The 115,343-nt window shown below is 70.2% G+C and carries 101 protein-coding genes, 1 tRNA gene and 1 pseudogene (2 of these 103 running past the window's edge); 67 read left to right on the top strand and 36 right to left on the bottom strand.

Going from position 1 to position 115,343, the window contains the following annotated elements; all coding sequences use genetic code 11:
• From AB0J57_RS09485 to AB0J57_RS09465, 5 genes are all read right to left on the bottom strand, one after another.
• On the bottom strand, window positions 1-930 hold the 5' portion of the coding sequence (locus AB0J57_RS09485) for an FtsW/RodA/SpoVE family cell cycle protein (RefSeq protein ID WP_366127456.1). 423 nt of this gene lie to the left of the window's left edge; the window shows 930 of its 1,353 coding nt (coding positions 1-930); its start codon is at window positions 928-930; the stop codon falls past the left edge of the window.
• A 376-nt stretch (window positions 931-1,306) separates the two neighbouring features.
• Entirely contained in the window at window positions 1,307-2,578 is a 1,272-nt protein-coding gene (locus AB0J57_RS09480; protein WP_366127455.1) for a HAMP domain-containing sensor histidine kinase, read from the bottom strand.
• Entirely contained in the window at window positions 2,578-3,324 is a 747-nt protein-coding gene (locus AB0J57_RS09475; protein ID WP_366127454.1) for a hypothetical protein, read from the bottom strand. Before AB0J57_RS09475 ends, AB0J57_RS09480 begins: the two co-directional genes overlap by 1 nt.
• Window positions 3,325-3,426: 102 nt before the next feature.
• The gene (locus AB0J57_RS09470) at window positions 3,427-3,672 is read right to left on the bottom strand and encodes a zinc-ribbon domain-containing protein (protein WP_366127453.1); all 246 of its coding nucleotides are present in this window, start codon (window positions 3,670-3,672) and stop codon (window positions 3,427-3,429) included.
• On the bottom strand, window positions 3,669-5,921 hold the full coding sequence (locus AB0J57_RS09465) for a PBS lyase (RefSeq protein WP_366127452.1): 2,253 nt from the start codon (window positions 5,919-5,921) through the stop codon (window positions 3,669-3,671). Before AB0J57_RS09465 ends, AB0J57_RS09470 begins: the two co-directional genes overlap by 4 nt.
• A gap of 144 nt (window positions 5,922-6,065) precedes the next feature.
• Here AB0J57_RS09465 and AB0J57_RS09460 point away from each other — a divergent pair, with 144 nt between their 5' ends.
• Entirely contained in the window at window positions 6,066-6,875 is an 810-nt protein-coding gene (locus AB0J57_RS09460) for a nuclease-related domain-containing protein (protein ID WP_366127451.1), read from the top strand.
• Between the two features lie 23 nt (window positions 6,876-6,898).
• Here the strand turns inward: AB0J57_RS09460 and AB0J57_RS09455 are convergent, their stop codons facing one another.
• Complete coding sequence (locus AB0J57_RS09455) at window positions 6,899-7,792, bottom strand: ATP-dependent DNA ligase (protein ID WP_366127450.1); 894 nt, start codon at window positions 7,790-7,792, stop codon at window positions 6,899-6,901.
• Window positions 7,789-8,673, bottom strand: coding sequence for a non-homologous end-joining DNA ligase (gene ligD / locus AB0J57_RS09450; protein ID WP_366127449.1), 885 nt, complete (start codon window positions 8,671-8,673; stop codon window positions 7,789-7,791). The genes AB0J57_RS09455 and ligD overlap by 4 nt, the downstream gene beginning before the upstream one ends.
• Before the next feature lie 40 nt (window positions 8,674-8,713).
• On the opposite strand from ligD, the gene AB0J57_RS09445 reads away from it, so the two are divergent.
• From AB0J57_RS09445 to AB0J57_RS09420, 6 genes are all read left to right on the top strand, one after another.
• Complete coding sequence (locus AB0J57_RS09445; RefSeq protein ID WP_366127448.1) at window positions 8,714-9,724, top strand: Ku protein; 1,011 nt, start codon at window positions 8,714-8,716, stop codon at window positions 9,722-9,724.
• Between the two features lie 327 nt (window positions 9,725-10,051).
• Window positions 10,052-11,260 (top strand): glycogen synthase, encoded by a 1,209-nt coding sequence (gene glgA / locus AB0J57_RS09440; protein ID WP_366127447.1) that lies wholly within the window; start codon window positions 10,052-10,054, stop codon window positions 11,258-11,260.
• Between the two features lie 91 nt (window positions 11,261-11,351).
• The gene (locus AB0J57_RS09435) at window positions 11,352-12,059 is read left to right on the top strand and encodes an SDR family oxidoreductase (RefSeq protein WP_366127446.1); all 708 of its coding nucleotides are present in this window, start codon (window positions 11,352-11,354) and stop codon (window positions 12,057-12,059) included.
• A gap of 29 nt (window positions 12,060-12,088) precedes the next feature.
• Window positions 12,089-12,571 carry a nuclear transport factor 2 family protein gene (locus tag AB0J57_RS09430; protein ID WP_366127445.1) on the top strand — a complete coding sequence of 161 codons (483 nt, stop codon included), beginning with the start codon at window positions 12,089-12,091 and terminating at the stop codon, window positions 12,569-12,571.
• A 27-nt stretch (window positions 12,572-12,598) separates the two neighbouring features.
• A complete protein-coding gene (locus tag AB0J57_RS09425; RefSeq protein ID WP_366127444.1) occupies window positions 12,599-13,117 on the top strand; it encodes a nuclear transport factor 2 family protein in 519 nt (172 codons plus the stop codon).
• Window positions 13,118-13,157: 40 nt separating this feature from the next.
• Window positions 13,158-14,408, top strand: a complete 1,251-nt coding sequence (locus AB0J57_RS09420) for an MFS transporter (protein WP_366127443.1) — start codon at window positions 13,158-13,160, stop codon at window positions 14,406-14,408.
• Between the two features lie 80 nt (window positions 14,409-14,488).
• On the opposite strand, the gene AB0J57_RS09415 is transcribed toward AB0J57_RS09420, so the two are convergent.
• Window positions 14,489-15,463 (bottom strand): SMP-30/gluconolactonase/LRE family protein, encoded by a 975-nt coding sequence (locus AB0J57_RS09415; RefSeq protein WP_366127442.1) that lies wholly within the window; start codon window positions 15,461-15,463, stop codon window positions 14,489-14,491.
• Between the two features lie 373 nt (window positions 15,464-15,836).
• On the opposite strand from AB0J57_RS09415, the gene AB0J57_RS09410 reads away from it, so the two are divergent.
• The 12 genes from AB0J57_RS09410 to AB0J57_RS09355 all read left to right on the top strand — a co-directional run bounded on the left by AB0J57_RS09410 (window position 15,837) and on the right by AB0J57_RS09355 (window position 26,451).
• The gene (locus AB0J57_RS09410; protein ID WP_366127440.1) at window positions 15,837-17,048 is read left to right on the top strand and encodes a low temperature requirement protein A; all 1,212 of its coding nucleotides are present in this window, start codon (window positions 15,837-15,839) and stop codon (window positions 17,046-17,048) included.
• A complete protein-coding gene (locus AB0J57_RS09405) occupies window positions 17,045-17,500 on the top strand; it encodes a nuclear transport factor 2 family protein (RefSeq protein WP_366127439.1) in 456 nt (151 codons plus the stop codon). Before AB0J57_RS09410 ends, AB0J57_RS09405 begins: the two co-directional genes overlap by 4 nt.
• 92 nt (window positions 17,501-17,592) lie before the next feature.
• The gene (locus tag AB0J57_RS09400) at window positions 17,593-18,039 is read left to right on the top strand and encodes a nuclear transport factor 2 family protein (protein WP_366127438.1); all 447 of its coding nucleotides are present in this window, start codon (window positions 17,593-17,595) and stop codon (window positions 18,037-18,039) included.
• A complete protein-coding gene (locus AB0J57_RS09395; RefSeq protein WP_366127437.1) occupies window positions 18,039-19,073 on the top strand; it encodes an ankyrin repeat domain-containing protein in 1,035 nt (344 codons plus the stop codon). The genes AB0J57_RS09400 and AB0J57_RS09395 overlap by 1 nt, the downstream gene beginning before the upstream one ends.
• Window positions 19,074-19,076: 3 nt before the next feature.
• The gene (locus AB0J57_RS09390) at window positions 19,077-19,385 is read left to right on the top strand and encodes a muconolactone Delta-isomerase family protein (protein WP_366127436.1); all 309 of its coding nucleotides are present in this window, start codon (window positions 19,077-19,079) and stop codon (window positions 19,383-19,385) included.
• A 129-nt stretch (window positions 19,386-19,514) separates the two neighbouring features.
• Window positions 19,515-20,705 (top strand): MFS transporter, encoded by a 1,191-nt coding sequence (locus AB0J57_RS09385; protein WP_366127435.1) that lies wholly within the window; start codon window positions 19,515-19,517, stop codon window positions 20,703-20,705.
• 24 nt (window positions 20,706-20,729) lie between these two features.
• Entirely contained in the window at window positions 20,730-22,379 is a 1,650-nt protein-coding gene (gene mdlC / locus AB0J57_RS09380; protein ID WP_366127434.1) for a benzoylformate decarboxylase, read from the top strand.
• A 14-nt stretch (window positions 22,380-22,393) separates the two neighbouring features.
• Window positions 22,394-22,885: a cupin domain-containing protein gene (locus AB0J57_RS09375; RefSeq protein WP_366127433.1), complete on the top strand. Its 492-nt coding sequence runs from the start codon at window positions 22,394-22,396 to the stop codon at window positions 22,883-22,885.
• Window positions 22,882-23,832, top strand: a complete 951-nt coding sequence (locus AB0J57_RS09370; RefSeq protein WP_366127432.1) for an NADP-dependent oxidoreductase — start codon at window positions 22,882-22,884, stop codon at window positions 23,830-23,832. Before AB0J57_RS09375 ends, AB0J57_RS09370 begins: the two co-directional genes overlap by 4 nt.
• A gap of 12 nt (window positions 23,833-23,844) precedes the next feature.
• Window positions 23,845-24,699 carry an NmrA family NAD(P)-binding protein gene (locus AB0J57_RS09365; protein ID WP_366127431.1) on the top strand — a complete coding sequence of 285 codons (855 nt, stop codon included), beginning with the start codon at window positions 23,845-23,847 and terminating at the stop codon, window positions 24,697-24,699.
• Complete coding sequence (locus tag AB0J57_RS09360) at window positions 24,696-24,992, top strand: hypothetical protein (protein ID WP_366127430.1); 297 nt, start codon at window positions 24,696-24,698, stop codon at window positions 24,990-24,992. The genes AB0J57_RS09365 and AB0J57_RS09360 overlap by 4 nt, the downstream gene beginning before the upstream one ends.
• Before the next feature lie 79 nt (window positions 24,993-25,071).
• A complete protein-coding gene (locus tag AB0J57_RS09355) occupies window positions 25,072-26,451 on the top strand; it encodes an FAD-binding oxidoreductase (protein ID WP_366127429.1) in 1,380 nt (459 codons plus the stop codon).
• Between the two features lie 104 nt (window positions 26,452-26,555).
• Here the strand turns inward: AB0J57_RS09355 and AB0J57_RS09350 are convergent, their stop codons facing one another.
• The 20 genes from AB0J57_RS09350 to AB0J57_RS09255 form a co-directional block, all read right to left on the bottom strand.
• Window positions 26,556-27,794 carry a cation:proton antiporter gene (locus AB0J57_RS09350; RefSeq protein WP_366127428.1) on the bottom strand — a complete coding sequence of 413 codons (1,239 nt, stop codon included), beginning with the start codon at window positions 27,792-27,794 and terminating at the stop codon, window positions 26,556-26,558.
• A 4-nt stretch (window positions 27,795-27,798) separates the two neighbouring features.
• Complete coding sequence (locus AB0J57_RS09345; protein ID WP_366127427.1) at window positions 27,799-28,284, bottom strand: TrkA C-terminal domain-containing protein; 486 nt, start codon at window positions 28,282-28,284, stop codon at window positions 27,799-27,801.
• Between the two features lie 17 nt (window positions 28,285-28,301).
• Complete coding sequence (glgB, locus tag AB0J57_RS09340; RefSeq protein WP_366127426.1) at window positions 28,302-30,491, bottom strand: 1,4-alpha-glucan branching protein GlgB; 2,190 nt, start codon at window positions 30,489-30,491, stop codon at window positions 28,302-28,304.
• The gene (locus AB0J57_RS09335; RefSeq protein ID WP_366127425.1) at window positions 30,488-32,566 is read right to left on the bottom strand and encodes an alpha-1,4-glucan--maltose-1-phosphate maltosyltransferase; all 2,079 of its coding nucleotides are present in this window, start codon (window positions 32,564-32,566) and stop codon (window positions 30,488-30,490) included. Before AB0J57_RS09335 ends, glgB begins: the two co-directional genes overlap by 4 nt.
• A 31-nt stretch (window positions 32,567-32,597) precedes the next feature.
• Window positions 32,598-33,365: an AAA family ATPase gene (locus tag AB0J57_RS09330; RefSeq protein ID WP_366127424.1), complete on the bottom strand. Its 768-nt coding sequence runs from the start codon at window positions 33,363-33,365 to the stop codon at window positions 32,598-32,600.
• Between the two features lie 21 nt (window positions 33,366-33,386).
• Window positions 33,387-34,643, bottom strand: coding sequence for a SpoIIE family protein phosphatase (locus AB0J57_RS09325; protein WP_366127423.1), 1,257 nt, complete (start codon window positions 34,641-34,643; stop codon window positions 33,387-33,389).
• 6 nt (window positions 34,644-34,649) lie between these two features.
• Window positions 34,650-35,147, bottom strand: coding sequence for an ATP-binding protein (locus AB0J57_RS09320; protein ID WP_366127422.1), 498 nt, complete (start codon window positions 35,145-35,147; stop codon window positions 34,650-34,652).
• 14 nt (window positions 35,148-35,161) lie between these two features.
• Window positions 35,162-35,473 carry an STAS domain-containing protein gene (locus tag AB0J57_RS09315; protein ID WP_366127421.1) on the bottom strand — a complete coding sequence of 104 codons (312 nt, stop codon included), beginning with the start codon at window positions 35,471-35,473 and terminating at the stop codon, window positions 35,162-35,164.
• Complete coding sequence (glgX, locus tag AB0J57_RS09310; RefSeq protein WP_366127420.1) at window positions 35,470-37,638, bottom strand: glycogen debranching protein GlgX; 2,169 nt, start codon at window positions 37,636-37,638, stop codon at window positions 35,470-35,472. Before glgX ends, AB0J57_RS09315 begins: the two co-directional genes overlap by 4 nt.
• Window positions 37,635-37,976: an STAS domain-containing protein gene (locus AB0J57_RS09305; RefSeq protein ID WP_366127419.1), complete on the bottom strand. Its 342-nt coding sequence runs from the start codon at window positions 37,974-37,976 to the stop codon at window positions 37,635-37,637. The genes glgX and AB0J57_RS09305 overlap by 4 nt, the downstream gene beginning before the upstream one ends.
• Window positions 37,973-39,820 (bottom strand): AGE family epimerase/isomerase, encoded by a 1,848-nt coding sequence (locus tag AB0J57_RS09300; RefSeq protein WP_366127418.1) that lies wholly within the window; start codon window positions 39,818-39,820, stop codon window positions 37,973-37,975. Before AB0J57_RS09300 ends, AB0J57_RS09305 begins: the two co-directional genes overlap by 4 nt.
• A gap of 5 nt (window positions 39,821-39,825) precedes the next feature.
• Window positions 39,826-40,425 carry a DJ-1/PfpI family protein gene (locus AB0J57_RS09295; RefSeq protein WP_366127417.1) on the bottom strand — a complete coding sequence of 200 codons (600 nt, stop codon included), beginning with the start codon at window positions 40,423-40,425 and terminating at the stop codon, window positions 39,826-39,828.
• Window positions 40,418-42,064, bottom strand: a complete 1,647-nt coding sequence (locus AB0J57_RS09290; protein ID WP_366127416.1) for a thiamine pyrophosphate-binding protein — start codon at window positions 42,062-42,064, stop codon at window positions 40,418-40,420. Before AB0J57_RS09290 ends, AB0J57_RS09295 begins: the two co-directional genes overlap by 8 nt.
• Before the next feature lie 34 nt (window positions 42,065-42,098).
• Window positions 42,099-42,935, bottom strand: a complete 837-nt coding sequence (locus AB0J57_RS09285) for a type 1 glutamine amidotransferase domain-containing protein (protein ID WP_366127415.1) — start codon at window positions 42,933-42,935, stop codon at window positions 42,099-42,101.
• 45 nt (window positions 42,936-42,980) lie between these two features.
• Window positions 42,981-43,685, bottom strand: a complete 705-nt coding sequence (locus tag AB0J57_RS09280) for an EthD domain-containing protein (RefSeq protein ID WP_366127414.1) — start codon at window positions 43,683-43,685, stop codon at window positions 42,981-42,983.
• 113 nt (window positions 43,686-43,798) lie between these two features.
• Window positions 43,799-44,728 carry an NAD(P)/FAD-dependent oxidoreductase gene (locus AB0J57_RS09275; RefSeq protein WP_366127413.1) on the bottom strand — a complete coding sequence of 310 codons (930 nt, stop codon included), beginning with the start codon at window positions 44,726-44,728 and terminating at the stop codon, window positions 43,799-43,801.
• A 5-nt stretch (window positions 44,729-44,733) separates the two neighbouring features.
• Window positions 44,734-46,176, bottom strand: coding sequence for a maltokinase (locus AB0J57_RS09270; RefSeq protein WP_366127412.1), 1,443 nt, complete (start codon window positions 46,174-46,176; stop codon window positions 44,734-44,736).
• Window positions 46,173-47,384, bottom strand: a complete 1,212-nt coding sequence (locus tag AB0J57_RS09265; protein ID WP_366127411.1) for a transposase — start codon at window positions 47,382-47,384, stop codon at window positions 46,173-46,175. Before AB0J57_RS09265 ends, AB0J57_RS09270 begins: the two co-directional genes overlap by 4 nt.
• 310 nt (window positions 47,385-47,694) lie before the next feature.
• Window positions 47,695-48,387 (bottom strand): SDR family oxidoreductase, encoded by a 693-nt coding sequence (locus AB0J57_RS09260; protein ID WP_366127410.1) that lies wholly within the window; start codon window positions 48,385-48,387, stop codon window positions 47,695-47,697.
• A 28-nt stretch (window positions 48,388-48,415) separates the two neighbouring features.
• On the bottom strand, window positions 48,416-49,762 hold the full coding sequence (locus AB0J57_RS09255) for an NDP-sugar synthase (RefSeq protein WP_366127409.1): 1,347 nt from the start codon (window positions 49,760-49,762) through the stop codon (window positions 48,416-48,418).
• A 528-nt stretch (window positions 49,763-50,290) separates the two neighbouring features.
• Here AB0J57_RS09255 and AB0J57_RS09250 point away from each other — a divergent pair.
• The 10 genes from AB0J57_RS09250 to AB0J57_RS09205 all read left to right on the top strand — a co-directional run bounded on the left by AB0J57_RS09250 (window position 50,291) and on the right by AB0J57_RS09205 (window position 63,034).
• Window positions 50,291-51,130, top strand: coding sequence for a LuxR C-terminal-related transcriptional regulator (locus AB0J57_RS09250; protein WP_366127408.1), 840 nt, complete (start codon window positions 50,291-50,293; stop codon window positions 51,128-51,130).
• A 206-nt stretch (window positions 51,131-51,336) separates the two neighbouring features.
• A complete protein-coding gene (locus tag AB0J57_RS09245) occupies window positions 51,337-53,226 on the top strand; it encodes a site-specific DNA-methyltransferase (protein WP_366127819.1) in 1,890 nt (629 codons plus the stop codon).
• A 15-nt stretch (window positions 53,227-53,241) separates the two neighbouring features.
• A complete protein-coding gene (locus AB0J57_RS09240; protein ID WP_366127407.1) occupies window positions 53,242-56,049 on the top strand; it encodes a DEAD/DEAH box helicase family protein in 2,808 nt (935 codons plus the stop codon).
• Window positions 56,050-56,229: 180 nt separating this feature from the next.
• Window positions 56,230-57,030: a class II aldolase/adducin family protein gene (locus AB0J57_RS09235; protein ID WP_366127405.1), complete on the top strand. Its 801-nt coding sequence runs from the start codon at window positions 56,230-56,232 to the stop codon at window positions 57,028-57,030.
• Window positions 57,031-57,043: 13 nt separating this feature from the next.
• Window positions 57,044-58,060, top strand: coding sequence for an ABC transporter permease (locus tag AB0J57_RS09230; protein ID WP_366127404.1), 1,017 nt, complete (start codon window positions 57,044-57,046; stop codon window positions 58,058-58,060).
• Window positions 58,061-58,156: 96 nt separating this feature from the next.
• The gene (locus tag AB0J57_RS09225) at window positions 58,157-59,689 is read left to right on the top strand and encodes an FAD/NAD(P)-binding protein (RefSeq protein ID WP_366127402.1); all 1,533 of its coding nucleotides are present in this window, start codon (window positions 58,157-58,159) and stop codon (window positions 59,687-59,689) included.
• A 38-nt stretch (window positions 59,690-59,727) separates the two neighbouring features.
• A complete protein-coding gene (locus tag AB0J57_RS09220) occupies window positions 59,728-60,141 on the top strand; it encodes a tyrosinase family oxidase copper chaperone (protein ID WP_366127401.1) in 414 nt (137 codons plus the stop codon).
• Window positions 60,142-60,151: 10 nt separating this feature from the next.
• Window positions 60,152-61,018, top strand: a complete 867-nt coding sequence (locus AB0J57_RS09215) for a tyrosinase family protein (protein WP_366127400.1) — start codon at window positions 60,152-60,154, stop codon at window positions 61,016-61,018.
• Window positions 61,019-61,071: 53 nt separating this feature from the next.
• Window positions 61,072-61,530 carry a MoaF N-terminal domain-containing protein gene (locus AB0J57_RS09210; RefSeq protein ID WP_366127399.1) on the top strand — a complete coding sequence of 153 codons (459 nt, stop codon included), beginning with the start codon at window positions 61,072-61,074 and terminating at the stop codon, window positions 61,528-61,530.
• 85 nt (window positions 61,531-61,615) lie between these two features.
• On the top strand, window positions 61,616-63,034 hold the full coding sequence (locus AB0J57_RS09205) for an amino acid permease (protein WP_366127398.1): 1,419 nt from the start codon (window positions 61,616-61,618) through the stop codon (window positions 63,032-63,034).
• Here AB0J57_RS09205 and AB0J57_RS09200 read toward each other — a convergent pair.
• The gene (locus AB0J57_RS09200; RefSeq protein ID WP_366127397.1) at window positions 62,977-63,864 is read right to left on the bottom strand and encodes a LuxR C-terminal-related transcriptional regulator; all 888 of its coding nucleotides are present in this window, start codon (window positions 63,862-63,864) and stop codon (window positions 62,977-62,979) included. The two genes, AB0J57_RS09205 and AB0J57_RS09200, sit on opposite strands and share 58 nt — an antisense overlap.
• A 213-nt stretch (window positions 63,865-64,077) precedes the next feature.
• Here AB0J57_RS09200 and AB0J57_RS09195 point away from each other — a divergent pair, with 213 nt between their 5' ends.
• The 5 genes from AB0J57_RS09195 (at window position 64,078) to AB0J57_RS09175 (ending at window position 70,411) form a co-directional block, all read left to right on the top strand.
• Window positions 64,078-64,788, top strand: coding sequence for an SDR family oxidoreductase (locus AB0J57_RS09195; protein WP_366127396.1), 711 nt, complete (start codon window positions 64,078-64,080; stop codon window positions 64,786-64,788).
• 109 nt (window positions 64,789-64,897) lie between these two features.
• Complete coding sequence (locus tag AB0J57_RS09190; protein WP_366127395.1) at window positions 64,898-65,260, top strand: SgcJ/EcaC family oxidoreductase; 363 nt, start codon at window positions 64,898-64,900, stop codon at window positions 65,258-65,260.
• Between the two features lie 82 nt (window positions 65,261-65,342).
• Entirely contained in the window at window positions 65,343-66,215 is an 873-nt protein-coding gene (locus tag AB0J57_RS09185; RefSeq protein WP_366127818.1) for a sulfurtransferase, read from the top strand.
• A gap of 134 nt (window positions 66,216-66,349) precedes the next feature.
• The gene (locus AB0J57_RS09180) at window positions 66,350-68,014 is read left to right on the top strand and encodes a penicillin-binding transpeptidase domain-containing protein (RefSeq protein ID WP_366127394.1); all 1,665 of its coding nucleotides are present in this window, start codon (window positions 66,350-66,352) and stop codon (window positions 68,012-68,014) included.
• Between the two features lie 87 nt (window positions 68,015-68,101).
• Window positions 68,102-70,411, top strand: a complete 2,310-nt coding sequence (locus tag AB0J57_RS09175; protein WP_366127393.1) for a D-alanyl-D-alanine carboxypeptidase — start codon at window positions 68,102-68,104, stop codon at window positions 70,409-70,411.
• A gap of 135 nt (window positions 70,412-70,546) precedes the next feature.
• Here AB0J57_RS09175 and AB0J57_RS09170 read toward each other — a convergent pair whose 3' ends face one another.
• Entirely contained in the window at window positions 70,547-70,786 is a 240-nt protein-coding gene (locus tag AB0J57_RS09170) for a helix-turn-helix transcriptional regulator (protein WP_366127392.1), read from the bottom strand.
• A gap of 44 nt (window positions 70,787-70,830) precedes the next feature.
• Between AB0J57_RS09170 and AB0J57_RS09165 the strand changes: the two genes are divergently transcribed.
• The 3 genes from AB0J57_RS09165 to AB0J57_RS09155 are packed head-to-tail and all read left to right on the top strand — an operon-like array spanning window position 70,831 to window position 73,707.
• Window positions 70,831-72,573 carry a DNA methyltransferase gene (locus AB0J57_RS09165; RefSeq protein WP_366127391.1) on the top strand — a complete coding sequence of 581 codons (1,743 nt, stop codon included), beginning with the start codon at window positions 70,831-70,833 and terminating at the stop codon, window positions 72,571-72,573.
• A 34-nt stretch (window positions 72,574-72,607) separates the two neighbouring features.
• Window positions 72,608-73,243 carry a hypothetical protein gene (locus AB0J57_RS09160; protein ID WP_366127390.1) on the top strand — a complete coding sequence of 212 codons (636 nt, stop codon included), beginning with the start codon at window positions 72,608-72,610 and terminating at the stop codon, window positions 73,241-73,243.
• A complete protein-coding gene (locus AB0J57_RS09155) occupies window positions 73,159-73,707 on the top strand; it encodes a DUF6083 domain-containing protein (protein WP_366127389.1) in 549 nt (182 codons plus the stop codon). Before AB0J57_RS09160 ends, AB0J57_RS09155 begins: the two co-directional genes overlap by 85 nt.
• Window positions 73,708-74,374: 667 nt before the next feature.
• On the opposite strand, the gene AB0J57_RS09150 is transcribed toward AB0J57_RS09155, so the two are convergent.
• Entirely contained in the window at window positions 74,375-74,671 is a 297-nt protein-coding gene (locus tag AB0J57_RS09150; RefSeq protein ID WP_366127388.1) for a hypothetical protein, read from the bottom strand.
• A gap of 292 nt (window positions 74,672-74,963) precedes the next feature.
• Here AB0J57_RS09150 and AB0J57_RS09145 point away from each other — a divergent pair, with 292 nt between their 5' ends.
• Together AB0J57_RS09145 and AB0J57_RS09140 are read left to right on the top strand one after the other, a co-directional pair.
• Complete coding sequence (locus tag AB0J57_RS09145) at window positions 74,964-76,748, top strand: ATP-binding protein (RefSeq protein ID WP_366127387.1); 1,785 nt, start codon at window positions 74,964-74,966, stop codon at window positions 76,746-76,748.
• A gap of 989 nt (window positions 76,749-77,737) precedes the next feature.
• Window positions 77,738-80,305, top strand: a complete 2,568-nt coding sequence (locus AB0J57_RS09140) for a transcriptional regulator (protein ID WP_366127386.1) — start codon at window positions 77,738-77,740, stop codon at window positions 80,303-80,305.
• A 629-nt stretch (window positions 80,306-80,934) separates the two neighbouring features.
• On the opposite strand, the gene AB0J57_RS09135 is transcribed toward AB0J57_RS09140, so the two are convergent.
• The 3 genes from AB0J57_RS09135 to AB0J57_RS09125 form a co-directional block, all read right to left on the bottom strand.
• Complete coding sequence (locus AB0J57_RS09135; protein WP_366127385.1) at window positions 80,935-81,636, bottom strand: creatininase family protein; 702 nt, start codon at window positions 81,634-81,636, stop codon at window positions 80,935-80,937.
• 23 nt (window positions 81,637-81,659) lie between these two features.
• The gene (locus AB0J57_RS09130; RefSeq protein WP_366127384.1) at window positions 81,660-82,844 is read right to left on the bottom strand and encodes a helix-turn-helix transcriptional regulator; all 1,185 of its coding nucleotides are present in this window, start codon (window positions 82,842-82,844) and stop codon (window positions 81,660-81,662) included.
• A 128-nt stretch (window positions 82,845-82,972) separates the two neighbouring features.
• Window positions 82,973-83,353, bottom strand: a complete 381-nt coding sequence (locus AB0J57_RS09125) for a winged helix-turn-helix domain-containing protein (RefSeq protein ID WP_366127383.1) — start codon at window positions 83,351-83,353, stop codon at window positions 82,973-82,975.
• A gap of 394 nt (window positions 83,354-83,747) precedes the next feature.
• Here AB0J57_RS09125 and AB0J57_RS09120 point away from each other — a divergent pair, with 394 nt between their 5' ends.
• The 13 genes and pseudogenes from AB0J57_RS09120 to AB0J57_RS09060 form a co-directional block, all read left to right on the top strand.
• Window positions 83,748-83,921 (top strand): hypothetical protein, encoded by a 174-nt coding sequence (locus tag AB0J57_RS09120; protein ID WP_366127382.1) that lies wholly within the window; start codon window positions 83,748-83,750, stop codon window positions 83,919-83,921.
• A gap of 153 nt (window positions 83,922-84,074) precedes the next feature.
• A complete protein-coding gene (locus tag AB0J57_RS09115) occupies window positions 84,075-84,392 on the top strand; it encodes a hypothetical protein (protein ID WP_366127381.1) in 318 nt (105 codons plus the stop codon).
• Entirely contained in the window at window positions 84,389-85,030 is a 642-nt protein-coding gene (locus tag AB0J57_RS09110; protein ID WP_366127380.1) for a GGDEF domain-containing protein, read from the top strand. Before AB0J57_RS09115 ends, AB0J57_RS09110 begins: the two co-directional genes overlap by 4 nt.
• On the top strand, window positions 85,030-86,205 hold the full coding sequence (locus AB0J57_RS09105; RefSeq protein WP_366127379.1) for a conjugal transfer protein: 1,176 nt from the start codon (window positions 85,030-85,032) through the stop codon (window positions 86,203-86,205). Before AB0J57_RS09110 ends, AB0J57_RS09105 begins: the two co-directional genes overlap by 1 nt.
• Window positions 86,205-86,597 carry an RRQRL motif-containing zinc-binding protein gene (locus AB0J57_RS09100; RefSeq protein ID WP_366127378.1) on the top strand — a complete coding sequence of 131 codons (393 nt, stop codon included), beginning with the start codon at window positions 86,205-86,207 and terminating at the stop codon, window positions 86,595-86,597. The genes AB0J57_RS09105 and AB0J57_RS09100 overlap by 1 nt, the downstream gene beginning before the upstream one ends.
• Before the next feature lie 89 nt (window positions 86,598-86,686).
• Window positions 86,687-88,867 carry a cell division protein FtsK gene (locus tag AB0J57_RS09095; protein WP_366127377.1) on the top strand — a complete coding sequence of 727 codons (2,181 nt, stop codon included), beginning with the start codon at window positions 86,687-86,689 and terminating at the stop codon, window positions 88,865-88,867.
• A 173-nt stretch (window positions 88,868-89,040) separates the two neighbouring features.
• Window positions 89,041-89,259 (top strand): hypothetical protein, encoded by a 219-nt coding sequence (locus AB0J57_RS09090; protein WP_366127376.1) that lies wholly within the window; start codon window positions 89,041-89,043, stop codon window positions 89,257-89,259.
• Window positions 89,260-89,296: 37 nt separating this feature from the next.
• On the top strand, window positions 89,297-89,479 hold the full coding sequence (locus AB0J57_RS09085) for a hypothetical protein (protein WP_366127375.1): 183 nt from the start codon (window positions 89,297-89,299) through the stop codon (window positions 89,477-89,479).
• A 12-nt stretch (window positions 89,480-89,491) separates the two neighbouring features.
• On the top strand, window positions 89,492-89,680 hold the full coding sequence (locus tag AB0J57_RS09080) for a hypothetical protein (RefSeq protein WP_366127374.1): 189 nt from the start codon (window positions 89,492-89,494) through the stop codon (window positions 89,678-89,680).
• A gap of 12 nt (window positions 89,681-89,692) precedes the next feature.
• Window positions 89,693-90,301, top strand: coding sequence for a hypothetical protein (locus AB0J57_RS09075; protein WP_366127373.1), 609 nt, complete (start codon window positions 89,693-89,695; stop codon window positions 90,299-90,301).
• An 86-nt stretch (window positions 90,302-90,387) separates the two neighbouring features.
• Window positions 90,388-91,314 (top strand): bifunctional DNA primase/polymerase, encoded by a 927-nt coding sequence (locus AB0J57_RS09070; RefSeq protein ID WP_366127372.1) that lies wholly within the window; start codon window positions 90,388-90,390, stop codon window positions 91,312-91,314.
• Complete coding sequence (locus tag AB0J57_RS09065; protein WP_366127371.1) at window positions 91,311-92,861, top strand: YfjI family protein; 1,551 nt, start codon at window positions 91,311-91,313, stop codon at window positions 92,859-92,861. Before AB0J57_RS09070 ends, AB0J57_RS09065 begins: the two co-directional genes overlap by 4 nt.
• Before the next feature lie 323 nt (window positions 92,862-93,184).
• A pseudogene (locus AB0J57_RS09060) lies at window positions 93,185-93,496 on the top strand (site-specific integrase); the annotation flags it as partial.
• A gap of 12 nt (window positions 93,497-93,508) precedes the next feature.
• On the opposite strand, the gene AB0J57_RS09055 reads toward AB0J57_RS09060, so the two are convergent.
• Together AB0J57_RS09055 and AB0J57_RS09050 are read right to left on the bottom strand one after the other, a co-directional pair.
• The gene (locus AB0J57_RS09055) at window positions 93,509-96,697 is read right to left on the bottom strand and encodes a hypothetical protein (RefSeq protein ID WP_366127370.1); all 3,189 of its coding nucleotides are present in this window, start codon (window positions 96,695-96,697) and stop codon (window positions 93,509-93,511) included.
• A 995-nt stretch (window positions 96,698-97,692) separates the two neighbouring features.
• Window positions 97,693-97,764, bottom strand: a tRNA-Arg gene (locus AB0J57_RS09050).
• 111 nt (window positions 97,765-97,875) lie between these two features.
• Between AB0J57_RS09050 and AB0J57_RS09045 the strand changes: the two genes are divergently transcribed.
• The 15 genes from AB0J57_RS09045 to glyA all read left to right on the top strand — a co-directional run.
• On the top strand, window positions 97,876-98,358 hold the full coding sequence (locus AB0J57_RS09045) for a response regulator (RefSeq protein ID WP_366127369.1): 483 nt from the start codon (window positions 97,876-97,878) through the stop codon (window positions 98,356-98,358).
• Window positions 98,359-98,646: 288 nt separating this feature from the next.
• Window positions 98,647-99,618 (top strand): ArgS-related anticodon-binding protein NrtL, encoded by a 972-nt coding sequence (nrtL, locus tag AB0J57_RS09040; RefSeq protein ID WP_366127368.1) that lies wholly within the window; start codon window positions 98,647-98,649, stop codon window positions 99,616-99,618.
• 7 nt (window positions 99,619-99,625) lie between these two features.
• Window positions 99,626-101,017, top strand: coding sequence for a diaminopimelate decarboxylase (gene lysA / locus AB0J57_RS09035; RefSeq protein WP_366127367.1), 1,392 nt, complete (start codon window positions 99,626-99,628; stop codon window positions 101,015-101,017).
• A 95-nt stretch (window positions 101,018-101,112) separates the two neighbouring features.
• Window positions 101,113-102,405: a homoserine dehydrogenase gene (locus AB0J57_RS09030; RefSeq protein ID WP_366127366.1), complete on the top strand. Its 1,293-nt coding sequence runs from the start codon at window positions 101,113-101,115 to the stop codon at window positions 102,403-102,405.
• Window positions 102,406-102,411: 6 nt separating this feature from the next.
• The gene (gene thrC, locus AB0J57_RS09025; protein WP_366127365.1) at window positions 102,412-103,470 is read left to right on the top strand and encodes a threonine synthase; all 1,059 of its coding nucleotides are present in this window, start codon (window positions 102,412-102,414) and stop codon (window positions 103,468-103,470) included.
• Window positions 103,471-103,879: 409 nt separating this feature from the next.
• Window positions 103,880-104,797, top strand: a complete 918-nt coding sequence (gene thrB / locus AB0J57_RS09020; RefSeq protein ID WP_366127364.1) for a homoserine kinase — start codon at window positions 103,880-103,882, stop codon at window positions 104,795-104,797.
• Between the two features lie 382 nt (window positions 104,798-105,179).
• Window positions 105,180-107,258 carry a transcription termination factor Rho gene (gene rho, locus AB0J57_RS09015; protein ID WP_366127363.1) on the top strand — a complete coding sequence of 693 codons (2,079 nt, stop codon included), beginning with the start codon at window positions 105,180-105,182 and terminating at the stop codon, window positions 107,256-107,258.
• Window positions 107,259-107,529: 271 nt separating this feature from the next.
• Window positions 107,530-109,293 (top strand): trypsin-like serine protease, encoded by a 1,764-nt coding sequence (locus AB0J57_RS09010; RefSeq protein WP_366127362.1) that lies wholly within the window; start codon window positions 107,530-107,532, stop codon window positions 109,291-109,293.
• Window positions 109,294-109,557: 264 nt separating this feature from the next.
• Window positions 109,558-110,655: an LCP family protein gene (locus tag AB0J57_RS09005; protein ID WP_366127361.1), complete on the top strand. Its 1,098-nt coding sequence runs from the start codon at window positions 109,558-109,560 to the stop codon at window positions 110,653-110,655.
• 143 nt (window positions 110,656-110,798) lie between these two features.
• The gene (rpmE, locus tag AB0J57_RS09000; protein ID WP_126883229.1) at window positions 110,799-111,023 is read left to right on the top strand and encodes a 50S ribosomal protein L31; all 225 of its coding nucleotides are present in this window, start codon (window positions 110,799-110,801) and stop codon (window positions 111,021-111,023) included.
• 103 nt (window positions 111,024-111,126) lie between these two features.
• A complete protein-coding gene (gene prfA / locus AB0J57_RS08995; protein ID WP_366127360.1) occupies window positions 111,127-112,206 on the top strand; it encodes a peptide chain release factor 1 in 1,080 nt (359 codons plus the stop codon).
• Between the two features lie 53 nt (window positions 112,207-112,259).
• Window positions 112,260-113,105, top strand: a complete 846-nt coding sequence (gene prmC, locus AB0J57_RS08990) for a peptide chain release factor N(5)-glutamine methyltransferase (RefSeq protein ID WP_366127359.1) — start codon at window positions 112,260-112,262, stop codon at window positions 113,103-113,105.
• A gap of 40 nt (window positions 113,106-113,145) precedes the next feature.
• Window positions 113,146-113,793 (top strand): L-threonylcarbamoyladenylate synthase, encoded by a 648-nt coding sequence (locus tag AB0J57_RS08985; protein ID WP_366127358.1) that lies wholly within the window; start codon window positions 113,146-113,148, stop codon window positions 113,791-113,793.
• Window positions 113,790-114,428 carry a protein-tyrosine-phosphatase gene (locus tag AB0J57_RS08980; RefSeq protein WP_366127357.1) on the top strand — a complete coding sequence of 213 codons (639 nt, stop codon included), beginning with the start codon at window positions 113,790-113,792 and terminating at the stop codon, window positions 114,426-114,428. The genes AB0J57_RS08985 and AB0J57_RS08980 overlap by 4 nt, the downstream gene beginning before the upstream one ends.
• Before the next feature lie 79 nt (window positions 114,429-114,507).
• On the top strand, window positions 114,508-115,343 hold the 5' portion of the coding sequence (glyA, locus tag AB0J57_RS08975) for a serine hydroxymethyltransferase (RefSeq protein ID WP_366127356.1). 418 nt of this gene lie beyond the right edge of the window; only the first 836 of its 1,254 coding nucleotides appear in the window; its start codon is at window positions 114,508-114,510; the stop codon falls past the right edge of the window.

The following is a 115,343-nucleotide window of genomic DNA, read 5'->3' as shown; positions in this document are numbered from 1 at the left end:
GCCGAGCATCCCGCCCGCCGCGAAGGCGAACAGCGACTGGGCGAGCTGGCCCGGCCCCTGGCCGGCCTCGATGGAGGCGAAGGGGTTCAACCAGTCCTCCACCCGGCTGTTGACGTGCGGTTCGAGGCTGCCGACCACGAACGCCCCGGCCGCCGCCAGCAGCAGCCCCACGGCGACCCAGCCGGTGCGGCCGGTGGCCACGTACAGCAGGATCACGAAGAGCCCGAAGAACAACAGGGAGGTCCCGAGATCCCGCTCCAGCACCAGCACGCCCACACTGACCAGCCAGATCGCCACGACCGGCCCCAGCACCCGCCCCGTCGGGAACTGCACGCGCCACACGCGGCGGCCCGTGTACGCGAGGGCGTTGCGGTTGGCCGCGAGGTACGCGGCGAAGAAGACGGCGAGCAGGATCTTGGCGAACTCGCCCGGCTGGAACGAGAAGCCACCGATCCGGATCCAGATCTTCGCGCCGTTGACGGCCGGGAAGAAGATCGGCACCAGCAGCAACAGCAGGGCGGCGGCGACCGACACGTACGCGTAGCCCTGCAAGGTCCGGTGGTCGCGCAGCAGGACGACCACCGCGATGAACAGCCCCACACCGAGGGTCGACCACACCAACTGGGTGGGCGCGGCGTGGTCGGCGGGGGTCTCCAGGTCGAGGCGGTAGATGAGGACCAGCCCGAGGCCGTTGAGCAGGACCGCGATGGGCAGCAGGAGCGGGTCGGCGTACGGGGCGCGGAACCGCACGGCGAGGTGCGCGAGCAGGGCCAGCAGGCCGAGCCCGGCCCCGTACGCGGCGGCGTCCGGCGGCACGGCACCGCTCCTGGCAAGACCGACGCCGACGTACCCGTACACGGCGATGAGGACGGCCCCGATGAGGAGGGACAGCTCCACTCCCCGGCGCTTGTGCGTCCTCGTTGCGGTCATGCCAGGCAACGTAGCAAGCGATATGTCCGTTATGTCGCCTGACACGGTTCGCACCCGGACGACGGCCGGGGCAGGGCTGTGCGGGGTCGCCCCCCGACCGTTGTGGGCAGTCGTCCCGCTGGGCGGGACGGGTGGGCACAACGGACCGGGGCGGTGCCTGTTCCCGGTGCCCGCGCGGGGCGGTGCGGATGCCGCCGGTGGGTGGGGGCGTGGCCCCCCCGGGCTCACCTCCTCGAGGCCGGCGGCCTTGGGTCACGGGCGAGGGAGCCCGGGCTTCGCTGCCAACCTCTGCGGGGGCGACCCTGCACGGCCCCGCCCCGGCCGGACGCCGGCTGCGGGACGGTGGGGGGTGCGCCCCGGGGGAGGCACCCTCCAATCAGGGCGTCGTGTCCTCGGTGGGCGGGGGGTATTCGCGGAGCGTGAGGCGGGCTTCGGCGCCGCCGTCCGGGGCGTTGCCGAAGTGCAGGTCCGCGCCGATGACCGACGCCTGGCCCGCCGCGATGGTGAGGCCCAGGCCGTGGCCCTTGCTGCCGCTCTCCGTGCGGAACCGCTGCGGCCCGTGCTCCAGGAGGTAGTCCGGGTACCCCGGCCCGTGGTCGCGGACGGTCACCACCGGGCCGTCCACCGTCAGGGCGACCGGCGGGGCGCCGTGCTTGTGGGCGTTGGCCACCAGGTTGCCCAGCACCCGCTCCAGGCGCCGCTTGTCCGTCTCCACGCGCGCGTCCCTGACGATCCGCACCTCCGTGTCCGTGCCCGACGCCCGCACCACCCGTTCGGCCAGCGGGCCCAGCTCATGCACGTCGAGGTCGACCTTCTCGGTGCGCGCGTCCAGCCGGGAGATCTCCAGCAGGTCCTCCGTCAGCGCCCGCATCGCCTTCACCCGGTCCCGCACCAGCTCCGCGGGCCGCCCCGGCGGCAACAGCTCGGCCGCCGCCGACAGCCCCGTCAGCGGCGTACGCAACTCGTGCGCCACGTCCGCCGTGAAGCGCTGCTCGCTCAGCAACTTGCCCTGGAGGCTGGACGCCATCGTGTCCAGCGCCCCCGACACGGTCGCCACCTCGTCCTCGGGATGCGCCGGGTCCTTCGTGCGGGGGTCGTTGACCCGCGCGTCCAGGTCGCCCGCGCTGATCCGCCGCGCCACCTGCGCCGTCAGGTGCAGCCGCCGGGTCACCCGCGTCACCGCGAACGAGCCGACCAGCAGCGTCGCCCCGATGGCCAGCACCGAGGAGCCGACGATCGCCTGGTCGAGGCCGCTGATGGTGCTCGCGCTCAGCGAGTAGTCCACGCGCACCGCCAGCGCCCGGCCGTCGGCGGGCCCGGCCGCCCACATGGTGGGCCGCCCCCCGGCGTCGTCGGCCACCAGCGTGCCCCGATGGCCCCGGACCGCGAGGTCACGGAGCGCGGAGGGGAGGCCGTCCGGGTCGACGCCCGCGTACGGCGGCAACGGCTCGCCCGCCTCGTACGAGCGCGTCACCTCCTCCAGCCGGTCCAGCGCCTTCTCCCGCGCCGTGTCCACCGTCTGCCGGGTCACCGACACATGCACCAGGGCGCCCAGCAGGGCGGCCAGCGCGCAGCACATGACCGTGATGAAGACCCCGGCCTTGAACGTGAGCGTCGCCATCCAGGCGGGCAGCCGCGGGCGCCGCATCACGCACCACCCGACGGCGACGCCGACGGCGACGGGGAAGGAGACGGCGGCGACGGAGAAGGCGGCGGCGCCGGCTTCACCCTGATGATCTCGTCCCGCGTCGGCAGCATCGTCCGCTGCTGGGCGTCCCACGACCACGCCGTGCGGTACTCGTATCCCGGAATGCCCGCCGAGACCACCCGTACGACCAGGTCCTTGCCCGCCAACTGCACACCCACGACCTGATCGACGGTGGACATGATCCTGGTCAGTCCGCCCTTCTCGGGCATGTACACGCGCAGTCCCGTCTGCTGCTCGGGCATCCGGATGCCGACGACCAGCTCGTCCTTGCCGTCCCCGGTGAGGTCGCGGTAGTACGGCGTCATCACCGGGCACTGCCTCGGCTTCGCCTCGCACTCCCGGATCTGCCGGGCCGTCTCCTCGTACATCCCGTCCGGGCCGCTGTACTCGTCGGGGTGCGCCGCCACCTCGGCCTGGACGACGTCCACGGGGTCGACCCGGTGGACGTCACCGCCGGGCACGGCCACGCCCGGGACCTGCGCGGTGTCGCTCTCGCCGTAGTCGTACGGGGGCGCGGTGACGGGCGGCAGGTCCGGCCACAGCCGGACGGGGCCGATGGCCGTCGGCGTGGGGCCCGCGCTCTGGAGCTCGCCCGCGTCGCCGCAGCCCGACAACAGCAGCGCGGCCACCGCGGCGCCGGGCAGCAGCACTGCCGCGTACACGGCGGCCGGGCGGTGCGGGCTCACGGTGCTCCTGACGGCTGGACGTGGTCGGTCTTCCGTAAACCTTATTCGTACGGAAGTCCCTTTTGTCGACCCGGCCCCGCTCCGTACGCCGGGCGCCCGCGGTCACGCTACCCGTGTGCCGCCCGACAGCAGCCGGTCGGCCTGCTCCCGCGTGATCCGCTCCTCCGCGCCGCAGAACGTGCACTGCGTCGCGTACGACGTCGCCACGGGGAACAGCGGCACGAAGAACAGCGTGAACCTGGTGGTCTTCTTCCGCAGCGCGTGCGCGGCGGGATTGCCGCACCGGCCGCAGACCAGCGTCAGCATGGCCAACTGCTGGAGGTACCCCTTCGTACCGAAGATGATCATCCGGCGGTCTCCTCTCCGGAGTGGCCCAGTGCCCGCCGGCACAGCGCCAGGAGCTTCTCGTCCTGGTGGACGTCGTGGTCGCCGGAGGTGCCCTCCGAGACGTTGTGCCGGCGCGGCCGGGCCAGCTCGGCCCGCAGCAGCGATGCCGCCTCCACCGGCACCGGGCCCAGCTCCGCGAGGCACTCGGCGATCTTCACGCGCGTGTGCCGGTTCTCCTTCCAGGCTCCCACCAGTACCGGCAGCGCCTCCCGGACCTCCCCGGTCACCCGGCACAGCGCCACGGCCGCGTCCACCCGCAGCCACACCCCGGGCGCCGCCAGGCACGCCCGCAGCTCCGGCGCCGCCGCCCCGGCCGCGCGTCCCATCGCGCCGACCGCCCACGCGGCCTCCCGCCGGTGCGCCGCGTCCCGTGCCAGCAGCAGGCCGCGCAGCCTCGGCACCACGGCACCGGCGTCGCCCGCCACCGCCCACAGCGCCCGGGCCGCCGACGTCGCCACCGCCACCGAGCAGTCGTCCAGCAGCGCCCGCAGGTCCCCGGCCGCCTCGTCCGCCGCCGGCCCGAACGCGGTCAGCGCCCGCAGCGACGACTCCACCACCCACTCCCGGCGGAACGCGGGCGCCCCGCGCAGCACCCGCAGCACCTCCGGCAGCGCCTCCGCCGCACCCAGGTGCGCCAGTGCCAGCAGCAGCGGGCCCGCCTCCTCGCTGAGCTCGTCGTCCAGCGGAAGCCCGCGCAGCCGGTGCCGCAGCGCGGGCACCAGCGGGGCGCCGGCCTCGCCCAGGTGCGTGATGGCGTAGCCGAGGCGGCTGTCCAGGCCGGGCTGCTCCAGGGCGCGGGCCAGCGCAGGCACCGCCCGCGCGTCACCGGTACGGGTGAGGGCCAGCAGTGCGCTGCCCATCCCGAACCGGCCGCCCGCCCGCTCGCCCACCCGCTCCGGCGCCCAGGGGGCCGGGTCGGCCGCCACCCTGGCCGCCAGCGCGTCCGCCGCCGGGCGGGCCACCTCGAACAGGCCCTCCAGCCACGTCACGGCCGCCTCACGCAGGCGTGGCTCGGGGTCCGCGAGCTGCGCCCCGACGAGCCGCACGACCTCGTCGTACGCCCCGCGCCACGTCCGCACCAGGCCGCCGCACATCCACACCGCGTCCGCCCGCTGGTCCCGGTCCGGGCTGCGCAACTGGGCGGTGACCAGCGCGATCCGGTCCTCGACCCGGTCGTCCAGGGCGCTGTGCAGGGTCCGCAGCAGGTCGTCCGCCCACGCCGTGCCGCGCCCGGCCCGCTGTTCCTCGCGCAGCTCCCGCAACTGGCCCACCAGGGTGGGCGTCGCGGGCCGCGGCTCGGCCTGCTCGTCGCCGAGCCCCGCGAACTCGGCGCGGCCGGGCAGGTCCAGCTCCGGCACGTCGGCCAGGGCACCCGCCGCACCCGCACCCGCCGCCGCACCCGCACCCGCCGCCGCGCTCGCCGAACCCGCCGCCGCACCCGCACCCGTCGCGTACCCGCGCCGCCCGGCCGGCGCCTCACGCAGCTCGTCGAGCAGTCCCGTCACCGTCACCACGACGTCCCGGGGCAGCCGCGCGGGGGCGCACCGCGCGAGCTGGGCGAGGGCCGCGAGCCGCAGGGCCGGGTCCTGGGCGGCGCCCATGAGCCAGCCGAGCCAGTCGGTGATCTCGTCGCGCAGCGACTCGTACCGCAGCGCGATCCGGCCCACGGCCTCCACCAGCGCGAGCCGCACCTCCGTGTCCGTCTCGACGGTCAGCCGCTCCCGCAGCAGGACCAGCACGCGCGCGGGGTCCCCGTGCAGCGAGGCGAGCGCGCCCGGCGCGGCCAGCCGCACCTCCCGGTCCTCGTCGTCGACCAGGCCGAGGAACACGTCCGCACCGGCGGCGACGGCGGCCGCCGCCATCGCGTAGTTCGCCGCGTCCTCGAACTCCTCGTCGTCCGGGTCCAGTTCGTCCAGCTCGTCGTCGCCGTCCAGGTCGATACCGCCGATGCTGGTCAGCAGTTCGATGACGCAGCCGCGGTCCTGGACCTCGGGCGTCGCCACCAGCTCCAGCAGGAAGGGGATGCAGGCGAGCGTCGAGTCGTACACGTCGCCCTGGTGGTGCACCGCGCCGTACATGCCGTCCAGCGCGACCTCCCGCTCCACCGGATCGGGAGACGCGAGCCCGCGCAGCAGCCCGGGCACGTCGTCCGCCGGACCGTAGGCATGACCCAGCGAGGCCCAGTCGACCTCGTCGATCCCCGTGAACATGCCGTCCCTCCCCGCGACCACTGCACTTGGGGGCAATAGTGCACCACACCGCCGGTGCCCATGCCCCGCCAATCGGACACGCCCGACGCCGTCCCTTGCCGTCGCCGGGCGCGGCTGTTCCCATGGGCGTGGGGGTGATGGGGCATGACCGCACTGCGGGTCACACCGGTCGGGCTCAGCGGCCGCCGGCGGCTCCGGGTGAGCCTGCCGGACGGCCGGGACATCGCCTGGTACGACCGGGACAGCGGCCGGATCAGCCTGCTGTCCGAGGCGTACTCCGAGGCGTACGAGGACGAGGTCGTCGCGGCGCTCGCGCCCTACGTCACCGGCGAGGTCACCGTCGGCCCGCCGCCCGTCCCCACCGCCTCCGACCTGGCCCGTCTCACCCTCCACCCGGACGACGACCTCGCCCCCAACCGCCCCGGCGAGGCCCTGTACGCCGCCCTCGACCAAGCCCCCGCGCGCCGCTTCCGCAACGACCCGCGCCCGGTGGAGCTGGCCGCCCAGCGGCGCGTCGGCGATGCCCTCGACGGGCTGGACGCGGCGGGCTGGCGGGCCCTGCACTGCGTGCCCCTGCCGGGCGGTGCCCGCATCGACCACCTGGCGATCGGCCCCGGCGGCGTGTTCGCGGTGCGCACCCTCGCGGCGCGCGGCCGGCGGGCCCGGATCGCCGATCCGTACGTCGCCACCGGCCGCGCGGAGCCGCGGCCGCACCTGCGGTGGGTCCGCCGGGACGCCGAGCGGGCCGCACACGCCCTGGCCACGGCCGTGCGCCCGGTCCTCGCGGTGGCCGACCCGGGCCGGCTGGAGGTGCCGCCCGGCCTGGACGGCGTCAGGGTGCTGCGGGACGGCGAGATCCCGTCCCTGGCGCGGCTCGGCGGTGTCCTGAAACCGGCGGACGTGGACGCCCTGTACACGGCGGCCCGCGACCGCCGCACCTGGCTCCGTACCTGAACGGCCTGAACGGCCCGAACGGCCTAGTGCGGCTCCTTCAGCCGCAGCACCGTCGTCACCGTGTGCCGGGTCGTGCCGGTGGCGACCTCCGCCGTCAGCTCGGGCGGTACGGAGACGTAGGGCACCTCGCCGATGCCGACCGCCATGGCCGTGCCCGCGTCGCCGGGGGTCAGGGCCGCGAGGGCGGCGCCCGCGCGGGCGCGCAGCGCGGGCGGCAGGGGGCTGGAAACGACCGGGGTGTCGTCGTCGGGGAGGACCAGCACCAGGGAGGCGGGCCGCTGCCGGCTGCCGGTGAACCCGACCACCACCGCGTCCCAGGTGTCGGTGTGCCGCAGTTTGCGCCACGCGCGCGTGCCCGCCTTGTACGGCTGGTCCAGCCGTTTGACGACCAGGCCCTCCACACCGATCTCGGGCAGCGTCTCGTACCAGGTCGCGGCCAGCTCCGGGTCGGTCGTCATGGGGACGGGCTGGATGGGCGGGCCCAGGTCCGCGAGCAGCTCCACCAGCCGCTCGCGGCGCGCCGCGTACCGCCGCGGACGGAGGTCGGCGCCGCCCGCCGCGAGCACGTCGAAGGCGGCGTACGAGGCGGGCAGCCGCCGTGCGAGCCCGGGCGCCCGGCCGGGGGTGGCGGCGGCGCGGCCCTGGACGGCGGCGAAGTCGATGCGGCCCTCCCGCCAGACGACCACCTCGCCGTCGAGGACGGTGCCGTCGGGCAACTCCCGGGCGGCCGCCGCCAGATCGGGGAACGCGGCGGTGACGATCCGCCCCGAGCGGGCCTGGAGGAGCACCCCGTCGCCCTCGCGGAAGATCACCATCCGGTGGCCGTCGAACTTGGGTTCGTACGCCAGTCCCGGCTCGCGCGGCAGGGCGCCGACGGTCTGCGCGAGGGCCACCTTCAGTGGCGGCTTCAGGGTCATGGCAGCGGCCCCGCCCGCTCCGGGTCCAGCAGGGGGGCCAGCAGGTCCCCGTAGTCCTGGAGGCGGGGTGCCATGTCGGCCATGAGGAAGGTGAGCTGCGCGGGGTCGCCGCAGGACTCGACCTCCTCCCAGGTCACGGGCGCCGAGACGGCCGGCTCGCGGCGGGCGCGCAGGGTGTAGGGGGCGGCGGTGGTCTTGGCGGCGTTGTTCTGGCTGTGGTCGACGAAGACCTTGCCGGGCCGCAGCGCCTTGGTCATCCGGTGCACGACCAGCGCCGGGAGCTCCTCCTCCGCCTCGACGGCGAGCTGCTTGGCGTACGCCTGGACCCGTTCCGAGGGCGCCGGCTCCAGCGGCACGTACAGGTGCATGCCCTTGGCGCCGGAGGTCTTGGCGTACGCGTCCAGGCCGTCCTCCGCGAGCCGCTCCCGCAGCCAGAGCGCGACCCGGCAGCACTCCACGACGGTGGCGGGCGCGCCGGGGTCGAGGTCGAGGACGAGCCGGTCGGCGACGGCGGGCGCGTCGGCCTGCCACTGCGGGGTGTGGAACTCCACGACCAGGTTCGCCGCCCACATCAGGGACGGCAGGTCCTGGACCATCACCTGGCGGGCGTTCTTGTCCTCCGATCGGGGGACGGAGACGGTTTTCACCCAGGAGGGGGTGCCGGGGGGCGGGTTCTTGGTGAAGAAGAGCTGGCCGTCGGGGCCGTCCGGATAACGGAGGAAGGACAGGGGACGGTTCAGGAGGTGGGGGAGGAGGCAGGGGGCGGCGGTCGCGTAGTAGTGGAGGATCTCGCCCTTGGTGGTCCCGGTGGCGGGGTGGATGACCTTCTCCAGGTTGCTGAGCGCCAGGCGCCGCCCCTCCACCTCCGTGATCGGCGTCATACGATGAGAATCCCACGAATCGGTACGAAAGGGATGAACCGTGCGATCCATTTGGAATGGCGCCATCTCATTCGGCCTGGTCAGCATCCCCATCAAGCTGGTGAACGCGACCGAGAACCGGTCCATCTCCTTCCGGCAGATCCACACCGAGGACGGTGGCCGGATCCGCTACCGCAAGGTGTGCGAGCTGGATGGCGAGGAGGTGTCGACGGACGAGATCGGCAAGGCGTACGAAGAGGCCGACGGCACCATGATCCCGATCACCGACGAGGACCTGGCCTCGCTGCCGCTGCCGACCGCCAAGACGATCGAGATCGTCGCTTTCGTACCGGCGTCGCAGATCGATCCCCTCCAGATCGACACGGCGTACTACCTGTCGGCGAACGGGGTGCCCGCCGCGAAGCCCTACACCCTGCTGCGCGAGGCGCTCAAGCGCAGCGACCGGGTGGCCATCGCCAAGTTCGCGCTGCGCGGGCGCGAGCGGCTGGGGATGCTGCGGGTCGTCGACGACGTCATCGCCATGCACGGGCTGCTGTGGCCGGACGAGATCCGCAGCCCCGAAGGCGTGGCCCCGGACACCTCGGTGACCGTCCGGGACGCCGAACTCGACCTGGCCGACGCCCTGATGGACACCCTCGGCGAGGTCGACATCGAGACGCTGCACGACGACTACCGGGAGGCGGTCGAGCAGTTGATCGCCGCCAAGGCCGAGGGCGCCGAGGTCGCCCCGCCGAAGGAGGAGAAGGCCGGCGGCCAGGTCATCGACCTGATGGCCGCGCTGGAGAGCAGCGTACGCGCGGCCCGCGAGGCGCGCGGCGAGGGCGAGGCGGAGGAGGCCTCGGTCCACGAACTGCCGGGCCGCAAGAAGGCCGCCGCCGCGCCCAAGGAGCGGGGCGCGAAGAAGTCCACCGCCAAGTCGGCCGCGAAGAAGGCCGCCCCGGCCCGCAAGTCCACCTCGAAGACGGCCGCGAGCGGCAAGGCGGCCGAGAAGAAGACGACGGCGAAGAAGTCCACCACCAAGAAGTCCCAGCCCCGCAAACGCGCGTCCTGAGCCGGTGCGTTCACCCGGCCCCGAACCAGGCCCCGAGCCCCGGTGCGGGCCTGCGCCGCGCCCACCGCCCTGCCGGCCGCGCGCCGGGCGCCGCACCCGCCGGGGAACCCCGCCCCGCCACCGGGGCGCCCGTCCGGTGGGGCGCGTTCCGGGGCGGCACGCCCCCGGAGCGCCGCCCCGATTGGCTACCGTCCGCCGGAGGGGGAACCGCGGCGGGGGAACGACCGCCCCGCCGTACCGCCGCCGTGGGGCCTTCCACCGTGCGCCGCGCTCCCGAGCGGGGCGCGGCCGCACCGTCTTTCAGGCCCTCGACGTCAGGAAGTACGCATGAATTCGCCAACGCCCGCCATACGCGTCGATCTGCTCACCAAGGAGTACCCGCCCGAGGTCTACGGCGGCGCCGGCGTCCACGTCGGCGAACTCGCCCGGGAGTTGCGCGCGCTGGTCGACCTGCGGGTGCACTGCTTCGGTGAGCCGCGCACCGCGCCCGGGGTGACCGCCTACCGGGAACCCGCCCTGGCCGGCGGCGCCAACCCGGCGCTGCGCACCCTCGGCGTGAACGTGGAGATGGCCGCCCGCTGCGAGGGCACCGACGTGGTGCACAGCCACACCTGGTACGCCAACGCCGCCGGGCACCTGGCCAAGGTCCTGTACGGCGTACCGCACGTGGTGACCATGCACAGCCTGGAGCCGCTGCGGCCCTGGAAGGCCGAGCAGCTCGGCGGCGGCTACGCCCTGTCGTCGCTGGTGGAGCGCACCGCCGTCGAGGCCGCCGACGCGGTCGTCGCCGTCTCGCGCGGGATGCGCGAGGACATCCTCCGCGTCTACCCGGACGTCGACCCCGCCCGCGTCCACGTCGTGCACAACGGCATCGACACCACCGTCCAGCGCCCCGACCACCGGGTGGCGGCCCTGGAGCGGTACGGCGTCGACCCCACCCGGCCCATCGTGCTGTTCGTCGGCCGGGTGACCCGCCAGAAGGGGCTGCCGCAGCTCCTGCGCGCCGCCTTCGAACTCGACCCGGCCGCCCAGCTCGTGCTGTGCTGCGGCCAGCCGGACACCCCGGAGATCGCCGCCGAGACCGCCGCGCTGGTCGACGAGCTGAGCCGGGTGCGCGGCGGGGTCGTCCGCATCGACGGCATGCTCGACCAGGACTCGCTGCGCCAGTTCCTCACCCACGCCTCGGTGTTCGTCTGCCCCTCGCTGTACGAGCCGATGGGCATCGTCAACCTGGAGGCCATGGCGTGCGGCACGGCCGTCGTCGCCACCGCGACCGGCGGCATCCCCGAGGTCGTCGCGGACGGGGAGACCGGCCTGCTCGTACCGATCGAGCAGGAGCGGGACGGGACGGGCACGCCGCTCGACGAGAAACGATTCGCCTCGGACCTCGCGGCGGCCGTCAACGAGCTGCTCGCCGACCCCGCGCGGGCGGCCGCCATGGGCGCGGCCGGGCGCACCCGCGCCGAGGAGCGGTTCGGCTGGCAGGAGGCGGCGCGCCGGGTGCACGCCGTCTACCAGGCGCTCACCGGCGGCTGAACCCCCGGGGCTCAACCCCCCTGGCGCGACCTCATGTTGTCGCGCCGGAATCTTTGACCCCGCCGTACCGGCCGCCGCTAGCTTCGTCACCATGTCCCACGCGCCGCACACAATCCGCACCGCGCTGGTCACCGGCGGCAACCGGGGTATCGGCCTGGAGGCCTGCCGCCGGCTTGGCCGGGCGGGCCTCGACGTCGTCCTGGCCGCGCGCGACCCCGCGCGCGGCCGCGCGGCGGCCGGCCGGCTCTCCCGGGAGGGCCTGACCGTCCGGTTCGAGCAGCTCGACGTCACGGACGCCGACAGCGTGAAGGCGTGCGCCGCCCGGCTGGCCGACGCCGGTACCGAGGTCGACGCCCTCGTCAACAACGCCGGTGTCTACCCCACCGACCCGTTCTTCGCCGTCAGCGAGGAGACGATGCGGCAGGCCGTCGAGGTGAACCTCATGGGCTCCTTCCGCACCTGCCAGGCGTTCGTCCCCGGCATGGTCCGGCGCGGCCACGGGCGCGTCGTGAACGTCTCCTCCGGCCTCGGCGCGATGACGGACAACGTCCCTTCCCCGGCGGCGTACGGCATCACCAAGGCCGCGCTCAACGCACTCACCCTCGTCGTCTCCGCCGCCGTCCCGTCGTCGGTCAAGGTCAACGCGGTCTGCCCCGGCTGGGTCCGCACCGACATGGGCGGGTCGTGGGCGCCGACCAGCGTCGAGGAGGGCGCGGACACGGTCAGTTGGCTGGCGCTGCTCCCGGACGACGGGCCCAGCGGCGGGTTCTTCCGCGAGCGCCGGCGGATCCCGTGGTGACCAGCCACGCACACACGAAGGGAAGAACGATGAAGCTCTCCTCCGGCCGCCGAGGGCGCCGCACGGTTGGGATCGTGGTCGCCGCCGTGCTGATCTTCGGCGTGGGAGCCGCGTTCAGCAGTGACTACGTGCAGGCCGCGGCCAGCGAGGCCCTGCGCTCCACCCCCGAGGCCCACGAGCCGAAGGCCCTCGCCTCGCTGGACCCCGCCGTCCGCGCCTACGTGGACGCGGTGGACGGCGCCGACGCCGACGCACTGGCCGCCGCGTTCCACGAGGACGGCACGGTGACCGACACCGGGCGGCGGTTCCAGGGACGCGACGCCATCCGCGCGTGGGCGGCGGACGAGGTGATCGGCGGCAAGGTCACGGTGCTCGGCAACACCCCCGGCGACAACGGCTCCACCGTGCTGCTCCGGTTCGACCCCGAGGGCCTGCTCGCCGGGTTCCGGGCCCGCTACGAGTTCACGCTCAAGGACGGGCTGATCCACCGCGTGTCCATGAGCTACGCCTGACCACCGACCCACCCAGGGAGAAATGTCATGAGAAAGCGCCTGATACCCCCGGCCCTGCTCACCGCCGCCCTGCTCCTGGGCGCGACCGCCTGCTCCGACGGCGACAGCGGCAACAGCGGCGGCGGCAGCGGTGAGGACCGGGCCGCCGCCTCGTCCCCCACGCCCGGCGACACCGTCTCGCAGGTCCAGGAGTCCCCCGCTCCCCGGCCGTCCGGCAATGCCGACAACGATGCCGTCGACCCCGCCGCCCAGGCGTACGTCGACGCCGTGGCCGCCAAGGACCTCGACGCGCTGGTCGCCGCCTTCCACCCGGACGCCGAACTCACCGATGTGGGCCGCGAGTTCACCGGTCACGACGAGATCCGCGACTGGGCCCGCAACGAGGTCATCGGCGGCACGCTCACCGTCCTGAAGAACACCCCCAAGTCCAACGGCACCACCCTCCTCGTCCGCTTCGCCCCCGGCGGCACCGGCGGCTTCGAGGCCAACTACGAGTTCGACGTCCGCGACGGGCGCATCGAGAAGCTCAACCTCCAGTACGCCTGACAGCACGCCCGTCCCACCGTCCAAGCAGAAGGGCTCCCGTATGAGCACCGCAACCGCAGCCGGGCCCGGCCCGACCCGTCATAAGCTCGCGCTGGCCGCACTGGGCCTCGGCGCGTTCGTCATCGGGACCGCCGAGCTCGTCATCGTCGGCGTGCTCAGCCTGATCGCGGGCGACCTGGACATCTCCGTCAGCACGGCCGGCCTGCTGGTCACCGCGTACGCGCTCGGTGTCTCCCTCGGCGGGCCGGTCGTCACCGCGGCGACCATCAGGCTGCCCCGGCGCACCCTGCTGTGGGTCGCCCTGGCCGTGTTCATCGCCGGCAACCTGGTCGCCGTCTTCTCCGCCGCCTTCGGCCTGCTGCTGGCCGCCCGCGTCCTGTGCGGCGCCATCCACGGCCTCTACCTCGGCGCCGCGTCCACCGTGGCCACCGGCCTGGTGGCCGCCGAGCACCGCGGGCAGGCCGTCGGCCTGGTCTTCGGCGGCATCTCCGTCTCGACCGTCATCGGTGTGCCGCTCGGCACCCTGATCGGCCAGGGCCTCGGCTGGCAGGCCACCTTCGGCAGCGTCGTCGTGCTCGGCGCGCTCGCGCTCGTCGCCACCCTGGTGCTCGTGCCGCCGGTCGAGCACACCAGCGCCGACGGGCTCGGCGCCCAGGCCCGGCACGCCTTCCACCCCCGAGTGCTGGCGATGCTGGCGGCCACGGTCCTGCTGATGGGCTCCCAGTTCATCGCCTTCACCTACCTCACCCCGTTCCTGGAGGACGTCACCGGCATCTCCGGCGGCGCGGTGGGCGCCTTCCTGCTGATCTTCGGTGTCTTCAGCGCCATCGGTACGTTCGCGGGCGGCCGGTTCGCCGACATCAACGCCTCCGCCACGCTCCTGGCCGGCAACCTCGTGGTGATCGTCGCCATGGCCGCGCTGTGGGCGTTCGGCTCCAACGCCTGGCTGGTGGGCCTGGCCCTGGCCGGCTGGGGCATCGTCGGGTTCGGTGTCACGCCGTCCTTCCAACTGCGGGTCATCTCCCTCGCGGGCGAGGGCGCCGACCTGGCCGCCACGCTCGGCGCTTCGGCCGCCAACGTGGGCGTGGCCGCCGGTGCGGCGGTCGGCGGCTGGGCCCTGGCCGCCTTCGGTACCGGCGAGGTGCCCGTGGTCGCCCTGATCGCCGCCGTCGTGGCGCTGCCCGTGGTGTGGGCGACGCGCTTCCTGAAGGTGCCGCAGACGCCGGCTTCCGGCACGCCCGCGGCCGGGGCGGACAGCGTCACCAACGTACCGGTGACGACCGCCGGCTGACCCACCCGCCACCGCCACCGCCACCGCCACGACCAGGCCGGGGCCCGCCCCTTCGGGGGACGGGCCCCGGCCTCCTTTCGTCAGAACCCGGTCACGTCGGCGATGGTGAACGGGAGCTCGGCCGTACCGCCGGCCATCTTGTCGAACTGCGAACGCACCACGTACAGGTGGCTGTTACGGCGCACGAGCGTCGTCGGCATCTCCAGCGTGGCGTCGACGATCTGGCGCTCCACGGTGAACGAGGTGGCGTCGGAGTTCAGCCTCAGCCGGCTCAGGGTGTCGTTGCCGTAGTGCGCGAGCCACACCTTGCCGGACTCCAGGTGCAGCCCGTCGCCGTACTTGAGGCTGACCGTACCGGTGATCTTGCGCATCGCACCGGATCTCAGGTCGATCCTGTACAGCCCGCCGCCGGCCGAGTCGACGGTGATCAGGTAGCTGCCCGTCGCGTCGGCCTCGATGCCGTTGAGCGTGACGGTCTTCGCCGGCTGCGGCGGTATGACGCCGGTGAGGTTGTACGCGGTGGTCAGCGTCCCGCCGTTGCCCCCGGCGCCGATCGCCGTCTTGAGCTGGGCCGGGGTGACGCGGTAGACCACCGCCAGGTACGAGTCGGTCACGTAGGCCGTACCGTCCGGGGCGATGTCCAGGTCGTTGAGCAGGGACGACTCCGGGGACGACACGGTGAAGTGGGCGACGCGGGTGCGGGTGGCGAGGTCGTAGACCATCACGCCCTTGGGGTCGGTGACCCACAGCCTGCCGGAGGCGTCCACCTTGAGCCCGGCCGCCGTGGTGCGGCCGTCGGCGCCGTCCGGCAGGAACACCTCGGCGGCCTTCTGGCCGGCCGGCGTCCGGTAGATCGCGCCGGTGGCGTACGAACCGACGTAGAAGTCGCCGGTCTTGGCGTCCACGGCGATGCCCTCGGGGAAGGCCCGCGCGCCCGGCAGCGTGAAGGCGGTACCGGCCCTGTACACGGCCTCGGCGCCGTCGTCTTCGGCGACGGCCGTACCCGCCATGCCGGTGAGGGTGAGCAGTCCGGCCAGGGAAAGTCCCACGGCCATCAGGGAACGGAAAGGACGAATGCGGTGCACGTGTTTCTCTCTTCTCTCGAAGGGCGGCTTCGGGCCAACCCGCCCAGGTGCGAGAGACCTTATGTTTCGGACGGCACACCCCGGCCGGGCCGAAATACGTCCCGGTAAGGCGCCGGGGTGGCCGAAAAGCTCAGGTGGGGCAGAAAGTCGGCGCGGAAAATATCCCCCGATTCAGATGTCCGAGGACATGCAGACTTTCTCATGTCAAGTGCGGATTTTGCCGTTCCACCGGCTGCGCCCGGACGTTCGGAAGCCGGACCCCCGACCCGGTATGCGCGCGACTTCATGATGTCCGGACGAACTCTTTGACCCGCCCGCCGGGGTGGCCGTTACCTTCACGACCATGTCCACGGAAGCCATTCCGGAAGGCACCCGGGAAGCCGGCGACGACGCGCCGCTGGATGACAACGCGCGGGTCACGACCCTGGAGCTCTTCTTCGACCTCGCCTTCGTCTTCAACTTCACCCAGCTCGCCCGGGTCTTCAGCGACCGCATGAACCCCGAAGGGGTCCTCCAGATCCTGCTGATCTTCTGGCTGCTGTGGTGGATGTACGGCGGGTACGCCTGGCTCACCAACCACGTGCCCCCGCACGGCAGACACCAGCGGCTGCTGCTGCTCCTCGGCATGGCGTCGTTCCTGGTCATCGGTCTGACCACGCCCAACGCCTTCAACGGCGACGGGGTCGCCTTCGGCGTCGGCTACCTGCTGATCGTCAGCGTCCACGCCGCCCTGTTCGCCTTCAGCGGGCCCAGCGCCGCCCGCAACATGCTGCGCATCGCGCCCTTCCACGTCACCGGGGCGCTGCTGATCATCTGCGCCGGGTTCCTCGACGGGGTGCCGATGTACCTGTGCTGGAGCGGCGCCGTGCTGCTGGAGATCCTCGCGCCGGTCATCACCGGCGTCTCCGGGTTCGACCTGAAACCCGGTCACTTCGTGGAACGCCACGGGCTGCTGATGATCATCGCGCTGGGCGACTCGTTCCTGGCGCTGGGCATCGGCACCGACGGCGCCCCGGCGGGGCTGTCCGTCGTCACCACGGCCGTACTGATCTTCGTCATCCCGGCCTGCCTGTGGTGGGTGTACTTCAACGAGTCCGAAAAGGCCCGGCGCGCCGAAGTCGCCCTGGAACGGCAGGACTCCACCACCCGCTCCCGGATGGCGCTGTCCGCCTTCTTCTACGCGCACGTGCCCATGCTGCTCGGGCTGATCCTGATCGCCGCCGCCGTGAAGAAGACCATCGCGCACCCCTTCGCCGAGCTGCCGCTCGCCCCGTCCCTGGCGCTGGCCGGCGGCGTGGCCCTCTACCTGGCGGGCATCGCCTGGTTCCACGGAATCCTCAAGATCGGCCCGCAGCGGTTCCACTTCGCGGCCGCCGGGCTCGCCTTCCTCACCGTGCCGGCCGGCCACCTCGGTGCCGCCGTCGCCGAGGTGATGTCCCTCGGGGCCCTGATCGTCTGCGCGCTGTTCATCGAGCACCGGTGGACCAAGCAGTCGGGCCACACCTGTTACGCACCCACACAACCCACCGAGAATCTGGAGGTGGTCGGCCGATGAGTACCACGGCGGACCGGCTTGACGTCATCGACACCTGCACCCGCATGGGCTGGTACACCGACCAGCGCGACTGGGACGCCCTGGAGCAGGTGTTCACGGACGAGGTCCGGCTCGACTACACCAGCCTCAACGGCGGCGAGCCGGCCGTCCTCCCGGCCAAGGACCTGGTCGCCGCCTGGTCCGGGCTGCTCGGCAGCTTCGCCGCCACCCAGCACCTGTTCACCAACTTCCTCGTCGATCTGACCGGCGACGAGGCCGTGTGCACGGCCATGTTCCAGGCCACGCACAAGCTGCCCAACGAGCACGGTGGCCCGCTGTGGACCCTGGGCGGCCACTACCGCTTCGCGCTCCGGCGCACGGAGAGCGGCTGGCGCATCCATGACGTCGTGATGACGGCGACATGGGCGGACGGGAACCAGCAACTGTTCACCATCGCCGCCCAGAATTCCTGAAGCTCAGGAAGTCGGCAGCACATTGTTGGCGGGCGGCCGGAAACGGAACCACTATCTTCTGGGAATTCTCCCGTGCTTATCGAGGAGTACACATGAGTGACCTCACAGCAGAGACTCGCAAGGTCGCCCAGCGCTGGTTCGACGCGCTCGCCTCCGGGGATTTCGAGACCTGCCTCGGACTGCTCGCCGACGATGTCGAGTGGATCAACTACACGCCGGTACCCGGCTACAACGACGACATGAAGTGGATCGGCACGATCCGCGGCCGTGACGCGGTCCTGGCCAGCCTCCAGATCTTCACCGGCGAGTGCGAGGTCAAGTTCGAAAAGCTCGTCAATCTTGCGGTCGACGGCGAGAACGCCGCGGGCGTCATCCACGAGCTGTCGGTGGTCCGGAGCACCGGGCTGGAATTCGAGATCGAATTCGTCCAGTGGCTGACCGTCCGCGACGGGAAGATCGTCCGCTGGAAGTCGTACACCGACCCCTCCACGATCATCCGCGCCCTGCGCGGTGACACGTCCGGGCAGGAGGCCGCCTGATGAGCGCCGACCTCATCGCGGCCGTCCGCGACCGCGACACCGCCAACGTGGCCGGGCTGCTCTCCGCCGGCGCCGACCCGTCCACCCGCGAGGCCGGCAGCGGCCTTACCGTCCTGATGATCGCCGCCGGGCAGGCCGACGCGCCGACCGTGCGCGCGCTGATCGCGGCGGGCGCCGACGTCCACACCGCCGACACCCGCGCCGGGGCGACCGCCCTGCACAAGGCGTGCCAGGGCGGCAGCCTCGACGTGGTGCGCGCGCTGGTCGAGGCGGGCGCGTTCGTCGACGCCGTCGCGCCCACCACCGGGCACACCGCCCTGATGGACGCCCTCTGGTACAAGTACCCGGACATCGCCGAGTACCTGCTCGCCAACGGCGCGTCCCTCAAGGTCTACACGCACTACGGCTTCTCGCTGGAACAGCACTTCGAGTACGAGCTCAACGTCAACACCTTCGGCAAGGACAAGCTCCTCAAGGCCGAGCAGCACCTCAACGCCCGGCGCGCGAGCGACGAGGCGGCGGTCGCCCGGCAGGAGCTGATGGCCGCCACCACCGAGGGCGACACCGAGCGCGTCCGCAAGCTCCTGGACGGCGGCGCCGAGGTCGACGAACGGTTCCCCTTCCTGGGCGGGTTCAACGACTGGCACACCCCGCTGCTCGTCGCCTCCCGCGACGGCCACGGCGAGATCGTCGCGCTGCTGCTGGAGGCGGGCGCGGACGTCAACGCGGTGGAGCCGACGTTCGGCGCCGTACCGCTGCACAAGGCCGTCTACAACGGTCACGCCGACATCACCGCCCAGCTCGTCACCCGGCCCGGCATCGACCTGGACTTCCAGGGCGCGACGAACGGCTACACCCCGCTGCACGACGCGCTGTGGCACGGCTACGAGGAGTGCGTCCGCATCCTCGTCGGCGCCGGCGCCCGCCTCGACCTGGTCGGCCACGACGGCAAGACGCCGCTCGACCTGGCGGTCGAGGTCTTCGGCGCCGACCACGCGCTCACCGCACTGATCCGCGACACCGACGGGAAGTGACCCATGCTGTTCTACGTCCAGATGAAGTGGAAGCACGAGGGCCGCATCACGCTCGACGAGCTGTGGGAGCTGGAGCAGGAAGAGGCGATCCACGCCCAGGAGACCGTCGACTCCGGCTTCTGCGTGGGCATCTGGAAGGTCGCCGCCCAGAAGCGGGTCATCGCCATCATCGACTCCCCGGACGCCGAGGAACTCGACCGCACGGCCCTGGGCCGCCTCCCCATGCGCGAATACCTGGAGTTCGAAGAGGTCTGGCCGCTCCGCGACTACCTCGGCTTCGCCGAGGACGTCAAGCAGCGCTACAAGGTCTGACCCGGGGCTGCGCACCCCGGACCCCCCACTCCCGCCGCGCCCCGGCTTCCCCCCCACGCCGGGGCGCGGGTGCCCGGGGGTGCCGTGGCACACATTGTCCGAACGTCGAAACGAAGGAGGGGCTCGCGGATGAGCGGGACCCGGAGCAGTACCTACGCGCTCGCCGCGCTCGGGCTCGGCGCGTTCGTGATCGGCACCGCCGAGCTGGTGATCGTCGGGGTGCTCAGCCTCATCGCGGGCGACCTGGACGTGTCCGTCGGGACGGCGGGCCTGCTGGTCACCGCGTACGCGCTCGGCATCTCGCTCGGCGGCCCCGTGGTGACCGCCGCGACCATCCGACTGCCCCGCCGCACGCTGCTGTGGCTCGCCCTCGCCGTGTTCATCGCGGGCAACCTCGTCGCCGTGGTCGCGTCCGCGTTCGGGCTGCTGCTCGCCGCGCGGGTGGTCACCGGCGCCATCCACGGGCTGTTCATCGGCGTCGCCTCCGCCGTCGCCGCCGGGCTCGTACCGGCCGAGCGCCGCGGGCAGGCCGTCTCCATGGTGTTCGGCGGCATCGCCGTCTCCACCGTGATCGGCGTGCCCCTCGGCACGCTCGTCGGCCAGTCCATCGGCTGGCGCGCCGCGTTCACCGGCATCGTGATCCTCGGCGCCCTCGCGCTCGTCGCCGTCCTCGCGCTCGTACCCGCCGTCGACGGCAGCGGCTCGGGCGGGCTGCGCGCCCAGGCGCGGCACGCCTTCGCGCCCCGGGTGCTCGCCATGCTGGGCATCGGACTGGTCCTCCTGGGCGGGCAGTTCACCGCCTTCACCTACCTCGCGCCCTACCTGGAGGACGTCACCGGCATCTCCGGCGGCGGCGTCAGCGCCTTCCTCCTGATCTTCGGCCTGGCCAGCGCCATCGGCACGTTCGCCGGCGGGAAGTTCGCCGACCGGAACGCCGACCTCACCCTCCTCGTCGGCAACACCGTCCTCGTCCTCGCCCTCGGCGCGCTCCACCTCACCGGCTCCAACCCGGTCCTCGCCGGGCTCGCCCTGGCCGCCTGGGGGCTCGTCGGGTTCGGCATCGTGCCGTCCCTCCAACTGCGGGTCATCTCCCTCGCCGGCCCCGGCGGCGACCTCGCCGCCACCCTCGGCGCCTCGGCCGTCAACGCGGGCATCGCCGCCGGCGCCGCCATCGGCGGCTGGGCGGTCGCCACCTACGACATCTCCCGCGCACCCCTCGTCGCGCTGATCGTCTGCGCCCTCGCCCTCCCCGCCACCTGGGCCGGGCGCAAGCTCACCGTCCCCGCACCGGCCACAGCCGTGCCCAGCCCCGCCAACTAACCCACCCCCGTCAGGAGAATGACCGTGACCGAGGCAACCGGCCACCGGACCGTACGCGACGAAACGCTGGACGTCCTGCGCCGACTGGGTCTGACGACCATCTTCAGCAACCCCAGCCACACCGAGATGAAGCTCTTCGAGGCCTGGCCCGACGACGAGTTCCGGTTCGTCATGGGCCTCCAGGAGGCGTCCGTCGTCGGCATGGCGGACGGCTACGCCCAGGCCACCGGCGAACCCTCGCTCGTCATCATCAACGGCGGCCCCGGCCTCGCCAACGCCATGGGCAGCGTCTACACCGCGGCCTCCGCCAAGACCCCCATGGTCATCCTGGGCGGCCAGCAGGCCCGCAAGATGCTCCTCGGCGAGCCGTTCCTGATCGCCAAGGACTCCACCCAGCTCCCCAAGCCGTACATCAAGTGGGCCGGTGAGCCCGCCCGCCCCCAGGACGTCCCGGCGATGATCGCCCAGGCGTACCGGATCGCCAAGCAGGCCCCCCAGGGCCCGGTGTTCGTGGCCGTCCCCGAGGACGACTTCGTCCGTCCCGCCGACCCCAACCCGGTCCGCATCCCCACCGTCGAGAACGCCACCGTCCCGTCCCCGGCCGCCCTGGACCGCATCGCCGCCGCCCTCAACGGCGCCCGGCGCCCCGGCATCGTGGCCGGCGGCCCGGTCGACGCCCAGGGCGCCCGCGGCGCGCTGATCGAGCTGGCCGAGAAGCTCAACGCCCGCGTCTGGGGCGCGCCCGTGTGGAACCGTGGCGCGTTCCCGGAGGACCACCCGCTGTTCGCCGGTGTCCTGCCGCCCATCCCCGAGCTGATCAACGAGCGGCTGTCGGCGCAGCACGACGTGGTCGTCGTCTTCGGGGGCCCCGCCTTCACGCTGTTCACCGCCTGGGACCTGTTCTCCACCGCGCCCGCCGACCTCGACCGGAGCCCCCGCCCCACGCTCACCGAGGACGTCGAGTTCCTGCACGTCACCGACGACCCGCAGGCCGCGGCCGCCACCCTGGCGAACACGGCGTTCGTCGCCCCGCCCGGCGCCGTCGTCCAGGCGCTGGTCCCGCTGGTCGAGCAGCGCGAGCGCGTCGCCCTCACCCCCGTACGGGAGCCCGTGCCCGTACCGGAGCCGTCCACGCCGCTGACCCAGGCGTACCTGTTCCACCTGCTGTCCAAGGAGCTGCCCGAGACGGCGGTGCTGTTCGAGGAACTGCCCATCGCCCGCGCCGACTTCCACGAGCAGATCCCGCTCGGCGCCGGCAACGGCTACTTCGCCACCGCCAGCGGCGCCCTCGGCTTCCCCTTCGCCGGCGCCGTCGGCTACGCGCTCGCCCGCCCGGACCGCCGCGCGGTCGTGGTCGTCGGCGAGGGCTCGGCCCAGTACACGCTGCACTCGCTGTGGACGGCCGCCCAGCACAACCTGCCGGTCACCTTCGTCATCCCGGACAACGCCGGCTACCTGTCGCTGAAGTACTACCTCCAGGACCAGAAGTCCTGGGAGAAGGGGTACGACCTCAGCGGCGTCGACATGGCGCAGCTCGCCCGCGGCTTCGGCGTGCGCGGTGAGCGCGTCGAGACACCGGAGGGCCTCCAGGCGGCGCTGCGCGAGTCGCTGAACGCCGACGGCCCCGTCCTGCTCGACGTCGTGGTCGCCGACCCCGGCCTGTTCCGCCTCTGACCCCGGAGACCCAGATGACCACCGAGACCGTGGCCCACCCCGAGGGCAAGGTCGTCCACCACCCGGCGGGCACCGGCCCGACGTACTGGTTCGGCGACGCCATCTACACCTTCAAGGCGACCCGCGAGAACACCAACGGCTCCCTCACCTTCGCCGAGGCGTCCGTCCCGCCCGGCGGCGGCCCGCCGCCGCACATCCACCCGCACGCCGACGAGGCGTTCTACATCCTCAACGGCGACATCGAGTTCCTCAACGGCGAGAAGACCTTCACCGCCCACGACGGGGACTTCGTCTTCGTGCCGCGCGGTACCCGCCACCGGTTCCGCAACGTCGGGCTGCACGTCAGCCGCATGCTGTTCATGTTCACCCCGGCGTACCTGGAGAACTTCTTCATGGAGATCGGCCAGGAGGCCCGGGCGGGCGAGGCGCCCATCCCGCTCACCCCGCTCCAGAAGCAGCAGATCGTGGAGTTCGCGCCCCGCCACGACCTGCACCTCGCACCGTGACGCCGCCGGCCGTGATGCGGGCGGCCGTCATCGGCTCCTTCGGCGGGCCGGACGCCCTCCGCGTACGGGAATTGCCCGTGCCGGTCCCCGGTGAGGGCGAGGTGCTGGTCCGCGTCCACGCGGCCGGCGTCAACGCCATCGACTGGGCGACCCGGGCCGGCCAGGGCGTCGGCGTGGAGGGGTTCCCCGCCGTGCTGGGCTGGGACGTCTCGGGCACGGTGGCCGCCACCGGCCCGGGCGTCCGGCGGTTCACCGAGGGCGACGCCGTGTTCGGCATGCCGCGCTTCCCGGCCCTGGCGGGCGGGTACGCCGAGTACGCCGTCGCCCCCGAGACCGAACTCGCCGCCAAGCCCGACGGCGTGGACCACATCGTGGCCGCGGCCCTGCCCATGGTGGGGCTCACCGCCTGGCAGACGCTGTTCGAGCACGGCGGGCTGCGCCCCGGCCACCGGGTCCTGGTGTCCGGCGCCGCCGGGGGAGTCGGGCACATCGCGGTGCAGTTGGCCGTGGACGCGGGCGCCGAGGTCATCGGCACCGCGTCCCCCGTCAACCACGACTTCGTCCGCTCCCTCGGCGCCCACCAGGCGGTCGACTACCGCACCGTTCCCCTCCAGAAGGAGGTCTCGGACGTGGACCTGGCCGTCGACCCCATGGGCGGGGCCGAGTTCTTCCGGCTCCTCGACGTCGTACGCCCCGGCGGGATCGTCGTCACGCTGAAGGGCGAGGGCCCCGACTACCGGCAGACCGCGCAGGCGCACGGCGTGCGCGCCGGTTTCACCTACGTCCACCCCGACGGGCCGGTCCTCGACCGGATCGCGGGCCTGCTCGCCGCCGGCAGCGTCCGCCCCGAGATCCAGCGGGTGTTCCGGCTGGACCAGGTGGGCCAGGCACACGCGCTGGGCGAGGAGGGCCACGTCCGTGGCCGCCTCGTGCTGGACCTGACGTAAGAAGGAGTACGCATGATTCTGGTGACCGGAGCCACCGGCCACGTCGGCGGCGAGCTGACCGCGAGGCTGGCCGGCTCCGGCCGGCCGGTGCGCGCCCTGGTCAGGAAGCCCGCCGGACCGGAGGCCGCCGCACTGCCCGCCGGGGCGGAGGCGGCCGTCGGCGACCTCAACGATCCCGAGTCGCTGCGCCCCGCCCTCAAGGGCGTACAGGCGGTGTTCCTGCTGCCCGGGTACGCGGACATGCCGGGCCTGCTCGCCGAGTTCGCCCGCGCCGGGGTCGAGCACGTGGTGCTGCTGTCCAGCATCGCCGCCCCGGACGGCGACCTGGACAACGCCATCTCCCGGTTCATGATCCGCTCCGAGGAAGCGGTACGGGGCTCCCTCGTGCCCTGGACGATCCTCAGGCCCAGCGGCTTCATGTCCAACACCTTCCAGTGGACCGCGCAGTTGGCGGCCGGGGACGTGGTGCGCGCCCCGTTCCCCGCCGTGCCGGTCGCCATGATCGACCCGTACGACATCGCGGCCGTCGCCGCGCACGTCCTGCTCGACCCGGACCACTACGGCCGCGCGCACGCCATCAGCGGCCCCGAGCCCCTGCTGCCCGCCGACCGGGTGCGCGTCCTCGCCGAGGTCCTCGGGCGTCCCCTGCGCTTCGAGGGCCAGAGCGACGAGGAGGCCCGCGAGGAGATGGCGGACAGCGGCACGCCCCCCGAGTACATCGACGCCTTCTTCCGCTACTACGCGGAGGGCACCCTCGACGACTCCAAGGTCCGGCCCACCGTCGCCGAACTCCTCGGCCGCCCGCCGCGCACCTTCACCCAGTGGGCCCGCGCCCACGCCGACGCCTTCCAGGAGGAACCCTCGTGAGCACCGTAGAGACCGTCAAGTTCAAGCTGATACCCGGCACCGACACCGCCCGCTTCGAGACCCTCGACCGGAAGGTCGAGACCGAGTACATGGCCAAGCGCCCCGGCTTCCTCTCCCGCGAGGTCTCCCGCAGCGAGGACGGCGAGTACCTGGTGATCGTCCACTGGGCCACCCCGGAGGACGCCGACGCCACCATGAAGGGCTTCTTCTCCGCCGCCGAGACGCAGGACTTCCTCGCGGCCGTCGACAAGACCACGGTCCAGTCCGGCCGTTACGCACAGGTCGCCCGCTGATCCTGTCTCCATCGCAAGGGCGCCCGGCCTGCCCGGGCGCCCTTCGCTTTGCGGCCACACCGACCGAAGGGACACTTCCATGCGATCTACTTCGCTCACCACCGGACCCGGCGCGGAACTGCGGGCGGCCGTACGCGGCACCGTCCTCCTACCCGGCGACGCCGCCTACGACAGCGCGCGGCGGATCTGGAACGGCGCCGTCGACCGGCGCCCCGCCGTACTGGTCCGCTGCGCCGACGGCCGGGACGTGGCCACGGCGATACGCGTCGCGCGTGAACACGGCCTGCCGCTCGCGGCACGCGGCGGAGGCCATGACTGGGCCGGGCGGGCCCTGCACGACGGCGGCGTCGTCCTCGACCTGCGCGCGCTCGACGGGGTTACCGTGGACGCCGGCACGGGCACTGCCGAGGTCCAGGGCGGCGTCCGAGCAGGTGACCTCGTCGCCGCCGCCCACCACCACGGCTTCCGCCCCGTCCTCGGCACGGTCAAGGCCGTCGGCGTGGCCGGGCTCACCCTCGGCGGCGGGTACGGGCTCCTCGGCGGCAGTCACGGCCTGGCGGCCGACAACCTGCTCGGGGCCCGCGTCGTCCTGGCCGACGGCACCGAGGTCACCGCCGACACCGACGAGAACCCGGACCTGTACTGGGCGCTGCGCGGAGGCGGCGGCAACTTCGGGGTCGCCACCCGCCTGCGCTTCCGCGTCCACCCCGGCACCACCGTCCGGTCCGGCCTGCTCCTCTTCCCTCTCACCGAGGCCCGGACCGTCCTGCGCGGCTACCGGGAGCTGATCGCCGAAGCACCGGACGAACTGACCGTGATGGCGGGCTTCTTCACCGGCCCCGAAGGCGCCCCTGTGCTGTTCCTGCTGCCTGTGTGGAGCGGCGACCCGGCCCGCGGCGAGGAGGCGACTGCCCCGCTCGCCCGGCTCGGCACACCGGTATTCGGCCAGGTCGCCCCCATGGCGTACCAGGACGTCCTCGGCATGTTCGACGACACCATCGTCGACGGCCGCCACAACGAGATGCGCACGCGCTGGCTGCCCGGACTCACCGACACCACCGCGGACCTGCTCGTCTCGGCGGCCGCCCGCATGACGTCACCGTACTCCGGGATCTTCCTGCACCACTTCCACGGCGCCGCGGCCCGCGTCCCGGTCACCGACACGCCCTTCGCCCTCCGCCGGGACCACCTCCTCGTGGAGATCGCCGGCTCCTGGGTCCCGGAAGGGGCCGCGGCCGTCGACATCGCCCACCGCCAGTGGGCGCGCGAGGTGTCCGCCGAGCTCGCCGGGCACGCCCTGCCCGGCGGCTACCCCAACCTGCTCGGCGCCGACGAGCGCGAGCGTGCCCTGCTGGGCTTCGGCCCCAACGCCGCCCGGCTGCTGGACGTCAAACGCCGCTACGACCCCGACGGCGTCTTCAGCGCCGTACCGGCCCTCGCCCCGGCCCGCCACCCGTGACGGACGGCCGGGGCGAGGGCATGCGCAAAGGCCGCCGCCCCGGCGGTCCACGCCGGGACGACGGCCCTGACGGCCACGTCGCCCTGCCGAGCGGCTACGAGGCCTCAGTCCCGTACCGGCACCGGCTCGGGCTCGGCGCCCGCCACGGGAGCGGACGCCGGCGCGGAGGCGACCCCCCGCCGCTGAGCCCGGCGGCCCGACACCCACATCGCGACCGGCTCGGTGAACCGCGCCGCCACCGGCCCGAACACCACCAGCAGCAGCACGTACGCCGTCGCCAGCGGCCCCAGCGCGGGCTCCACGCCCGCCGCGACCGCCAGCCCCGCGATGACGATGGAGAACTCGCCCCGCGCCACCAGCGCACCGCCGGCCCGCCACCGCCCGCGCTCGCCGATCCCGGCGCGCCTGGCCGCCCAGTACCCCGTACCGATCTTCGTCAGGGCCGTCAGCAGCGCCAGCACCAGCGCGGGCAGCAGCACGGGCGGGATCGTCGCCGGGTCCGTACTGAGCCCGAAGAAGACGAAGAAGACCGCGGCGAACAGGTCCCGCAGCGGCATCAGCAGGTGGTGCGTGTTCTCCGCGACCTCCCCGGACAGCGCGATGCCCACCAGGAACGCCCCCACCGCCGCCGACACCTGGAGCTCCTGGGCGAACCCGGACACCAGCAGCGTCAGGCCCAGGACCACCAGCAGCAGCTTCTCCGGGTCGTCGCTGGAGATGAACCGCGAGATGTGCCGCCCGTACCGCACGGCGACGACCAGCACCACCCCGACCGCGCCCAGCGCGATCGCCAGGGTCACCCCGCCCGCCGCCCAGCCGGCACCGGCGAGCAGCGTCGTCAGGATGGGCAGGTACACGGCCATCGCCAGGTCCTCCAGGACCAGCACGCTCAGGATGGCGGGCGTCTCGCGGTTGCCGATCCGGCCCAGGTCGCCCAGCACCTTGGCGATCACCCCGGACGACGACACCCACGTCACCCCGGCCAGCACCACCGCGGCCACCGGGCCCCAGCCCAGCAGCAGCGCGGCGGCGGCGCCGGGCAGGGCGTTCAGCAGGAAGTCGACGACCCCGGCCGGGGCGTGGGTGCGCAAGTGCCCCACCAGGTCACCGGCCGTGTATTCGAGGCCCAGCATCAGCAGCAGCAGGACGACACCGATCTCGGCACCGATCTCGATGAACTCCTCGCTGCCGCCCAGCGGGACGATCCCGCCGTGCCCGAAGACCAGTCCGGCCAGCAGGTACAGCGGGATGGGGGAGAAGCGCACGCGCGCGGCGAACCGGCCGAGCAGCCCGAGGGCCAGCACGACCGCGCCGAACTCGATCAGGAAGACAGCGGAATGCACGGCATCACTTCCGTTCGAGGATGGCGTGCGCCGCGTCGACGCCTTCGCGCGTACCGATGACGATCACCGTGTCGCCGCCGCGCAGCCGGAACTCCGGCCCGGGCGACGGGATGGGGTGCGCGCGGCGCATGACCGCCACGATCGACGCGCCGGTCGCCGTGCGCATCTTCGTCTCGCCCAACTGCCGCCCGTTCCAGTACGAGTCGCCGGTCACCGTGACCCGTTCCGCCAGCAGCCCGAAGTCGCTGGTGTGCAGCAGGTTCGGGTTGTTGTGGCTGGGCAGCAGCGCCTCGGTGAGGGTGAGCGCCTCCGCGCCGGTGAGCCGCATGGAAAGACCGCACGAGTCGGGGTCGTCGTCGTGGTGGACGTTGAGCGTGCGGGTGCCGTCGCGGTGGGCGACGACGGACAGGGTGTCGTGCCGGCGCGTCGTGAGCTCGTACTGCACGCCGATCCCGGGCAGCGGGGTGGTCCTCAGTCGCGGTGCGGGCATGGCTTCTCCAGTCGTTGTCAGCTCTGCGGGCGGAGCCACACGGCGCCCAGCGGCGGCAGGGTGAGCTCCGCGCTCGCCGGCAGCCCCTGCCAGGGCACGTCCTCGGCGCGTACGGTGCCCGGGTTGGTCACGCCGCTGCCGCCGTACGCCGCCGCGTCGGTGTTGAGCACCTCGGTCCAGTCGCCGGACGACGGCAGGCCGACCCGGAAGGCGCCGCGCGCCGACGGCTGGAAGTTGAAGACGCACACCAGCGGCTCGCCCGGCCCCGCGTACCGCAGGTAGGAGTACACGTTGTCCTGGGCCGCGTCCGCGTCGATCCAGCGGAACCCCTCGGGCCGGGTGTCCAGGCGCCACAGCGCCGGGTCCGCGAGGTAGTGGCGGTTGAGGTCGCGCACCAGGTCGCGCACCCCCGCGTGCGGGGCGTACCGCGCAAGCCGCCAGTCCGGGCCATGGTCGTGGGACCACTCGCTGTCCTGGGCGAACTCCTGTCCCATGAAGAGCAGTTGCTTGCCGGGGAAGGACCACATCCAGGCCAGGTAGGCGCGCAGGTTGGCGAACTGCTGCCAGCGGTCGCCGGGCATCTTGCCGAGCAGCGACCCCTTGCCGTGCACGACCTCGTCGTGGCTGATGGGCAGCAGGTAGTTCTCGGCGTACGCGTACATCATCGCGAAGGTCATCGCGTGGTGGTGGTACTGGCGGTGCACGGGGTCGTTGGCCATGTACGACAGCGAGTCGTGCATCCAGCCCATGTTCCACTTCAGCCCGAAGCCGAGCCCGCCCCGGTCGGTGGAGCGGGTCACACCGTCCCAGGCCGTGGACTCCTCGGCGATGGTGACGACGCCGGGGCAGCGGCGCTGCACGGTGGCGTTCATCTCCTGGAGGAACTCCACCGCGTCGAGGTTCTCCCGCCCGCCGTACGCGTTGGGCAGCCACTCGCCCTCGCGGCGCGAGTAGTCCAGGTACAGCATCGAGGCGACCGCGTCGACCCGCAGGCCGTCGACGTGGAACTCCTCGCACCAGTACACGGCGTTCGCGACCAGGAAGTTGCGGACCTCCGTGCGCCCGTAGTCGAAGACGAGGGTGCCCCAGTCGGGGTGCTCGCCCCGGCGCGGGTCGGGGTGCTCGTACAGCGGCGTGCCGTCGAACCGGGCGAGCGCCCAGTCGTCCTTTGGGAAGTGCGCGGGCACCCAGTCGACGATCACCCCGATGCCGGCCTGGTGGAGCCGGTCCACCAGGTACCGGAAGTCGTCGGGGGAGCCGAGCTTCGCCATGGGCGCGTAGTAGGAGGAGACCTGGTAGCCCCAGGAGCCGCCGAAGGGGTGCTCGGCGGGCGGCAGGAACTCGACGTGCGTGAAGCCCAGCCCCTTGACGTAGGCGGGCAGTTCATGGGCGAGCTCGCGGTAGCCGAGCCCCGGCCGCCAGGACGGCAGGTGCATCTCGTACACGCTCATCGGCGCCTCGGTGGCGTCCCGCTCACCGCGCCGGCGCATCCAGTCGCCGTCGTTCCAGCGGTACGCGGAGGCGTGGACGACCGAGGCGGTGCCGGGCGCCGGCTCGGCCGACGTGGCCAGCGGGTCGGCCTTCTGGATCCAGCGGCCGTCGGGGGTGAGGATCTCGTACTTGTAGCGGCAGCCGGGCTCCGCACCCGGCACGAACAGCTCCCACACGCCGCTCGCGCCGAGCGACCGCATCGGATGGGCGGCGCCGTCCCAGTGGTTGAGGTCGCCGACCAGGCGTACGGCGCGGGCGTCGGGCGCCCACACGGCGAAGGCGGTGCCGCGTACCGGGCCGTGGCCGGACTCGTGGTCGCGGACGTTCGCGCCGAGGACCCGCCACAGCTCCTCGTGGCGGCCCTCCCGTATCAGGTGCAGGTCCAGCTCACCGAGTGTCGGCAGGTAGCGGTAGGGGTCGTCGTACGTGAAGACCTCGTCCCCGTAGCGGGCCGCGACCCGGTAGTCGGGGATGTCCGCCCCCGGGAGGGTGCCCGAGAAGACGCCCCCGCCCTCGTGGGCCAGCTCGGTGATCGGCTCGCCGGACGGGGAGGTGAGCGTCACGCCCCCGGCCAGCGGGCGCAGCACGCGCACCGTCACCCCGGCCGGGCCCGGGTGCGGCCCGAGGAGGGCGTGCGGGTCGCTGACCTCGCCGGTGGTGAGGCGCTTGAGGTCGGTGGCGGCCAGCGCGGATATGGCGCTCAGGTCCCTGGTCACTTCCTGTTCCCGTCCGTGAAGATGTGGGCGACCTGCCGGCGCGGGTCGAGGCGTACGTAGTTGGTGCGGCCCCAGGTGTAGGTGGCGCCGTCGTCGGAGAGCGCGTCGTGGACCGTGAACGTCTCGGTCCGCTCCAGCCCGAGCGCGGGCAGGTCCAGCGAGACGGTCGTCTCACGGACGGTGTGCGGGTCGAGGTTGAGCACCACCAGCACCCAGTCGTCCCCGTGCCGCTTGGAGAAGCAGACCACCGCGTCGTCGTCGGCGCGGTGGAAGCGCAGGTTGCGCAGTTGCCGCAGCGCCGGGTGGGCGCGGCGCAGCTCGTTGAGGGTGCGCAGCAGCGGCGCCAGTGAGGTGCCCGCCGCCTCCTCGGCGGCCCAGTCGCGGGGCCGGTACTGGTACTTCTCCGAGTCCAGGTACTCCTCGCTGCCGGGACCGGCGGCCACGTTCTCGCACAGCTCGAACCCGGCGTAGACGCCCCAGGTGGGGGAGGCCATGGCGGCGAGGACGGCCCGCACGGCGAAGGCCGGGCGGCCGCCGTACTGGAGGTAGGCGTGCAGGATGTCCGGGGTGTTCACGAACAGGTTGGGCCGCAGGTAGGCGGCGGTCTCCTCGCCGCCGAGTCCGGCCAGCTCGGACAGGTAGGACTCCACCTCGTCCTTGGAGTTGCGCCAGGTGAAGTAGGTGTACGACTGGTGGAACCCGACCCGGGCCAGGGCGTGCAGCATGGCGGGGCGGGTGAACGCCTCGGCGAGGAACAGGACGTCGGGGTCGGTGGCGTGGACCGCCTCGATCAGCCGTTCCCAGAACGCCACGGGCTTGGTGTGCGGGTTGTCCACGCGGAAGATCCGCACGCCGTGCGCCATCCAGTGGCGCAGGACGCGCAGGCACTCGTCGTGCAGCCCGTCGGGGTCGGTGTCGAAGTCGATGGGGTAGATGTCCTGGTACTTCTTGGGCGGGTTCTCGGCGTACGCGATCGATCCGTCGATCCGGTGCCTGAACCACTCGGGGTGCTCCTTGACCCACGGGTGGTCGGGGGAGCACTGGAGCGCGAAGTCCAGGGCCACCTCCATGCCCAGTTCGCGGGCGCGGGCGACGAAGGCGTCGAAGTCGTCGAGGGTGCCCAGGTCGGGGTGGATCGCGTCGTGGCCGCCGAAGGCGGAGCCGATCGCCCAGGGCGAGCCCGGGTCGTGGGGGCCGGGCGTGAGCGTGTTGTTGGCGCCCTTGCGGTGGGAGGTGCCGATGGGGTGGACGGGCGGCAGGTACACCACGTCGAAGCCCATCGCGGCGACCGCGTCCAGCCGCCGCGCCGCCGTGCGGAACGTGCCGGAGCGGGGCGGTTCCACCTGCCCGTCCGGGCCCGGCCCGGCGGGGACGACGGCGCCCTCGGAGCGGGGGAAGAACTCGTACCAGGAGCCGTACAGGGCGCGTTCGCGGTCGACCCGAAGCGGCAGCTCGCCCGACGAGGTCACCAGCTCGCGCGGCGGCCGGGCCGCCAGCAGGCGGGTCACCACGGGGGCGAGGGCCGCGGCGTGCCGTTCCGCCACGGGCAGGGCGGTGTCCCGGAGCCGGGCGGCGGCTTCCGTCAGCGGGGCGCCCTCGGCGGCCGGGAACGCCCCGGCGGCCCGCTCCAGGAGCGCGGCGCCCTCCTGGAGGACCAGCTCCACGTCGATCCCCGCCGGGACCTTCACCTCCGCGGTGTTGCGCCAGGTCGCCACCGGATCGGTCCACGCCTCCACGCGGTAGGTCCAGTCGCCCTCCCGGTCCGCCGACACGTGCGCCGCGTACCGGTCGGTGCCGGGGGCGGTCAGCCGCATCGGCGTCCACGGGCCGGGCTCACCGTCCGGGCCGGTCAGCACCACGTTCGCGGCCACCGCGTCGTGCCCCTCCCGGAACACGGTCGCGCTCACCTCGAACACCTCGCCCGGCACGGCCCGCGCGGGCCGCCGCCCCGCGTCCACACAGGGCCGCACGTCCACCACGGGGATGCGCCCGACGGTCGGCGCGAAGCCCCGGGTGGGCGCGGCCGCCTCGCGGCTCGGCGCGTTCCGTCGTTGCGTCCTGCCCTGCATCGTCATGCCTCCTGAAGACTCCTGGAAGGGCGCCGGTTCACCGGCGTATCGCGGTGGTGCCGTTGCTCACGGCGGAGATGATCCGGCGGTAGCCCGCCACCAGAGGGTGGTGCGGGTAGGCCGGGCTGAAGAGCCGTTCCCCGGCGAGGGACGCCATCTCGGGGGCGTACGGCAGGACGGCCGTGATCTCCGTGGCGTACGCGGACTCGACCTCCGCGCGCATCCGGTCGTTCACCACGCCGTCCGGCACCATGCTCAGCGCCACGCTCACCCGTACGCAGCCGAGCCGCCCCGCCAGCGCCATCGTCTCGCCGGCGCCCGCGAGGTCGAGCCGGTCGGCCCGGGTGACGATCACCAGCGCGTCGGAGCTGGCCATCGCCGTCACGGTCTCGTTGTTGAACCCGGCGTGGGTGTCGAGCAGCAGCACGTCGAGGGCGAGCAGGTCCATCAGCCGGTCGAAGCCCTCGCGCAGCAGGCCGACGTCGTAGCCGCGCCCCATGATCTCGTTGATGCCGGCCGCCCCGCTCCTGGCCGGTACCAGGAAGACGCCGTCGTGGCCGACGTCCGCCCGGCAGGGGTAGGCCGCGTCCTCGATCTCGCAGTGGCCGATCAGGTAGTCGGCAAGCGAGCGGCGGACGGCGGGCACGGTGTCACCGAACATCAGGTCCAGGGCGGGTGTCTGGATGTCCGTGTCCACGAGCGCGACCCGGCGCCCCGCGGAGGCCAGGAGCAGCGCGAGGTTCGCGGCCGTGCTGGACTTTCCCGTACCCCCTCGGTAGGAGTGCACGGTGATGATCTGCGACATGGTCCCATCCGGTGAATCGGTCTAGTGATCGTCCTGGCCGTCTTCCGGCAGGCGCCAGTGGACGGCCATCATGGTGATGTCGTCCGACTGCTCGGACGGGCCGACGAACTCGCTCAGCACCCCGTCCATGTGGTCCAGCAGCTCCTCGCCGCGCACCGCCGCCCGCGCCAGCTCCGCCAGCAACCGCTCGTCGCCGAAGAACCGCCCCGACATCGACCGGGCCTCGGTCACCCCGTCCGTGTAGACGAACAGGGTGTCGCCCGGGCCGATCTGGGCGTACCCCAGCGAGAAGGTGCCGTCGGGGATGACCCCGACGGCCGGGCCGGTGGGTTCGAGCAGCACCGGGTCCTTGCCCTCGCCGCTCACCAGGACGGGCGGGTTGTGGCCGCCGTTGATGTAGACGAGGTTGCCGGTGAGCGGGTCCAGGACGCCGAAGAACATGGTGGCGAAGTAGCCCTGCCTGATGTGGTTCCTGGTCAGGTAGTTGTTGGTGCCCACCACGGCGTTGAGCAGCGGGGTCGCGCCGACGACCGGGATGGCCCGGCTCTGCTCCCGCCAGCCGGTCTCCTCGCCCAGCAGGTCGGCCGCGATCAGGCTCTGCAGCCCGCTCTGCTCGGCGGTGTGCCGCAGCAGGCTGCGGATGAGTGCCATGAACAGCGCGGCGCCGACGCCCTTGTCGCAGACGTCGGCCACGACCAGCGCGAGACGGCGGTTGTTGACCAGCTCGAACACGTCGTAGAAGTCGCCGGCGACGGTCCTGGCGGGACGGAAGCGGACATGGATCTCCCAGCCGTCGGGGTTGGGCAGCGACTCGGGCAGGAAACCCATCTGGATCTCCCGTCCGATCTCCAGCTCCCGCTCGTAGCTGAGCAGTTCGGCGCGGGCGGTGACGTCCTCCATGGTCCGGGTGAAGTTGGCCCGCTCGTGGCAGTCGCGCAGCCGGGCCCGTACGAGGTCCGGGTAGAACGGCGGCACCAGGTAGTCGGAGCCGGCGTGGATGTGGCTGCCGAGCAGGTGCAGGTCGTGCTCGGCGAACGCCACCACGGTCGGCCGCTGGCCCTCGTCGTCCAGGCGGCGCGCCACCGCGCGCACGGTGTGCGGTGACAGACCCGCGTACGCCAGCAGGACCTCCGTGGCGGGGAGCTGCCCGTGCTGGACGACCAGCACGTCCGCGGGGGTCCTGATCCGTACCACCGCGCCCACGCTGTCCAGCGCCTTCAGCAGCTCCGGCGGCGCGCTGCGGTGCTCGTCCAGCAGCAGCACATTGGTCTGGAGCATGTCACCTCATCCCGTCCCGGGGCCGGTGGCGGCGGCCGACCGGCGCATCACCAGGGTGCTCACGTTGCGGCCGGCCACCAGCTCGTACTCGAAGGAGTCGACCGCGGTGAAGGCGAGGAACACCCCGAGCCCGCCGATCTGCCGCTCGGCGAGCGGCACGTCGAGCGCCGGGGGGCGCATGCCCTGGCGCGGGTCGAACGCCGGGGCGTCGTCCTCGAAGCGCACCCACACCTGGTCCGGGTCGATGCCCCCGTCCACGGAGATCTCCCCGGCGGCGCCCCGGTAGCCGTGCATGACGATGTTGGTCGCCAGCTCGTCGGCGGCGAGCCGCAGCCGGTACACGGAGCTCTCCGGCAGCGCGGCCCGCGCCCCGAGCCCCAGCACGAACTCGGCCACCCGGTCCAGGCACGCCAGCCGCGCCGGAATCCGCAGCGCGTCGGGCGTGCCGGAGCCGGTTCCGGCGGACGGGCCGGACGGTGACGCGGCACCGGAGTCGAGCGCCATGTCTCCTCGCCCCCTCAGGCGTCGATCAGGTCGATGCTGTGGTCGAACCCGGCCAGCCTGATGGTGTGGGCGACCGGCTCGGTGGCGCCGACGACGGCGATCCTGACGTCGTCGCCCATCTTCTGGCGGGCGAACACCAGGGACCGCAGCCCCGCGCTGGACATGTACGAGAGCTTCTCGGCCCGGATCACCAGCTCGATCGACCCGGCCGCGGCGGCCTCGTCGATGGTGTCGTGGAAGCGGCCGGCGCTGGAGGCGTCCAGCTCGCCGGTGAGTTCTATCGTCGCGACCCGCTCGTTGACCCTGAGCCTCACGTCGAACGTCACGGTGCCATCTCCTTCTGGGTTGTCGGTACGGGGCGGCCGACGAGGATCACGGCCGAGTGCGGGCCCAGGTGGTAGCGCCCGGGGTGCTCCAGCAGGGGCTCCTGCCCGAGCGGGTGCATGCCGTACGGCATCAGGGCGCCCGTGTCGGCGAACAGGTGCCAGGCCTGGCCGTCCGGGAGTTGCGGGAGTTCCATGTCGTGGGGCTCCCAGTGGGCGTTCACGGCGACGTACACGTGGTCGTCGGGTACCCCGCCCTTGGCGTGCCGGCCGCACCGCATCAGGGCGACGACCCGGCAGTGGTCCGCCCAGTCGGGGTGCCAGGCGCGCACCCCGTGCCAGCTCACGTCCGGGTAACCGCTGCCCATCGAGTCGACACCGCGCGGGTGCTCGGTGTTGCGCAGCACCGGGTGCGCGTGCCGGAAGGCGATCAGGCCGCGGGTGAACTCCAGCAGCTCGGCGTTGGCTTCGACCAGGCCCCAGTCGAACCACGACAGCTCGTTGTCCTGGCAGTAGGTGTTGTTGTTGCCGAGCTGGGTGCGGCCGACCTCGTCGCCGGCCAGGATCATGGGGACACCCTGGCTGGTGAGGAGGATGGCCAGCATGTTCTTCATCTGGCGCATCCGCAGGTCCCGCACGTGCGGGGAGGCGCTGGGGCCCTCTTCGCCGCAGTTCCAACTGTAGTTGTCGTTGGCGCCGTCGTTGTTGCCCTCGCCGTTGGCCTCGTTGTGCTTGTCGTTGTACGAGACGAGGTCGTTGAGGGTGAATCCGTCGTGCGCGGTGACGAAGTTGATGGACGCGGCGGCGCCCCGGCCCCAGTACAGGTCGGGCGAGCCGGCCATGCGGGTGGCCAGCTCACCGGCGACGCCGGGCTCGCCCTTGATGAACTTGCGCACCGCGTCGCGGTACTTGCCGTTCCACTCCGACCAGCGGCCGTAGTTGGGGAAGTGCCCCACCTGGTACAGCCCGGCCGCGTCCCACGCCTCGGCGATCAGCTTGGTGTGCCGCAGGACCGGGTCGTAGGCGAGCTGCTCCAGCAGCGGCGGGTTGGGCAGCGGGGTGCCGTCCGGGGCGCGGTCGAGGATGGCCGCCAGGTCGAAGCGGAACCCGTCGATGTGGTACTCGGCCACCCAGTGGCGCAGACAGCCCAGCACGAAGTCCCGCACGACCGGGTGGTTGCAGTTGACGGTGTTCCCGGTGCCGCTGAAGTTGTAGTACTGGCCGTCCGGCGTGAGCATGTAGTACGTGGCGTTGTCGAGCCCGCGGAACGAGATCGTCGGCCCGTACTCGTTGCCCTCGGCGGTGTGGTTGAACACCACGTCCAGGACGACCTCGATGCCCGCCCTGTGCAGCTCCTTCACCAGGGACTTGAACTCGTCGGCCTGCATGCCGAACCGGCCCGTGGCCGCGTAGCCGGCCTTGGGCGCGAAGAAGGAGACGGTGTTGTAGCCCCAGTAGTTGTGCAGCCGCTCGCCGGTGACCGGGTTGGTGCGCGGGTTGTCCAGCTCGTCGAACTCGAAGACGGGCAGCAGTTCGACGCAGTTGATGCCCAGTTCCTTCAGGTACGGGATCTTCTCCCGCAGCCCCGCGTACGTCCCCGGCGCCGTCACGCCCGACGAGGGGTGCCGGGTGAAGCCGCGCACATGGGTCTCGTAGATGACGAGGTCCTCGGTGGGTATGCGCAGCGGGGTGTCGTCGCCCCAGTCGAAGTCGTCGTTCACCACCTGGGCGCGGTACTGGTAGACGTTGCTCCAGTCCGGCTCCTTGCCCCACACGTCGCGGCCCGAGACGAGCCGGGCGTAGGGGTCGCTGAGCACCCGGCGGGCGTCGAAGCGGTCGCCGGTCACCGGGTCGAAGGGCCCGTCGGCGCGGAAGCCGTACTCCAGGTTCTCCAGGTCGAGGCCGAACACCGTCATCGCGTACACGCTGCCGGTGCGGAACTCGGCCGGAAATTCCAGCTCGGCGGCCGGCTCGGGCGCGCCACGCTCGAAGAGCACCAGGCTCATCGAGGTGGCGCGGTCGGAGTAGACCGAGAAGTTGACGCCGCCCGGCACCGGGGTCGCCCCGTACGGGAAGGGCCGCCCGGCCCGTACCCGGTAGCCGGCGATCCGGTGCGTGGGGTAGGCGTCGACGCGTTCGCGCATCTCCGTGGCGTCCCGGGGGCTCATCGGGCCGCCCGCTCCAGCTCGGAGTCCACGTCCTCACCGATCTGGAAGAAGTCCAGGAAGCCGGTGGCGTTCATGACGAAGGTGACCTCCTCCGACAGTCCGACGAGGGTGATCCGGGCGTTGAGCTGCTGGGCGCGGCGGTGCACGATCAGCAGCGTGCGCAGCCCGGCGCTGGAGACGTAGGAGACCCCGGTGAGGTCGACGAGCACCTCGGCGCCCTGCCGGATGAACGGCAGCAGTTGGGCCTGGAGGCCGCCGGAGGTGGTGCTGTTGATCTCTCCGTCGAGGGCGATGACGGTGATGTCGCCCTCGGAGCGCGAGTTCACCTTGACGGTCATCCGGTCACCTCCGTACGGGCCCGGGGAGCCAGCCGGACCTTGACCTTCACGCGGCCCGAGGTCTCGGGGAGCGTCACGGTCAGGGCGTCGGCGTCGAAGTCGGTGTGCGGCTCGCCCTCGATGTCGACGGACTCGATCCGCACCGAGCCGGGCGGCAGCAGGTCGGGCGCGACCCGCAGCAGCCGGCCGTCCAGGTCGGACGGGTCGGGCTTGAACCAGAAGTCCATGGCCTTGCCGCCCACCAGCAGGTTGTTGTAGACGGCGGCCAGGTAGCACAGCTCCGCCGAGTGGTACATGCTCATCGAGTGGCTGCCCTTGAGCCGCTCGACACCCAGCAGGTACGGCAGGCCGTTGGCCAGGGTGTTGAAGTAGACGGCGCCCTCGTCGTGGTCGAGGAAGAAGGCGTTGTAGAAGGACTGGGCGTCGCGCGCCTCGTCGCGGAAGTCCTCCCGGCCCGTGATGCCGTGCAGGATCAGGTACGCGAGGATCGCCTGCTCCTGCTGCCACCAGGCCTTGCGGTCGTGCCAGGCGAAGCGGAAGTGCTCCTCGCCGGCCTGCTTGATCCGCTCGACCACGTCGTACCAGCCGCCGCGCTGCCGGTCGGCGCCCACGTCGGGCATGGTCTCGCCGATCGAGGCGGCCATCTCCAGGTACTCGGGCTTGGGGCGGAGGCTGTGCATCCGCATCAGGTTCCAGGCGATCTTCAGGTTGTGGCCGACGACCGCCCGGTTCTGCTGCCAGCCGTGGGTGGTGTCGTGTGACCAGTCCTGGTGGAACCGCTCCTGCACGAAGGGGCTGTTCTTGGGGTCGGGGAACCGCTCGACGATGGTGTCGAAGGTGTACTCCAGCATGTCGGCGTAACGCTTCTCGCCGGTCGCCAGGTAGAGGTTGATCAGGTAGGCGGGGGCGTGGTCGCCGACGGAGTTCCAGTTCTTGCGGGCCTTGTTCGGGCCGAGGGACTCGTGGTGCGGACTGAGCAGGATCGGGTCGATGTGCGAGAAGTACCCGCCGTGCTCCGGGTCCAGGTAGAAGCGGTCGAACAGCCGGATCGTGGCGTCGGCGTCGTTCCTGATCCGCGGGTCGCCGGTGACCCGGTACGTCTGGACCGGCCCGGCGAGCGCGTAGATCTGCTCGTACGCCGGCAGCGCGTCGTAGTCGTCGGAGAACTCCGAGGTGAACAGCTTCTTCTCGATGTCGCCGTCGATGGACAGACCGTGGTACCAGTACACGACGTTCTCGTCGGTGTCGACGAACCGCATGTGCTCGCGCAGGTACTCGGTGCCGCGCTCGGCGACCTCCAGGTACTCGTCCTCACCGGTCAGCAGGAACGCCGACGCCATGCCGTACACCAGCCGGGAGATCGTGTCGGTCTCCTGGACGTGGCTGGCGGTCTTCTCGCCGCCGAGGCGGATCTCCGTGCGGTACTGCTCGAAGTCGACCGGCCCGTCGCCGAACTGGGCCTTGCGGTAGAACGCGGCGATCTCCCGGATCTGCCGGATCCACCAGCCCGCCTCCTCGAAGCGGAAGTCGTCGCCCTGCCGGCCCACGAAGACCAGCCGCTTGGCCTCGAACCGCAGCCGCTCCTCGGTGGGGTAGAAGATGCCGTACGCGAGGACGAACGTGCCCTCCTGGAGCATGTCGTCGATGTGACCCGAGGCGTCCTGGTACGGCTCGCCCAGGTTGTGCAGCAGCTCGGCGCTCGGGCCGCCGTCCAGGGATATCCGGAACTCCGTGCCGCCCGGCGTGATGACGGTGACCACCCGCGCCTCGCGGTCGAAACCGGTCACCCGGCCCGCGATGGTGTCGGAGAACGTGAAGTTCACCGTGTCGGAAGCATTCGTCATGGCTTTCACGCCCCTCGCAGCACGAGCTCGTCGATGATGGTCCTGGCGAACAGATGGCAGTGGTCGCCCGTCCGCGCGGTCACCAGGTCCCCGTCCACGACGACGTCCTGGTCCACGTAGTTGGCGCCCATGTTGCGGACGTCGCCGATGAGGTTGTTGTGGCAGACCACCTTGCGGCCGCGCACGACGTACGGGATGGACGAGGCCAGCCACATGCCGTGGCAGATGATCCCCTTGACCACGCCCGACCGGGCGAACGCCCGGCGCAGCAGGTCGGTGGCCGGCGCGAGCCGCTCGATGTCCTCGGTGTAGCGCAGCCGGTCCGCGACCATGCCGGACGGCACGATCAGCGCGCCGTACTCGCGCAGCCGCCGGTCGTCCAGGTCCTCCAGGCTGCGCGTCACCGTCAGCGGCGCCCGGTACTCGTGGCCGGTGAAGGTGATCGACTTGTTGCCCCACAGCCGGGTGAGGAAGTCGACCCGGGCGCCCTCCTCGGCGAACCGGCGCTGGTAGTAGGCGATCTCGGGCTCGTAGAAGTCGCTCTCCGCGAGGATGGCGATCCTCCGCCCGGTGAGCACACCGTCGCGTGCCGGAACGTCAGGCACGGTTTCCCCCTTCAGTGGTCCGCAGGTCGATCAGGAACGGCTTGTCGTCGGCGAGCATCCGCTTGACCGCGTACGCCACCTGCTCGTGGTCGTCGACCCGCAGCGCGTCGACGCCGAACCCCTGGGCGATCTGGCTGAAGCCGAGGTCGGGGTGGGACAGGTCGAAGGGCGTCGGGTGGGCGTGCTCGGGGATGTCCCGCTCCCGCCAGTACTGCTCGATGTTCAGGTCGAGCAGCTTGTAGCTGCGGTTGTTGCAGATCACGAACTTGGCGCCGATGGAGTGCCGGACGGCGGTGTACAGCGCCTGGATGGTGTACATCGAGCCGCCGTCGCCGGTGAAGCCGATCACCGTCTTGTCCGGGTGCGCGAGCTTGAGGCCCAGGGCGCCCGGGATGCCGACGCCCAGTGATCCGCCGCGCGTCGAGAACCAGTGCCCCGGCAGCCGGCCCGGCAGGTGGGCGTTCAGCGGCCCGGCCGCCGTCAGCGCCTCGTCGAAGACCATCAGGTCTTCCGGCGCCTGCCCGGCCAGCTCGCGCAGGAAGTGGTGCAGCAGCGAACCGTCGTCCTCCGGCCCGGCGGGCTGCTCACGGCGCCGCGACTCCAGCCGCCCCGACGCCAGCGCCCGGGCCTCCGCCGACAGCCGGCCGTCCAGCTCGGTGGCGAGGGCGGCGAGCGTGGCCTTGGGGTCGGCGACCAGGCCGAGGGTGACCGGGTGGTTCTTGGCGATCTCGTAGCCGTCCAGATCGATGTGGACGATCTTGGCGTCCTGGCGGAACGGGTTGTCCAGGACCGGGAAGACCTCGGGGAAGACGTACGTGCCGACGATCAGCACCGCGTCCGCGTCCTTCACCGCCGCCCGGCTGACCTCGCCGAACATATGGCCCAACTGGCCCCGGTAGAGCGGGTGCCGGGCGTCCAGGTTGACCTCGGAGAAGTCCACGCCCCACACGTCGGCGCCCAACTGCTCGGCCACCCGCACCAGCTCCGCCTGCCCGCCGGACGCCGAGACGCCGTCACCCACCAGGACGATCGGCCTCTCGGCGCCGGCCAGCAGCCGCGCCGCCTGCTCCACCAGCGAGGGCACCGGCAGCGCCCGGGTCTCCAGGAACGTGCTCGGGACGACCGGCTCGGTGTTGACCGCGTCCAGGACGTCCATCGGAAGAGAGACGAAGACCGGGCCGCGCGGTGGCGTCATCGCCATCTTCATGGCCCGCCGCAGCACCCGCAGCACCGAGTTCGGGTCGGTGACCCGGGTCGCGTACTTGGTGACGGGCTCCGCCATGGCGACCAGATCGGCCGCCATCTGCGCGTCCATCGCGTCGTACCTGACCCCGGCCTCGCCGGCGATCACGACGAGCGGCGAGTGGCCGCGCTTGGCCTGGTAGAGCATGCCCACCGCGTTGCCGAGACCGACGCCACTGTGCAGTTGGAGCAGCGCCGGGCGGCCGGTGGCCCGGGCGTACCCGTCCGCGATGCCGGCGGCGACCGTCTCCTGCAGGGTCAGGATGTACTGGAGGTCCTCGTACTCCTCCAGCGCGTCCAGGAATCCCTGCTCGACCGTTCCTGGATTGCCGAACATATAGGGAATTCCATCGGCGAGGAACTGCTCGATGATCGCCGCGTTGCCCTGCCTGGCCATGTCTTCCTTCTCTCGTTCGGGATTTTTCCGACGGTTACCAGCCGAAGCGGCGCAGCCCGTCCTCGAGAACCTCGACGACCTTTTCGCCGGTGAGATACGAGTCCGGCGTCGAACGCCCGGTGATGAACGGGTAGTCCACGATCACCGACGTTTCCTTGCCGAAATTGCCGTGATAGCGGCCGTCGGGGCCCGTGGCGTCACGCAGGATGTACTCCAGCGGGTACGGCGGCGGCCCCATGACGAAATCGGTGCCGAGGAACCCGGTCCCGTCCTTGTAGTCGTACTCCTTGCAGTGGCCGGTGACGTGCTTGCCCCAGATGATCGACTTGCGGTCCTCCCAGTCGCGGGCGAAGGCGAGCGGGGCGACGCCGTAGCACTCGGCGGCGATCGGCTTGTCGGCGCGCAGGAAGGCCAGGATGATCTGGTGCACCCGCTCGTTGTTGGCCAGGTCCACGATCGGGCCGGAGCCGCCGACGATCAGCAGCGCGTCGTACTCCTCCAGCTCCCCGGCGACCACGTCGACGGCCCGGTGGTAGGCCTCCAGCTTGCGGAGGTAGTCCTCGTCGGCGGTGTAGGGGCGCTCGGGCACCCAGGAGGAGATGTCGATCGGGTCGGCCAGGCGGTCCGACTCGTCGATCCGCCGGGTGAGCTTCGCGACCTCCTCGGAGGTCACCGACTTGCCCAGCGGCGGGTCGATGTACGTGGGGTCCATGCTCGGCGGCAGCGCGTGCGGCTGCCTGCCGGTGGGGGTGGCGAACACGACCTCGTAACCGCGCTGGTCGAAGTGGTGCAGCGGCCCGACGAGCTCCTCGCCCCAGTAGCCGTACTCCGACAGAATCACGAGGATCTTCTTGGCGTTCCTTCTGGCCACGCCTGCTCCTTCGGTAATCGGTGGGCGGATCAGCGGCGGGGCCGTTCAGCGCGGCTCGGGGCCGATGATCCAGTTCTCCTTCACGGCGAGGGAGAACACGTACTTCGGGTCGGCGACCTCGTCGCGGGCGGCGGCGACCTGGCCGGTGAAGTACGGCGAGCGCAGCGCCTCCTTCAGCGCGTCCACGTCGTCGAACCAGAGCTGCTCGACGCTGTCGAAGCCGGCCTCGCCGAAGACGTAGGCGCCGTCCACGGTGTGCGCGTGCAGGTAGCGGCGCAGGCCCGGCGTGGCGCCGACGACGGAGGCGTACGCGCCGAGCGTCCGCTTGCGGTACTCCTCCAGGCCCAGGCCCGGGCGGCGCTTCATCAGGACGGTGAGCTTGACCCAGTCCTGGCCCTTGGCGAGCGCGGGACCGGGGATGACCTCGTACGCGGTGGTGTCGACGACGATCGTCTGCCAGAAGGCCGCCCAGTTGGGCTCGTCGAGCCGGGCGCCCTGGAGGAACTCCTCGGTCTGGAGCGACGCGAGCTGCTCCTCGCCGTTGGCCAGCCAGATCTCGGCGATGCCCTGGTGGGGCAGGGCCGGCGTACCGAGGTCGGCGCCGGTCTCGATCCGGGTGTCCACCAGGTACTTGCGGATCTGCGGGATTTTCGCGGCGTACTTCACCGCGTGGACGTCCACCCAGTAGTCCTGGAACTCCTGGGCGGTCATTCCCGGCTTGGGTGCCGCCAGAATGAACTGATGAATCATTGGGAACTCTCCTTTTCGGCCCCGCGACGCGGCATGGCTCGGCATGGAAATCATTGGCGGCCGTCCGTGCAGGGGGCAAAGAACCTCCGCCGACTTCCTGAACTGAAGTGCGATCAGTCGGCTTTGAGCTCCGGCGGATGGAGGAAGTAATGCGCGGCGGACGCCGCCTGCGCGCCTTCGTGCACGGCCGCGGCCACCTGGTGGGAATGCAGGGAGGTGACGTCCCCGGCCGCGTACACGCCGGACACGGACGTCTTCTGCTCGGAGTCGACCGCGATGTAGCCGGCGTCGTTGAGGCGTACGCCGAGGGCACGGGCGAGCGCGGTCTCGGGGGTGGCGCCCTGGATGGAGAACAGCGCGTCGAGCCCGAGCCGCAGCCCGCCCCGGGTGACGATGGCGCGCAATTGCCCGTCCTCGCCCTCCGCCTCCTTGATCCGGTCGTGGATCACCTCGATACCGGCGCCGGCGAGTCTGCGCCGGAACGTTTCGCTGATGTCGTCACGGTGGCTGTTGGTCAGCAGCCGCACCCGGTCGGTCAGGGCGTGGAGCTGCATGGCCTCGCCGGCGGCGGCGTCGGTGTGGCCCACGACGAGGATGTCGCGGCCCCGGTTCTCGTACCCGTCGCAGGTGATGCACCAGAACATCGACCGGCCCACGTACGAGCGCCAGCCCGGGAAGTGCGGGAAGTGGTCCAGCACCCCGGTCGCCAGCAGCACGGCGCGCGCCCGCCAGTGGTGCCCCTGGGAGCGCAGCGTGAACCCGCGCTCCGCGTCGCCCTCGACGGCGGTGACCAGGTGGTGGACGACGCGCGCGTTCTCGTACCGGGAGAGCTGCTCCACGGCCAGTCGGCGGAGGTCCACGGTGGCGATGCCGTCGGGGAAGCCCAGGTAGTTGTGGTTCACCTGGTGGTGGGTGGAGCGCCCGTGACCGGTGTCGAAGACCAGTACCCGGCGGTTGTACCGGGCCAGGTAGATCGCCCCCGACAGCCCGGCGGGCCCACCGCCGACGACGGCGGCGTCCACCGGGTCCGGTGATCCCGTCACGGCGCTCACCCCGCCGGGCGTTGCCGGACCGCCAGTCGGCGCACCGCGGTCATCGGGATGGAGAGCCACTCGGGGCGGTTGTGGGCCTCGTACACCGCCTCGTACACGGCCTTGTCGGCCTCGAAGGCCCGCAGCAGCACCGGCTGGCTGCGCGGGTCGGCACCGCCCGCGGCCGTGTAACCCGCGCAGAACGCACGCCGGTTGTGCACCGCCCACGCCGAGGCGCGGCGGGCCAGGCGCGTGCCGTGCACGTTCTGCGGCGACTGCTCGCCCGGCGGTACGCCCAGGACGGCGGCGAGCGCGTGGTGGGCGGCGTAGTCGAAGGACCGCAGCATCGAGGCGATGTCGCGCAGCGCGGGCTGGAGCCGCCGACGCTCCGCCTCCGGCTGCCCCGGCTCGCCCTCGAAGTCGATCACCACCCAGCCGTCCTCCGCGCGCAGCGTCTGCCCCAGGTGCAGGTCGCCGTGGATGCGCTGGACCAGCAGCGGCGCGTTGCCGCGCTTGGCGACCTCCCCGAGGTCCTGGTGCACGGCCCGCAACTGCCGGGCGAACGGCAGCAGGGACGGCACCTGGTCCAGCGCCGCCTCCAGCCGCCCGGTCAGCACGCCCACCAGGCCGTCGACCTGCGCCGGGCCCAGCTCCCGGGTCTCCAACTGCTCCGCGAGCGCCGCGTGCACCCGTGCGGTGGCGCGGCCGAGCCCGTGCGCCTCCTCGGCGAAGCCGCCGAGCGGGGCGACGCTCTCGCACTCGCCGACGACACAGGCGCGGGCCTCCTCGACGGCGATGGCCCAGCCGTCGCCCCGGTTGGGCACGAACTCCTGGAGGATGCCGAGCGTGATCTCCCCGCCGGGCGCCGACGGAGACGTCCGCACCCAGCCGAGCGGCGCCGCGCTCGGCACGTCGCCCGCGCGCCGGAGGGCGGCGAGCATCTCCACCTCGGCGTTGGGTCCCGGCACCACCCGGCGCAGCACCTTCAGCATCATCCGGCCGCCGAACGCGATGGACGTGTTGGACTGTTCGGCCGTGAGCACCGCCGCGCGCAGCCCGGCCGGGATGTCCGCGCCGGGCGTGCGGTGGAACTCCACCAGGCCGGTCGCCCCGCCCGCCGCGATCCGCGCGAGCAGCCGCCCCATCAGCTCGGGGTCGCCGGTCGCCTCGTACAGCAGCGCGCCGCCGCTCGGCCCGATGACCGCGTCGGCCAGCTCCGCCGGCACGGTCTCGCGCACCCCGACGAGGAGCTGGTACCACTCGTCGTGCTCGGTGCGCACGACGACCAGCAGCAGCCAGGGGCCGGCCGCGCACAGGGTCTCGACCAGGACGGGCTCCACGTCCGGCGCCGCCCAGTCCTTGCCGCCGAACCAGCGTTGCCGGGCCAGCCAGTCGGGCAGCAGGCGGTGCAGGTCGGCGGCTATCCGGTCGGATTCGGTCACATCGGGGGAGACGGTCATGCGGCGGACACCTTCGCGCTGCGGGGGACGGAGGACTCCGGGAGGGGACCTCGGTCCGCCCGGGACAGCATGGTGATCGCGTGCGCGAGGGACACCATGGTCATGTGGTGGTGCCAGCCGCGGAACGAGCGCCCCTCGAAGTCGCGCAGGCCGAGCCGGTCGCTCACCTCCGCCTGGTCGCGCTCCACGCGCCGGCTGAGCATCGCGGTGCGGTAGACGGTCCCGAGCCGGGGCCGGGACAGGTTGGACAGCCAGTACTCGCTCGGCGCCCGCCGCCCGGGCTTGCCCCACGCCCCGAGCAGGACCAGGTCCTGCCGGTCCGCCCGGCCGCCGCCCGGGGAGCGCAGGCGCACGCGGGCGGAGCCGACGGAGGTGGCGCGCACCACGCCGGTGCGGTGGTCGAGCCACTCCACGGGCATCCGGTTGCGGCTCAGCGCCCCCGCCAGGCCGCCGTCCGGGGCGGCCGCCGGCCCGGCGCCCGGGGCACCGGTGGCGCTCCGGCCGGCGGGCCGCAGCGGCTCGACGGCCGTGTGGGACTTGGCCGGATCGACCCGTACGACGAACGGGATCTGGCGTTCCGCCAGTTCGGCGCAGACGGGGTGGGGACCGGTGTCGCGCAGGTCCATCACCACGGGCCGGGCGGGCATGCCCCACTCGTCGGTCAGCCGGGCCACCGAGCCGATGGCGCACTGCTCCGGCGGGCAGGACCCGACGTGCTCCGGGATGGAGGCACGCCGTCGCATCTCGGGCTCCTCCGTCCAGCACTCGGGCAGCGCCAGCCACCAGTCGACGGGGCTGCTGAGCTGGTCGGACGCGAGCCACAGGCCCATGCCCTGCTGGCAGTTGACGATCCGGCCCAACTGGGCCACGAACTGCCGCTCCACGCCGACGGAGTGCTGTCCCACCTTGGTGATCACCAGCGGCCGCACCACCCAGGCGCGTGGCTCGGCGTGCTGGTGGAGGTGGCGCGCCATTTCCCGCCGCACCGGGACGCAGTCCCACGGCGACTTCGTGATGAATTGGTAAAGGCTCTGTTCGACGCCACCGCCCGCATTGCTGGCGAGGGCCCGCATGGTCTTCTTTCCGTCGACCGAGAGAAGGCCCCGCACATACAACTCGCCCCAGCGGCGCTGGTCGCTCCTGGGAATGGAAGCGAGTGTCCGCGTGAGGAACTCGGTGAATATCGCGGGGGAATTATCCTCGGGCATATTCAGGTCTTGTTCCACGACCGTACCCAGCTCTCTCCACAGAAGTCTACGTTTGTCCGGAGCAAATCGGCCAGCCGGTTTTTTTCTGTAATTCGGACAGCCGGAAGCGAACCCGGGTGTGAAATACCGGAAGCGGACTCCGGGGCCGGTGCGCGGCGGTGGTGGGGAACGGCACTCCGCACGCCTCACCGGCCCCGGGTCCGGCCCCGTCGCCTCGGGGGACGATGGCGACGGGGGTGATGACGGGGGCGGGGGATGGGGCCGGCCCGCCCACGTCGGTCTCGGTGGGTCCCCGGAAACCGGCCGGTGGCTACCGGCTGCGTTCGAGCTGCCGGTCGGCGCTGAGCCGGGCGAACAGCGGGGCCCAGTCGGTGGGCGTCTCGCCCAGCTCGTTGTACATCTCGAAGGTGCGGCCCACGGCGGCCGGCGAGTTGAGCGCCTGGACGCACGCCTCGGCGACCGCCGTCCGTGACACCCAGCCGTCGCCCCGGTCGCCCTGCTCCAGGCGCACCCGGTTGCCCGCGAAGCCGTCGTCCGTCAGCCAGCTCGGGCGTACGACCGTGTACGGCAGCCCCGACTCGCGTACGGCGTCCTCGCCGCGCAGCCGCCAGTCCAGCAGCCTTCCGTAGGCGTTCATGGGGTGTTCGCGCCGGGTCACGAAGATCTGGCTGACCAGCACGAAGTGCGGCCGCTCACCGTGCTCGGTGGCCGCGGCCAGCACATTGCGCACCCCGTCGTACATGGTCGTCTCGGGGCTGTCGGGGCCCGAGTCGGCCGTGCCCGGCTCGACGCTGAACACCACGCCCGCGCAGCCGCGCAGCGCGGTGGCCAGCGAGTCGGCGTACCGCACGTCGGCGCGGTGCTCCTCCACTCCGAGCGGCAGCCGGCCGCGTTCCGGATGCCGGCTCACCACCCGTACCCGGGTGCCCTCTTGAAGCAGGCGGCGGGTGACCAGACTGCCCAGCCGGCCCGCCCCTCCGATAACCGCAATGGGACTCCGCATGGTCCCCTCCAGGAGTGATCCGCCGCCGCTACACCCAGTTGAGGATGTCGTCGGCGCTCTTGAGTTCCGTTTCCGCGGGCACCCCGGTCATCGCGGGCACCCTGAGCCGCGGGTAGACGCTCACCCCGCAGAACCGTGATCCCGGCCAGAGCATGGCGCCGTCGCCGATGGCCGAGAAACGTTCGAGCCGTGCCGGCCGGGTCCGCTCCGAGCAGACCTCGGCCATGGGTCCTATGTAGGAGTCCTCAATCTCGGCGTACGCGCCGACGACGGCGGACTCTCCGACGGCCGACCGGACCACGGCGGCGCCCTCGCGGACCTCGGCCCCGTCGCCGATGTCCGCGTGATCCAGCCGCACGCCGGGTCCGATCTCCACTTCGCGGCCGATCCTGACCCCCGGTCCGATCACCACCGAGCCCTCGTCGATCTTCTGGGCGAGGGTGGTGCCGGTGACGTCGTCCTTGGTCCGCAGGCTGCTCTCATGGATCCAGCAGCGCGGTGAGGCGACGTCGGGGAGCCTCATCAGCCGGTTCATCTGCTCGTACGCGCCGTCGAGCACGAGCCCCAGGGTGTGCAGGTAGTCCGGTACGTTGCCCAGGTCACCGAGCCGCCCGATGGAGTGGGCCGCCACCGGCAGCCCGCGGGCCGCCAGCCACGGCAGCAGGTCCTGGCCCCAGTCGAGCCGCTGGTAGCTCTGCCGGAAGAGTTCCGGTTCCCGGGCGAGCAGCCGCAGCCGGGCGCAGTCCACCAGGTACATCCCCGCGTTGGTGGGCAGGGTGACCCCCGGGTCCACCGCCGTGCGCGGGAACAGCTCCCCGAGCCGGGCCCGGTCCGGTTTCTCGACGAAGCCCTGGACCAGGCCGCCCTCGTCGGTGCGCATGACCCCGTACTTGCCGGCGATCTCGTCGGCCGTGCGCCGCACGGCGGCCACGGTCACCAGGGCGCCGCGCTCGGCGTGCGCCGCCTCCATCGCCCCCAGGTCGAAGTCGAAGAGGGAGTCGACGGGGAGCACCAGGGCGCGGCCCTGCACGTCCCACTGTTCGAGGTTGTGCAGGGTGGCGCCGGCCGAGCCGACGTTGTACCGGTCGAAGCGGGAGCGCGAGTAGGTGATGTCGACGCCGTAGCGCTCACCGTGGCCGAGCAGGAGCTTGATCTGGGTACGGTTCTCCAGGCCGTGGGTCACCACGTAGAAGCGGCGGATGCCCTGCTCGCGGCAGGCGTCGACCACCCACTCCACGAGGCGGCGCCCGGCGAACGGGATCAGCGCCTTGCTGCGGATGTGGTCCGGGGACTTGAGCGTGATGGGCTTCGCCCGCTCGCCCCGGCCCCCCGCGAGGAGGATGCCGACCGTTTCCCCGTTCTTGTCCGTACTCATCAAGAAGAGCCCCCTCGATTCGGGTGAATCAACGACTCCCCGAATTCATCTCCCAGAAATCTGACGCCCTGTCGGCAATCCGGTGCCGCGCTGGGGTCAGGGACCCCATTCGTCGTCTTCCGTCAACGCCACGACCCGGTTCGTGGCGGAAATGGATGCCTCGCTTCCGCCCTCCACGCAGTACGTGAAGAGCCCGAGGAGCAGTGCCAGAGCCGGAAGCCCGAACAGGCGCCCGGCCTCTCTCGTGCGGTTCACAATCCCTCCCCTGGCTGAAAGGCCCCTTGGCCCTTCCGCCCTCAGAAATATGCCGCACCGCACTACAGGAAAGGGTCGTTCAGTAGCATCATGATCACGCAATGCAAGAATCGGAAGGAGTGTCAAATGTGCAGGAACTCGGACTTAGCCCCGCATTCGAACGTCGTCAGGCTCTGTGATCGTGGCCTGGAGATCTACCGTCGTGCGCTGGCGCATGGTCCGATATCGGGCGATGTGCCCGAATGTCTGCTCCGGCTGGGCCTTCTACGGCCATTGGCCGAAACCCCCACACTGCTGGCGGCCGTCCCCCCGGACATAGCCGGGCGGGAACTCACCCGCCCCGTCGAGCGCGCCATGCTCGCGCACCAGCAAACCCTGGCGGCCATCAGTGACTCGATCGCATCGGCCGAGGACGTCTACTCCGCCACCCGGCAGGCCGTCTCCACCGCCCCCGTACGACTGCTCCAGGGAGAGGACGTCATACGCGCCGCACTGGAGCAGGCCGCCGACAACTGCCGTGAGGAACTGCTGACCTGCCAGCCCGGCGGCCGCCGCGACCCGGCCTCGCTCGCCCGCTCGCTCTCCCGCGTCCTCGCCATGCACCGGCGCGGCGTCAAGCAGCGCACCCTCTACCAGCACACCGTGCGCGCCCACGGCCCCACCCTCGCCTACATCGAGCAGGCCACCGCCTCCGGTGCCCAATTCCGCACGCTCAACGAGGTGTTCGACCGCCTGATCATCTACGACCGCACGACGGCCTTCATACCGGATCCGCGCCACGAGCTCAGAACCGCCGCCCTGGCCATCGACCACCCAGCGATAGTGCACTACCTCGCCAAGGTCTTCGAACACGCCTGGGCGCGGGGCGAAGCCGTCAGCATCACCCAGGAGTACGTCCGCCCCCCGCTCATGACGGACGAGACCCGTCGCGCCGTGCTGCGCCTGATGGTCGAGGGCTACACCGACGCGGCGATCGCCAGCCGGCTGGGCGTCAGCCCGCGTACCGTCTCCACCCACATCAAGAAGGCCTCCGACCTCCTCGGCGGCCGCAGCCGGGCCCACCTGGCCTACCTGCTGGCCCAGTCCGAGCTCCTCGAGGCCGGCCAGGGCTGAGCCCCACAACCCCCCACTCCCCACGCCCCAAGGGCGTCCCGGGAGGCGGGCCGCCCCGATCGGACGGCCTCCTTCCCAACCCCCCACGCACCCGCTCCGCGCCGCCCACCGGCGGCACGCGCGCTGCTAGTTTTGACGCCTCGTCAACGGCGGGCCGACAGCGTGCGGAACCGCGCGAGCCGCGCCAGGAGTTGTGAGTGACAGGAATGGCGGACGACACGGTGTCGATGCGGCGGGTGCGGTCGGGTGACCCCGAGACCAGGTCGATGGACCTGGTCGGCGAGAACGTCGAACAGATGAGGAAGCTGTTCCCCAGCGCCTTCTGCGAGGACGGTCTCGATTTCGACGTCCTCAGGGAACTCCTGGGCGCGGCGGTGTCCGAAAGCCGGGAGAAGTTCGGACTCACCTGGCACGGAAAGAGGCGGGCGGCGGAAGTGGCCCGGCTGCGCAGCAGCGGAACCCTCCTGCCCCGGCCCGCCGACAGCGTCGACTGGGACACCACCAACAATGTGATGATCGAGGGCGACAACCTCGAAGTCCTCAAGCTCCTCCAGAAGAGCTACGCCAACCAGGTCAAGCTCATCTGCATCGACCCGCCCTACAACACCGGCCGGGACTTCATCTACCCGGACAGTTTCCAGGACGGCGTGCGCAACTACCTCCGGCTCACCGGCCAGTTGGACGATGAGGGCGCCCGGCGCAGCACCAACGCCGAGACCTCGGGCCGCTACCACAGCGCCTGGCTGGACATGATGTACCCGCGCCTGTTCCTGGCCCGCAACCTGCTGCGGGAGGACGGCGTCGTCTTCGTCTCGATCGACGACCACGAGGTGCACAACCTGCGGGCCGTCATGGACGAGATCTTCGGCCCGGAGAACTTCATCGCCTCCGTGATCTGGCAGAAGGTCTACTCCCCCAAGAACAGCGCCCGCCACTTCTCCGAGGACCACGACTACATCCTCGTCTACGCGCGGGACGCCGACGCCTGGACACCGGGACTGCTGCCGCGCACGGACGAGCAGAACGCCGCGTACAAGAACCCCGACAACGACCCGCGAGGACCCTGGAAGGCCGACAACTTCACCGCCCGCAATTACTACAGCAAGGGCACCTACCCCATCACCACGCCCGGCGGGCGCGTCATCGAAGGACCGCCGCCCGGGACGTACTGGCGGTATTCCGAGCAGACGATGCGGGAGATGGAGGCGGACAACCGCATCTGGTGGGGCAGGGACGGAAACAACAGCCCCGCCGTCAAGCGCTTCCTGTCCGAGGTCAAGCAGGGCCGCATCCCCCAGACCTTCTGGCCCTACACGGAAGTCGGCCACAACCAGGACGCCAAGCGCGAGCTGCTGGAGCGGGTGACGTTCGCGTCCTCCGACAGCGTCTTCGACACCCCCAAGCCGACTCGGCTCATCCGCCGCATCCTGACCCTCGCGACCAGGCCGGACACCGAGGACATCGTCCTGGACTTCTTCGCCGGCTCCGGCACCACCGGCGACGCCGTCCTCCAGGCCAACGCCGAGGACGGCGGCAACCGGCGCTACATCCTGGTCCAGATCCCCGAGCGCACCGGCTACGACGACCACCCGACAGTCGCCGACGTCACCCGCGCCCGGCTGCGCGCGGCGGCCGCCGCCGTACCCGGCGCGCCCGACCGTGGCTTCCGTTCCTTCGCGCTCGGCGAATCCGGCATCGCCCGCTGGGACACCGGCCGCCAGGACGCCGAGCAGCAGACCCTGGAGCTCGTCGACAACATCGTGGACGGCCGGACCGAGGAGGACGTGCTCTACGAACTCCTCCTCAGCCGCGGCCTGGACCTCTCCCTCCCGGTCGAGACCCGTACCTTCGGCGGTATCGCCGTCCACAGCACCGGTCACGGGCTGCTGTTCGCCTGCCTGCCCCCCGCCGACGCCATCAGCAGGCACCGCGTCGAGGCCGTCGCGCACGGGATCGCCGACTGGCGCAAGGAACTGGACCCGGTGGGCGAGGTGTCCGTGTACTTCAAGGACACCGCCTTCCGGGACGACGTGGCCAAGGCGAACATGACGGCGATCCTCGACCAGTACGACTTCGCCATCGTCAAGAGCCTGTAGGCGCCGGGAGCGGACATGACCCACCTCAGACTCCACTTCAACGCCGGGCTGGACCACCAGGTCAAGGCGATCGAAGCGGTCCGCGACCTCTTCCACGGGCAGGTGTTCACCCCCGCGCAAGGGCTCGCCAACAGGCTGACCCTGCTGCCCGGGCAGCTCGGCGAGAATCTCCGCGCGGTCCAGCTCCGCGGCGGCCTCGCGCCCTCCGCCGACCCCGACCCGGACGACCTGAACTTCACCGTCGAGATGGAGACGGGCACCGGCAAGACGTACGTCTACCTGCGGACCATCTACGAGCTGAACAAGCACTACGGGTTCACCAAGTTCGTGATCGTCGTCCCCTCGGTCGCGATCAAGGAAGGCGTCAACAAGTCCCTCCAGATCATGGAGGAGCACTTCAAGGCCCTCTACGACGGGACGCCGCTCACCTACTTCATGTACGACTCCGGCCGGCTCGGGGAGGTGCGGAACTTCGCGTACAGCACCGGCATCGAGGTGATGATCACCACGGTGGCGGCGATCAACAAGAAGGACACTGCCCTCATCTACCAGCCGAGCGAGAAGACCGGCGGCGACGCCCCGATCGACCTGATCCGGCAGACGCGGCCCATCCTGGTCGTCGACGAGCCGCAGAGCGTCGACGGAGGCCTCAGCGGCAAGGGCAGGGAAGCCCTGGCCGCGATGCACCCGCTGTTCACCCTGCGGTACTCGGCCACGCACGCCGACGCGTACGACATGGTCTACAAGCTCGACGCCATCGACGCCTACCAAGCGGGTCTGGTCAAGCAGATCGAGGTCGCCGGCGGTTCCGTCGAGAACGCGCACAGCCGCCCCTACGTCCGGCTCGAAGCCGTGAGCACCCGGAAGAACGACCTGTCCGCCACCGTCGAAGTGGACATCGCCACCAAGAGCGGCGGCGTACGGCGGGCCGGCGTCGTCGTCCGCGACGGCGACCTGCTCGACGCGGTCACCGGCCGGGGCATCTACGAGGGGCTCCGGATCGGCGAGATCAACAGGACCAAGGGGCAGGAGTTCCTGCACCTGCGCGGCGGGGGCGTCAGCGTCCGCCTCGGCATCGGCGAGTCCCACGGCGACATCCCCCGGCTGGAGAAGGCCCGGCAGATGATCCGCCGGACGATCCGGGAGCACCTCGACAAGGAAGTGCGGCTGCGCCCCAAGGGCATCAAGGTGCTCAGCCTCTTCTTCGTCGACCGCGTCGACCGCTACCGGACGTACGGCGACGACGGAAAGCCCGTCAAGGGCGACTACGCGCGCATCTTCGAGGAGGAGTACGAGCGGCTCAGGAACCACTCCCGCTACTCCACCCTGCTGGGGGAGGCCGACCTCGCGTCCGAGGCCGCCGCCGTGCACGACGGCTACTTCGCCCGCGACAAGAAGGGCACCTGGAAGGACATCAGCGAGGGACGCGGCCAGGACGGCGCGGACGCGCAGCGGGCGTACGACCTGATCATGCGGGACAAGGAGCGGCTGCTGAGCCCGGATGAGCCGCTGAAGTTCATCTTCTCCCACTCGGCGCTGCGCGAGGGCTGGGACAACCCCAATGTGTTCCAGATCTGCAGCCTCCGTGACATGGGTACCGAACGCCAGCGCCGCCAGACCATCGGCCGCGGCCTGCGCCTCGCCGTCGACAAGGACGGCCACCGGGTGCAGGGCTTCGACGTCAACACCCTCACGGTGATCGCGTCCGAGAGCTACGAACAGTTCGCGGCCGGGCTCCAGACCGAGCTGGAGAAGCACGACAAGATCCGCTTCGGCGTCGTCGAGGCGCACCGGTTCGCCGGCCTGCCGTCCCCCGGCGACCCCGCCGTCCCGCTCGGTTTCGAGGCCTCCCAGCGCCTCTTCGCGCACCTCCGGGCGGAGGGCTACGTCCAGGCGACGGGCAGGATCGACGCCGAGGCCCTGTCGCGGGCCGTGGCCGAGGACACCTTCGCCCTGCCGCCCGGGTTCGAGCCCCTCACCGCCCAGGTCGCCGAGCTGCTCACCAGGCGTGCCCGGGGTCTGAAGGTCACCAACCGGGACGAGAAGCGCACGGTCAAGGTGGGCGAGCAGGTCTTCGGGAGCGAGGCGTTCCGGGAGTTGTGGGAGCGGATCAGGCACCGCACCACGTACCGGGTCGACTTCGACGTCGAGCAACTGGTCGCGGAGTGCGTACGGGGCGTCCGCGCGGCGCGTCCGGTCGCCCCGGCGCGCATGCGCTGGCGCAAGGCCCAGGTGGTCATCACCGAGGCCGGCCTGGCCACGACGGGGGAGAGCACCTCGTCACCCGTCCACGCAGACCAGGGCGACATCCCGCTCCCCGACATCCTCGGCGAGCTCGTCGAGCGCACCCGGCTCACCCGGCGCACCGTCCGGCGCATCCTGTCCGAGAGCGGCCGCCTCGCCGAGTTCCGTGTCAATCCCCAGGAGTTCATCGACCTCGTGGCCGAGGTGATCACGTCCGCCAAGCGCCGGATGCTGGTCGACGGCGTGAAGTACGTACGGCCGGCGGACAGCGACTTCTACGCCCAGGAACTCTTCGAGGAGGGGGAGCTCCACGGCTACCTCGACACCGAGCGGCGTTTCGTCGAGGACATGGAGAAGGACGACGGCGTCGTCCTCTACGCCCAACTGCCGTCCTGGTTCCGCGTTCCGACCCCGCTGGGCGCCTACAACCCGGATTGGGCCATCGTGCGGGAGACCTCCGACGGCCACCGCCACCTCTACCTGGTGACAGAGACCAAGGGCTCCCTCCAGGACACCGTCCTGGACACCGGCGTGACCTTCACCGAGGCCGACGCCTGGCACCACACCCCGGCCGGCTGACGCGACCGGGCCTGCGGAACCACCCTTTCCGGCAAAGGGTGGTTTCGCACGATTAAGCATGCACATCCGTGCATTGCGGCATTGTGCAAGCTTCAAGTGCCCCTTTTGCCCTCTTCGGTGACGGTGTCGCGTGCCAAGATCACCCCGTCCGCCCGCCACCGACCACAAGAGGGCACACACGTGACGACCGACCTCCGTGACAACTACCTGGCCGACACCGCCACCGGTCTGCCCATCCCCGCCGTGGCCGAGTTCGCCTCGGTCGCCGACGAGCGGCGGCACCGCAAGCGCCGGCTCGCCGCCGCGATGCGGCTGTTCGGCAAGGCCGGCTTCGCTGAGGGGATTTCTGGCCATATATCGGTACGTGACCCCGAGCACCACGACCGCTTCTGGGTCAACCCCTTCGGCCTCTCCTTCAACCAGGTCACGGTCAAGGACCTGATCTGCGTCGACGCCACCGGCCGGGTCGTCGAGGGCACCGGCAAGGTGAACCCGTCCGCCTTCACCATCCACTCCAAGATCCACGAGCGTCCCGGCGCCGAGGCGATCGCCCACGGCCACACCATCCACGCCCGGGCCCTCGGCGCCCTGGAGCGCGTACTGGAGCCGCTCGACCAGGAGTCCTGCGCCTTCTACGAGAACCAGGTGTTCTACGGCGACTACGACGGCCCCGCCATCGGCATCGAGCACGGCGAGGACATCGCCGCCCGCCTCGGCGACAAGCGCGCCCTGCTGCTGCGCCACCACGGCCTGCTCACCGTCGGCGGCAGCCTGGAGGAGGCCGTGCACTGGTTCTTCACCTACGAGGGCTGCGCCCAGGTGCAGTTGCTGGCCCTCGCCGCCGGCACACCCAGGCCGATGAGCCACGAGCAGGCGCTGGCCGCCCGCGACGGCTTCGGCGACGAGCAGCTCGGCCGGTTCTCCTTCGAGGTCATGTGGGACGAGATCACCGCCGAACAGCCCGACCTCCTCGCCGAGTAGGGGCCGAGCGACCATGAAGAGTCATCACCCCGCCGGCGCACGCGTCGAAGCGGTCAAGATCGTCGCCATCGTCGCGGTCGTCCAGTTCCTCATCGGCGGCTGGTTCTCCTGGACCGCCTCGCGCAGCGAGCCCCGCGACATCCCGGTGGCCATCGCCGCCGAACCGGCCCGGGCCAAGGAACTCACCACCCTCCTCGAACGCACCGGACCGGGCGCCGCCTTCGAGCTGAAGACCGCGAGCAGCGCGGCCGACGCCGACGCGATGCTCAAGGACCGCGAGGCGTACGGCGCGTTCGTCGCCGCCGGCGACGGCAAGGGCTGGGAGCTGCACCTCGCCTCCGCCGCCTCCCCGGCGGTCGCCTCCGCGCTCACCGGCCGGCTCGCCGAGCTGACCGGCACCAGCGCCCTCGTCAAGGAGGTCGTCCCCGCGTCCGACGCCGACCCGCACGGCACGGGCATCACCATGGGCTTCCTCCCGCTCGTCGTCACGTCCGTCATCGCGGGCCTGCTGTTCGTCCTCAAGGTGCCGGTGCCCCGGCTGCGGCTGCCCGGGGTGGTCGCCTTCGCGGTGCTCTCCGGGGCGCTGTCCTCGCTGATGCTGACCGTGATCTCGGGCGTCCTGCCCGGCTCGTACCTCACCAACGCGGCCGTCATCGCCCTGCTGGAACTGGGCATGACCGGGTTCATCGCCGGGCTCGGCTCCCTCGTGGGACCCGGCGGGATCGCCGGGGGAGCGGTGGTGATGTTCCTGATCGGCAACCCCCTGTCGGGCATCGCCTCCGCACCGGAGCTGCTGCCCGGACCGCTCGGCACCGTCGGCCAACTGCTGCCCCCGGGCGCGGCGGGGTCACTGATCCGCTCGGCCGGGGCGTTCGACGGCGCGGGCATCCTGCGCCCGGCCGCCGTCCTGGTGGTGTGGGCGGCCATCGGCCTGACCCTGCTCGCCCTCGCCGCCCGCCGCCCCGCGCCCGGCGCGCCGTCCGAGGCCACGGCGCCCACCGCCCGCCCGGCCGAGGCCACCGCGGCGTGACCCGGCCGCCGGCCCAGAGCCGCGGCGCCGACCGCCCGCCCGGCCGGGGCCGCGGGCGTCCGACACCCACCCGACCCGGAAGCACACCCACCTGCCATGAGACAGCACACCCCTGATCCCCAGGGCCCCCACCTCGCCCTCGTCGGCGGCGGCGCGGCGGCCGTCGCCCTCCTGGACCGGCTCTCCCGCGACGACACCCTGCCGCACACCGGAGCCGTCACCGTCTTCGAGCCGTCCGACCGGCTCTGGCGCGGCCGCGCCTACCAGCACGACCTGGACTCGGTCCTGGTGAACATCCCGCCGCACGAGATGTCCGCCACCAAGGGCCGACCCGGCGCCTTCCAGCAGTACCTGACGGACCACCGGCTCCCGTACGGCGGGGGTGACTGGTCCGAGCGGGGCCACTTCCCGCCCCGCCACGTCTTCGGGTCGTACCTGGAGAGCACGGCCGAAGCGGCCGTCGCCGCACTGGGCCGCCGGGGCTGGACCGTCCACCTCGTGCGCACGGCCGTCGCCCGCGCCCGCGAACTGCCCGACGCCGTGGAGCTGACCGACACCGACGGCACCCCGCGCCGGTTCGACCACGTCGTGTGCGCCGTCGGCCCCGGCACCCCCGCCGACCACTACCGCCTCGCCGGCGAGCCCGGGTTCGTCGCCGACCCCTACCCGCTGCGCGAGACCACCGCCCGCATCCCGCGCACCGCCTCCGTCACGGTGATCGGCACCGGACTCGCCGCCGTCGACGCGGTCGTCTCCCTGGCCCGCCAGGGCCACACCGGCGACATCGCGATGGCGTCCCGCAACGGCTGCCTCCCGGCCGTGCGGCAGCGCCCGGTCCACCCCCGTATCCAGCACTTCACCCCGGCCGCGCTGGACCGGCTCGCCCGCGAGCACGGCGGGACGTTCGGCCTGGACGCCCTGCTGACGCTGCTGGCCCGGGAGCTCGACGCCCACGGCGCCGGCCACGCCACGGTCCTGGACGAGCTGCTCACCGCCGACACCGAGCCCCCGCTGGACCGGCTGCGCCGCCAGTACGCCCAGCGGGACGCGGCCGACACCGGTATGCGGGTCATGCAGGAGGCCGTCCCGCTGTCCGGGCCGGACGCCTGGACGCGGCTGCGGCCCGAGGACCAGGCGTACATCAGGGAGCACCACTACCGGGCGATCATGTCGCTGTGCTGCCCGATGCCGCCCGAGAACGCCCGCACGCTCATCGGGCTCGCGGAGACGGGCCGGCTGCGGGTCCTCGCCGGACTGGACGGCGTCAAGCCCATGGACGGCGGCGGGTTCCACGTCGTCACCCGTGACGGCTCGTTCGAGACGTCCACGGTGATCAACGCCGTCGCGGCGCCCGCGCACCGGGTCCCGGCCGGAGCCGGTGCCCTGATCGGGGCGCTGGTCGAGGGCCGCGCCGCCGAGTACCACCCGGCCGGCGGAGTCACCGTCGAGCCGGACACCTCCCGGCTGCGGGCGGACGGGCGGACCCGGGGCCGGCTCTACGCGATCGGCGACATCTCGGGCGGCACCCTCTTCTTCACCTCGGGCATGCCGTCGGTGGTGGACCGCGCGGACGACATCGTCGGCGCCATCGTCCAGGACCTCCGTACCGCGTCCCCGGCCGCCGCGTAACCCCCCTCGGCCTTCCCGCACGACAAGGAGAACCCCCTTTGACCACACCCAGCCGCAGGACCGTCCTCAAGCAGACGGCGGCCGTGACGGCCTTCGTCGGAGGCGGCGCCGTCATCGCCGGCCTGGGAACGGCCGCCGCCGCGCCCACTCCGGCTCCCCCGGAGGGCGAAGGCTTCACGGAGGTCTACAAGGGCCGCCGTATCGAAGTCACCCCGGTCGCCGCCACCGTGGCCCTCCGGACCTCCACGGCCGCCGCGCGGACCGCCGCCGCGCCGGTCGACGTGCGGATCGACGGACGGCCGCTGCACATCATGCGGCGCGCCGACGGCTCGTACCTGAGCGTCGTCAACCACTACGAGTCGTTCCCCACCGCCCAGCACTGCGCCAGGGCGGCCGTCGACCAGCTCGGCCCGGCCTCGCAACTGGCGGCCGGGAACATCCACCACCACTGAGACCACCACTGTGCACATACGCAAGAACTGCAAGGACCTGACCGCGAGCGAGCGCAAACGGCTGGTCGACGCCCTGATCACGGTCAAGCGCAAGGGCGTCTACGACGAGTACGTACGCCTGCACGCCCAGTACTTCGTCGCCGACGGCGAGGGCGGCAAGCGCCACGGCCACATGGCGCCCTCCTTCCTGCCCTGGCACCGCAAGATGCTCGTCGCGTTCGAGGACGAGCTGCGCAAGGTCGACGACTCCGTCACCCTGCCCTACTGGGACTGGAGCCGCGACCACGCGCCGGCCGCCGCCCCGTGGACGCCCGACCTCCTCGGCGGGAACGGCCGCGAGGGCGACCACCAGGTCATGGACGGGCCCTTCGCGTACGCCGCCGGGAACTGGCCCATCACCGTCCAGGTCACCGACGACACCTTCCTCATGCGGGACTTCGGCGGCTGGGCCAACGGCGTGACCCTGCCGACCCCCGACGACGTCGAGGAAGCCCTGGCCGATCCCCGGTACGACGCCTACCCGTACGACTCGACCGTCACCACCGGCGGCTTCCGCAACCGGCTGGAGGGCTGGACGCTCGGCGCCGACGTCGGCTGGAAGCTGCACAACCGCGTCCACGCCTGGGTGGGCGGCCAGATGACCGGCGGCAGCTCGCCCAACGACCCGGTCTTCTGGCTCCACCACACCTTCATCGACCTGCTGTGGTCGCGCTGGCAGGAACGCCACGCCGGCCGGCCGCAGTACGAACCGAGCCGCCCCCTGCCGCGCGGCGACGCCCAGTACGGCCGCGTCGTCTCGCTCGACGAGCAGATGGACCCGTGGCGGATCACGCCCCGGGAGATGCTCGACCACGGGCGGCTCTACCAGTACGCCTGACGCACCGTCAGCGACGTAATCCCTGTCAGAACAGCGAAAGGAAACGCTTCACCATGCGCAAGCACACCGCCCTCCGGGCCGTCGTCCCCGCCGTCCTGCTCGCCCTCACCGCCGCCCCGGCCGCCGTGGCGGCCGCACCGTCCGCCGCCCCGGCCGCCCACGTCCGGGCCGTCACCGCCCAGTCGTCCATCCCGGCGTTCGCCGGACACGCCTACCGCATCTCCCTCGACAACGGCGTCGTCTTCCGCAACAGCTACTCCGCCGACGGCACCAAGCTGCACTGGGAGGCCGTCGAGGGCCCGTTCAAGGGCAACTCCGGGAACGAGTCGCTGGCGGTCAACCAGGTCGGCGACGGCCTGTACCACGTCAACTGGGTGGAGAAGTCCGGCACGACCGTCTCCCACGTCATGGACCTGAAGTCCGGCACGGTCAGCGTCTACTGGACCTTCCCCACGCCGGACGGCGGCCGGGCCGGCGAGCTGCACACCGCGACGCTCCAGCGCATCGCCTGACGACACCACGCCACGCCACGGCACCGACGCCGGGCACCGCATCCGCACGGGTGCGTGCCCGGCGTCCCGTACGAAGGAGCACACCGTGCCCGCCGACCTCGACCCGGACCTCGACAGAGGCCTCCGCCCACGCCACTTGACCATGCTCGCCCTCGGCGGGGTGATCGGCGCCGGCCTGTTCGTCGGCACCGGACAGGGCCTCGCCGTCGCCGGGCCCGCCGTCCTCGTCTCCTACCTGCTGGCCGCGCTGCTCGCCCTCGCCGTCATGCGGATGCTCGGCGAACTGGCCGCCGCCATCCCCGCCTCCGGCGCCTTCTCCGTCTACGCCGACCGGGCGCTGGGCCGCTGGGCGGGGTTCACCAGCGGCTGGCTGTACTGGTGGATCACGGCCGTCGCCATCGCCGTCGAGGCGCTCGCCGCCGCCGGAATCCTGCACGGCTGGCTCCCGGCCGTGCCGCGCTGGGCGGCCGCCCTGGCGGTGCTGGCCGTCTTCACCGCCCTCAACCTGGCCTCGGTGCGCTCCTTCGGTGAGGCGGAGTTCTGGTTCGCGTCCCTGAAGGTGGCCGCCGTGGTGGCGTTCATCGCGCTGGGCGTGGCGGCGGTGTGCGGACTGGTGCCGGGCCGGACCTCCCCGGGGCTCACCCACCTCACCCAGCACGGCGGATTCGCGCCGCACGGCCCGACGGGGATCGTCGCGGGACTGCTCGTCGTCGTGTTCGCCTTCGGCGGCATGGAGGTCATCGCCATGGCGGCCGCCGAGTCGGCCGACCCGGGCCCGGCGGTCGCGCGGGCGGTGCGCGGCGCCATCTGGCGGATCGCGCTGTTCTACGTGGGGTCCGTCGCCGTCCTGGTCACGCTGCTGCCCTGGACGGTGGCGCGGCCCGGCCAGAGCCCGTACGTCGCGGCGCTGGACCAGTTGGGCATCCCCGGCGCGGGCCGGGTCACGGAGGCCGTCGTCCTGGTCGCGCTGCTGTCCGCGCTCAACGCCAACCTGTACGGCACCTCGCGCATGCTGTTCTCGCTCGCCCGGCGCGGCGACGCCCCGGCGGTGGCGCGGGGCGTCTGCCGGCGCGGAGTGCCGCGCGGGGCGGTGCTGGCGTCCGCCGCGGTGGCCGTCTGCTCCGTGGTGGCCGAGGCGGCCCGGCCCGGTCACGTACTGCCCTTCCTCACCCAGGCGATGGGCGGGGCGATGCTGTTCATGTGGCTCACCGTCGGCGCCTCCCACCTGCGGCTGCGGTCCATGCTGGAACGCGACGACCCCGCCGCGCTGGTCATCCGTACCCGTGGCTACCCCTGGGTGACGCTCGCCACCATCGCGGGCACCGCCGGCGTCATCGTGCTCATGGCCGCCGACCCCGGCGCGCGCCCGCAGATCCTGTGGTCGGCCGGCCTCACCGCCGCGCTCGCCGCCATCGGAGGCGTACGGCAGGCCCGCGGCCACCGGCCTCAGGCGGCGGCGTCCGGCTCCTCCGCCGACACCGCGCCGGTACGGGCGATGAGGTAACCGAGCTGCGCCCGCGACTTCGACCCCAGCGAACGGGAGATGACCGCCACGTGGCCCGCCACCGTACGCCGTGACACCCCCAGGCGCCGGGCGATGGCGTCGTCCGTCAGCCCGGACACCAGCAGGCGCATCACGGCGCGCTGCACCTCGTCGACGATGCCCCGCTCGCGGGCGCGGGCCGTCGGCGCCGAGACCGGCGTGGCCCGCTCCCAGGCGTCCTCGAAGACGCAGGCCAGGAAGGACACGACGGCCGGGTGCCTGATCTCGACCGCGCCGTGGTGCCCGGAGCCGCCGCGATAGGCGAGGTAGCCCGTGGTGCGGTCGCAGACCACCATCCGGTCGGGCACCTGGTGCAGGGTGCGCACCTGGGCGCCGGCGCGTTCGATCGTCTGCACGTGCCGCCACAGGGTGGGGTTGGTGCGCGCCGCGTGCGGATAGAGCGTCCGGTGGACGACCCCCTCGGCGACCAGGTCGGGGTCGGCCAGGTCGTAGGCGTGGCGCTCGCCGGACGGCTGGATGGTCATCAGCTCGGACCGGCAGTCGCGCACGGCCTGCTGGAGGGCGGCCTGCACCACCTTCTCGCCGTCGATGAGCGTGAGCCAGTCCTGGGACTCGCGCCGCGCGGCACGGTACATCGCCTGTACCGCGGAGAAACCGGAGCTGATCTCCTGGACGCGCTCCTGGTGGGAGTCGAGGATCTGCCGTATCGGCTGGAGCAGTTCGGCCAAGGCCACGGTGGGCGCCACCGGAACCAGTACGTCCGGGTCGTCGGGCGGTGGTGTCACCAGGCCGAGCCGGATCAGGCAGCGCGGCGCGCCCGCCAGCGGCATACATCCTTTCGCCACCGCTTTGCGATAGCGGTTCAGGCCTTCGGCGCACGGAGCGTTCTCTGTCCCCCCGCACGAGCAGCCCCCTGCAAGCTCGTTTGCGTCATCGTGCATGACACGATTATGCACCGTGTTTTCAAAGGAAGATCAAGTCGTGAAGTGGAAGGCTGGAGGCAGGGGGCGGAACATGCATTGAATTCAAAGGAAGGCTCAGACATGTCACTGTCCGGCAGCACCGTCGTCATCACCGGCGCGGGCAGCGGAATCGGTCTCGCCACAGCCGAGTTGGCCGCCGCGCGCGGCGCCCGCGTCATCCTGACGGACCGCACCGAGGACACCGTGAAGCAGCACGCGGAACGGATCGGCGGCGGCGCCGAGTACCGCGCGCTGGACGTCACCGACCCGGCCGCGGTCGAGGACGTCATGAACTCGGTGGGCACCATCGACCACCTCCTGACCTGCGCGTCCGGCGCGCTGATCGCCCCGTTCGACGACCTCGACGAGGCGGCGGTACGGCGGTTCTTCGAGGTCAAGTGGTGGGGCCAGTACCGCTGCGTCAAGGCCGCGCTGCCGCACATGCCGAAGGCCACCGGCTCGCTCACCCTGGTGTCGGGATATCTCTACCGGAAGGCCGATCCCGGATACTTCGCCTTCGCCGCCGTCAACGGCGCGGTCGAGGCGGCCGTGAAATCCCTCGCACGCGAACTCGCCCCGCTCCGCGTCAATGCGATCGCCCCCGGCCCCATTGACACGCACGCCCATCTGATGACCGCCGAGGAACACCGCGCCTATCGCCAGGAAATAGCCGGCCAGTTGCCTGTCGGACGCCCCGGTACGGCTGACGAAGTCGCCCACGCGGCCGCCTTCTTGATGGAAAACGGCTTCACCACCGGCACGACACTCGACATCGACGGCGGCAAGCGGTGAGCCGGGCTCCGGCGGCCCTCGGTGGCCGCACGGCGGGAAGCGGTGACCCCCGCACCCCGGCGGCGCTGCTCGCCGCCCTGCTGAGCGGGCAGCGGCCCGGTGGCCGGCGGTGACCCCCGCCCCGGCGGCCGTGCTCGCCGCCCTGCTCACCCGGTGGCAGCACCACTTCGACGCCGCCCGCCCGGACGACCTCGCCCGCCTGTTCACCGAGGACGCCCTTTTCCAGGGCTTCGCCCCGGCCCCGCTCCTCGGGCGGGACGCCGTGCGGACGTACTACGAGCACGTCCCGCCCGGTACGCGGGCGAGCGCGACCGTCCTGCACGCCTACGCGACCGGTGACGACCTCATCGGCGGCATCGCCGACGTCCTCTTCACCCCGCCCACCGGCCCGGACCGCCCCGCACGGCTCTCCGTCCTCGCCCGGCACACCGGCGACCGGTGGCGGATACGGCACTACCACGTGTCCGGCTAGCATGACGCGGCCAGGAGCGGGCGGCTGAGGAGGACACACGGTGAGTACGCGGGACACGCCGGGTGCGCCGTACACGCCGAGTGTGCCGAGTGGGCGGGACGCGCCCGGCCCCGTCCATGTCCCGCCGCCGCCCGGCCCGCTGGTGGACGCCGACTGGCTCGCGCGGCGGCTCGGCACGCCCGGGCTCGTGGTCTTCGACGCCTCCGTGGGCGCGCACCGGGGCTCCCCGCTGCGCGTCCCGGGGGCACGGCCCTTCGACATCGACGGGACGCTGTCCGACCACACCGGCCCGCTGCCCCACACCATGCCGGACGCCGAGACGTTCACCGAGGAACTGCGCGCCCTCGGGCTCGACGACACCAGCACGGTCGTCGTGTACGACGCCGCCGGGATCTACTCCAGCGCCCGCGCCTGGTGGATGCTGCGGGCGATGGGCTTCGACCGGGCCGCCGTGCTCGACGGCGGCCTCCCCGCCTGGACCTCGGCCGGCCTGCCGGTGGAGCCGGAGCAGCCCGGGTACACCGGGCCGCGCGGCGACTTCACCGCCCGGCCCCGCCCGGGGCTGCTGGTCGGCACCGACCGCGTGACGGCGGCCCTGGCCGACCCGGGCACGGCCGTCCTCGACGCCCGTACCCGGGAACGCTTCACGGGCGAGGCCCCCGAGCCCCGCCCGGGGCTGCGCGGCGGCCACATGCCCGGCGCGCGCAACCTGCCCTTCGGCGCCACCCAGCACCAGGGCCGCATGCGCCCGGCGGCGGAACTGCGCGCCCTGTTCTCCGCGTCGGCGGGGGACCGGCGCCGACTCGTCCTCAGTTGCGGATCGGGCGTCACGGCCTGCGTCCTGGCACTGGCGGCCGAAGTCGCCGGCTACCGGGACACCGCCGTGTACGACGGCTCCTGGAGCGAGTGGGGCCTGCCCTCGGAACTGCCGGTGGTCACCGGCCCGGCCTCGTAACGCACCCGGCGGCGACCGCTGGTTCACATGGTGTGCGGCCTGTACCCCACCTGCCCCGACCTCCCCGGTGAACCCGTCGGCGGTTACCGCACGCCGAGGGTGCCGGAAGGGCTCGCGCGCATAGCCTGGCCCGCATGACGCGTATCCACAGCCATGGCGGTTCCCCGCCGTACCGCAGGCGTCGGTCCCGTGCCCGGACGGTCGCCCTGGCGATCGCGTCGCTCGCCGTGACCGGGGGCGTCGGCTACTGGGGATACGCCACCCTCGTCGCCCGCGACGGCTCGGAGGACCCCCGCGTGGTGGCCGCGAAGGGGCACCTGGCGAAGTTCCTCGACGCCTGGGAGGCGGGCGACGCACAGCGAGCGGGCGGACTGACGGACAACCCCGGCAACGCCCGGTCACTGATCGCGTCCGTCATGACGAACCTCAAGCCGTCGAAGACCGAGATCAGCGCCGGTACGGGGGAGCGGAAGGCGGAAGGGCGGGTGGACGTTCCGTTCCGCGTGGCGATGACCCTCCCGGGGGCGGGTGACTACGCCTGGGACTCCAGGGCGACCGTGGTCAGGACCGGCGGCACCTGGAAGGTGGAGTTCCGGACCCCGATGGTCCACCCGGACATGGTGCCGGGTCAGACGCTCGCCCTGAAGTCACGGGAGCGGGCCCCCATCCTGGACGCCAACGGCCACGCACTGCGGGCCGCCTCCCTCGTCGGGCAGGTCGACCCCAGGACCGGCAAGGGGGTGTCGGGTCTCCAGGCGCGCTACGACGAGCAGCTCACGGGCGGCCCGGGCCCGTCCAGGTTCGTCGTGGTCGTGGACCGCGGGTCGGGCCAGGTGGTGAAGTGGCTCACCGGCACGGGGGCGAGCCCGGGCAAGCCGGTGCGGACGACCATCGACCCCCGGGTCCAGGAGGCCGCGGCCGAGGCGCTGGACGGGGTCGAGAAGAACGCGGCGATCGTCGCCATCGACCCCTCCAACGGTCACATCCTGGCCGCCGCGAACATGCCCGCCGGCATGAACCGCGCGCTGGAGGGCCGCTACCCGCCCGGCTCCACCTTCAAGGTGGTCACCGCCGCCGCCCTGCTGCGACAAGGTATGAAGCCGTCCGACCCGGGCGCCTGCCCCAAGTACGCCTACGTCAACGGCCAGCGCTTCGAGAACCAGGGCCAGTTCGTGCTCCCCGAGGGCGCCACCTTGCGGGACGACTTCGCCCACTCCTGCAACACCTTCTTCGTCAACTCCCGCGGCAGGCTGTCCGCCTCCGCCCTGCACGACACCGCGGCCGCCTTCGGCATCGGCGGTACGTGGGACGTGGGCACCGCGACGTACGACGGCAGCGTCCCGGTCGCCACCAGCGACAACGACAAGGCCGCCGCCACCATCGGGCAGGCCCGCGTACAGGCGTCGCCGCTGGTGATGGCCTCCACCGCGGCCACGGTCAAGGCGGGCGTCTTCAAGCAGCCCGTCCTGGTGCCGGCCGCCGTGAAGAAGCGGTACCAGGCCCCGGCCCGGCTGGACCCCGCCGTGGTCGCCTCCCTGCGCTCCATGATGCGGTCCACCGTCACCGATGGCGCCGGCCGCGCCCTCCAGGACATCCCCGGCGAGCCGCACGCCAAGACGGGCACCGCGGAGTTCGGTACCGACACCCCACCGCGCACCCACGCCTGGATGATCGGTTACCAGCGCAACCAGAACCTCGCCTGGTCCGTCCTGCTGGAAGACGGCGGCTCGGGCGGCACCGACGCGGGCCCCATCGCGGCGAAGTTCCTCAGGACCCTCGCCGGGTCAAGTCGCCGGTGAGGGGGACGGACAACGGCGTATTCCCGCCATAACGGCTGGTATCCGCCCTGACCGGACACATCCCGGTATCAAGTAGCGTTGCGGCATATGAAGGAGAGAGCGATGGCGGGCGGTCCCACCGACGCGGAAAACGCCACGGAAGAGCAGCCGGCGACGGCCGCGGCCGACACCACCCGGGTACTCCCCGCACCCCCGCCCGCCACAGACGACGCCACCCGCGAACTCGTGGCCCCCACGGACGAGCCCGGCCCCACCCAGCCGGCGCATCAGCCCCCCAACCGTGCGGCCACCGCCGAAGCCCCCACGGCCGAGGCGCCCGTCGAGGAGCCCACGGGCGAGGACACCCGGGCCGAGGCGCCCGTCGAAGACCTCACGGACCAGCGGGCCGAGGCTGCCCCCGTCCAGCCGCCCACGGGCGAGGCGGCCCCATACGAGGCGGCCCCCGTCCAGGCGCCCGCCGAGGAGCCCACGGACCAGGCGGCCCCCGTCCAGGCGCCCGCCGAGGAGCCCACGGGCGAGGCCACCCGGGCCGGGGCTGCCCACGACCAAGGCCCCGTCGAAGACCTCACGGAGAAGGCCGCCCCGGCCGAGGCAGCCCCCAACCAGGCACCTGCCGAAGAGCCCCCGGCCAAGGCAGCCCCCAACCAGGCGGCCACCGACGAGGCACCGCACGAGGCCCTCAACCCGGCGCCCGCCGAAGGCTCCACGGACGAGGCCGCCCCGGCTGAGGCAGCCGCCGACCAGCCGCCCGCCGAGAGGCCCACGGCCGAGGCGGCCCCCAACCCGGCGCCCGCCGAAGGTCCCACGGACGCGACCGCCCCAAACGAGGCAGCCCCGCACCAAGCCGCCCCGGCCGAGGCAGCCCCCGGACAGACCGCCCTGGGCAAGGCGGCCCCGGAGGAAACCGTCCCGATCCCGGCCTCCGCCCAGATCCCGGCCTCCGCCCCGACCCCAGCCGCCGTCCCGACCCAGACGGCCCCAGACCAGGCCATCCACCCGCATCCACAGCCCGCCGCCCCCACACCCGCCCCCACGTCCAAGCCCGCACCCGCGCCCGCCCCCACGCCCCCTCCCACACCCGCCCCCACACCCGCGCCACTCGATCTGCTGGCGCAGCTCACCAACACCCCGCCGCCGCCCGCCACCCCGGCCCGTACGCTCGCGCGCAGGGTCAAGATCTGGACGCCCCTCGTGGCGCTCCTCGGGCTCGTCCTCCTGACCGTGCAGATCGTCCGCCCGCTCCCCGAGCCGACCTTCACCCTCGCCGAGAACACGTCCTCCTTCACCTTCTCGGGCGACCCACTCGCGCTCCCCTGGCCCGAAGAGGGGCAGGCGGCGGTGACGGTCGTGGGATCGGGGCGCATCGGGACGTTCGGGGCAGAGAAGCCGGTCCCGACGGCGAGTGTCGCCAAGATCATGACCGCCTATGTGATTCTCCGCGAACACCCTCTCAAGAAGAACGAGAAGGGCCCCCTGATCACGGTCGACCCCCAAGCCGTGGAGGAGGGCACGTCCGAGCACGAATCGCGCATCGAGGGCCTCAAGGTGGGGCAGACGTTCAGCCAGCAGGACATGCTGAAGATGCTGATGATTCCGTCGGGCAACAACGTCGGCCGGTTGCTGGCGCGTTGGGACACGGCGTCCACGGACGAGAAGGCCTTCGTCAGGAAGATGAACGACGCGGCCAAGGCCCTCGGTATGAAGAACACCACCTACACCGACCCCAGCGGCCTCGACAAGGGCACCGTGAGCACCGCCGTCGACCAGCTCAAGCTGGCCGAGGAGGTGATGAAGTACGACGCCTTCCGCGCGATCGTCGCCATGCCGAACGCCGACATCCCCGGCATCGGGCGCATCAACAACAACAACGACCGCCTGCTCGTCGCGGGCCTGAGTATCCGGGGCATCAAGACCGGCTCGAACACCCCCGCCGGCGGCACGCTGTCCTGGGCCGCCTACAAGACCGTGGACGGCAAGGACCGGCTCATCCTCGGCACGATGATGGACCAGCACGCACCCCCGCCGGACCCCAACGGCGCCAACAGCCTCGTCCTGGTCCAGGACAACAGCAAAAAGGTCATCGAGGCGGTACGCACCGCCCTCACCTCCGCCCCCGCGGTGACCAAGGGCCAGGTCGTCGGCCACATCGACAACGGCCTCGGCGGCCGGACCCCGGTCATCGCCACCAAGGACCTGAAGGCCGTGGGCGTCCCCGGCCAGAAACTGGCCATCACCTTCCACAACCCCGGCAAATCCATCCCCCACACCGCACAAGCCGGCACCGTCATCGGCGAACTCACCATCGGCACCGGCCCTAACGCCCCCCGCACCCCGGTCGCCCTCAAAACCGACCTCACCGAGCCGTCCCTCACCCAGAAACTCACCCGCCTCGGCTGAGCCCCGGTCGTCCCACGTAACCGGGCGACTCCGGGAGCGGTCCGACACCACAGTGGGTGCGGTCGGAACCGAGGGCCGGCCCGGGCGGTATTCTGCGTGACTCAATACATCCGCTGAAACACGGTCACGGCCGGGTCACAGGCCTTGCAGGAGCGTTGCAGGTGGCACGTTGAGAGCGCTAGCCAAGGAAACGATGTTGTCCAGACCGACGTTGCGCTGACCACGCTCAAGGCTCGAAACGTACGTGCGATGGATACCGGCGGCGTTGGCCAGCGCTTCCTGCGACAGGCCGGCTTGCTCCCGTAGCTTGCGTACCTGGCTGCCGAAAGCCAAGCGATGCTCTTGGGTGCTGACACTGTCGCCGTGAGTAGTCATGGCGACCAGACCCTAGATCGACTCAGACTATGAGGCTACAGACTATGAGTAACAGTGCGCAGGTCCCCGAGGAGCTCGCCGTCGGCAGGAGCGACCCGGCGTACATGGCGCACGCATACCTGACGAAGGTCCCCGTTCCGGCCATCCTTCCCTTCATCGAGGCGTACTCCATGCCGGGAGATACGGTGGTGGACCCTTTCGCGGGCTCGGGTATGACCGGTGTGGCCTCAGCGATGGCTGGGCGATCCGCCAAGCTCTTTGACATCAGCGTCCTGGGTCGTCATATCGGCAGCAATTACGTCAACCTTGTGGAGCAAAGCCTTTTCGACAAGCATGCGCAGCAGGTGGTCGAGGCATCCAGGGCCGAACTGGGTGACTTGTACAAAGTCCAATGCTCCAAATGCCGGTCCGATGCCGAACTGGTAAAAGCTGTCTGGTCCTTCGTCGTCGAGTGCCGGCAGTGCAGTCATCCAGTGAATTACTATCACGCCCTGGAGGCTGCGAATTGGCAGAAGCCGAAAATGGTCTGCCCGAACTGTGACGGGCCGGTATCAAGCCGGGATCGCCGTGTGGGCGAAGAGCAGGTGTTGGACTACGTAAGTTGCACCTGCGTCACGACGCAAATCGAGCAGGAGCCCCAGGATCCGCCGTTCGTCGATGTGGAGTCACTCGGCTACCCGAAGGTGGAGATCACGCCGGACCGGCAGATGTACAAGGCGTCTGCTCTCGGCAAGAGCGGCATGACAAGCATCGCTTCCTTCTACTCGAAGAGGAACCTTGCTGTCCTCGCCACCTTGCACAAGCGAATTCATGCGGTTGAGGACAGGAGGGTCAGGGAAAAGCTCCTTTTCGCATTCACCGCTTGCTTGACCCGCGCGTCGAAGCGTTACCAGTGGTCCAAGGCTCGTCCCCTGAATGCGGCGAACGCGAATTATTACGTCGCGTCGGTCTTCTACGAGTGGAACGCCTACGAGCTCTTCCTTCGCAAGTGCTCGGCCGTGCTCAAATCCGATGAATGGATTCGATCCTCCCGGAACTTCCGTCCGGGAGTCGAAGAGGTCGACCACCCTGAAGTCTCCTACGGAATCAGCAGTGCTGAGAAGATCCCGCTGCCGGACGGAAGCGTGGACTACGTGTTCACGGATCCGCCATTCGGTTCGAATCTTTTCTACGCCGATATGGCGTTGTTCCAGGAGGCTTGGCTCGATGGTTTCACCGACGTCCAGAGCGAAGCGGTAATCGATCGCCGTGGCACGAAGGGCGCGAGAACGGCTGACCGATATGAACAGATGCTCACTCAGGCGCTCTCGGAGTGCAGGCGCGTCCTGAAGCCCGGCGGCAAGATCAGCATGGTCTTCGGCAACTCGTCGGGGGAGGTCTGGGCCCTGGTCCAGCGGGCGATCCTGACGGCAGGCCTGCGGATCATCCCTGACGCCCTGGTCGTACTCAATAAGGGCCAGCGCTCAGTCAAGGGTCTTGCTTCGGGCTTCGAGCACGTTGCCACCTTGGATCTCGTCATCACCATGGAGGCAGCGGCGGCTGAGGGTGGTGAAGAAATGCTCCGGCATGTTGACGCGGAGCTCATCGCCAGGACGATCCGCACCATCGCCGCAGCCGATCCCGCGACGCCCAGCCACCTGTACCTCGAGCTTCTTCGTACTGGCATCCGTGAGGGGTGGCATCTCGGCGAAATCGACCTCAGCGTCGTCACCAATGCGCTCCTCGAGGACGGGTGGACCGTGGAGCCCAAGTCCGGTCACTTGCTGCGTGTTACTCAAAGTCTGTAGACGTGCCCCCTGTCTCTGGGCGACTGTCACGTGCGTGACAGATCAACTTTCGACGGAGCAGGGGCGGCAGGCCATTCTCCGGCCCAGCGGGAACATTCAGGATCTCGTGCAGTTAGGAGCGGACCTCCAAGTGAGGGCTTCGAAGCGGCGAATCCATAATGTGTTCGACGACGGTGGCTACAAAGAACTCATGCTCCTTGAGCTCTTCAATTTGAAAAAGGGCGGCGGGCGCACCGGAAACGATGCGACGGATGACCTGGGGCGCGAGTACGAGATCAAGACGGTCGCGCGGATAAATGCCAGGGGCGAGCGTAAGAACTCGCTCAGCGTGACAACCGAGCACACGCTGACCCTGGAAAACATCGATCGTTACCGGAAGGTCCACCTGTGGATCGTTGCCGTCTTCGATCAAGCAGCCCCTGAGGTGATCTACGAGATCGAACCGTCGCGGTTGGAGGTCAAATTCGCGGAGTGGGAAGCCAAACTGCTCAGGCAGGAGGAGAGCTACCGTGAAGGGGGAGCGCGTCCCCACCTCAACAACCCGAAGATTCCGCTGAGTCTGATCGCCAGGAACGGCATAGCGGTGTGGAGAGCGGAGGGCCCGCAACAGATCGAGCTTCCGCGCCAGGTGAGCGCCGGGCTGGAAAAGGCACAGCAGCTCCCTCTCTAGGGCCGCTCCCGTACGCGGTCGGCACAGCGGCCAAAGCCGCGAAGCGGACCGCCCCGGCCACGTACGCCCGCGCCTCCGTAAAAGCCCGGAACCGGCCGACCGGACAGGCGCGGGCGACCCTGTTCCCGGCCACGTGTCGTCGGACGCTCGTTGCCGCCTGCGCCTGCCGCGTCGTGTTTCGTCTCGCTGACGAACGGCTGCCCCAGGTGTTCCGTCCGGTTCGCGCTCTACGCCTGGGCCGACGAGCAGGCGACTCTCGGAGGCGGGTGACTGTATACGGGGTTTGCCCGCCGGATCAGTTCCAGCGGTGCCGTATCGAGCACCGTCTCGCCTGCCCCGCACAGCCCCTGCCGGATCTCTGGCCGTGGTTGACGACCCTGCGAGGGGAGAACACGCGGCAGGCGGCACGGCAGAACGGCCCGGAGCCGCCTCCGTCTCCTGAGGAGTGGCCGGACGCCGGCTGATGGAATACAAGAAGACCCCGTCCTCAGCGACAGCGCTGATGGCGGGGTCTTTGGGCACCTCATAAAGGGTGCCCCCGGCAGGATTCGAACCTGCGCACACGGCTCCGGAGGGCATTGGTAGTCAGCTACTGATACCGCATCTGACCTGCCTGAACGTCTGACAGAGGTCAAGTACCGACGCGCTTCACACGCTGCTCACACATTCCGCCCGCTGGCGATCCTTGGATGGGCGGTTCAGCGCTGTGCGGCGGACTCTGCTGGTCTTCTTGCGTTCCGCCTGTCCCTGCTTGGTTCAGTCCCCTTGGTGCCGCCAACAGCGGGCGGTGTGCCTTTCATGGTCAAGTTTGAACACCGGCCTCCGCCATTGAGCGGCCACCCTCACTTACCTTGCTTCCACTCACCCACAGCGCCCCCCCGTGGTAGCAGAGCCCTCGCTATGGAGCACCTCCAACAGGATGTGTTAGTTCCTCGCCATGCAGCTAGAGCGCACGACCGGCGCCCAGTGACATTCCGAGCGCGCAGACACCCACACGATTCCCAACGATCCGCATGGCCGTACGTGGTCGTCCTCGGGGTGCATGCAGCAGGTGAAACGGGAGGAACGGTGGCGTCCGTCAGTGCACTGGCGAAGAGCGGGGGCAACGAGCGGCTAAGCCGAGGCCTGAGCTTAGACGCGGGCGACCACGCCGACGAACTCTGCCCCCTTGTGGTTGCTCACGATGAACGCGAAGCCGTGTCCATTGCTGCACGTCAGGTCAACACGCACGTATCCGCCGCGGGTCCCTAGCGGGCTGTCGTAGTCGTCCCGGTCGGGCTGCAAGGTCACCGCCTGGTGGTCGCCGGCTGTGTCAGCTCGCTCAACCTCGCCATTGCCGCAGGCTGGACACTTGAGCTGCCATTGCATGTTCCAAGAACCACTGGCGCTCTCCGCCGGCACCAAGATCTCCGCATGAGACAGGGGCATCGCGCGTCCTCCATCTGAGTAGTCCGGTGCTCCATCACACCTGATGAGGGTCCCCGTCGTCTGGCGATGTCCTCATCTCGCTGGATGTCCCGGCCGGTTGACGTAGCGCTCGACTGACTTGCAGGTGGTTCGCGCTGCACAAGCGCAGGGGGCGCCACCCCTTCCTGGCCGCCCGGGGTCGGCGCCGAATATCCGGCTGAAGTTTCCGATCCGCATCGACTCAGCCGCTCACATGCACGACAATGGCTGCACGGAGCGGACGAACTCCGTAGCGCTGTCCGGGAGTGAGTAAATGAGCGAGATGGCTGGTTTCGAGATCGCGGGATTCCGCAGCTTCTATTCGGAGCCGCAGCGAATCTTCCCACTCACTAAAGTTACCGTCGTGGCTGGTCCCAACAACAGCGGCAAGAGTAACGTTTTCAGGTTTGCCGAAAAATTTCTGTCTCCATTGTCCGGGGCTGGCGGGTCAGTTCCTCCCCTGGATCCTCTAGACGTCCCGATCTTGCCCGAGGATGTGGAAGTCCCTCCCTTTGGGTACGGGGTTGCGCTGCACAGCGATAGCCCTCTCGAACATTTGGAAAAAATTTTCGACCATCGCGAGCGACTTGGCTCCAGCACCAGTGATGCTTTGGAGTCTCTGGTCAGGCATCCGTCTCTGTATAGCGAGGAGGACAAGGCGTTTTGGTTCCGATTTAAGCGCGATGAATCTAGCGGGGCGGCCGTCCTAAGTCCCGATTCGCTCCAGTCAGTTTGTGCAGCCATGTCTGGCAGGGACCGGGAGTTCTCCGATGCCGCCAGTAAACTGACTGGTAGCGCCGCCCGACTCGAAGACAACGTCTACAGTATTGTGCAACGTCTCGCGCAGCCACTGGTCTACCCGGCGGTTGTGATGATTCCAGCGTTTCGAGAGATTGTTTCCGATGGGTCTCCACAGCCGAACCTAACTCGTTTGGATGGGCGTGGACTTCCGGGTTTTCTGCACGCCCTTCATTCACCATCTGCTGAACGGTATCGCGAGGACTCGAAGCGGTTTCAAAGGATCAATAACTTTTTGCGCAGAGTTCTTGAGGAAGGGGATGCGCAGATCGCTATCCCCTACAACAGCACGACAATCCATGTGAGTGTCGGCGGCCGAGTGCTCCCCATTGAGAGCCTAGGGGCGGGAGTTTCACAGGTCGTGATGCTCGCAGCAGCGGCGACCTGGCATTCAGGTGCACTCATTTGTATCGAGGAACCTGAGGTGCATCTGCACCCCATTCTACTCCGTAAGCTCGCTAGGTATCTCATGGAAGAGACTGACAACAGATACTTGTTGAGCACTCATTCAACGAGTCTGATGGACAATCCGGATGTAACGGTTGTTGACATTTCGCATACGTATGAGCGCGGGACAACCGTCCGAACGGCCGTAACTGAGCATAATCGTGCTCGAATCTCCCGGAGTCTCGGGTATCGGGCATCCGATATTCTGCAGGCAAACTTCGTAGTTTGGGTTGAAGGACCTTCAGACCGAATCTACATCAATCACTGGATTCGCCTCGCTGATCCGTCCCTTGTGGAGGGAATTCATTACAGTGTGATGTTCTATGGAGGCAAGCTGCTCTCCCACCTCAGTGGCTCCGAGTGGCTTGCGCCTGAAGGGACGGTGGAGGATTTCATACTCTTGCTGAAGATAAATCGGAATATGGCGATCGTCATTGATTCCGACCTTAAGTCCCCGGCTGATCAGCTCAGAGACGCCAAGGTCAGAATCGTGGACGAATTCTCCGAGAGCGGCGGCTTCGCGTGGGTTACAGCCGGGCGGGAGATTGAGAACTACGTGCCAGTGGACGCTTTTAAGTCCGCCGCACAACATGTGCATCCTTCCGCGAAGCCCCTCAAGCCGACGAACAAGTTTAGTGACATGTTTGCCGGAGTCAAGCGGAAGAAGGACGGAGGAGATGGTGTCGTCACTCCAGACAAGGTAGAGATTGCTCGCATTGCTGTGCGTGCATCCGATGCGGTTTGGGAAGAGCTCGACCTATCCGAACGCGTATCGCATCTCGTTGACTTGATCCGTAAGGCAAATCACCTTTAACGGCTCCTTTGCCCGAGTAGCTGACGGTCCAGCGTGAGGCCTGCACGCGGTTATGGGGGAACGGGGTCAGTCCGGCGAGCGGTGGTCACGCGCAGAGACCCGGGCGCTGCTGCGGGAAGGGCCTACGGAGCTGGAACGGGGCCTCGGTCGTGAAGTGCTATCAGCGGCCCAACGTACCGAGCGCTGTGGTGATCGCCGCGGCCAAGCTAACAGTCGCAGCGAATGCTACGGCTGCCTTTGATAGCGCGGCGGGATAGGTGGCCTGGTCGCGGCGGGCGAGGTAGCCGGCGGCGCCTCCGACCAAAGTTGCAACCAGAACGGTGAAGGCGCAGGCAAGCATGACTACGACGGCGTGGTGGGACACGTGACAACCCTTCGGCGCGGTGAGCTTTTGTCACACCAATGTCGTGAAGCTGGTGTTCGCCGGGGTTCAGCTGAACGAAGATGAACACCGGCGTACATGACATGGCCACGGGGAGTGCGGGATGAGCTTGGAGAGGGTCCAGGATCCGGCCGACGCGCTTAAGGAGCTGCGCGCGCGTCTGGAGGCCGGCCTAGTGGCAGCAGGCCTGAATAAGACCTTGTTGGCTCGCCGCGCTGGTTTGGGCCGCACTGTTGTCAGCGAAGCCTTCAGCAGATCGGCACCCCCGCCGTCTGCCCAAACCGTGGGCTGCCTGGCACGCGCTCTTGCCCTCGAGGTGCGTCCCCTCCTGGACTTGCGAACCATCGCCGCTGGAGACACACCCGCGAGCTCAGCGGACGAGACCGAGGAAACGCGACGGTCTACGGTCGGGCGGCCAATCGCGGACTGGAACCCATACGACCTCGAGGTGCACCCCGCCGTTGAGGCCCCAAAAGTCGCAGGGAGTGGCCGTCGCGGCAGCACTGGTGGCCAGCGCGCCTCTGCTGCGTTGCCCGCCTACGTGAGTCGGACACACGACGCAGCGCTGATAGCAATCGCCGATGCAGCGGCACGCGGTAGCAGTGAGATGGCAGTGCTGGTCGGGTCGTCCTCTACGGGCAAGACGCGAGCTTGCTGGGAGGCCGTGCAACCGCTGGCCACGCTGGGGTGGGGGCTGTGGCATCCCTTCGATCCCACCCGGGCGGAAGCTGCATTGGCTGACCTTACAAACGTCGGCCCGCGAACGGTGGTGTGGCTCAATGAAGCCCAGCACTACCTTGGTGCGGGGAGAGGACTTGGAGAGCGCGTTGCTGCGGCGCTGCGTACCTTGCTCACCGACTCTACGCGTGCACCGGTATTGATTTTGGGGACCCTTTGGCCTGAGTATGCTAATGCCTATATGGCAATGCCTGAGTACGGCCATGAAGACCCTTATGCTCAAGCGCGAGAGCTACTTGCCGATCGGCTCATCAACCTACCGGATAGTTTCGATAGTGAGGCGATAATTGCGGCTAAAGATCTGGCAGCTACCTCCGGAGATCGACAGCTCGCTCATGCTCTAGCACACGTTGATGACGGGCGTCTTACGCAATTCCTGGCTGGCGTACCTGCGCTCCTGCAGCGTTACCAGACCGCGACACCGTCAGTTCGAGCGCTTTTGAACGCCGCCGTCGATGCTCGCCGACTAGGTGCCGGTCTTCACATGCCGTTGGCGTTCTTGGCACACGCCGCCGAGGGCTACCTCACTGATGACGAGTACGACGCCGCAAGCGAGAATTGGCTTGAGCGGGCTTTGGTCGATAGTACCGCGCCCGTCCATGGAAATCTGGCGCCTCTCCGCCGGGTTCGCCAACGCCCAGTCCGTCGACCATCTGTGCCTGAGGGAAAGGGTGAGCTGTCCAGCCCAGTTTACAGGCTGGCCGACTATCTGGAGCAATACGGTCGGCAGCAGCGGCAGGCTCTTTGTCCCCCCGCGTCTTTCTGGGAAGCAGCCCGTGATCACCTCAGAAGGCCCGATGATCTCGCTGCCCTCGCCGAAGCTGCCGAGAATCGACTTCGCCTCGAATGGGCTCATCATCTGCGGAAAAAAGCTGCGGATGCCGGCAGCGGCGAGGCTCTCGTGGAACTCACTGTTCTGTGGGAAGAAGTCGGGAATCCTATCGAGGCCGAACGCCTAGCGTGTCAGGCATTAGAGTTGGGTGACACGGACGCCATGGTCCGGCTGGCCAGCATACGCCAAGAATCCCATGGCATTCTTAGCGAAGCTGTTCGTCTTTACCAAAAGGCGGCAGCAGCCGGCGATGCTTATGCCTTGGCTGAGCTCGCTGCGATTCGAGAAGAGGCAGGGGATCGTGCGGGGGCTGAGCATTTGGCTCGCAAGGCAGCCGATGCCGGGAGTTCAAGAGCTTTGGTGGAACTTGCTGTCACGCGAGCTCTCCGCGGAGATTTCGAGGAAGGTGGACGACTCGCCTATCAGGCAGCTAATGCTGGTGACGAATATGCCCTCCTGCGTGTGGCCGCAATGCTGCAGGAATCTGGGAAATTAGGTGAAGCCATTAGAATTTACCGAAAAGCTGCTGATCTGAACAACGCCTATGCGCTGTTGCAGCTTTCCAGCATTTGGAAAGACTCCGGTCAATATGTCGAGGCTGAGCGTCTGGCTCGACGAGCAGCCCAACAGGGTGAACCTAGGGCTTTGGTTCGACTCGCTGAAATGCGGGAGCAGGCTGGCGATCACGACGAGGCGGAGCGCCTAGCCCGGCAGGCCGCTGAGAAGGGGGACATTGAGGGCTTTATTTTGCTGGCCGACTTACGGAAGCAGGCCGGGGATCACGCAGGAGTCGAACGTTTAGCTATTCATGCCGCGCATGCGGGTGACGTCAGGGCGGTGATTCACCTCGTTTTGATCTCTGGTGATGTCGGTGAGATTAATGCGTCAATCAATCGGCTGGTAAGTAAGGTTCAAGAACCGGCTGCTTTGCTGGTGTTGGGTTTTGTAAGCGAGGAATTTGGCGACAAGAATCTATCTGTTGCTGTATACGAGAAGGCTGCCAGTGCTGGGGAGGTTTCTTCTCTAAGTCGACTCGCTGCCCTTAAGTATCATTCCGGAGATTTTGAGGAGGCCGATTGTTTGGCCCGTCAAGCTGCCGAGAAGGGCGACGTTGACGGGGTTCTCGGGTTCGCAGAATCGCGGTTCGAGACTGGGAACCCTGCGGAAGCCGAACGGTTGGCTCAATTGGTTGTAGAAACAGGTAGCCCCAGGGGTTGGATTCTGCTTGGTGCCATCCAAGAAAAGCATGGCAATCTGAGGCGAGCTGCTGACCTCTACAGCAAAGCTGCCCGTGCAGGGGACGCCTCAGCTTTAATTCAGCTCGCCGTCCTCTGGGAAGAGCATGGAGAACATGCAGAGGCCGAGCGCCTGGCCCGTCATGCCCTTGATGCAAGAGACCCCGACGGAGTGATTCGCCTTGCCAGAATGCGGAAGGAGTCGGGAGATGATATTGGAGCTGAACGTCTGGCCCGGCAGGCTGCTGATGCAGGTTACGCCTTCTGGTTGCAGCGCAAAGCAACGAGCGAAATTTCTCCATTGCTGCAGCCGTTGTGGCCATACGGCCTCGACCCTGATGGAGCGCCATCTGATTCTTGGCAACTATAGGATGGCTTCCTGTTGACTGTAGACCCCTAACTGATGCGCCGCGTCCGCGACCGGGAGCTGATGAATTCGAAAGTTCCAGCCTCCGCTTGCTGATAAGTGGAGTCCGTGCACCTAGATTCCGAGGTAAAGTCGACGACGGTGGGTCGGATCCTCCGAAATGGAGGCGGGCCGGGATGAGTGATTAGCGCCGGGCGCCTCCGGCGCGTCAGGCTGTTTTGTGAGCCTGCCTTGTAAAGCAGGACGTGGGGCCTGGCCCCCTTCATGACCGCAGCCGCGCGCCGCAGCGCGGGCCGCTGCGGTCACACACCAGTGGGGCGGGGCAGCAGGCAGGCCGCGCCGCAGAGGTGACACTCGACCATGTCGATCGGCCTCACGACTCGTTACAGGCGCTGGCCCCTGGCGTGATCCGGTCAGCGACCAACTAACGGAGCAGAAGAGCTGCGATGGGGCCTGGCTTATCGCACCGGGCCCCTCGCCCACCGGCGCTGCGAGGCATCGCACGCTTGACGGTCTGAACTACGGCCGTGCCAGGCTCGTCTCTGCTCAGTCAGCACGATGTTCGTGGTCGTTCACGACCGTTTAGGGTGCGGCGGGTTGAGGGCTACAGCAGGCGCGGGCACTTAGGCGGTTCACTCACCGAGCGACTGCATGTGTTCGGCGAAGCTCTCCACAAGGCTTGCCAGCACTGCCTTTCCCTTCTCCGCCGTGGCATACGAGGGAAACCCGATGACGCCAGTCTTGGTGTAGGCCTTCATACCCTGTGTGAGCAGGAACGGCCGTTCGCCGCCATCGTGGTCTGCGGTCTCGTAGCCGGGGCGCACGAGGGATGGCTCTGCATGCAGCAAGATCGACGTTTCGATCTCGCCAGCATGCATGTCGTCGTAGGAGTTGCTGATCAGCCCCGCCTGCTGCCGAGCTCGCTTCCACTCGCGGCTCTGCGGGAAGAGGCCCATTCGTGCCTCGGTGACGTTGGCTTCCTGCACGATGTTCGAGAGCACGTAGTTCCCGCCGTGGGCGTTGACAAGTACGAGCTTTCGGATGCCGGAGGTCTCAAGGGACTGGGCGATGTCGGTGATCACAGCATGCAGAGTGCGAGCGCTGATGCTGACCGTGCCCGGCCATGTTCCGTGCTCGTGGCTGCACGCGATGCTGATCGGTGACAGCGGGAGGATCGGATAGGCAGAGGCCAGCTCACGCGTAATGATGCACGCGATCGCCGTGTCCGTGGTGAGCGGTAGATGGCCGCCATGCTGCTCATACGACCCGACCGGGAGTATGGCTACGCGCGGGGCCTGTTCCTGTACCTCGACAGTGGTGATCGTGGGAAGCACGTTCACGGTCTCCTTTGTGTGGGTCACGTCCCTCTCATACTCCCCAAGAGACGAATCAGTTCAGCGATCTCTACGAGCTTGCGCCATGGACTGAGGTGGGACTGAAGGCGCCCCAGCTCGGCGAGGATGCGGGCGGAACCGGTGGTCTGGGCAATGGCTACCGCTTGGGAAGCCGCGTTGTAGGCACCCTCTACGTCTTCGAGCTGCGCATACGCTGTGGCCAGGCGTGCCAGGCAGAGTCCGCGATCCCTCTGCTGTTCGGCCGGCCAGTGGGTCAAGCTCGCCTCCAGGGTCTCCACCGCTTCTTGCGGGCGTTGAAGCTGAATCGCACAGTTCGCCGCCTCCATCTCGATGTAGGCGACGGAGCAGTACCCGGCGAGACCATCGCTGTCATCCCCGCCCTTGTCTGCGATGGCTCGAGCTTCATCGAGCGTGCGGGCACAATCATCGGCCTGCCCGAGGAGCGCGTGCGAGTTGGCCCGGGCCCGGAGAGCAACTGCCTGCACCTGGCTGGGGAGTGCCCGCGCATGCTTCAGAGCAGCATTGGCGAGCCCGATCGCGTAGCCCGCCTGCCCGGCCTCCGCCGCGATGTTGCTGCGTCGCTGGAACACGTAGGCACTCAGGACTGGGTCGTCCAGTTCGGACGCGTAGTCGAGGGCCCGGTTCGTCCAGAGCATCGCGGACTCGGAATCACCAGTGTCCTGGTGGAGCCAGCCGAGGAACTCCGCGTACCGGGCACCGACACGGACCACGTCCTCTCGGAGGGGACCTGAAGCCTCCTTGCACAGCTCCTCGATCAGTGGCACCTGACTCTGCACGGCCGGCACGAGGAAGCGCGGCCCCACAAGGGGCTCAGCTTGTGCGTGCTGGACGAACACCGACTTCAGGTATCCGAGGACCTCAGGAGTCGCTGTTGGTGAGGGAATGCGGAGGCTCGTCTGCCGGGGCAGGGCATCCAGCTGGGGCGGAGCGGTTTCCAGGGCTAACCCAAGCTCGGCACGGGTTGCCTCGTAGACCTCACTGAACAGCGCCTGGTAGTCCGCTCCGGGTTCCCGCCGGCCGTTCTCGAACATCGACACCTGTGTCTTCAGGCTGGTTCGGGAGGGCAACTCGATGCCGAGGCGTTCGGCGGCATCCTCCAAGGCGTCCATTAACTGGGCTTGGGACCATCCCCGAGCCACGCCGGCGGCCTGCAACTTCGTCTTCATCGCTTCCCCAGGCGTCAGGCGATGCGGCGGACACTCATCATGACAATAGGGCGTCTGACATGGGGAGTTAACAGGTAACAGCGCGCGGGTGTTAACCCTGTCCACTGCGCAGCGGCGCGGATTGCGGCCTACTGGTTCTCGTCAGGACGGCGGGATCGCTCGGCTTCCAGTCGTTCGATTCGGTCACGAAGTTCGGAGAGCTGGGAGGTGACATGCGTCAGTTGGTCCTGGAGTTCACGCAGCCCCAAGGCCGTCTGTTGGGCGGTGGGGTCACCCTTCTTCGGGTCGAGCACGTACGTGCCGCTGCCTTGACGACCGAAGACAAGGCCGTCCTCCGCCAGTTGCTTGTAGGCGCTCTGCACCGTCATGAGCCCGACGCCCAGATGCTTGGCGAGGCCCTTGGCACCAGGGAGCTGTCCGCCTGGCGGGTAGACGCCCCGGGCGATGGAGTCTCGGAACTTGGCCGCAATCTCCTTGGCGGTCGGGGGCTTTTCAGGCTTCCAGTCCATGTCTAGAGCCTATCCGACCTAGGTCACCTTCCTCGGCTTGACCGGAGAGGTTGACCCATCAAAGCAACCTAGGTAACTTTCTCTTCAGTGAGTTACCTAGGTAACTCGCTTGCAGCTCCGGCACGGCCCCGTGGAGACGGGAGCCCCTCAGGGCTACCGCGCCTGTCGGAAGTGATCGGTCCTTGAGAACTCAACAGCGTGACGAGATTGATCGACGGGGGTGGCGCCCCGTCCCCGTGACGGCCGGGTGATGACCGTCGTGACCGCACCGCCTGTCGAAGCCCCTCGCGGGTCTTGTGCTGACGTGCGGTCGAACCGCCCCGATGGTCGTAGGCCGGGTTCGACTCCCGGCCGGGGTGCTGCGGCAACAAGGCCGCTGCCAGGAGGAGGCGACATGCGCCGGATCACCCAGCCCCGCCATCCGAACGTGGACCAGGTCGGCACCGACGTCGAGTACAGGGGCGAGCCGCACCGCATCACGGACGTCGGCGGCAACTACTTCACGCTGGTCCGTCACCGCGACGGATGGGCCAAGAACGTCAGGATCGACGACGTCAACGGCCAGTAGCAGCACCGCCCCGCGTAGCCGGGTTCGACTCCCGGCCGGGGCGCCGCCCCGCCGCACACGCGGCACGGGGTCTTATGCCAGGGCGGTCGCCTCTCACCACAAGACCGCGACTGCCCCGGCTCCGTTCCGTCCCTTCGACACAGGAGCCCAAGCATGCGTACGTACATCGGCACACACCACGTGCTGAACGCCATCGAGTTCGCGGAGCTGGCGCTCGGCCTGGACGAGCTGCCCGCCGGCATCGACCGGGACCTGTTCCGGGGTCCGCTCACCCCTGAGACCGCCGAGGAGCGGGCGGCCCGCCTGGACGTGGCCCGTGAGGTCATCGCGGAGTTGGCCGCCGAGGGTGAGGCCGGGGACGAGGTCGCCGGGTGGGACGCGCTGTACGCCGACGCGCTGACCCGCACGGTGCCGTTCCTCCGTGCTGCCCGCACCGCCGGCCGTTCCGCCGGGACGGAGGCAGCGGCATGAGCCAGACACTCAGCACACTGGCTGCCGCGCTTCCGCTCGCGGCTGGATGGTCGGTTCACAGCCTGCGGCTGCGGCGCCGGATCCAGGCCGCCCGCCGTGACCCGCTGACGAACCTGATGCGGCGTGAGGCGTTCGAGGCCCGCGCCGGACGTGAGCTGCGCAAGCACCTCACGACGGTGGTGGTCATCGACCTGGACGGCTTCAAGGCCCTGAACGACACCCACGGTCACGCGGCCGGGGACGTCGGGCTGGTCATCGTCGCCGCACGGCTGAACGACTGGGCGATTCGCATGGGCGGATGCGCGGCACGCCTGGGCGGGGACGAGTTCGCCGCCGTTGTCACCACCGCGCACCACGTGGATCTGCTGTCGGCTCTGGAGGACCTGCACGAGACGCTGTGCGAGCCGTTCACCTTCGACGGAGAGTCGGTGGAACTGGGCGCCTCCATCGGCGCGATCCGCCATGAGGACGAATTGGCCGGCATCCTGCCCGCGCTGATGCGGCGGGCGGATGAGGCGATGTACGTGGCGAAGGAGTCCGGGGGCGGCTGGTACGTCGCCGAAGGACTCGACCCGGCACGCGCCACGGTCAACGGCCGCCGCGCCGGGCGCCCGGGCACTGGACAGGAGGTGGCGTGATGACCACCCGCAAGCCCCTGACCACCGCGCAGAAGGTCGTTCTGACGGCTGCGTTCGTGCCCATGCTCGCCACGGGCATCGCGGGTGGCTGGGGCACTTACAGCAACATCAGCGGGGCCTACGGCCAGGGGACGGCTCTGGGAGCGGTGGCGGCCGGTGAGGGCGCGACCGCTGTCCTGGCCCTGGTGCTTCTCGGGCTGACCATGCTGGGGCAGTCCTCGCCCTGGATCATCCGCATGGGCCTCTGGGCGCTGCCTGCCGCCGCGTCGGTCATGGCTGCGATGGCTGCCGACGACCCCGGCCGCACCGTGATCTACGCGGTGACCCCGATGGGCATGTGCGTGTCTGCGGAGGGCATGGCGTTCCTTGCCCGCCGCATCGTCGTCCACCAGGACGGCCGCGATGCCGAGGCGGCAGCGAAGGCCGCCGCCGTAGTGCGGGCCCTCGCGTACCACCAGGCCCGCGCCGCGAACCACCCGGACAAGCGGGTCAAGAGGCAGTCGGTACGCAAGTCCTGGAGGCTGGCGCGGAAGGTCGGTCTGGGGGATGAGTCGTTGGGTGGGCTGTTGCTGGACATCCAGCGCGAGCGCATTACGCACGGCGCGGACGCCGCCCTGGCGGGCATGTTCTCCGTTGCCGCCACCGGCGAACGGCTCGCCATCGCGACGGACCAGCCGCAACCTCACACCGACATCACAAACCGTGATCAATCGGTGAAGGAACCCGCAAATCGGTTGGGGTCTGACCTGCATGAGTCGGCCCCCGAAGCGGGGCCGACTGCGGAGGAGACTTCCGGTCTCCGGTTGGCCGACGCGGAGTCGACTGGCCCCGACTCGACTACTCCTGAGGCACTGGCCCGGGAACGGGTCCTGGAGGGTCTGGGGCTGCCGACTGAAGCACCGAAGTCGGTGCCGGCAAAGTCGGTCGCCGCTGTGCAGTCGGGTCCGCGCCGGGCGACCGGTCGGGTTCCTGAGTCGGCCCGCAGCACCCGGCCGACCCGCAGCCCTCAGGAGTTGCTGGATCAGGCCCGCACGGTTACCGCCGACTGGCCCGACGAGGGGCTGACCGCTGACGCGATCCGCAAGGCGGTTCGTACGTCGGCCGCCAACGGCCGCATGCTGCGCGACACGCTCAAGGTCGAGCGCGCCGGGGGCGCTGAGGCGACGGCCGCGTAATGGCCGCCCGCCGACGCCTGTACGACCCCACCGGCGAGCGCTACGGCGTCCCCACCTTCCCCTGGCGGATGGCGCCCGAGGGCCTGGCCGCGCGCCGCCAGCTCCGCGCCCGCGGGCTCCGTCCCGGCGGGCAGGAAGTCGCCGCGCAAGTGCTCTGGTACTCCCGCCGCTACTGGCGCAAGGGCACAAGCCCCCTCCGCGTGGCCTACCTGTACCGCCTCGACCTGGCCAAGCCCGTCCGGCCGATGACCTCGGCGAAGTGGGCGGCGCTCGCCAAGGCGAACACCGCCCGCCGCGTCTGCCCGGAGTGCCGGCGGGATGCCGGATACGTGATCCCGACCTCGCTCGGCATGTGCGTGAGCTGCGCCGACGCGCCGCAGCTCGCCGCCTGAACTTCGCTCAGCGGGGCCCGGACGGTCGGCCGACCAAAGCGCCGTCCGGGCCCCTTCCAACCCCTCCCGTTTCCGGAAGGAAGTCAGCAGTGAACCACGACGACGAAAGCGAACTGTTCAACCGGCTCGAAGCCGAAATGACCAGCGACACCGCGCCTGAGACGGGCGCCGAGGTGGTGGACCTGGACAAGGCCCGCTCCGCCCGCCAGTCGGCCGCCGACCCGGCCCCGGAGCCGGACCCGACCGCCCGCATTATGGTGGACGGGCCGGAGCAGAAGGGCCCCGGCTACCTCGGGCGCCTGGCGGGCGCCGTGCGCCGCCCGATCGTCCCGGCCTGGCTGAAGTCCACGGCCGAACTGAAGACGGCTGCGACGTGGGTGGCCAAGCACTACGGCCACAAGGCCGGTTACCACGCCTTCCGCTCCCCGGCCTACGCCGCCCGCCTGGCGATGCAGTCGCCGCGCGGGGCTGCAAAGTTCTTGGGCGGCACGATGCGGTGGGTCGCGGACAAGGAGGGCGAGCCGGTACGGCTGGCGATGGTGCAGAAGGAGGACGCCGCCACCTACCTGAAGCTCTCGCGCCAGCGTGACGGCCGGGTACGGCTGCGCACCCTGGTGGTCATCCTGGCCTCGTTCATCGGCCTGGGCGCCGGGCTCGCCCTGTACGTCCTCGCCCCGGACTGGCTGCTCACGGTGTCGGTCGGCGCGGTCGTCATGGCGCTCGGCTACGCGGGCCAGGCGGAGGACGCGCCGGTCATCAACCGGGCTGTGGAGCTGCCCAAGGCGCAGAAGCTCACCAGCGACATCGTCCTGCGTGCCCTGGCCGCGTTGTCGATTTCGCAGATCAACCAGGCGATCGCCAAGGGCCGGGACGGGTTCGTGTTCACCGCTCCGATCACCCGCGACGGCCCCGGCTGGCGCGCGGAGGGCGACCTCCCGTACGGCGTGACGGTCTCGGACGTGATGGACCGCCGCGACCGCCTGGCCTCCGGCCTGCGCCGCCCACTGGGCTGCGTGTGGCCCGAAGCGGTCCCGGACGAGCACACCGGGCGACTGGTGCTGTGGGTGGGGGACCAGGACATGTCCAAGGCCAAGCAGCCCGCCTGGCCGCTCGCCAAGTCCGGGTCGGTGGACCTGTTCAAGCCGGTGGCTTTCGGCACTGACCAGCGCGGACGCTGGGTCGAAGTCACCCTCATGTACATCGCTGGCATCGTCGGCGCCATCCCCCGCATGGGCAAGACGTTCCTCCTGCGGCTGCTGCTGCTCATCGCCGCACTCGACCCCCGGGCCGAGCTGCACACCTACGACCTCAAGGGCACTGGCGACCTCGACCCCGTGGGGGAGAAGTGCTCCCACCGCCACCGCGCCGGTGAGGATGACGAGGACATCGAGTACGCCATCCACGACCTGCGAGCGCTGCGTGAGGAGCTGCGCCGCCGGGCGAAGATGATCCGCTCCCTGCCCCGCGACATCTGCCCGGAGTCCAAGGTCACCAGCGAGCTGGCCAGTAAGCCGAAGCTCGGACTGCACCCGATCGTGATCGGGGTGGACGAGTGCCAGGTGTGGTTCGAACACCCCAAGTACGGGGCGGAGTTCGAGGAAATCTGCACCGACCTGGTCAAGCGTGGCCCCGCCACGGGGATCACGCTGCTGCTGGCCACCCAGCGGCCGGACTCCAAGTCCCTGCCGACCGGGATCAGCGCGAACGCCTCCACCCGCTTCTGCATGAAGGTCATGGGCCAGATCGAGAACGACATGGTCCTCGGTACCGGCTCCTACAAGCGCGGGGTGCGGGCCACGATGTTCGCCTGGGGAGACAAGGGCATCCACTACTTCGTAGGCGAAGGCAGTGACGCCCGCATCGTCCGCAGTGTCTACGTGGACGCGGTCATCGCGGAGGCGATCGCCGCCCGGGCCCGCAAGCTCCGCGAGGACGCCGGCACGCTCACCGGCCATGCCGCCGGGCAGGCCCCGGAGGTGGACGCCGCCGCGAGCTACGACCTGCTGCGGGACCTGCTGGCCGTGGTTCCGGTGGAGGAGCCGAAGGTGTGGAACGAGGTCGCCGTCGCGCGCCTGGCGGAGCTGCGGCCGGAGGTCTACAGCGGCTGGGAGCCCGAACAGCTCACCTCCGCGCTCAAGCCGTACGGCGTCCCCACGGGCCAGGTGTGGGGCAAGACCGAGGACGGCAAGGGCGCCAACCGGCGCGGCTTCGAACGCGCCAAGCTCACCGCAGCGATTGCGGAGCGTGACGGAAAGCGGGACGCGAGCTAGCGCCGAAGGGTCGCTAGACCTAGCGGCCACCCCTGCTAGGTCTAGCACCCCCGCTAGCGACCCATATACGTCCTGATCAGCCTGCTAGTGCCTAGCAGGCTTCCCCTCGCACACCCTGAAACCGCCTCGGGAGGCCCTTTGTGACCCTCATAGTCACCGCTAGCCTGCTGACCTTGCTGTTCACGCTCTGTTATGCCGCTCTGTGTGCTGCCTCGCCGTTCGGCGACTGCCGCAAGTGCAAGGGCTTCGGCTACGCGCTCAAGACCGACCGGCGCGGACGGCTCAGGCCCGGCAAGACCTGCCGCCGCTGCCACGGCGACCGCAAGCGCATCCGGGTCGGCCGCCACTGGTTCAACGTCGCCATGCGCATCCACCGCGACGGCACCCGCTAACCCCCTTCCCCAACCGCCCAAGGAGGCGACCGAAGTCATGGCTCTCACCGACAAGGACCCGTACAACCTGCGCGAGTCCGCCCGAGTTCTGGCCCTGACCGTCAAGGCTGTACGCCGCCAGTCGCGCGGCAAGTCCAGCAAGCGCATCGAGAACGAGATCGACCGCATCCGCGAGACGGCCCAGGCCCGCGAGGACGCCCGCGCCGCCCGCCGCTGCTAGGAGGTAACCGCCATGGGCGTCACCGTCTCCCTCGTCCTGGTCTTCGGTTTCGTGCTGTTCATGCTGCTGCGCTCCAAGTCGCTCGGCTATGGCAGCGCGTTCATCGCCGCCATGTTCGGCTTCTTCCTCGCCTCCACCGGCGCCTCCGGCCCGATCACCGAGCTGACTGCCGCCGTCATCAACGCCATCCCGGACTTCTGAAGGAGGCACGTCGTGAACGAACCGATCGTGGCCCGCCACTGGCTGGCCCTGGCCGCCCCGAAGGCGGCCCCCGCCGTGGCCACGTCCACGGTGCTGATCCTGGGCCGGATCTGGAACGCCAACGGCGCCGAACACTCCGTCGGCAACGCTGCCTTGATGGTCGCGCTCGCCACCGGGGCCGCGACCGTCGGCACCGTGGCGGCCGGACGCCTGGGGGACTCCGCGATCACCGGGACGGCATTCACCGCCTCCGGTGGTCTGGCCCTGGCAGGCGTGGCCGGATACGCCGACGGAGTCTCGCTGCCGCTCCTGCTGTGGGCCCTGGCCACCACGGTCGCCTACGGCCTGGCCGCCCGTTACTGGCGCACCGACCGACGCGAAACCCTCGCCTACGAGCGGCACATCGCTGAGCGGCGGGAGGAACACGCCCACGTCGAACGCGTCGAAGCCCTCAGGGCTGGGGCGCAGATCGAGGTGGCCCGCGAGGGAGCGGCCTACGCCGAAGCCCTTGCCGCCGCACTCACCGCCCGGGCCGTGCTGCCCGGCTTCGACCCCGCCCAGCTCACCCGAATCGGGCTGCCCACCATGCCCGAGATCGACACCGCCAAGAACGGCCACTAGATACGCCCGAGGCGGTCGCCTCTCACCACAAGACCGCGACCGCCCCGGCTCTCCGTCCCTTCGACAGAAACAGGAGAACCCCCAGCATGACACCAACCCATGCGCCGGCGCTGCTGCGCGCCGCCCTGGACGCCGCCGAACGTGGCTGGCCCGTCTTCCCGCTGCGGCCCGGAGACAAGCGTCCGGCCGGGCACCCGGAGCGCGACTGCCCTCGCACCGGCCGGTGCGCCGATGGGCACCGAACCCCAGAGCAGCGCGCCACCCGCGACCCGCAGCACATCACCGCGTGCTGGCAGACAGCGCCGTACAACGTCGGGATCGCCACCGGCCCCGCCCAGCTCGTGGTGGTGGACCTCGACATCCCCAAGGACGACAGCGACACCGCCCCGGCCGAGTGGGAGGGGATGGACGATGGCCTGGACGTGTTCGCCGCCCTGTGCGAGCGCGCCGGAGAGCGGCTGCCGACCGAGACGTTCACGGTGCGCACCCGCCGTGGCGGGCAGCACCTGTACTTCGCCGCCCCGGAGGGAAAGACGCTGCGCAGCACGGGCGGCAGTCTGGGGTGGAAGGTGGACACCCGGGCCTGGGGCGGGTACGTGGTTGCTGCTGGCAGCATGGTGGGCGGAGCACCGTACGAGGTCATTCACGACGCGCCTGCGACCTCCCTCCCTGCGTGGCTCAGTGACCTGCTCACCCCCAAGCCCGCTCCGGCCCCCATGCCGCTGTCGGAGCTGTCGGCCCGGATGCGCAACGCCACCGCCTACAGCACCACCGCGCTGCGGAGGGAGCTGGAAAAGGTGCTGTCCGCCCGCCAGGGCGGTCGTAATCGTGCTCTGTACTTCGCCGCCTACGCCCTCGCACGGCTCATCCGCACCGGCGATCTCACCGAGGCCGACGTGACCGGTGAGCTGCTGAGCGCTGGGCAGTCCATCGGCCTGCCTGCCGGAGAGTGCCGTACCGCGATCCGCTCCGGTCTCGTCCGGGGCGGGGCTGTGGAGGTGAGTGCGGCATGAGTACACAGCCTGTGGGCAGCTCCGAGCTGTGGGCCGGTTTCGAGGCTCTGGACGCGGCTGTAGCAGCGGAGGCGCCGTGGGAGGAGCCGATCCCGCTCACCGCCCGCCGGGAACTGCCGGCCTTTCCCACGGAGGTCTTCCCGGCCTGGCTGGGCGACTACGTGCGCGCGGTCGCCGAGGAGACGCAGACCCCGGTGGACATGGCAGGGTCTCTCGCGCTCGCGGTGCTGGGCACCGCTGCCGGTGGCCGCGCCGTGGTTCAAGTCCGGGGCCGGTGGCGGGAGCCCACGAAGGTGTTCGTGGTCGTCGCCCTGCCGCCGGGCAACCGCAAGAGCGCGGTGTTCAACCTGATGGCCAACCCGCTCTACCGCTGTGAGGCGCTGCTGGTCACACAGTCGGCCGGACGGATCGTGGAAGCGGAGATCACCGCCAGGCTCGCCAAGGAAGTCGCGGAGAGCGCGGCAGCCAAGGCGGCCCGCGCGGACGCTGACAAGCGCGATCAGCTCGTGGCCGAGGCCATCAGCCTGGCCCAGGCTGCGGAGTCGGTCACGGTGCCTGCCAAGCCCCGTCTGCTTGCCGATGACGCCACCCCGGAGGTCATCGCCTCACTGCTGGCCGAACAGGGCGGCAGGCTCTCCGTCATGTCGGCGGAGGGCGGGATCTTCGACATCATCGCCGGGCGCTACTCCGGCACTCCGAACCTGGACGTGTTCCTGCGCGGGCAGGCAGGCGACCGGCTGCGGGTGGACCGCCGGGGCCGGGAAGAGTTCATCGAAGCCCCCGCCCTGACCATGGGTCTGACGGTGCAGCCGGGCGTCCTGGAGGACATCGGCCGCATCAGGGGAGCCGACGAGCGGGGCCTGTTGGCCCGGTTCCTCTACTCGCTGCCCAAGTCCCTCGTGGGCTACCGCAACATCCTTCCCGAGCCCATCCCCGACGCGGTGGCCGCTACCTACGAGGAGCACGTCACCGCTCTGACCATGTCCTTGGCGGACTGGACAGACCCGGCCGTGCTCCAGCTCTCCCCGGAGGCCGGGGAGGTGCTGGTGGCGTTCGAGAAGCGGCAGGAACCCCGGCTGCGGCAGCGCGGCGGAGATCTCGCCCACGTCCAGAACTGGGCGAACAAGCTGGGCGGCGCCACGTGCCGCCTGGCTGGTCTGCTGCACCTGGCCGCGCACCCCAGCAACGGGCACACGGAGCCGGTCAGCGCGGACACCATGCGCGCGGCGGTGAAGTTGACCGACTACTTCACCGGTCACGCCCTGGCGGTCTTCGACCTCATGGGAGCCGACCACACCGCCAGCCGCGCCCACACCGTGTTGGAGCTGCTGCGCACCCAGCAGTGGAGCGAAGTCAGCAAGCGCGACCTCATGGTGAAGCTCTCCCGCTCGGAGTTCCCCACCGTTGCCGACCTCGACCCCGCGCTCAACCTGCTGGAAGACCACGGATACATCCGCTGCCAGCCCGTCCTGCGCACCGGAGGCAGGGGCCGGCCACCGTCCCCGCGCTACCTCATCCACCCCTGTATGAGCGACCCGGCTGTCTGACCCCCCGCCACAGAAACCACAGAATCACAGAGATCGCTTTGAGCCGCTCCTGACCTGCACAAACGGGCCCCGCGGCTGCGGTTGGGCGGCTGCCACAGAAACCCACAGAAGTCCCACACAAATACGGGCTCGCTCCGGCCCTCCTATTTCTGTGGGACTTCCCGCGACTTCTGTGGCAGCCCGCACCAGGCCCTGTGCAGCGCAGTTCATGCAGGTCAGCGGGCCTGTCCCAGGTTTCTGTGTATTTCGTGGTTTCTGTGGCGACCGGCGGACGATCCCACCTCGTGCCCTAGGAGAAGTCTTGGCGAAGCCCCGCGATGAACAGACTCTTCGCCAATGAGCGTGGTGGTGTGTTGGGCACCTCCAGTTACTGGAGGGTCTGGCAGGAAGCCCGGCCCATCGCCCTTCCACCGGACAAGGTGGAATCCCCACTCGCGCACCGGCCCTACGATCTCCGGCACACTTGCATCACCAACTGGCTCAATGCAGGTGTGCCGGTGGCAGAGGTGGCCCGCCGTGCGGGCAACTCGCCAGAGATCATCCATCGCCGATACGAAGGCTGCATAGACGGCCATGAGGAATTGAACAACGCGAAGATCGCGAAAGCGATGGGTTGGACAACGGGTGCTGGGTAGAGGGCTCAAGCACTAACGGCGCGCAGGCCCTGGTGGATTCTCTGGGGGTGAAGCACAGGCTACGTGCCGTACCTGTGATGCGCACGTAGCCAGGTACTCCACCCCAACGCATGCAATTTCCTTCACGGTCTCTTGCCAGCGGTTAACACGGAGTGCTTCCGTGAGCGCTCTTCGGGCTGCAACGCTTTCCCCAGCAGTAGCAGCGAGCACACTTGCACTCCGGAGGCGCACATCGGGCTGTGTGATGGTTTGAGCAAGCTCGGTGGCCAGTTTGTGCTTACCCGCTCGAGCGAGCATGTGAAGTGTGAAGATCGTTGTCTCGGCGTGCACTTCTGGGTCGCCTATCAAAGCAGGCAGGCTCTTAGCCTTCACATGCTCGCCAAGCGTGCAATAAATTTCTCCGGCGTGCTTGAAGATGTGTTCCTGCAAACCAATGTCCCGAATCTCCCTGGCTAGAAGGACCGCCTCGTCAGTGAGTTTCGCTGCGCTGTCGTGAATCTCTGAATGGGCCAAATTCTGAGCTGCGTAGCAAAATGCCATAGCTCGCTCGCCTGGGTCGCTGAGGTTGCGGGCTAGTGTAGTTGCTTCGTCAAACAGTGTAGTGGAATCGTCAATTTCTCCAGCCTGCCTCAGAGCTTGGGCGGCTTCGGCGATGCCGATCGCGCACTCCATCGGGCCGCGCTCGCGGGAGAGGGAAATCGCTTCTGTGGCCATCTTCTTTGCCTGGCCGTTATTGCCTTGCTGGGCGAGAGTAATGGCATTCTCGGTGAGGCTACACATCCTAGAATAAGCATCAGTGATACTCGCGATATGGGAAAGGCATGCTTCATGTCGGCCGGCCAAAGCTGCAACACGAGCAGACGAAACATGTGCCATGTCCTGCCAGTAGGGCTCGCTATTCGCTGTAAGGCTTTTAAGTTCTTCAGTCAGGGATAGGGATGTATCTGTAAGTCCACCCTCGGCTAGAAGCTCCGCAAGCCTGCACAGGGCTGAGATGTAATCAGTCAGGTCACGGATAGACTGCCCCAACGTGGTAGCTTCCTCCGCGAGTTGAAGGGCCAGGTTGTCACTGCCTTCGTTCGCAGTTGCCCACGCCACTGAACAAAGCGCTCCCATGCGAGTCCTCGCATCTGCGATTCGACGGGCCGTGGATATGGCTTTCTCGTGTTCGCCAGCTTCTGCTAGAAACTTCGCCACGTGCGAGATTGCCCGTCCACGTTGCGGAGGTTCAATGATCGTCTCGGCGAGTCGGAGCGCGTCATCATGCAATCCTGCCTCCGCCAGTATGCCTGTGATGGATGACAGGGCAATCCCGGCCCAAGAGTCCGGCGGTAGGTTACGGGCCGTAGCGATAGCGCGATTATGGTGCCCCGCGAAGGCCAGGGATTCCGCAATGTCCGCTTGTGCGAAGGCTTTGCTTTTAGCGTCGCGGATAGCGTGTGAGGCTTCGTATGCCTCGTTGGCCACCTCGGTGGCACGCGAATGTTCGCCCATTTTTGCAAAAGCTCGTGAGAGCCGCGCGAGGGTGTGTGCCCGCCGACTTGGGTCTGCAAGGCTCTGAGCGGAGCGGATGGCATCGCCCATAAGTTGCCCAACTTGCGCCTTGCATCCCGCCTCTGTCAACGAAAGGCATATGTGCATTAGGGCATATGTCTTTTGTTGGGGTCTCGTGATGGTGTGCGCCAGGTCAAGGGCCTGATCCCAGCGTCGATCTCCCGCCAAAAATTTCACGATCTTGCTCAGCGCATAGGCTTGGCGGTCCTCCTTAAGATACGAGCCAGAAACGCTAATGGCGCGCCGGTATTCGCCCACCCTCATGAGAGCTTCGATGATGGCAGCCAGGGGTTCTTCCTGCAGGCCGGGATCTGCAATCTTTCGTGCCAAGTTTATAGCGTCGTCAATGAGCTTCAAAGCCTGACTGACGGAGCCTGCTCCTATGAGAGTGTGAGCAATTTTTGCTAGGATCTCCGCGCGAATGTCATCCTCGAAGATATCGTCTAAGAGGGTGGCGGCCTCATCTAGCACTGCAAGTCCCTTGTTGCGCTCACCTTCACGAACGAGGGCTTCGGCGATGGCAATCAAGGCGTCAGCCTTGAGGTCCGGCGTGCGCTGAGCGAACGCGTGATTGGTGGCGCGTTCAGTCAGTCCCAGCCTGGCCCATAATGTCAACAGATTTTTTGGAAGATTCCTGTTGCTGTCGTGCAGAGAGTCACGACATACGGCAAGTGAAATTGCATTATGCAAATTGGGCGCTGATGTGCGACTGTCGGCAAGGATGAGTTCGAAGGCGAAGGAAATCTCCGACAGGGCTTCGCGGTCTGTTCCTGCAGCGTGGCGCAGGCGCATATGGCGATTTCTGTTGGTAGCGAGCCTCACTAAGCGTTCAGTTTCCGCGTTGTCCTGGAGTAGACGTCCGTATCCACGCAGGAGATATTCAGGGGAGTCATGTGGCCATTGCAACTCGTCGTAGTGATCGGCCCACGCATGCAGGCGTTGCCGAAATGATGCAAGCTCAATGGGGGAGAGCAACTCAAGCGCTGTTTGCTGAAGTTCCTCATGGCCAAGTAGATACAGTTCTTCACCAGCGCCATTGTCCTGCTGCGGAGCCGCCCAGTGTGGGCTACTAGTCCGGAACACTCGGCCCGTTGCGGCGCTCAGATGGCGGCTTACCATCCGTGGAGACGTTTGGGACAAGTGTGCAAGATCCTTAGTGCTCAGACCGCCGCCGGCGGCTGAAATCAGCCCTACTAGCTCCCGGGCAAGCCCTTCTTCCTGCAAGAGCCGAAGCAGGTCCGCCTCCGCGTCTCGCCGCACCGCTTCGGCATGCTCCGAGACGTCCAGCCGATGGGTGGTCGCCTCAACTCGTAGCGGATGGTCGAATGGGACATCGTCAGGCACGGGTGGATGGGGGCGCCCAGCCACGAGAACCCGTGAGCCGTGGGGGGGATGTACTGGCAGTATCGCCGCGATGCTGTAGCTGTCCGGTCCGGCCACCACACCACGGTCTTCATCAAGTCCGTCCACCAGCACGACCAAGCGCTGTCGACGGCTCGCGCAGTGATGGGCCGCGCGCTCCCAGGCGGTCAGCAACTGCTCATCTCGCGTGTGCTCAGTACAGGGCGGCTCCTCCTCCCCGAGAATCGCGTACAGCTGGCGCTGCAAGACATCGCAGAAGGCGCTGCGGTCGCTCTGGCCAGCCAAGCGCGCAGTGATGAAGAAGGCCGCAACCCTTACCCCCGGAGGCGGGTGCAGGGCGAATTGGGCCATGAGCGCTGTCTTCCCTGCCCACGGAGGCGCTTGCCAGCGCCAGTACGTTGGGGCCCCATCTTCTGCCGTGCAGAACGAAGCCATCTGCTCAAGTTCTTCTGAGCGGCCCCGAAAGTTTGCGGCACCCAGGCGGCGCACTTGATGCAGGTAGCCCGACTCAGCCGGACGAAATGGGGGAAGCGAGAGATTGTAGACGACTCCACTGTTCGCAAAAGCCCCCGGCCCTGTAGCACTCGAATGTCCTGTCCCCTTCGCGGACAGGTGCTGCGCTGTGTCTCTCACCCGGTCCCCCACTACCAACGCCGCCTTCTCAAGTCGCTGCAATCAACGGTGCGCTGCGGTATAGCAGCATCACTGCAGACGTACCCCGGAGTTCGCCTCCCCCTCATCCGCCTCGGCGTCTCCTGTGTGCTGGGCGACTACGTCCTCAGCGGTAGGTGGACCCGCCGCGTGCACAATGCCGGTGTTGGCGCTCCCGCCGCTCGCCTTGGCGCTTCCTGTCCTGGTGGCCATGACTGTTGAGCGCTGCCCGCCAGCCACCGAGGCCCAGATAGCAGCCCCCAAGGCGATCACGCTCACCAGGGCTGAGATCACTCCTGCGACCTGGTTGGCACGATCCCAGCTCAGAAACGCGAAGGTAGCTGACAGGGCCCCGACTGCGAACAACGTTCCGCCTGCGACAATCCTCTGCCCACGACTCATCCCGCCATGATGGGCCGCCGTCACGTCGAGAGAGCTGGTTTTGGCTCCTGAAGGTCCACGAGAGAGAAGCGGTACGGGCGGAGATTGTCCTGCGTGAGTTCACTCGCCCCTCACTCGCGATCAGTGAGTAGCAACGACAAAGAGCCGGACCCAGTGGGACTGGGTCCGGCTCTCAACGTCTGGCACATGTGCTGGTCAGCGGGGTGATCACGCTGTTCCGGCTTCTGTGCCCCCGGCAGGATTCGAACCTGCGCACACGGCTCCGGAGGCCGTTGCTCTATCCCCTGAGCTACGGGGGCGTTCCGCCGTGTTCGGCGGTGACGGGTAGAACCCTACCAGCTCCCGGGCGGTGGCTGTGAACAGGTATTTCCGCGGGGCGGGGCAGGCAGGGTCGCCCGTGTGGGGCGGAAGTGGGGAAAACCCGGACGCAGGGCAGGAGGGCGACCTACTCTCGAGTTGTGTCAGGCGTGTCCGGCCGGGTGCTCGTCGTGGACGACAACAGGGTCATCCGGCAACTGATCAGGGTCAATCTCGAGCTGGAGGGCTTCGAGGTCGTGACCGCGGCCGACGGTGCCGAGTGTCTGGACGTGGTCCATCAGGTCTGCCCCGACGTGGTGACCCTGGATGTCGTCATGCCCAGGCTGGACGGGCTGAGGACCGCCGAGCGGTTGCGGGAGGATCCGCGGACCAGGGACCTGCCGGTGGCGATCATCAGCGCGTGTACGCAGTACGAGGTGGAGAGCGGGCTCGCCGCCGGGGTGGACGCGTTCCTGGCGAAGCCGTTCGAGCCGGCCGAGCTGGTGCGGCTCGTGCGGCAGCTCAGGCACCGGGAGACGCCGCCGCCGCTCGACGGCCGGCGGGGTGCCGGGCGGGCCGGGAGCGCCTGGGGCTGACCGGTCGAGGGCCGGGAGGGAAACCGGTCGAGGGCCGGCTAGGGCCTGGCGAGGGTCGGGCACAGCCCGGCAAGTGGTCGGCAGGGAAACCGGGAGAGGGTCGGCCAAGGGCTGGCGAGGGTCTGGCAGTGCCCGGTAAATGGTCGGCAGAGCCGGCGGGGGGACCGGGAGGGGGGCCGCCGAGGGGCTGGCAGGGGCCGGGCCAGGCGGGCACCGCTTCAGTGCCACCGCTGCCCGCATGGCGAAACCGGTTCCGCCCGAGGCGGCCTCCTCCCATACGCTTGTCCCGTGACCCCCGCAGATCTCTCCCTCACCGTGCTGCACGCCGTGCGCCGCGCGGTCGGTGAGGGTGCGCTGCGGGCGCACACGCGGGTGCCCGAGCGGGTCAAGGTGGAGCGGCCCCGGCCCGGGGGGTGCGGGGACTGGGCCACCAATGCCGCGTTCCAGCTCGCCCGGGAGGCCGGGATGGAGCCGCTCGGCGTCGCCCAGGTGCTGCGGCCCAGGATCGCCGAGGCCGAGGGCATCGAGCGCGTCGAGATCACCGGGCCCGGGTTCCTCAACATCACGCTCGCCGACCGCGGCAGCCGCGCCCTGGTGCGGGAGATCCTCGACCGGCGCGAGCGGTACGGGCACGGTGCCTCCCTGGAAGGGCGCGCCTTCCGGATCGTGCACCCCGGCGACGCCCGGGCCGTGGTCGTGGCAGACGCCGTGCGCAGGCTCCTGGCCGCGCAGGGGGCGGTCCTACGCGACGAGGCCGAGCCCGTCACCCTCCGCCCCGTGCCCGTCACGTACGACGTCCACGCCCTCGGCCGCGACGCCGCCCACTGGGCGCTGCTCCGGCCCGCCGCGCACGACCGGCCGCTCGCGCCGGAAGGGCTGCTCACCCAGAGCGAGGCCAACCCGCTGTTCACCGTGCGGTATGCCCACGCGCGGGCGCGGGCCCTCCTCCGTAACGCCGCCCAGCTCGACATCACGCCCGCGTACGAAGAGGATGTCGACGCGCCCCGCCTCCTGGCCGCTCTCGGCGATCACCCCGCCGCTCTCGAAGCCGCCGCCCGCCACCGCGCCCCCGACCGGGTCGCCCGGCACCTGGAGACGACCGCCGACGCGTTCCTGGCGTTCCAGCACACCGCGCTGCCCCTCGGTGACGAGAAACCCTCGGCCGCCCACCGTTCCCGGCTCGCCCTCGCCGAAGCCGCCGGGACGGTGCTGGCCGGCGGCCTGGCCCTGCTCGGCATCAGCGCCCCTGACTACTTGTGAGAGAGAAATGAGCCGTTCCGCACACCCCGCAGGGCCCCGTCACGCCGATGTCCTCCCCGAGGGCCACTACACCGCCCCGCCGACCGACCTCAACGCGCTCGACGAGAAGGTCTGGGCCCGGACCGTCCGGCGCGACCAGGACGGTGTCGTGACCGTGGGGGGGATCGCTGTCACCACCCTCGCCGAGGAGTTCGGCACCCCCGCCTACTTCCTCGACGAGGCCGACTTCCGCGCCCGCTGCCGCGCCTGGGCCGACGCCTTCGGCCCGGACGCGGACGTGTTCTACGCCGGAAAGGCGTTCCTCTCCCGCGCCGTCGTGCGGTGGCTGAACGAAGAGGGGCTCAACCTCGACGTGTGTTCCGGCGGCGAGCTGACGACCGCCCTCGACGCCGGGATGCCCGCCGAGCGGATCGCCTTCCACGGCAACAACAAGTCCGCCGAGGAGATCGAGCGGGCCGTACGCCTCGGCGTCGGCCGGATCGTGCTCGACTCCTTCCAGGAGATCGTGCGCGTCGCGCACATCGCCCAGTCGCTCGGCAAGCGGCAGAAGGTGCAGATCCGGGTGACCGTGGGCGTCGAGGCCCACACGCACGAGTTCATCGCCACCGCCCACGAGGACCAGAAGTTCGGCATCGCCCTCGCGGGCGGCGAGGCGGCGGAGGCCGTCCGGCGCGCGCTGAAGCTCGACGGGCTCGAGCTCATCGGCATCCACTCCCACATCGGGTCGCAGATCTTCGACACCTCCGGCTTCGAGGTGGCCGCCCACCGGGTCGTCGGGCTGCTCAAGCAGGTCCGCGACGAGCACGGCGTCGAGCTGCCCGAGATCGACCTCGGCGGCGGCCTCGGCATCGCGTACACCTCCGACGACGACCCCCGCGAGCCGCACGAGATCGCCAAGGCGCTCCGCGAGATCGTGACGAGGGAGTGCGAGGCCGCCGGGCTGCGTACGCCGCGCATCTCCGTCGAGCCGGGCCGCGCCATCGTCGGGCCCACCGCCTTCACGCTCTACGAGGTCGGCACGGTCAAGCCGCTCGCCGGGCTGCGTACGTACGTGAGTGTCGACGGCGGCATGTCGGACAACATCCGCACCGCCCTGTACGACGCCGAGTACTCCGTCGCGCTCGTGTCGCGTACGAGCGACGCCGAGCCGATGCTCAGCCGGGTCGTCGGCAAGCACTGTGAGAGCGGCGACATCGTCGTCAAGGACGCGTTCCTGCCGGCCGACATCGCGCCGGGGGACCTGCTCGCCGTACCGGCGACCGGCGCGTACTGCCGTTCCATGGCCAGCAACTACAACCACGTACTCCGCCCGCCCGTCGTCGCCGTCCGCGACGGTGAGGCGCGCGTGATCGTCCGGCGCGAGACAGAGGAAGATCTTCTGCGTCTCGATGTCGGTTAATGAAATAGATGTCTCATAATCCGGACGGAAGGGAGAAACTTCCGTCCGGTGAGTGAGACTGGTCCACACCGTAGAAGTATGAGAAGTGAGGTCGGATGATGCGTACGCGTCCGCTGAAGGTGGCGCTGCTGGGCTGTGGAGTGGTCGGCTCAGAGGTGGCGCGCATCATGACGACGCACGCCGACGACCTCGCGGCGCGTATCGGCGCACCGGTCGAGCTCGCCGGCGTCGCCGTCCGCCGGCCCTCCAAGGTGCGTGAGGGCATCCCCGAGGAGCTCATCACCACCGACGCCACCGCCCTGGTCAAACGCGGGGACATCGACGTCGTCGTCGAGGTCATCGGGGGCATCGAGCCCGCCCGTACGCTCATCACCACCGCCTTCGAGCACGGCGCGTCCGTCGTCTCCGCGAACAAGGCGCTCCTCGCCGAGGACGGCCAGAAGCTGTACGCCGCCGCCGAGGAGCACGGCCAGGACCTGTACTACGAGGCGGCCGTCGCCGGCGCCATCCCGCTGATCCGCCCGCTGCGCGAGTCCCTCGCCGGCGACAAGGTCAACAGGGTCCTGGGCATCGTCAACGGCACGACGAACTTCATCCTCGACAAGATGGACACCTCCGGGGCCGGGTATTCGGAAGCGCTCGACGAAGCGACCGCGCTCGGTTACGCGGAGGCCGACCCGACCGCCGACGTCGAGGGCTTCGACGCCGCCGCCAAGGCCGCCATCCTGGCCGGCATCGCCTTCCACACGCGCGTACGCCTCGACGACGTGTACCGCGAGGGCATGACCGAGGTCACCGCCGCCGACTTCGCCTCCGCCAAGCGCATGGGCTGCACCATCAAGCTGCTCGCCATCTGCGAGCGCGCCGCCGACGGCGAGTCCGTCACCGCGCGCGTGCACCCCGCGATGATCCCGCTCAGCCACCCGCTGGCCTCCGTGCGCGGCGCGTACAACGCCGTCTTCGTCGAGGCGGACGCCGCCGGGCAGCTCATGTTCTACGGGCCCGGTGCCGGCGGCTCGCCGACCGCGTCCGCCGTCCTCGGCGACCTCGTCGCCGTCTGCCGCAACCGCCTCAACGACGCGACGGGGCCCGGCGAGTCCGCGTACACGCAGCTCCCCGTCAGCCCCATGGGCGACGTCGTCACGCGGTACCACATCAGCCTCGACGTGGCCGACAAGCCGGGCGTCCTCGCCCAGGTCGCGACGGTCTTCGCCGAGCACGGCGTATCCATCGATACGGTGCGCCAGCAGGGCAAGGACGGCGAGGCGTCCCTCGTCGTCGTCACCCACCGCGCGCCCGACGCCGCCCTCTCCGGGACCGTCGAGGCGCTGCGCAAGCTCGACACCGTGCGTGGTGTCGCCAGCATCATGCGGGTCGAAGGAGAGTAACCAGCAATGACTCACCAGTGGCGCGGAATCATCGAGGAGTACCGCGACCGGCTGCCGGTCACGGACACGACCCCGGTCGTCACGCTCCGTGAGGGTGGCACGCCGCTCGTGCCCGCGCAGGTGCTCTCCGAGCGCACGGGCTGTGAGGTCCACCTGAAGGTCGAGGGCGCCAACCCCACCGGCTCCTTCAAGGACCGCGGCATGACCATGGCCATCACCCGGGCCAAGGAGGAGGGCGCGCAGGCCGTCATCTGCGCCTCCACGGGCAACACGTCCGCCTCGGCGGCCGCGTACGCCGTCCGTGCGGGCATGGTGTCCGCCGTCCTCGTGCCGCAGGGCAAGATCGCCCTCGGCAAGATGGGCCAGGCCCTCGTCCACGGCGCCAAGATCCTCCAGGTCGACGGCAACTTCGACGACTGCCTGACGCTGGCCCGCGCGCTGTCCGACAACTACCCGGTGGCGCTGGTCAATTCGGTCAACCCGGTCCGTATCGAGGGCCAGAAGACCGCCGCGTTCGAGATCGTGGACATGCTGGGCGACGCCCCCGACATCCACGTCCTGCCCGTCGGCAACGCCGGCAACATCACCGCGTACTGGAAGGGCTACAAGGAGTACGCGGCGGACCAGGTCTCCACCCGCACGCCCCGCATGTGGGGCTTCCAGGCCTCCGGCTCCGCGCCCATCGTGCGCGGCGAGGTGGTCAAGGACCCGTCGACCATCGCCACCGCGATCCGGATCGGCAACCCGGCCTCCTGGACGTACGCGCTGGCCGCGCGGGACGAGTCGGGCGGCTTCATCGACGAGGTGACGGACCGTGAGATCCTGCGCGCCTACCGGCTGTTGGCCTCCCAGGAGGGCGTCTTCGTGGAGCCCGCCTCCGCCGCCTCCGTCGCCGGCCTGCTGAAGGCCGCCGAGCAGGGCAAGGTGGACCCGGGCCAGACGATCGTGTGCACCGTCACCGGCAACGGCCTCAAGGACCCCGACTGGGCCGTCGCCGGAGCCCCCCAGCCGGTCACCGTCCCCGTCGACGCCGCCACGGCCGCGGAGCGGCTGGGCCTGGTCTGAGCCCTGCGCCGAAGCGGCAGCGGGGCCGGTTCCCCCCGGTCCCGGCCCCGTCCCGCCGCGTCGGGTCTCGGCCAGGTCCGGGCCCGGCGCCAGGCGCGCACCGGGCGGAGACCCCGCCGTGCGCAAGGGCGAAGATTGGCTGAAAACCGCAACCCGTACGGCGCCGTACACAGGAGCACGGGCAGGCTCGCGACACGCATCGTGCGCCTCCTGTGCGCCCTATGTCGCCACAGAACCTTCCTTCGATAGGCTGTACCGAACCCGCCCCGCCGCATATGCCGCGGTGCTGTTGCCGTTGATGCCGCTGCGGCCCATGGGTCTTCGTACTTCTCGTAAAACCCCCGAAATCCCTGAAACCTCGAAAACCGCGACAACCTACGTCGTCAGATTCAAGGAGAGTCATCGAGCGATGGCCGGTCCCGCGTTCCGCGCCGCCGCCGTCCGGGTGCGCGTTCCCGCCACCAGCGCCAACCTCGGCCCGGGCTTCGACGCCCTCGGCCTGTCGCTGGGGCTGTATGACGACGTCGTCGTCCGGGTCGCCGACTCCGGGCTGCACATCGACATCGCCGGAGAGGGCGCCGACACCCTCCCGCGCGACGAGAGCCACCTGCTCGTACGCTCCCTGCGCACGGCCTTCGACCTGCTCGGCGGGCAGCCGCGCGGCCTGGAGGTCGTCTGCGCCAACCGCATCCCGCACGGCCGTGGCCTCGGCTCCTCCTCGGCGGCCATCTGCGCCGGCATCGTCGCCGCCCGGGCGGTGACCATAGGCGGCGACGCCAGGCTCGACGACGCGGCGCTGCTGGAGCTCGCCACCGAGATCGAGGGCCACCCCGACAACGTGGCCGCCTGCCTGCTCGGCGGCTTCACGCTCGCCTGGACCGAGGGCGGCGCGGCCCGCGCGATCAGGATGGACCCGGCCGATTCCATCGTTCCGGTGGTTTTCGTCCCCGGGAAGCCGGTCCTCACCGAGACCGCCCGCGGCCTGCTGCCGCGCACCGTCCCGCACGTGGACGCCGCCGTCAACGCCGGCCGGGCGGCCCTGCTGGTCGAGGCCCTGACCAGGCGGCCCGAGCTGCTGCTCGCCGCCACCGAGGACCGGCTCCACCAGGAGTACCGGGCCCCCGCGATGCCGGAGAGCATCGCGCTTGTGAACCGACTGCGTGCGGACGGTGTTCCCGCGGTCATCTCCGGTGCGGGCCCCACGGTGCTCGCGCTGGCCGAGGACGGCGCGGCCGAGAAGGTCGCGCGGCTGGCGGGCGAGGGCTGGGCGGCCAACAGGCTGGCCCTCGACGTCTCGGGCGCGAGCGTTCTGCCGCTCGCCCCGTAGTAACACGGTTGCCGGTGTTGGAGAGGGGGAATGTTTGTTGGAGCCGGTAGTGTTAACCTCAAGTCTGCACCCGACGTCTTTGTGGCGCGGTGCTGAGTGTCCCCATCCGGGACCACCATTCTTCCGGGAGCCTCCTCCACTGCCTGAGCAGCCTGCCTGAGCAGTTTCGAGCACGCTCCGGAACCGGCGCGCGACACCCCTCGCTTTTCCCAGGAGCGGGCCGAGCAGGGGGCCTCGGGCCGGACCCAAGCACGTTTTTCTTCTCCGCCGTACCCGGCGGGACCACCGCCCCGACTCGGTCCACCGATCAAGGACCGCTGTCGGACAGCACAACCGGTCGCCGAGCCAGAAGGCCGACGTCCGCTCCAGGGAAGGACCCTTCGTGAGCGACACCACCGATCTGATGGGCGTGACTGCCGACAACAGTGTCGACACCGCCGCGCCCGCCGCAGGTGCTGCCACTGGCACCACGTCACGGCGCCGCCGCTCCGGCACCGGCCTCGAGGGCATGGTCCTGGCCGAGCTGCAGCAGGTCGCGTCAGGCCTCGGCATCAGGGGCACCGCGCGGATGCGCAAGAGCCAACTGATCGAGGTCATCAAGGAGGCGCAGGCCGGAGGCGGCGCCTCCGCGCCCAAGGCCGCCGACGCGGCCGGAGCCGCCGAGACGAAGCCGAAGCGCCGCGCCACCTCCAAGGCCCGTACGGGCGAGGAGGCCGCCGACAAGGCCGTCGACAAGACCGCCGCCAAGGCCGAGAAGGCCGCCGACAAGGCCGACAAGGCCGTGGCGCAGCAGCAGATCGAGATCCCCGGTCAGCCGTCCCCCAAGCAGTCGGCCCCGTCGGAGCAGGCCGCCGCGGGCGAGGACCAGCCCGCCGGTGAGCGCCGCCGTCGCCGTGCCACCGCGCCGGCCGGCAGCCCCGAGGGCGACGTCCGCACCGAGGTGCGCACCGACGTCCGTACGGAGGCCAGGACCGACACGAAGACCGACGCGCAGCCGGAGGCCAAGGCCGAGGCGTCCGTGGACACCGCCGAGGGCGGCCGTCGCGACCGCCAGCGTGACCGCGGCGAGCGCGGCGAGGGCCGTGGCGACCGCCGGGACCGCCAGCGCGACCGCCAGCGTGACCGCGGCGGCAAGGGCGACGACCAGCAGGGCGGCCAGCGCCAGCAGCGCCAGGGCGGCCAGCAGGGCCAGGGCGGCCCGCAGGACGACTTCGAGGACGAGGGCGGCCGTCGCGGTCGCCGCGGGCGCTACCGCGACCGCCGTGGCCGTCGTGGCCGCGACGACTTCCAGGCCGGCGAGCCGCAGGTCTCCGAGGACGACGTCCTGATCCCCGTCGCGGGCATCCTGGACATCCTCGACAACTACGCGTTCATCCGGACCTCCGGCTACCTGCCCGGCCCGAACGACGTGTACGTCTCGCTCGCCCAGGTCCGCAAGAACGGCCTGCGCAAGGGTGACCACATCACCGGTGCCGTGCGCCAGCCGAAGGAGGGCGAGCGCCGCGAGAAGTTCAACGCGCTGGTCCGCCTGGACTCGGCCAACGGCATGGCCGCCGACTCCGGCCGCGGCCGCCCCGAGTTCAACAAGCTGACCCCGCTCTACCCGCAGGACCGCCTCCGTCTGGAGACCGACCCGGGTGTGCTGACCACGCGGATCATCGACCTCGTGTCGCCGATCGGCAAGGGCCAGCGAGGCCTGATCGTGGCCCCGCCGAAGACCGGTAAGACCATGATCATGCAGGCGATCGCCAACGCGATCACCCACAACAACCCCGAGTGCCACCTGATGGTCGTCCTCGTCGACGAGCGTCCGGAAGAGGTCACCGACATGCAGCGGTCGGTCAAGGGCGAGGTCATCTCCTCGACCTTCGACCGCCCGGCCGAGGATCACACCACCGTCGCCGAGCTGGCCATCGAGCGCGCCAAGCGCCTCGTCGAGCTGGGTCACGACGTGGTCGTCCTGCTGGACTCGATCACCCGCCTGGGCCGTGCGTACAACCTCGCGGCCCCCGCCTCCGGCCGCATCCTGTCCGGTGGTGTCGACTCGACCGCGCTCTACCCGCCGAAGCGCTTCTTCGGCGCCGCGCGCAACATCGAGGACGGCGGCTCGCTGACCATCCTGGCCACCGCGCTGGTCGACACCGGCTCGCGCATGGACGAGGTGATCTTCGAGGAGTTCAAGGGCACCGGCAACATGGAGCTCAAGCTCGACCGGAAGCTCGCCGACAAGCGCATCTTCCCGGCCGTCGACGTCGACGCGTCCGGTACGCGCAAGGAGGAGATCCTCCTCGGCAACGAGGAGCTGGGCATCGTCTGGAAGCTGCGCCGGGTGCTGCACGCGCTCGACCAGCAGCAGGCGATCGAGCTGCTGCTCGACAAGATGAAGCAGACGAAGTCGAACGCCGAGTTCCTGCTCCAGATCCAGAAGACGACCCCGTCGGCCGGCAACGGCAACGACTGACGTCGTATCAGAAGCACATAACGGACCGCCCCGTCACTTCGGTGACGGGGTGGTCTCGTTTTCACCGTCTTCTCACCGGCCGCTGGTCAAGCAGTACTTGACAGGCGTAGCATCCTGCCATCGACGTGGGGGGATTCCGCCGCGCAGCACGAGCCGAGGCCAGGGGGGTTTTCCGGCGTGCTGCCCGTACACCAGCCATGCCCCGCCATCGTCATGGATTCTTCCGGCGTGGCGGTCGCGCTGCGCCGGGTCGACCCAAGGGGTTTACTCAGTGCAGATACGCACGCGCGGCGGCCGGCACCGGCGCCGTATGACCATCGCGCTGCCGGCCGCGGCCGCAGTCGTCGCACTGGTGGGGGCGGGCATCGCCGTCACCGGCTCGGACTCCGCCGAAGCGAACGAGGCCCCGCGCATCAGCGTGGCGCCGCCGGCGACCGGCGACACGGTCTCGAAGGAGGAGCTGGCCCAGCGGGCGGCCAAGGCCATGAAGGCCGACGAGCGCAGCGCGCGCAGCCTCGGCAAGGAGCCGGAGGCCGGCAGCAGCTCCGACAGCGCGCCGAGCGCCCGCATCATCGGCGGCCAGGAGACCACCATCTCCACCGCGCCCTGGATGGCACAGCTCCACTTCTGGGACAGCACCGGTGCCGGTTACTTCTGCGGCGGCACGGTGATCGCACCGACGAAGATCCTCACCGCCGCCCACTGCGTCAAGGGCATCAAGTGGTACACGGACGGTGTCGTCATCACCGGTACCGACCAGCTCCCCACCGGTGAGGACCTGCACGGCGGCACGCCCCACGGCGTCTCCCGTCAGTGGCACCACCCGCAGTACAGCGACTACACGCTCGACAACGACGTGGCCGTGCTGACGCTGGACACGCCCACCACTGCCCGGCCGCTGCCGCTCGCGCAGCCGACGGACGGCGCCCTGTACCAGGCGGGCCTGGACGGCAAGGTGTACGGCTGGGGCCGCACCAGCTCCACGGAGCCGGACAGCGCCTCCCAGACCCTGAAGGTCGCCGACGCCGACACCGTCTCGGACACGAACTGCGCCGCCGCCTACCCGGAGGGCTTCGTCAAGGGCCACATGCTGTGCGCCGGCGACCCGCCCACCGGAAGTGACGAGACCAGCGAGACCACCTGCAACGGTGACTCCGGCGGCCCGCTCGTCGTCGGAGGCAAGCTCGTCGGCGTCGTCTCGTGGGGTGACATCGACTGTTCGGCCGCCGGCAAGTACGGCGTGTACGCGAAGGTCTCCACGTACTCGGCGCCGGTCCAGTCCCGGGTCGACGACGCCAACTGGAACGGCGACCACGCCGCGGACCTGCTGGCCCGCCGCACCTCGGACTCCACCCTGTTCGGCTGGACCTCGAAGATCACCTCGCTGAGCCGTACGCAGAACCTCGGCTACTTCGGCGGCTTCACCCTGGCGCTCCAGAATGACCTGGACCGCGACAGCCTCACGGACGTGCTGAACCGCTACAACGGTGACGTCTACTGGGACCACTACTCCATCGCAGCCAACGAGTGGCAGTCCAAGCTCATTGCCAAGGGCTGGGGCAAGCACAAGGCGATCCTCACCCCCGGTGACGTCACCGGTGACGAGCTGCCCGACATGGTCGCGGTCGACTCCGTCGGCACCATGCGCGTCTACCCGGGCCGCGGCACCGGCGCCTTCGGTACGCCGATCAGCGTCGGCACCGGCTGGGGCAAGTTCACGATGATCCGCGGCCACGGCGACTTCACCAACGACGGCAAGGCCGACATGTTCGCCCGCGCCACGGACGGCAAGACCTACCTGTACAAGGGCACCGGCGTCGCCACCAAGCCGTGGTCCGCGCCCGTCCTGGTCGCCGCCTTCGGCTCCATGAACGCCCTGGCCACCACCGGTGACGTCAACAGCGACGGCGTCGCCGACGTCCTGGCCCGCGACACGGCCGGCAAGCTCTGGCTGTACCCGGGCAACGGCAGGGGCGGGTTCCTCGCCCGCAAGGACTTCGGCACCGGCTGGCAGGCGTACAACCTCCTCGGCTGACCGACGCCCCGAGGGCCGGGAGCATGCGATGTTCGCCACGTCCGGGGCGGTTCTCCCACGAGCCGCCCCGGGCCCCCGGTCCTTGGAAAACCGCAGGTGAAACACGGTCTGTGCCCATCGCGCGAACGCGCGGTGGGCACAGCGCGTTCTCAAGGACCTCTCAGCCGGCCGTGCAACCCTTTGGGCCGCCTCCCCGTCTGACAGGCCGACAGTGCCTGATCACTGCGCCCGGGGGTAGCGGAACCAGCGAGGACTGAGGAGAACATGGCCGAGCAGGGCAGCAAGACCAGCCGAATACGTGCCACCGGACGCCGCCGCCGTCAGCCCGGCAAGGGCCGCCGGGCGCTCACCGTCGCCGCCTGGTCGGCCGCCGGAGTGGTCCTGGTCGGCGGGTGCGGGCTCGGTTACGCGTACTTCACGCTCAACGGCAACATCGACAGCGTCGACATCAACGCCCAACTGCGCGACGACGACCGCCCGCAGAACGTCGACAACGGCTCCATGGACATCCTGGTCCTCGGCTCGGACACCCGCTCCGGCGCCAACGGCGAGTACGGCAGGGACGAGGGCGCCGCCCGCTCCGACACCGCGATGATCCTGCACCTGTACGAGGGCCACAAGAAGGCCAGCGTCGTCTCCGTACCGCGTGACACGATCATCGAGCGGCCCGACTGCACCGACAAGACCGGCGCGAACGTGCCCGGCCGGCGCAAGGCCATGTTCAACACGGCGTACGAGGTCGGCGGCCCGGCCTGCGCGGTGAAGACGGTCGAGAAGATGTCCGGCATCCGCATGGACCACTACATCGAGGTCGACTTCACCGGCTTCAAGAAGCTCATCGACGAGCTCGGCGGCGTGGAGATCACCACCACCAAGCCGATCACCGACAGGAGCAGCCGCCTCGACCTGCCCGCCGGCACCCACACGCTCGGCGGCGAGCAGGCCCTCGGCCTCGTGCGCACCCGCAAGGGCGTCGGCGACGGCAGCGACCTCGGCCGAATACAGCTCCAGCAGGCGTTCATGAAGGCCTTCATCGAGCAGGCCAAGAGCGTCGGCGTCTTCACCAGCCCCAAGAAGCTGTGGGACCTCGCCGACACCGCCACCAAGGCGATCACGCCCGACTCCGAGCTCGACTCCGTCAAGGAGCTCGCCGACTTCGCCGGCGGACTCAAGCAGCTCGGGGCCGACGACGTCCACATGATCACGCTGCCGGTCCAGTACGACCCCGCAAACCTCAACCGCGTCATACCGCTGAAGGCCCAGTCCCAGCAGGTGTGGGCCGCCCTCAAGGCCGACAGGCCGATCCCCGCCTCCGCCACCGCGGACGCCGCCAAGGGGCAGGCCGACGGGGTGGTCAGGTAGCCGGCCGGGCAGCCGGAATAGATCCGGCCACCCCCCGGTTTTGGGAGATGCGGCCGGTCCTGGCAGACTGGTACGTCGGCCCCGGTTCACGCCCGTGCATCCCGCACGTGCGACCCGGTGCCCTCCCGAAACTAGGAGACACCTTGAAGCGCGACATCCACCCCGAGTACGTCGAGACGCAGGTGAGCTGCACCTGTGGCGCGTCGTTCACCACCCGTAGCACGATCCAGGGCGGCACCATCCGTGCCGAGGTCTGCTCCGAGTGCCACCCGTTCTACACGGGCAAGCAGAAGATCCTCGACACCGGTGGCCGTGTGGCCCGCTTCGAGGCCCGCTTCGGCAAGAAGGCTGCCGGCTCCGCCAAGTAGCGAGCCACTGCGCCGGTCTCCGGCCGCCCCGCGTGTCGGGGTGGCCGGGACCGGCGCTTTGCCGTCTTCCACAGCAGCCATTTCGCGAAACCAGGAGCCCCCGATGTTCGAGGCGGTCGAGGAACTGATCGGCGAGCACGCCGATCTCGAGAAGAAGCTTGCCGACCCGTCGGTCCACGCCGATCAGGCCAACGCCCGCAAGCTCAACAAGCGCTACGCCGAGCTGACCCCCATCGTCGCCACGTACCGCTCCTGGAAGCAGACCGGCGAGGACATCGAGACGGCCCGCGAGTTCGCCGCCGCCGACCCCGACTTCGCCGCCGAGGTCAAGGAGCTGGAGAAGCAGCGCGAGGAGCTGACCGACAAACTGCGGCTGCTGCTCGTCCCGCGCGACCCCAGCGACGACAAGGACGTCATCCTGGAGATCAAGGCGGGCGCGGGCGGCGACGAGTCCGCCCTGTTCGCCGGCGACCTGCTGCGCATGTACCTGCGGTACGCCGAGCGCGTCGGCTGGAAGACCGAGATCATCGACGCCACCGAGTCCGAGCTCGGCGGCTACAAGGACGTCCAGGTCGCCGTGAAGACCAAGGGCGGCAACGGCGCCACCGAGCCCGGCCAGGGCGTCTGGGCACGGCTGAAGTACGAGGGCGGGGTGCACCGCGTGCAGCGCGTGCCCGCCACCGAGTCGCAGGGCCGTATCCACACCTCCGCCGCCGGTGTCCTGGTGACGCCCGAGGCCGAGGAGATCGACGTCGAGATCCACGCCAACGACCTGCGTATCGACGTCTACCGGTCCTCCGGCCCCGGCGGCCAGTCCGTCAACACCACCGACTCCGCCGTACGCATCACCCACCTGCCGACCGGCATCGTCGCCTCCTGCCAGAACGAGAAGAGCCAGCTCCAGAACAAGGAGCAGGCCATGCGTATCCTGCGCTCCAGGCTGCTCGCCGCCGCCCAGGAGGAGGCCGAGAGGAACGCCGCCGACGCGCGCCGCAGCCAGGTGCGCACGGTCGACCGGTCCGAGAAGATCCGGACGTACAACTTCCCGGAAAACCGGATCTCGGACCACCGGGTCGGCTTCAAGGCGTACAACTTGGACCAGGTGCTCGACGGGGAGCTCGACGCGGTGATCCAGGCGTGTGTCGACGCCGACTCCGCCGCGAAGCTCGCCGCCGCGCAGTAACACCGCAGTAGTACCGGAGTAATACAGCAACCCGCCCAGCCCGGAGGACCAGCGTGAACCTGCTGCTTGCCGAGGTGGCCCAGGCCACCCAGCGGCTGGCCGACGCCGGCGTGCCGTCACCGCGCTTCGACGCGGAGGAGCTCGCCGCGTTCGTGCACGGCGTCAAGCGGGGAGAGCTGCACAACGTCAAGGACGCGGACTTCGACGCCCGCTACTGGGAGGCCGTCGCCCGCCGCGAGGCCCGCGAGCCGCTCCAGCACATCACCGGGCGGGCGTTCTTCCGCTACCTGGAACTCCAGGTCGGCCCCGGTGTCTTCGTGCCGCGTCCCGAGACCGAGTCGGTCGTCGGGTGGGCCATAGACGCCGTCCGGGCGATGGACGTCGTCGAGCCGCTGATCGTCGACCTGTGCTCCGGCTCGGGCGCCATCGCGCTCGCCATGGCCCAGGAGGTGCCGCGCTCGCGCGTGCACGCCGTGGAGCTGTCCGAGGACGCGCTGGTGTGGACCCGCAAGAACGCCGAGGGGTCCAGGGTCACCGTCCACCAGGGCGACGCCCTGACGGCGCTCCCCGAGCTCGACGGCCAGGTCGACCTGGTCATCTCCAACCCCCCGTACATCCCCCTCACCGAGTGGGAGTACGTCGCGCCCGAGGCCCGCGACCACGACCCGGAGATGGCGCTCTTCTCCGGCGAGGACGGCCTCGACACCATCCGCGGCATCGAACGCACCGCCCACCGGCTGCTGCGCCCCGGCGGCCTCGTCGTCGTCGAGCACGCCGACACCCAGGGCGGCCAGGTGCCGTGGATCTTCAACGAGGAGGCCGGCTGGGCGGACGCCGCCGACCACCCCGACCTGAACAACCGCCCGCGCTTCGCGACCGCGCGCAAGGCGATGCCATGACGAAGAACGTGTACGAGAACGTGTACGAGGAGGCCCGCTGATGGCACGGCGATACGACTGCAACGACGCGACCGATCGCACGACGGGCCTTCGTGAGGCCGCGTCCGCCGTCCGCCGCGGCGAGCTCGTCGTCCTGCCCACCGACACCGTGTACGGGATCGGTGCGGACGCCTTCAGCCCGGAAGCCGTCGCGGACCTGCTGGAGGCCAAGGGGCGCGGCCGCAATATGCCCACCCCTGTCCTGATCGGCTCCCCGAACACCCTGCACGGCCTCGTCACGGACTTCTCCGAGCAGGCGTGGGAGCTCGTCGACGCCTTCTGGCCGGGCGCCCTGACGCTGGTCGCCCGGCACCAGCCGTCGCTCCAGTGGGACCTCGGCGACACGCGCGGCACCGTCGCGATCCGGATGCCGCTGCACCCGGTCGCCATCGAGCTGCTCACCGAGGTCGGCCCGATGGCCGTCTCGTCGGCCAACCTGACCGGCCACCCCGCGCCGGAGGACTGCGACGCCGCGCAGGGCATGCTCGGCGACTCGGTCTCCGTGTACCTGGACGGCGGCCCGACGCCGGGCATCGTCCCGTCGTCGATCGTGGACGTCACCGGCAAGGTCCCGGTTCTGCTGCGCGCGGGCGCCCTGTCCGTGGAGGAGCTGCGCAAGGTGGTACCCGACCTCGAGGTGGCCAATTGACCGCCCCTGAGGGGCGTGGCATAGGCACGGAGAGCTCGTTCCGCATCCTCCACGTCAGCACCGGCAACGTCTGCCGCTCGCCCATCACCGAGCGGCTGACCCGCCATGCCCTGTGCGACCGCCTGGGCGACCCGATGGGCGGCGGCCTGATCGTGGAAAGCGCCGGCACCTGGGGCCACGAGGGCGCCCCCATGGAGGCCAACGCCGAGATCGTCCTCGCCGACTTCGGCGCGGACGCGAGCGGCTTCGTCGGCCGTGAGCTGCTCGACGAGCACGTCATCCGCGCCGACCTGGTCCTGACGGCGACCCGCGACCACCGCGCCCAGGTCATCTCGATGGGCCACAGCGCGGGCCTCCGCACGTTCACCCTGAAGGAGTTCACCCGCCTCGTACGGGCGATAGATCCGGCCACTCTCCCGGACCCGCTCAGCGACGGCATGGTCGAACGCGCCCGCGCCCTGGTCCGCGCCGCCGCCGCCCTCCGCGGCTGGCTCCTCGCCCCCAGCGCGGAAGCGGACGAGGTCAACGACCCCTACGGCGCCCCGATCACGTTCTTCCGCTCCATCGGCGACGAGATCCAGCAGGCCCTGGACCCGGTGGTCACGGCGTTGACTGGGGTCTCGGCCAAGCGCTGAGGGGCGTTCCCGCGCGGCGGTGAGGCCGGGCCGGGCCTACATTGGGTGTGACGGGGCCCGCCCACGCATGGAGCCACTGATGCCGGTCACCGCTGCTGCCGCCGATGTGCGTGACGTCGATGCCCTGCGACGGCAGGATCCCGAGATCGCCGACGTGCTGGCGGGGGAGGAGCGGCGGCAGGCCGACAGCCTGCAGTTGATCGCAGCCGAGAACTTCGCCTCGCCCGCCGTGCTGGCCGCGCTCGGGTCGCCGCTCGCCAACAAGTACGCCGAGGGGTACCCCGGCGCCCGGTACCACGGTGGGTGCGCGTACGTGGACGCGGCCGAGCGGATCGCCGTGCAGCGGGCCACCGCGCTGTTCGGGGCCGATCACGCGAACGTGCAGGCCCACTCGGGCTCCTCCGCCGTCCTCGCGGCGTACGCGGCGCTGCTGCGGCCGGGGGACACCGTGCTGGCGATGGGCCTGGCGTACGGCGGGCACCTGACGCACGGGTCGCCGGCGAACTTCTCCGGCCGCTGGTTCGACTTCGTCCCGTACGGCGTGGACGCCGAGTCCGGGCTCATCGACTACGAGCAGGTGCGGGTACTGGCGCACGAGCACAAGCCGAAGGCGATCGTATGTGGCTCGATCTCGTACCCCCGGCACATCGACTACGCCGAGTTCCGCGAGATCGCCGACGAGGTCGGGGCGTGTCTGATCGCCGACGCGGCTCACCCGATCGGGCTCGTCGCGGGCGGGGCCGCGCCCAACCCCGTGCCGTACGCCGACGTCGTCTGCGCGACCACGCACAAGGTGCTGCGCGGACCGCGCGGCGGGCTGCTGCTGTGCGGGAGCGAGCTCGCGGAGCGCATCGACCGGGCGGTGTTCCCGTTCACGCAGGGCGGCGCCCAGATGCACACGATCGCCGCCAAGGC

This window comes from Streptomyces sp. NPDC049837, from assembly GCF_040674455.1.
GTDB lineage: Bacteria > Actinomycetota > Actinomycetes > Streptomycetales > Streptomycetaceae > Streptomyces.
This window is presented reverse-complemented; position numbering and strand designations above follow the sequence as displayed.

Excerpts from the sequence above, each read along its gene's own strand:
- AB0J57_RS09170 (WP_366127392.1), bottom strand. The coding sequence starts at position 70,786 with ATGACTACTCACGGCGACAGTGTCAGCACCCAAGAGCATCGCTTGGCT.
- AB0J57_RS09240 (WP_366127407.1), top strand. The coding sequence starts at position 53,242 with ATGACCCACCTCAGACTCCACTTCAACGCCGGGCTGGACCACCAGGTC.
- AB0J57_RS09120 (WP_366127382.1), top strand. The coding sequence starts at position 83,748 with ATGCGCCGGATCACCCAGCCCCGCCATCCGAACGTGGACCAGGTCGGC.
- AB0J57_RS09255 (WP_366127409.1), bottom strand. The coding sequence starts at position 49,762 with ATGAGTACGGACAAGAACGGGGAAACGGTCGGCATCCTCCTCGCGGGG.
- AB0J57_RS09290 (WP_366127416.1), bottom strand. The coding sequence starts at position 42,064 with ATGGCCAGGCAGGGCAACGCGGCGATCATCGAGCAGTTCCTCGCCGAT.
- AB0J57_RS09195 (WP_366127396.1), top strand. The coding sequence starts at position 64,078 with ATGTCACTGTCCGGCAGCACCGTCGTCATCACCGGCGCGGGCAGCGGA.
- AB0J57_RS09260 (WP_366127410.1), bottom strand. The coding sequence starts at position 48,387 with ATGCGGAGTCCCATTGCGGTTATCGGAGGGGCGGGCCGGCTGGGCAGT.
- AB0J57_RS09405 (WP_366127439.1), top strand. The coding sequence starts at position 17,045 with ATGAGTACCACGGCGGACCGGCTTGACGTCATCGACACCTGCACCCGC.
- prfA (WP_366127360.1), top strand. The coding sequence starts at position 111,127 with ATGTTCGAGGCGGTCGAGGAACTGATCGGCGAGCACGCCGATCTCGAG.
- AB0J57_RS09085 (WP_366127375.1), top strand. The coding sequence starts at position 89,297 with ATGGCTCTCACCGACAAGGACCCGTACAACCTGCGCGAGTCCGCCCGA.
- AB0J57_RS09430 (WP_366127445.1), top strand. The coding sequence starts at position 12,089 with ATGAAGCTCTCCTCCGGCCGCCGAGGGCGCCGCACGGTTGGGATCGTG.
- AB0J57_RS09345 (WP_366127427.1), bottom strand. The coding sequence starts at position 28,284 with ATGCCCGCACCGCGACTGAGGACCACCCCGCTGCCCGGGATCGGCGTG.
- AB0J57_RS09225 (WP_366127402.1), top strand. The coding sequence starts at position 58,157 with ATGAGACAGCACACCCCTGATCCCCAGGGCCCCCACCTCGCCCTCGTC.
- AB0J57_RS09150 (WP_366127388.1), bottom strand. The coding sequence starts at position 74,671 with ATGCCCCTGTCTCATGCGGAGATCTTGGTGCCGGCGGAGAGCGCCAGT.
- glgA (WP_366127447.1), top strand. The coding sequence starts at position 10,052 with ATGAATTCGCCAACGCCCGCCATACGCGTCGATCTGCTCACCAAGGAG.
- AB0J57_RS09230 (WP_366127404.1), top strand. The coding sequence starts at position 57,044 with ATGAAGAGTCATCACCCCGCCGGCGCACGCGTCGAAGCGGTCAAGATC.
- AB0J57_RS09470 (WP_366127453.1), bottom strand. The coding sequence starts at position 3,672 with ATGATCATCTTCGGTACGAAGGGGTACCTCCAGCAGTTGGCCATGCTG.
- AB0J57_RS09130 (WP_366127384.1), bottom strand. The coding sequence starts at position 82,844 with ATGAAGACGAAGTTGCAGGCCGCCGGCGTGGCTCGGGGATGGTCCCAA.
- ligD (WP_366127449.1), bottom strand. The coding sequence starts at position 8,673 with ATGACGCCGATCACGGAGGTGGAGGGGCGGCGCCTGGCGCTCAGCAAC.
- AB0J57_RS09425 (WP_366127444.1), top strand. The coding sequence starts at position 12,599 with ATGAGAAAGCGCCTGATACCCCCGGCCCTGCTCACCGCCGCCCTGCTC.
- AB0J57_RS09335 (WP_366127425.1), bottom strand. The coding sequence starts at position 32,566 with ATGACGATGCAGGGCAGGACGCAACGACGGAACGCGCCGAGCCGCGAG.
- AB0J57_RS09110 (WP_366127380.1), top strand. The coding sequence starts at position 84,389 with ATGAGCCAGACACTCAGCACACTGGCTGCCGCGCTTCCGCTCGCGGCT.
- AB0J57_RS09435 (WP_366127446.1), top strand. The coding sequence starts at position 11,352 with ATGTCCCACGCGCCGCACACAATCCGCACCGCGCTGGTCACCGGCGGC.
- AB0J57_RS09325 (WP_366127423.1), bottom strand. The coding sequence starts at position 34,643 with ATGCTCCAGACCAATGTGCTGCTGCTGGACGAGCACCGCAGCGCGCCG.
- AB0J57_RS09270 (WP_366127412.1), bottom strand. The coding sequence starts at position 46,176 with ATGACCGTCTCCCCCGATGTGACCGAATCCGACCGGATAGCCGCCGAC.
- AB0J57_RS09265 (WP_366127411.1), bottom strand. The coding sequence starts at position 47,384 with ATGCCCGAGGATAATTCCCCCGCGATATTCACCGAGTTCCTCACGCGG.
- AB0J57_RS09175 (WP_366127393.1), top strand. The coding sequence starts at position 68,102 with ATGAAGGAGAGAGCGATGGCGGGCGGTCCCACCGACGCGGAAAACGCC.
- AB0J57_RS09105 (WP_366127379.1), top strand. The coding sequence starts at position 85,030 with ATGACCACCCGCAAGCCCCTGACCACCGCGCAGAAGGTCGTTCTGACG.
- AB0J57_RS09030 (WP_366127366.1), top strand. The coding sequence starts at position 101,113 with ATGATGCGTACGCGTCCGCTGAAGGTGGCGCTGCTGGGCTGTGGAGTG.
- AB0J57_RS09180 (WP_366127394.1), top strand. The coding sequence starts at position 66,350 with ATGACGCGTATCCACAGCCATGGCGGTTCCCCGCCGTACCGCAGGCGT.
- AB0J57_RS09100 (WP_366127378.1), top strand. The coding sequence starts at position 86,205 with ATGGCCGCCCGCCGACGCCTGTACGACCCCACCGGCGAGCGCTACGGC.
- AB0J57_RS09305 (WP_366127419.1), bottom strand. The coding sequence starts at position 37,976 with ATGACCGTCAAGGTGAACTCGCGCTCCGAGGGCGACATCACCGTCATC.
- AB0J57_RS09465 (WP_366127452.1), bottom strand. The coding sequence starts at position 5,921 with ATGTTCACGGGGATCGACGAGGTCGACTGGGCCTCGCTGGGTCATGCC.
- glgX (WP_366127420.1), bottom strand. The coding sequence starts at position 37,638 with ATGAGCCCCCGGGACGCCACGGAGATGCGCGAACGCGTCGACGCCTAC.
- AB0J57_RS09410 (WP_366127440.1), top strand. The coding sequence starts at position 15,837 with ATGTCCACGGAAGCCATTCCGGAAGGCACCCGGGAAGCCGGCGACGAC.
- AB0J57_RS09070 (WP_366127372.1), top strand. The coding sequence starts at position 90,388 with ATGACACCAACCCATGCGCCGGCGCTGCTGCGCGCCGCCCTGGACGCC.
- AB0J57_RS09125 (WP_366127383.1), bottom strand. The coding sequence starts at position 83,353 with ATGGACTGGAAGCCTGAAAAGCCCCCGACCGCCAAGGAGATTGCGGCC.
- AB0J57_RS09330 (WP_366127424.1), bottom strand. The coding sequence starts at position 33,365 with ATGTCGCAGATCATCACCGTGCACTCCTACCGAGGGGGTACGGGAAAG.
- thrC (WP_366127365.1), top strand. The coding sequence starts at position 102,412 with ATGACTCACCAGTGGCGCGGAATCATCGAGGAGTACCGCGACCGGCTG.
- thrB (WP_366127364.1), top strand. The coding sequence starts at position 103,880 with ATGGCCGGTCCCGCGTTCCGCGCCGCCGCCGTCCGGGTGCGCGTTCCC.
- AB0J57_RS09145 (WP_366127387.1), top strand. The coding sequence starts at position 74,964 with ATGAGCGAGATGGCTGGTTTCGAGATCGCGGGATTCCGCAGCTTCTAT.
- AB0J57_RS09210 (WP_366127399.1), top strand. The coding sequence starts at position 61,072 with ATGCGCAAGCACACCGCCCTCCGGGCCGTCGTCCCCGCCGTCCTGCTC.
- AB0J57_RS09400 (WP_366127438.1), top strand. The coding sequence starts at position 17,593 with ATGAGTGACCTCACAGCAGAGACTCGCAAGGTCGCCCAGCGCTGGTTC.
- AB0J57_RS09355 (WP_366127429.1), top strand. The coding sequence starts at position 25,072 with ATGCGATCTACTTCGCTCACCACCGGACCCGGCGCGGAACTGCGGGCG.
- AB0J57_RS09245 (WP_366127819.1), top strand. The coding sequence starts at position 51,337 with ATGGCGGACGACACGGTGTCGATGCGGCGGGTGCGGTCGGGTGACCCC.
- AB0J57_RS09320 (WP_366127422.1), bottom strand. The coding sequence starts at position 35,147 with ATGGCGCTCGACTCCGGTGCCGCGTCACCGTCCGGCCCGTCCGCCGGA.
- AB0J57_RS09415 (WP_366127442.1), bottom strand. The coding sequence starts at position 15,463 with ATGGCCGTGGGACTTTCCCTGGCCGGACTGCTCACCCTCACCGGCATG.
- AB0J57_RS09280 (WP_366127414.1), bottom strand. The coding sequence starts at position 43,685 with ATGATTCATCAGTTCATTCTGGCGGCACCCAAGCCGGGAATGACCGCC.
- lysA (WP_366127367.1), top strand. The coding sequence starts at position 99,626 with ATGAGCCGTTCCGCACACCCCGCAGGGCCCCGTCACGCCGATGTCCTC.
- AB0J57_RS09480 (WP_366127455.1), bottom strand. The coding sequence starts at position 2,578 with ATGCGGCGCCCGCGGCTGCCCGCCTGGATGGCGACGCTCACGTTCAAG.
- AB0J57_RS09165 (WP_366127391.1), top strand. The coding sequence starts at position 70,831 with ATGAGTAACAGTGCGCAGGTCCCCGAGGAGCTCGCCGTCGGCAGGAGC.
- AB0J57_RS09460 (WP_366127451.1), top strand. The coding sequence starts at position 6,066 with ATGACCGCACTGCGGGTCACACCGGTCGGGCTCAGCGGCCGCCGGCGG.
- AB0J57_RS09200 (WP_366127397.1), bottom strand. The coding sequence starts at position 63,864 with ATGCCGCTGGCGGGCGCGCCGCGCTGCCTGATCCGGCTCGGCCTGGTG.
- AB0J57_RS08985 (WP_366127358.1), top strand. The coding sequence starts at position 113,146 with ATGGCACGGCGATACGACTGCAACGACGCGACCGATCGCACGACGGGC.
- AB0J57_RS09005 (WP_366127361.1), top strand. The coding sequence starts at position 109,558 with ATGGCCGAGCAGGGCAGCAAGACCAGCCGAATACGTGCCACCGGACGC.
- AB0J57_RS09140 (WP_366127386.1), top strand. The coding sequence starts at position 77,738 with ATGGCAGTGCTGGTCGGGTCGTCCTCTACGGGCAAGACGCGAGCTTGC.
- AB0J57_RS09375 (WP_366127433.1), top strand. The coding sequence starts at position 22,394 with ATGACCACCGAGACCGTGGCCCACCCCGAGGGCAAGGTCGTCCACCAC.
- AB0J57_RS09365 (WP_366127431.1), top strand. The coding sequence starts at position 23,845 with ATGATTCTGGTGACCGGAGCCACCGGCCACGTCGGCGGCGAGCTGACC.
- AB0J57_RS09080 (WP_366127374.1), top strand. The coding sequence starts at position 89,492 with ATGGGCGTCACCGTCTCCCTCGTCCTGGTCTTCGGTTTCGTGCTGTTC.
- AB0J57_RS09420 (WP_366127443.1), top strand. The coding sequence starts at position 13,158 with ATGAGCACCGCAACCGCAGCCGGGCCCGGCCCGACCCGTCATAAGCTC.
- AB0J57_RS09390 (WP_366127436.1), top strand. The coding sequence starts at position 19,077 with ATGCTGTTCTACGTCCAGATGAAGTGGAAGCACGAGGGCCGCATCACG.
- AB0J57_RS09455 (WP_366127450.1), bottom strand. The coding sequence starts at position 7,792 with ATGACCCTGAAGCCGCCACTGAAGGTGGCCCTCGCGCAGACCGTCGGC.
- AB0J57_RS09395 (WP_366127437.1), top strand. The coding sequence starts at position 18,039 with ATGAGCGCCGACCTCATCGCGGCCGTCCGCGACCGCGACACCGCCAAC.
- AB0J57_RS09385 (WP_366127435.1), top strand. The coding sequence starts at position 19,515 with ATGAGCGGGACCCGGAGCAGTACCTACGCGCTCGCCGCGCTCGGGCTC.
- AB0J57_RS09300 (WP_366127418.1), bottom strand. The coding sequence starts at position 39,820 with ATGACGAATGCTTCCGACACGGTGAACTTCACGTTCTCCGACACCATC.
- AB0J57_RS09065 (WP_366127371.1), top strand. The coding sequence starts at position 91,311 with ATGAGTACACAGCCTGTGGGCAGCTCCGAGCTGTGGGCCGGTTTCGAG.
- AB0J57_RS09115 (WP_366127381.1), top strand. The coding sequence starts at position 84,075 with ATGCGTACGTACATCGGCACACACCACGTGCTGAACGCCATCGAGTTC.